This window comes from Flindersiella endophytica, from assembly GCF_054779015.1.
In genome coordinates this window covers 1-102,559 of record NZ_BAAGYY010000015.1, presented here as the reverse complement: position 1 = coordinate 102,559, position 102,559 = coordinate 1, and the positions used below count along the sequence as shown (strand labels likewise).

The 102,559-nt window shown below is 69.6% G+C and carries 100 protein-coding genes and 1 pseudogene; 63 read left to right on the top strand and 38 right to left on the bottom strand.

From position 1 onward, the window contains the following. Positions 1 to 106 precede the first annotated feature (106 nt). The 13 genes from ACYVF6_RS16090 to ACYVF6_RS16030 all read left to right on the top strand — a co-directional run bounded on the left by ACYVF6_RS16090 (position 107) and on the right by ACYVF6_RS16030 (position 13,351). Positions 107 to 607 (top strand): hypothetical protein, encoded by a 501-nt coding sequence (locus ACYVF6_RS16090; protein WP_460521905.1) that lies wholly within the window; start codon positions 107 to 109, stop codon positions 605 to 607. Positions 608 to 699: 92 nt separating this feature from the next. Next, positions 700 to 2,118 carry an ABC transporter substrate-binding protein gene (locus ACYVF6_RS16085; protein ID WP_460521903.1) on the top strand — a complete coding sequence of 473 codons (1,419 nt, stop codon included), beginning with the start codon at positions 700 to 702 and terminating at the stop codon, positions 2,116 to 2,118. Beyond that, entirely contained in the window at positions 2,115 to 3,083 is a 969-nt protein-coding gene (locus tag ACYVF6_RS16080; protein ID WP_460521901.1) for a carbohydrate ABC transporter permease, read from the top strand. Before ACYVF6_RS16085 ends, ACYVF6_RS16080 begins: the two co-directional genes overlap by 4 nt. 11 nt (positions 3,084 to 3,094) lie before the next feature. Continuing rightward, on the top strand, positions 3,095 to 3,925 hold the full coding sequence (locus tag ACYVF6_RS16075) for a carbohydrate ABC transporter permease (RefSeq protein WP_460521899.1): 831 nt from the start codon (positions 3,095 to 3,097) through the stop codon (positions 3,923 to 3,925). After that, entirely contained in the window at positions 3,925 to 5,013 is a 1,089-nt protein-coding gene (locus ACYVF6_RS16070; RefSeq protein WP_460521897.1) for an ABC transporter ATP-binding protein, read from the top strand. Before ACYVF6_RS16075 ends, ACYVF6_RS16070 begins: the two co-directional genes overlap by 1 nt. After that, complete coding sequence (locus ACYVF6_RS16065; protein ID WP_460521895.1) at positions 5,010 to 5,783, top strand: DeoR/GlpR family DNA-binding transcription regulator; 774 nt, start codon at positions 5,010 to 5,012, stop codon at positions 5,781 to 5,783. The genes ACYVF6_RS16070 and ACYVF6_RS16065 overlap by 4 nt, the downstream gene beginning before the upstream one ends. Next, the gene (locus ACYVF6_RS16060; RefSeq protein ID WP_460521893.1) at positions 5,780 to 6,796 is read left to right on the top strand and encodes an ABC transporter ATP-binding protein; all 1,017 of its coding nucleotides are present in this window, start codon (positions 5,780 to 5,782) and stop codon (positions 6,794 to 6,796) included. Before ACYVF6_RS16065 ends, ACYVF6_RS16060 begins: the two co-directional genes overlap by 4 nt. Further along, positions 6,793 to 7,833, top strand: coding sequence for a 2-hydroxyacid dehydrogenase (locus ACYVF6_RS16055; protein WP_460521891.1), 1,041 nt, complete (start codon positions 6,793 to 6,795; stop codon positions 7,831 to 7,833). The genes ACYVF6_RS16060 and ACYVF6_RS16055 overlap by 4 nt, the downstream gene beginning before the upstream one ends. 329 nt (positions 7,834 to 8,162) lie before the next feature. Continuing rightward, entirely contained in the window at positions 8,163 to 9,626 is a 1,464-nt protein-coding gene (locus ACYVF6_RS16050; RefSeq protein WP_460521889.1) for an FGGY family carbohydrate kinase, read from the top strand. Then, positions 9,623 to 10,288 (top strand): class II aldolase/adducin family protein, encoded by a 666-nt coding sequence (locus tag ACYVF6_RS16045; protein ID WP_460521887.1) that lies wholly within the window; start codon positions 9,623 to 9,625, stop codon positions 10,286 to 10,288. The genes ACYVF6_RS16050 and ACYVF6_RS16045 overlap by 4 nt, the downstream gene beginning before the upstream one ends. Before the next feature lie 5 nt (positions 10,289 to 10,293). After that, complete coding sequence (locus ACYVF6_RS16040) at positions 10,294 to 11,991, top strand: glycerol-3-phosphate dehydrogenase/oxidase (RefSeq protein WP_460521885.1); 1,698 nt, start codon at positions 10,294 to 10,296, stop codon at positions 11,989 to 11,991. A 198-nt stretch (positions 11,992 to 12,189) separates the two neighbouring features. Then, complete coding sequence (locus tag ACYVF6_RS16035; RefSeq protein ID WP_460521883.1) at positions 12,190 to 12,759, top strand: hypothetical protein; 570 nt, start codon at positions 12,190 to 12,192, stop codon at positions 12,757 to 12,759. 10 nt (positions 12,760 to 12,769) lie between these two features. After that, positions 12,770 to 13,351, top strand: a complete 582-nt coding sequence (locus tag ACYVF6_RS16030) for a hypothetical protein (protein WP_460521881.1) — start codon at positions 12,770 to 12,772, stop codon at positions 13,349 to 13,351. Here ACYVF6_RS16030 and ACYVF6_RS16025 read toward each other — a convergent pair. Both ACYVF6_RS16025 and ACYVF6_RS16020 read right to left on the bottom strand, forming a co-directional pair. Continuing rightward, positions 13,348 to 13,752: a PNPOx family protein gene (locus tag ACYVF6_RS16025; protein ID WP_460521879.1), complete on the bottom strand. Its 405-nt coding sequence runs from the start codon at positions 13,750 to 13,752 to the stop codon at positions 13,348 to 13,350. The two genes, ACYVF6_RS16030 and ACYVF6_RS16025, sit on opposite strands and share 4 nt — an antisense overlap. Before the next feature lie 5 nt (positions 13,753 to 13,757). Continuing rightward, complete coding sequence (locus ACYVF6_RS16020; RefSeq protein WP_460521877.1) at positions 13,758 to 14,348, bottom strand: PadR family transcriptional regulator; 591 nt, start codon at positions 14,346 to 14,348, stop codon at positions 13,758 to 13,760. A 69-nt stretch (positions 14,349 to 14,417) separates the two neighbouring features. Between ACYVF6_RS16020 and ACYVF6_RS16015 the strand changes: the two genes are divergently transcribed. From ACYVF6_RS16015 to ACYVF6_RS15995, 5 genes are all read left to right on the top strand, one after another. Next, complete coding sequence (locus tag ACYVF6_RS16015; RefSeq protein WP_460521875.1) at positions 14,418 to 15,965, top strand: xylulokinase; 1,548 nt, start codon at positions 14,418 to 14,420, stop codon at positions 15,963 to 15,965. Positions 15,966 to 16,087: 122 nt separating this feature from the next. Further along, positions 16,088 to 17,785 carry an NAD-binding protein gene (locus ACYVF6_RS16010; protein ID WP_460521872.1) on the top strand — a complete coding sequence of 566 codons (1,698 nt, stop codon included), beginning with the start codon at positions 16,088 to 16,090 and terminating at the stop codon, positions 17,783 to 17,785. A gap of 11 nt (positions 17,786 to 17,796) precedes the next feature. Further along, positions 17,797 to 18,756 carry a tetratricopeptide repeat protein gene (locus ACYVF6_RS16005; RefSeq protein ID WP_460521870.1) on the top strand — a complete coding sequence of 320 codons (960 nt, stop codon included), beginning with the start codon at positions 17,797 to 17,799 and terminating at the stop codon, positions 18,754 to 18,756. 173 nt (positions 18,757 to 18,929) lie between these two features. Continuing rightward, positions 18,930 to 21,722, top strand: a complete 2,793-nt coding sequence (locus ACYVF6_RS16000) for a hypothetical protein (RefSeq protein WP_460521868.1) — start codon at positions 18,930 to 18,932, stop codon at positions 21,720 to 21,722. Next, positions 21,715 to 22,686 carry a hypothetical protein gene (locus ACYVF6_RS15995; protein ID WP_460521866.1) on the top strand — a complete coding sequence of 324 codons (972 nt, stop codon included), beginning with the start codon at positions 21,715 to 21,717 and terminating at the stop codon, positions 22,684 to 22,686. The genes ACYVF6_RS16000 and ACYVF6_RS15995 overlap by 8 nt, the downstream gene beginning before the upstream one ends. A 308-nt stretch (positions 22,687 to 22,994) precedes the next feature. Here the strand turns inward: ACYVF6_RS15995 and ACYVF6_RS15990 are convergent, their stop codons facing one another. Continuing rightward, positions 22,995 to 23,657, bottom strand: coding sequence for an HNH endonuclease family protein (locus ACYVF6_RS15990; RefSeq protein ID WP_460521864.1), 663 nt, complete (start codon positions 23,655 to 23,657; stop codon positions 22,995 to 22,997). Positions 23,658 to 24,358: 701 nt separating this feature from the next. Next, complete coding sequence (locus ACYVF6_RS15985; RefSeq protein WP_460521862.1) at positions 24,359 to 25,579, bottom strand: MFS transporter; 1,221 nt, start codon at positions 25,577 to 25,579, stop codon at positions 24,359 to 24,361. Positions 25,580 to 25,673: 94 nt separating this feature from the next. On the opposite strand from ACYVF6_RS15985, the gene ACYVF6_RS15980 reads away from it, so the two are divergent. Both ACYVF6_RS15980 and ACYVF6_RS15975 read left to right on the top strand, forming a co-directional pair. Continuing rightward, on the top strand, positions 25,674 to 26,177 hold the full coding sequence (locus ACYVF6_RS15980) for an Lrp/AsnC family transcriptional regulator (protein WP_460521860.1): 504 nt from the start codon (positions 25,674 to 25,676) through the stop codon (positions 26,175 to 26,177). 6 nt (positions 26,178 to 26,183) lie between these two features. Continuing rightward, a pseudogene (locus ACYVF6_RS15975) lies at positions 26,184 to 26,354 on the top strand (nucleotidyltransferase domain-containing protein); the annotation flags it as partial. Between the two features lie 167 nt (positions 26,355 to 26,521). Here ACYVF6_RS15975 and ACYVF6_RS15970 read toward each other — a convergent pair. Both ACYVF6_RS15970 and ACYVF6_RS15965 read right to left on the bottom strand, forming a co-directional pair. Beyond that, positions 26,522 to 27,295, bottom strand: a complete 774-nt coding sequence (locus ACYVF6_RS15970) for a Rossmann-fold NAD(P)-binding domain-containing protein (protein ID WP_460521858.1) — start codon at positions 27,293 to 27,295, stop codon at positions 26,522 to 26,524. Then, the gene (locus tag ACYVF6_RS15965) at positions 27,210 to 28,664 is read right to left on the bottom strand and encodes an MFS transporter (RefSeq protein WP_460521856.1); all 1,455 of its coding nucleotides are present in this window, start codon (positions 28,662 to 28,664) and stop codon (positions 27,210 to 27,212) included. The genes ACYVF6_RS15970 and ACYVF6_RS15965 overlap by 86 nt, the downstream gene beginning before the upstream one ends. Positions 28,665 to 28,723: 59 nt before the next feature. On the opposite strand from ACYVF6_RS15965, the gene ACYVF6_RS15960 reads away from it, so the two are divergent. The 5 genes from ACYVF6_RS15960 to sigJ all read left to right on the top strand — a co-directional run bounded on the left by ACYVF6_RS15960 (position 28,724) and on the right by sigJ (position 32,482). Then, on the top strand, positions 28,724 to 29,101 hold the full coding sequence (locus ACYVF6_RS15960) for a MerR family transcriptional regulator (protein WP_460521854.1): 378 nt from the start codon (positions 28,724 to 28,726) through the stop codon (positions 29,099 to 29,101). Between the two features lie 58 nt (positions 29,102 to 29,159). Then, on the top strand, positions 29,160 to 29,534 hold the full coding sequence (locus ACYVF6_RS15955) for an ArsR/SmtB family transcription factor (RefSeq protein ID WP_460521851.1): 375 nt from the start codon (positions 29,160 to 29,162) through the stop codon (positions 29,532 to 29,534). A gap of 5 nt (positions 29,535 to 29,539) precedes the next feature. Continuing rightward, positions 29,540 to 30,112 (top strand): SRPBCC family protein, encoded by a 573-nt coding sequence (locus ACYVF6_RS15950; RefSeq protein ID WP_460521849.1) that lies wholly within the window; start codon positions 29,540 to 29,542, stop codon positions 30,110 to 30,112. A gap of 262 nt (positions 30,113 to 30,374) precedes the next feature. Next, positions 30,375 to 31,580, top strand: a complete 1,206-nt coding sequence (locus ACYVF6_RS15945) for an NAD(P)/FAD-dependent oxidoreductase (protein ID WP_460521847.1) — start codon at positions 30,375 to 30,377, stop codon at positions 31,578 to 31,580. Continuing rightward, a complete protein-coding gene (sigJ, locus tag ACYVF6_RS15940; RefSeq protein WP_460521845.1) occupies positions 31,577 to 32,482 on the top strand; it encodes a sigma-70 family RNA polymerase sigma factor family protein in 906 nt (301 codons plus the stop codon). The genes ACYVF6_RS15945 and sigJ overlap by 4 nt, the downstream gene beginning before the upstream one ends. On the opposite strand, the gene ACYVF6_RS15935 is transcribed toward sigJ, so the two are convergent. Next, positions 32,467 to 33,081: a DinB family protein gene (locus ACYVF6_RS15935; protein ID WP_460521843.1), complete on the bottom strand. Its 615-nt coding sequence runs from the start codon at positions 33,079 to 33,081 to the stop codon at positions 32,467 to 32,469. The two genes, sigJ and ACYVF6_RS15935, sit on opposite strands and share 16 nt — an antisense overlap. Positions 33,082 to 33,237: 156 nt before the next feature. Here ACYVF6_RS15935 and ACYVF6_RS15930 point away from each other — a divergent pair, with 156 nt between their 5' ends. From ACYVF6_RS15930 to ACYVF6_RS15920, 3 genes are read left to right on the top strand one after another with little or no spacing between them, the layout of a single operon-like run. Beyond that, positions 33,238 to 33,405: a hypothetical protein gene (locus ACYVF6_RS15930; protein ID WP_460521841.1), complete on the top strand. Its 168-nt coding sequence runs from the start codon at positions 33,238 to 33,240 to the stop codon at positions 33,403 to 33,405. A gap of 32 nt (positions 33,406 to 33,437) precedes the next feature. Further along, a complete protein-coding gene (locus ACYVF6_RS15925; RefSeq protein WP_460521839.1) occupies positions 33,438 to 34,205 on the top strand; it encodes a DUF899 domain-containing protein in 768 nt (255 codons plus the stop codon). Continuing rightward, on the top strand, positions 34,202 to 35,065 hold the full coding sequence (locus ACYVF6_RS15920; RefSeq protein WP_460521837.1) for an alpha/beta fold hydrolase: 864 nt from the start codon (positions 34,202 to 34,204) through the stop codon (positions 35,063 to 35,065). The genes ACYVF6_RS15925 and ACYVF6_RS15920 overlap by 4 nt, the downstream gene beginning before the upstream one ends. Here the strand turns inward: ACYVF6_RS15920 and ACYVF6_RS15915 are convergent. Then, positions 35,034 to 35,942 carry a phosphotransferase family protein gene (locus ACYVF6_RS15915; RefSeq protein ID WP_460521835.1) on the bottom strand — a complete coding sequence of 303 codons (909 nt, stop codon included), beginning with the start codon at positions 35,940 to 35,942 and terminating at the stop codon, positions 35,034 to 35,036. The genes ACYVF6_RS15920 and ACYVF6_RS15915 overlap by 32 nt on opposite strands. 36 nt (positions 35,943 to 35,978) lie before the next feature. Here ACYVF6_RS15915 and ACYVF6_RS15910 point away from each other — a divergent pair, with 36 nt between their 5' ends. From ACYVF6_RS15910 to tuf, 3 genes are all read left to right on the top strand, one after another. Continuing rightward, complete coding sequence (locus ACYVF6_RS15910; RefSeq protein WP_460521833.1) at positions 35,979 to 36,356, top strand: VOC family protein; 378 nt, start codon at positions 35,979 to 35,981, stop codon at positions 36,354 to 36,356. 32 nt (positions 36,357 to 36,388) lie between these two features. After that, a complete protein-coding gene (locus tag ACYVF6_RS15905; RefSeq protein WP_460521831.1) occupies positions 36,389 to 36,517 on the top strand; it encodes a hypothetical protein in 129 nt (42 codons plus the stop codon). A gap of 124 nt (positions 36,518 to 36,641) precedes the next feature. After that, a complete protein-coding gene (gene tuf, locus ACYVF6_RS15900) occupies positions 36,642 to 37,826 on the top strand; it encodes an elongation factor Tu (protein WP_460521829.1) in 1,185 nt (394 codons plus the stop codon). 100 nt (positions 37,827 to 37,926) lie between these two features. On the opposite strand, the gene ACYVF6_RS15895 is transcribed toward tuf, so the two are convergent. From ACYVF6_RS15895 to ACYVF6_RS15870, 6 genes are all read right to left on the bottom strand, one after another. Continuing rightward, positions 37,927 to 38,226: a hypothetical protein gene (locus tag ACYVF6_RS15895; RefSeq protein WP_460521827.1), complete on the bottom strand. Its 300-nt coding sequence runs from the start codon at positions 38,224 to 38,226 to the stop codon at positions 37,927 to 37,929. Beyond that, a complete protein-coding gene (locus tag ACYVF6_RS15890) occupies positions 38,223 to 40,178 on the bottom strand; it encodes a family 16 glycoside hydrolase (protein WP_460521825.1) in 1,956 nt (651 codons plus the stop codon). The genes ACYVF6_RS15895 and ACYVF6_RS15890 overlap by 4 nt, the downstream gene beginning before the upstream one ends. An 83-nt stretch (positions 40,179 to 40,261) precedes the next feature. Then, on the bottom strand, positions 40,262 to 41,008 hold the full coding sequence (locus tag ACYVF6_RS15885; protein ID WP_460521823.1) for an SDR family NAD(P)-dependent oxidoreductase: 747 nt from the start codon (positions 41,006 to 41,008) through the stop codon (positions 40,262 to 40,264). Between the two features lie 100 nt (positions 41,009 to 41,108). Then, positions 41,109 to 41,960: a class I SAM-dependent methyltransferase gene (locus tag ACYVF6_RS15880; protein ID WP_460521821.1), complete on the bottom strand. Its 852-nt coding sequence runs from the start codon at positions 41,958 to 41,960 to the stop codon at positions 41,109 to 41,111. 116 nt (positions 41,961 to 42,076) lie between these two features. Beyond that, the gene (locus ACYVF6_RS15875; protein WP_460521819.1) at positions 42,077 to 42,277 is read right to left on the bottom strand and encodes a DUF397 domain-containing protein; all 201 of its coding nucleotides are present in this window, start codon (positions 42,275 to 42,277) and stop codon (positions 42,077 to 42,079) included. Further along, entirely contained in the window at positions 42,270 to 43,130 is an 861-nt protein-coding gene (locus ACYVF6_RS15870) for a helix-turn-helix domain-containing protein (RefSeq protein WP_460521817.1), read from the bottom strand. Before ACYVF6_RS15870 ends, ACYVF6_RS15875 begins: the two co-directional genes overlap by 8 nt. Before the next feature lie 522 nt (positions 43,131 to 43,652). On the opposite strand from ACYVF6_RS15870, the gene ACYVF6_RS15865 reads away from it, so the two are divergent. The 6 genes from ACYVF6_RS15865 to ACYVF6_RS15840 all read left to right on the top strand — a co-directional run bounded on the left by ACYVF6_RS15865 (position 43,653) and on the right by ACYVF6_RS15840 (position 47,470). Continuing rightward, entirely contained in the window at positions 43,653 to 43,865 is a 213-nt protein-coding gene (locus ACYVF6_RS15865) for a hypothetical protein (RefSeq protein ID WP_460521815.1), read from the top strand. Between the two features lie 14 nt (positions 43,866 to 43,879). After that, on the top strand, positions 43,880 to 44,296 hold the full coding sequence (locus ACYVF6_RS15860) for a hypothetical protein (RefSeq protein ID WP_460521813.1): 417 nt from the start codon (positions 43,880 to 43,882) through the stop codon (positions 44,294 to 44,296). 163 nt (positions 44,297 to 44,459) lie between these two features. Continuing rightward, positions 44,460 to 44,663, top strand: coding sequence for a hypothetical protein (locus ACYVF6_RS15855; RefSeq protein WP_460521812.1), 204 nt, complete (start codon positions 44,460 to 44,462; stop codon positions 44,661 to 44,663). A gap of 43 nt (positions 44,664 to 44,706) precedes the next feature. Then, positions 44,707 to 45,633: a hypothetical protein gene (locus tag ACYVF6_RS15850; protein WP_460521810.1), complete on the top strand. Its 927-nt coding sequence runs from the start codon at positions 44,707 to 44,709 to the stop codon at positions 45,631 to 45,633. Positions 45,634 to 45,697: 64 nt separating this feature from the next. Next, positions 45,698 to 46,270: an ArsR/SmtB family transcription factor gene (locus ACYVF6_RS15845; RefSeq protein WP_460521808.1), complete on the top strand. Its 573-nt coding sequence runs from the start codon at positions 45,698 to 45,700 to the stop codon at positions 46,268 to 46,270. Between the two features lie 3 nt (positions 46,271 to 46,273). After that, a complete protein-coding gene (locus tag ACYVF6_RS15840) occupies positions 46,274 to 47,470 on the top strand; it encodes an MFS transporter (RefSeq protein ID WP_460521806.1) in 1,197 nt (398 codons plus the stop codon). Here ACYVF6_RS15840 and ACYVF6_RS15835 read toward each other — a convergent pair. Next, on the bottom strand, positions 47,467 to 47,904 hold the full coding sequence (locus tag ACYVF6_RS15835) for a nitroreductase/quinone reductase family protein (RefSeq protein WP_460521804.1): 438 nt from the start codon (positions 47,902 to 47,904) through the stop codon (positions 47,467 to 47,469). The genes ACYVF6_RS15840 and ACYVF6_RS15835 overlap by 4 nt on opposite strands. Before the next feature lie 55 nt (positions 47,905 to 47,959). Here ACYVF6_RS15835 and ACYVF6_RS15830 point away from each other — a divergent pair, with 55 nt between their 5' ends. Then, complete coding sequence (locus tag ACYVF6_RS15830; protein ID WP_460521802.1) at positions 47,960 to 48,400, top strand: MarR family winged helix-turn-helix transcriptional regulator; 441 nt, start codon at positions 47,960 to 47,962, stop codon at positions 48,398 to 48,400. A 2-nt stretch (positions 48,401 to 48,402) separates the two neighbouring features. Here the strand turns inward: ACYVF6_RS15830 and ACYVF6_RS15825 are convergent, their stop codons facing one another. Beyond that, positions 48,403 to 48,777, bottom strand: coding sequence for a hypothetical protein (locus tag ACYVF6_RS15825; RefSeq protein WP_460521800.1), 375 nt, complete (start codon positions 48,775 to 48,777; stop codon positions 48,403 to 48,405). Between the two features lie 71 nt (positions 48,778 to 48,848). After that, complete coding sequence (locus ACYVF6_RS15820; protein WP_460521798.1) at positions 48,849 to 50,045, bottom strand: serine hydrolase domain-containing protein; 1,197 nt, start codon at positions 50,043 to 50,045, stop codon at positions 48,849 to 48,851. A gap of 128 nt (positions 50,046 to 50,173) precedes the next feature. On the opposite strand from ACYVF6_RS15820, the gene ACYVF6_RS15815 reads away from it, so the two are divergent. Further along, on the top strand, positions 50,174 to 51,007 hold the full coding sequence (locus tag ACYVF6_RS15815; RefSeq protein WP_460521796.1) for a phytanoyl-CoA dioxygenase family protein: 834 nt from the start codon (positions 50,174 to 50,176) through the stop codon (positions 51,005 to 51,007). Between the two features lie 240 nt (positions 51,008 to 51,247). Here ACYVF6_RS15815 and ACYVF6_RS15810 read toward each other — a convergent pair whose 3' ends face one another. After that, entirely contained in the window at positions 51,248 to 53,089 is a 1,842-nt protein-coding gene (locus tag ACYVF6_RS15810; protein WP_460521794.1) for a DNA polymerase, read from the bottom strand. 222 nt (positions 53,090 to 53,311) lie between these two features. On the opposite strand from ACYVF6_RS15810, the gene ACYVF6_RS15805 reads away from it, so the two are divergent. Genes ACYVF6_RS15805 through ACYVF6_RS15795 form a run of 3 tightly spaced genes read left to right on the top strand, consistent with a single transcriptional unit; the run spans position 53,312 to position 57,037 of the window. Continuing rightward, positions 53,312 to 55,294 carry a GTP-binding protein gene (locus ACYVF6_RS15805; protein WP_460521792.1) on the top strand — a complete coding sequence of 661 codons (1,983 nt, stop codon included), beginning with the start codon at positions 53,312 to 53,314 and terminating at the stop codon, positions 55,292 to 55,294. A 44-nt stretch (positions 55,295 to 55,338) separates the two neighbouring features. After that, entirely contained in the window at positions 55,339 to 56,214 is an 876-nt protein-coding gene (locus tag ACYVF6_RS15800) for an aminoglycoside phosphotransferase/kinase family protein (protein ID WP_460521790.1), read from the top strand. Positions 56,215 to 56,248: 34 nt separating this feature from the next. Continuing rightward, entirely contained in the window at positions 56,249 to 57,037 is a 789-nt protein-coding gene (locus tag ACYVF6_RS15795) for a RibD family protein (RefSeq protein WP_460521788.1), read from the top strand. Between the two features lie 571 nt (positions 57,038 to 57,608). Here the strand turns inward: ACYVF6_RS15795 and ACYVF6_RS15790 are convergent. From ACYVF6_RS15790 to ACYVF6_RS15780, 3 genes are all read right to left on the bottom strand, one after another. Continuing rightward, positions 57,609 to 58,751 (bottom strand): TolB-like translocation protein, encoded by a 1,143-nt coding sequence (locus ACYVF6_RS15790; RefSeq protein WP_460521786.1) that lies wholly within the window; start codon positions 58,749 to 58,751, stop codon positions 57,609 to 57,611. An 18-nt stretch (positions 58,752 to 58,769) separates the two neighbouring features. Next, entirely contained in the window at positions 58,770 to 59,234 is a 465-nt protein-coding gene (locus tag ACYVF6_RS15785; protein ID WP_460521784.1) for a DUF4231 domain-containing protein, read from the bottom strand. Positions 59,235 to 59,325: 91 nt separating this feature from the next. Next, positions 59,326 to 60,504: a glycoside hydrolase family 76 protein gene (locus ACYVF6_RS15780; protein WP_460521782.1), complete on the bottom strand. Its 1,179-nt coding sequence runs from the start codon at positions 60,502 to 60,504 to the stop codon at positions 59,326 to 59,328. A 146-nt stretch (positions 60,505 to 60,650) separates the two neighbouring features. On the opposite strand from ACYVF6_RS15780, the gene ACYVF6_RS15775 reads away from it, so the two are divergent. The 5 genes from ACYVF6_RS15775 (at position 60,651) to ACYVF6_RS15755 (ending at position 69,927) form a co-directional block, all read left to right on the top strand. Next, positions 60,651 to 61,820 (top strand): GntR family transcriptional regulator, encoded by a 1,170-nt coding sequence (locus ACYVF6_RS15775; RefSeq protein WP_460521780.1) that lies wholly within the window; start codon positions 60,651 to 60,653, stop codon positions 61,818 to 61,820. Between the two features lie 584 nt (positions 61,821 to 62,404). After that, complete coding sequence (locus ACYVF6_RS15770; RefSeq protein ID WP_460521778.1) at positions 62,405 to 65,425, top strand: NPCBM/NEW2 domain-containing protein; 3,021 nt, start codon at positions 62,405 to 62,407, stop codon at positions 65,423 to 65,425. Positions 65,426 to 65,439: 14 nt separating this feature from the next. Further along, positions 65,440 to 67,464: a GxGYxYP domain-containing protein gene (locus ACYVF6_RS15765; RefSeq protein ID WP_460521776.1), complete on the top strand. Its 2,025-nt coding sequence runs from the start codon at positions 65,440 to 65,442 to the stop codon at positions 67,462 to 67,464. Positions 67,465 to 67,533: 69 nt separating this feature from the next. After that, on the top strand, positions 67,534 to 69,201 hold the full coding sequence (locus ACYVF6_RS15760) for an alpha/beta hydrolase family protein (protein ID WP_460521774.1): 1,668 nt from the start codon (positions 67,534 to 67,536) through the stop codon (positions 69,199 to 69,201). 105 nt (positions 69,202 to 69,306) lie between these two features. Then, a complete protein-coding gene (locus tag ACYVF6_RS15755) occupies positions 69,307 to 69,927 on the top strand; it encodes a dihydrofolate reductase family protein (protein ID WP_460521772.1) in 621 nt (206 codons plus the stop codon). A 19-nt stretch (positions 69,928 to 69,946) separates the two neighbouring features. Here ACYVF6_RS15755 and ACYVF6_RS15750 read toward each other — a convergent pair whose 3' ends face one another. Continuing rightward, positions 69,947 to 70,546 (bottom strand): TetR/AcrR family transcriptional regulator, encoded by a 600-nt coding sequence (locus ACYVF6_RS15750; RefSeq protein ID WP_460521771.1) that lies wholly within the window; start codon positions 70,544 to 70,546, stop codon positions 69,947 to 69,949. Positions 70,547 to 70,636: 90 nt separating this feature from the next. Between ACYVF6_RS15750 and ACYVF6_RS15745 the strand changes: the two genes are divergently transcribed. The 3 genes from ACYVF6_RS15745 to ACYVF6_RS15735 all read left to right on the top strand — a co-directional run bounded on the left by ACYVF6_RS15745 (position 70,637) and on the right by ACYVF6_RS15735 (position 73,044). After that, positions 70,637 to 71,047 carry a nuclear transport factor 2 family protein gene (locus ACYVF6_RS15745; protein WP_460521770.1) on the top strand — a complete coding sequence of 137 codons (411 nt, stop codon included), beginning with the start codon at positions 70,637 to 70,639 and terminating at the stop codon, positions 71,045 to 71,047. Further along, on the top strand, positions 71,044 to 71,403 hold the full coding sequence (locus ACYVF6_RS15740; RefSeq protein ID WP_460521768.1) for a VOC family protein: 360 nt from the start codon (positions 71,044 to 71,046) through the stop codon (positions 71,401 to 71,403). The genes ACYVF6_RS15745 and ACYVF6_RS15740 overlap by 4 nt, the downstream gene beginning before the upstream one ends. A 105-nt stretch (positions 71,404 to 71,508) precedes the next feature. Then, the gene (locus ACYVF6_RS15735) at positions 71,509 to 73,044 is read left to right on the top strand and encodes a glycosyltransferase family 39 protein (protein ID WP_460521766.1); all 1,536 of its coding nucleotides are present in this window, start codon (positions 71,509 to 71,511) and stop codon (positions 73,042 to 73,044) included. A gap of 239 nt (positions 73,045 to 73,283) precedes the next feature. Here the strand turns inward: ACYVF6_RS15735 and ACYVF6_RS15730 are convergent, their stop codons facing one another. Then, positions 73,284 to 74,330 carry a Kelch repeat-containing protein gene (locus ACYVF6_RS15730; RefSeq protein WP_460521764.1) on the bottom strand — a complete coding sequence of 349 codons (1,047 nt, stop codon included), beginning with the start codon at positions 74,328 to 74,330 and terminating at the stop codon, positions 73,284 to 73,286. A 47-nt stretch (positions 74,331 to 74,377) separates the two neighbouring features. Here ACYVF6_RS15730 and ACYVF6_RS15725 point away from each other — a divergent pair, with 47 nt between their 5' ends. From ACYVF6_RS15725 to ACYVF6_RS15690, 8 genes are all read left to right on the top strand, one after another. Then, positions 74,378 to 74,893 (top strand): hypothetical protein, encoded by a 516-nt coding sequence (locus tag ACYVF6_RS15725; protein WP_460521762.1) that lies wholly within the window; start codon positions 74,378 to 74,380, stop codon positions 74,891 to 74,893. Between the two features lie 81 nt (positions 74,894 to 74,974). Then, on the top strand, positions 74,975 to 75,658 hold the full coding sequence (locus tag ACYVF6_RS15720) for a DUF6218 family protein (protein WP_460521760.1): 684 nt from the start codon (positions 74,975 to 74,977) through the stop codon (positions 75,656 to 75,658). Next, on the top strand, positions 75,655 to 76,905 hold the full coding sequence (locus ACYVF6_RS15715) for an exonuclease domain-containing protein (protein WP_460521758.1): 1,251 nt from the start codon (positions 75,655 to 75,657) through the stop codon (positions 76,903 to 76,905). Before ACYVF6_RS15720 ends, ACYVF6_RS15715 begins: the two co-directional genes overlap by 4 nt. Before the next feature lie 79 nt (positions 76,906 to 76,984). Further along, positions 76,985 to 78,229, top strand: a complete 1,245-nt coding sequence (gene ligD, locus ACYVF6_RS15710; RefSeq protein WP_460521756.1) for a non-homologous end-joining DNA ligase — start codon at positions 76,985 to 76,987, stop codon at positions 78,227 to 78,229. After that, on the top strand, positions 78,222 to 78,644 hold the full coding sequence (gene tsaA, locus ACYVF6_RS15705; RefSeq protein WP_460521754.1) for an SAM-dependent methyltransferase: 423 nt from the start codon (positions 78,222 to 78,224) through the stop codon (positions 78,642 to 78,644). Before ligD ends, tsaA begins: the two co-directional genes overlap by 8 nt. Positions 78,645 to 78,692: 48 nt before the next feature. Then, complete coding sequence (locus ACYVF6_RS15700) at positions 78,693 to 79,496, top strand: FHA domain-containing protein (RefSeq protein ID WP_460521752.1); 804 nt, start codon at positions 78,693 to 78,695, stop codon at positions 79,494 to 79,496. A gap of 244 nt (positions 79,497 to 79,740) precedes the next feature. After that, the gene (locus tag ACYVF6_RS15695; RefSeq protein WP_460521750.1) at positions 79,741 to 80,658 is read left to right on the top strand and encodes an aminoglycoside phosphotransferase family protein; all 918 of its coding nucleotides are present in this window, start codon (positions 79,741 to 79,743) and stop codon (positions 80,656 to 80,658) included. 45 nt (positions 80,659 to 80,703) lie between these two features. Then, positions 80,704 to 81,966, top strand: coding sequence for an MFS transporter (locus tag ACYVF6_RS15690; RefSeq protein ID WP_460521748.1), 1,263 nt, complete (start codon positions 80,704 to 80,706; stop codon positions 81,964 to 81,966). A gap of 115 nt (positions 81,967 to 82,081) precedes the next feature. Here the strand turns inward: ACYVF6_RS15690 and ACYVF6_RS15685 are convergent, their stop codons facing one another. The 9 genes from ACYVF6_RS15685 to lanL all read right to left on the bottom strand — a co-directional run bounded on the left by ACYVF6_RS15685 (position 82,082) and on the right by lanL (position 92,891). Next, positions 82,082 to 82,855 (bottom strand): SDR family NAD(P)-dependent oxidoreductase, encoded by a 774-nt coding sequence (locus ACYVF6_RS15685; protein WP_460521746.1) that lies wholly within the window; start codon positions 82,853 to 82,855, stop codon positions 82,082 to 82,084. Beyond that, positions 82,852 to 83,607, bottom strand: coding sequence for an SDR family oxidoreductase (locus tag ACYVF6_RS15680; protein ID WP_460521744.1), 756 nt, complete (start codon positions 83,605 to 83,607; stop codon positions 82,852 to 82,854). Before ACYVF6_RS15680 ends, ACYVF6_RS15685 begins: the two co-directional genes overlap by 4 nt. Before the next feature lie 20 nt (positions 83,608 to 83,627). After that, positions 83,628 to 84,776, bottom strand: coding sequence for an acyl-CoA dehydrogenase family protein (locus ACYVF6_RS15675; RefSeq protein WP_460521742.1), 1,149 nt, complete (start codon positions 84,774 to 84,776; stop codon positions 83,628 to 83,630). Next, on the bottom strand, positions 84,773 to 85,963 hold the full coding sequence (locus ACYVF6_RS15670) for an acyl-CoA dehydrogenase family protein (RefSeq protein WP_460521740.1): 1,191 nt from the start codon (positions 85,961 to 85,963) through the stop codon (positions 84,773 to 84,775). The genes ACYVF6_RS15675 and ACYVF6_RS15670 overlap by 4 nt, the downstream gene beginning before the upstream one ends. Next, complete coding sequence (locus ACYVF6_RS15665; protein WP_460521738.1) at positions 85,960 to 87,180, bottom strand: acyl-CoA dehydrogenase family protein; 1,221 nt, start codon at positions 87,178 to 87,180, stop codon at positions 85,960 to 85,962. Before ACYVF6_RS15665 ends, ACYVF6_RS15670 begins: the two co-directional genes overlap by 4 nt. Positions 87,181 to 87,204: 24 nt before the next feature. Then, positions 87,205 to 88,227: a phosphotransferase family protein gene (locus ACYVF6_RS15660; RefSeq protein ID WP_460521736.1), complete on the bottom strand. Its 1,023-nt coding sequence runs from the start codon at positions 88,225 to 88,227 to the stop codon at positions 87,205 to 87,207. 120 nt (positions 88,228 to 88,347) lie between these two features. Then, a complete protein-coding gene (locus tag ACYVF6_RS15655; RefSeq protein ID WP_460521734.1) occupies positions 88,348 to 88,515 on the bottom strand; it encodes a hypothetical protein in 168 nt (55 codons plus the stop codon). Between the two features lie 6 nt (positions 88,516 to 88,521). Next, positions 88,522 to 90,270, bottom strand: a complete 1,749-nt coding sequence (locus tag ACYVF6_RS15650) for an alpha/beta hydrolase family protein (RefSeq protein WP_460521732.1) — start codon at positions 90,268 to 90,270, stop codon at positions 88,522 to 88,524. Next, entirely contained in the window at positions 90,267 to 92,891 is a 2,625-nt protein-coding gene (gene lanL, locus ACYVF6_RS15645) for a class IV lanthionine synthetase LanL (RefSeq protein WP_460522375.1), read from the bottom strand. Before lanL ends, ACYVF6_RS15650 begins: the two co-directional genes overlap by 4 nt. Positions 92,892 to 93,307: 416 nt before the next feature. On the opposite strand from lanL, the gene ACYVF6_RS15640 reads away from it, so the two are divergent. Next, a complete protein-coding gene (locus ACYVF6_RS15640) occupies positions 93,308 to 94,060 on the top strand; it encodes a hypothetical protein (protein WP_460521730.1) in 753 nt (250 codons plus the stop codon). Here the strand turns inward: ACYVF6_RS15640 and ACYVF6_RS15635 are convergent. Beyond that, positions 94,020 to 95,006, bottom strand: coding sequence for an ArsR/SmtB family transcription factor (locus ACYVF6_RS15635; protein ID WP_460521728.1), 987 nt, complete (start codon positions 95,004 to 95,006; stop codon positions 94,020 to 94,022). The two genes, ACYVF6_RS15640 and ACYVF6_RS15635, sit on opposite strands and share 41 nt — an antisense overlap. Before the next feature lie 59 nt (positions 95,007 to 95,065). On the opposite strand from ACYVF6_RS15635, the gene ACYVF6_RS15630 reads away from it, so the two are divergent. Together ACYVF6_RS15630 and ACYVF6_RS15625 are read left to right on the top strand one after the other, a co-directional pair. Then, entirely contained in the window at positions 95,066 to 96,256 is a 1,191-nt protein-coding gene (locus tag ACYVF6_RS15630) for an MFS transporter (RefSeq protein WP_460521726.1), read from the top strand. Positions 96,257 to 96,265: 9 nt separating this feature from the next. Beyond that, a complete protein-coding gene (locus ACYVF6_RS15625; RefSeq protein WP_460521724.1) occupies positions 96,266 to 96,871 on the top strand; it encodes an amino acid synthesis family protein in 606 nt (201 codons plus the stop codon). A gap of 155 nt (positions 96,872 to 97,026) precedes the next feature. Here the strand turns inward: ACYVF6_RS15625 and ACYVF6_RS15620 are convergent, their stop codons facing one another. The 5 genes from ACYVF6_RS15620 to ACYVF6_RS15600 all read right to left on the bottom strand — a co-directional run bounded on the left by ACYVF6_RS15620 (position 97,027) and on the right by ACYVF6_RS15600 (position 100,375). Then, positions 97,027 to 97,194 (bottom strand): hypothetical protein, encoded by a 168-nt coding sequence (locus tag ACYVF6_RS15620; RefSeq protein WP_460521722.1) that lies wholly within the window; start codon positions 97,192 to 97,194, stop codon positions 97,027 to 97,029. A gap of 95 nt (positions 97,195 to 97,289) precedes the next feature. Then, a complete protein-coding gene (locus tag ACYVF6_RS15615) occupies positions 97,290 to 97,787 on the bottom strand; it encodes a MarR family winged helix-turn-helix transcriptional regulator (protein WP_460521720.1) in 498 nt (165 codons plus the stop codon). A gap of 50 nt (positions 97,788 to 97,837) precedes the next feature. After that, positions 97,838 to 98,650 (bottom strand): Rossmann-fold NAD(P)-binding domain-containing protein, encoded by an 813-nt coding sequence (locus tag ACYVF6_RS15610; protein ID WP_460521718.1) that lies wholly within the window; start codon positions 98,648 to 98,650, stop codon positions 97,838 to 97,840. An 11-nt stretch (positions 98,651 to 98,661) separates the two neighbouring features. Further along, positions 98,662 to 99,513, bottom strand: a complete 852-nt coding sequence (locus ACYVF6_RS15605) for an AraC family transcriptional regulator (RefSeq protein ID WP_460521716.1) — start codon at positions 99,511 to 99,513, stop codon at positions 98,662 to 98,664. Continuing rightward, entirely contained in the window at positions 99,503 to 100,375 is an 873-nt protein-coding gene (locus ACYVF6_RS15600) for a helix-turn-helix transcriptional regulator (RefSeq protein WP_460521714.1), read from the bottom strand. Before ACYVF6_RS15600 ends, ACYVF6_RS15605 begins: the two co-directional genes overlap by 11 nt. A 101-nt stretch (positions 100,376 to 100,476) precedes the next feature. Between ACYVF6_RS15600 and ACYVF6_RS15595 the strand changes: the two genes are divergently transcribed. Together ACYVF6_RS15595 and ACYVF6_RS15590 are read left to right on the top strand one after the other, a co-directional pair. After that, positions 100,477 to 101,895 (top strand): MFS transporter, encoded by a 1,419-nt coding sequence (locus ACYVF6_RS15595; protein WP_460521712.1) that lies wholly within the window; start codon positions 100,477 to 100,479, stop codon positions 101,893 to 101,895. Then, positions 101,888 to 102,559 (top strand): serine/threonine-protein kinase (locus tag ACYVF6_RS15590; protein WP_460521710.1); only part of this gene is annotated, 672 nt, incomplete at its 3' end. The genes ACYVF6_RS15595 and ACYVF6_RS15590, both read left to right, overlap by 8 nt.

Below are 102,559 nucleotides of genomic sequence, written 5' to 3'. Positions count from 1 at the left end.
GAGGAGGAGCCAGGAGGGGCCTCCGGCGATCGACGACAACGCAGCCAGCGTGGATGCCAGGCGTCGCGCGTCAGGCGACCCCTTGGAATAGATCGTCTAGGCGTCGTTGCCGTTCGAGCAGATCGACTGGACACCGTTCGACTATGTGTCGGCCGACGCCTACCGTGGCGCGCGCAACGCCGCCACGTTCCGAGAGGAGGTCCGTTCCCTGCACCGGCACGGGCTTCCCGTGGCGGTCACGGAGTTCGGCTGCTGCACCTACCGTGGCGCGGCGGATCTTGGCGGAAGCGGCTTCCTGGTCGTCGACCAGGACCACGAGCCCTGGCGGCTGGACGACGACTACGAGCGCGACGAGGAGGGGCAGGCCGCATACTTTCGCGAGCTGCTCCAGGTGTTCGAGGAGGAGGGTGTGGACAGCGCGTTCTGGTTCACGTTCGCCGGCTATCGCTATCCGCACGATCCACAGCACCCGGGCTCGCGGTCCGACCTCGACCTGGCGTCGTACGGCCTGGTCAGGCTCGCGCCCGATCTGAGCTGGGAGCCGAAGGCGGCGTTCCACGCGATGGCCGCGGCGTACAGCCGTCCGGAGCCGGATGCGGACAGATAATCGGGCTGCGACCCCTTGACGCCGGAACGTGCTCGTCACATAGTGGGCTGACATCATCACATCACCGGGTGTTAAGAACCGGAGGGTGGAACATGATCGACCCTGCGAAACAGCCCACACGACGTGATCTGATCCGGATCGCCGGCCTTGGAGCGGTCGGTACGGCCCTTGCCTCGTGCGGGTTCGGCTCGCCGACGAAGCAGGACGAAGGGCCTGGCGCCGAGGACGTCAAGGGCGGCTTCGACTGGAAGAAGCACGACGGCAAGACCGTGCGGCTGCTGATGAACAAGCACCCCTACACCGATGCGCTCAAGGCACATCGGAAGGAGTTCACGAGCAAGACCGGGATCACCTTGCAGATCGACGAGTTCCCGGAGTCGAACTACTTCGACAAGGTCACGCTCGAACTCAAGTCGCGGCAGGGCAAGTACGACGCGTTCATGCTGGGTGCCTACATGGTCTGGCAGTACGGACCGCCCGGCTATCTCGAGGATCTCAACCCCTGGATCAAGAACGCGTCGGCGACCCATCAGGAGTTCGCGCCGGACGACTTCTTCCCGAACCTCATGGAAGCCGGGCGCTGGAACTTCAAGAACGGCGACCCGCTAGGTGGCGACAAGCAGTGGATGCTGCCGTGGGGCTTCGAGACCAACACGGTCGCCTACCGCAAGGACGTCTTCGACGCGCTGGGCCTGAAGCCCGCCGAGACGTTCGACGCGCTGGTCGAGAACGCCCAGGCCATCAAGGCGAAAGCGGCAGGCAAGGGCTTCGAGGGCCTGTACGGCATCGCGGTCCGGGGCTCGCGTGAGTGGGCGACGATCCATCCGGGCTTCATGACGATGTACTCCCGCGAAGGCCTGAAGGACTTCACGGTCGAGGGCGGCAAGCTCGTGCCGCAGATGAACTCGCCGGAGGCCGTCGCGTTCACCAAGAAGTGGGCCGACATGGTACGCAGCGCCGGCCCGGCCGGCTGGACGTCGTACACGTGGTACCAGGCCTCCAGCGACCTCGGCACCGGCAAGGCCGGCATGCTCTTCGACGCCGACATCGCCGCGTACTTCCAGAACGAGAACACCAAGGCAGCGGGCAAGCTCGCCTGGCATCCCGGCCCGAAGGGCAAGGACGGTTCACTCGCCACGAACATGTGGATCTGGTCGCTCGCGATGAACGCCGCCTCGAAAAACAAGGAAGCCGCGTGGTGGTTCCTGCAGTGGGCGACGTCGAAGGAACACCTGCTGTGGGCCGGCACCAAACAACAGCACATCGACGCGGTACGCCAGTCGGTAGCCGCCGACGGTGCCTACAAGGACCGCCTGTCGGCGGCGACGAACTTCATTGAGACGTTCGAGACCGTGATCGACCAGACGAAGATCCAGTTCACGCCGCAACGAAACTTCTTCGACGCCACGACGTCGTGGGCCGCGTCCCTGCAGGAGATCTACGGCGGTGCCGACGCCAAGTCCACGCTGGACAAGCTCGTCGACGACCTCGGGCCACGGGTCAACAGTTGAGCGCGGGTCCCGGAACGAGCACGGAAGCGCCGGCTCGCACCCAGCCTGCCGTCGCCCAGGCGACACCGGCCTGGAGGCGGCGGCTGCGGCCGTACCTGCTCGCGGCTCCGGCCGTGCTGCTGTGCGTCGGCATCCTGTACCCGTTCTTCGTCGGAGTCGGCTATACCCTCTACAACTTCTCCGACGCCAACCCGATCCCGGCCTTCGTGGGCCTGCGGAACTTCGCCGATCTCTTCGGCAGCGACGCGTTCTGGCACTCGACACAGGTCACGCTGACGTTCGCGGTCGTGGCCACGGGAGTGGAAACCGTTGTGGGCGTGGGCGTCGCGCTGTTGCTCAACCGCAGCACGCTGGTCAGCCGGATCCTGGAACGGTTCCTCATCGTCCCGTTGATGGTCGCGCCGATCATCGCGGCGATCATGTGGAAGCTGATCCTGCTGCCGGAAGTGGGCTGGGTACGCCCGATGCTCGGTGCCGTCGGCGTGCAGGGCTACAGCGGCACCGACGGTGCGCTGTCGGCGTTCGCATGGTCGGTCGTCGTCGACGCGTGGCTCTACACGCCGTTCGTCGCGGTGCTGGCGCTGGCCGGCCTGCGTTCGCTGCCGCAGTCGCCGTACGAAGCGGCGGCGGTCGACGGCGCCGGCTGGTGGTTCACGTTCCGCCGGCTCACGCTGCCGATGCTGTGGCCGTACATCCTGGTGGCGGTCATCTTCCGGTTCATGGACTGCCTGAAGGTGTTCGACATCATCTTCGGCCTGACCGCCGGCGGACCCGGCGACGCGACGACCACCCTGCAGATCAACGCGTATCTGGAGGCGATCACCTACGCCCGGTACAGCCGTGGCGCGACGTACATGCTCGTGCTGTGGGCTGTGGTCTACGCGATCTCGTTCGTGCTCGTGCGCTATCTGGGCAAGGTGCAGCGGCGGGCCGCGGGCGTGGTGGAGGAGGCTGGGGCCACGTGAGTGTGAACGGCATGAGGAGTTCGCTGCTCAACCGGTTGCTCGGCGACGCCGCGCTGGTGGTCTACTTCCTGTTCTCGTTGCTGCCGGTTGTGTTCATCCTGACGCTGAGCCTCAAGTCGAACGCCGACCAGACCTCGACGTACCTCAGCTTCGCGCCGACGTTCGACAACTACCGCACGGTTCTCGGCATCGGGTCGGGCGAGTCGCCTTACCTGCGGTTCTTCCTGGCCAGCCTGATCTGTTCCGTCGGGGCGGTGCTGGTCTCGCTGGTGATCGGCATCCCGGCGGCGTACGCGGCCGCGCGTTACCGGTTCCGAGGCAGCGAGAGCCTGTTGTTCACGTTGCTGTCGTTCCGGTTCGCGCCCGAGCTGGTCGTCATCATCCCGCTGAGCGTGCTCTACCAGCAGCTCGGCCTGTACGACACCTACGTCGGCATGATCTGGGTGCTGCAGCTGGTCACGATGCCTTTGGTGGTGTGGATCCTGCGGTCGTTCTTCGCCGACCTGCCGCCCGACCTGGAGCAGGCGGCACTGCTCGACGGCTACTCCCGTAAGCACGCGTTCGTGAAGATCGTGCTCCCGCTGGTGCGGCCGGGCATCGCGGCGGTGTGCCTGCTGGCGTTCATCTTCGCGTGGAACAACTTCATCTTCCCGTTCACGCTGACCGCGAGCCAGGCGCAGTCGGTCACGGTCAGCTCGCTGGCGTTCCTCGGCGGCAACCAGGTCCGCTTCAACCTGGTCGCGGCCGGCGCCGTGATGGCGGTGCTGCCGCCGCTGGTGCTCGCGCTGTTCATCCAGCGCTACCTCGTCCGCGGGCTGTCGTTCGGGGCGGTGAAAGGCTGATGTCGTCGCTGGACCTGTACGGCGTACGCAAGACGTTCGGCAAGGCGGTCGCACTGGACGAGGTGTCGTTCGGCGTCGAGGACGGCGAGTTCTTCTGCCTGCTGGGTCCGTCGGGTGCCGGCAAGACCACCACGCTGAAGGTGCTCGCGGGCCTGGAGGAGCCGAACAGCGGGACCGTTCATCTCGACGAGAGCGACATCACCCACGTCGAGCCCACCCGGCGCAACCTCGCGATGTGCTTCGAGAGCTACGCGCTCTATCCGCAGCTGAACGTGTTCGAGAACCTCGCCTCGCCGTTGCGTTCGCCGCTGCACCGGGTCGACGACGTACGGGCGCGCGTCGAGCGGGTCGCCGAGCTGCTGACGATCGGGCACCTGCTGGACCGCCCGATCCAGCAGCTGTCCAACGGGCAACGGCAACGCGTCGCGCTCGGCAGGGTGCTGATCCGGCCGGCATCGGCCTACCTGCTCGACGAGCCGCTGTCGCACCTGGACGCCAAGCTCCGCGCCACCATGCGCGCCGAGCTGAAGGCGATCAGCCGCGATGACGGCACCACCACGCTGTACGTCACGCATGACTACGTCGAGGCGCTCTCGCTGGCGGACCGGATCGGCGTGCTCGACAACGGCCGGATCCGCCAGATCGGCACTCCGCGGGAGATCTGGGCCGAGCCCGCCGACACAGTGGTCGCTCAGCTGTTCGGCAAACCCAGGATCAACCTGATCGAGGGCAGCCTGGCCGCGACGGGCTTCGTCAGCAAGGACAAGGCGGTCAAGGTTCCGGTGCCCGGAGTCGAAGCCGGTGCCCGCGCGCTGCTCGGCGTACGGCCGCGCGACCTCGGAATGCACCGGGGAGCCGGTGACATCCCGGACGGCCTGGTGAGGCTCGACGGCACGGTCTACGTGCTCGAGCACCTCGGCCGGCAGACCGAGGTCACGGTGAAGGTCGGTGAGTCGCTGATCGCGGTCGTGGTCCCGCGTTCGGCCGCCGACGGCCTGGTCATCGACGACAAGTTGGCGTTGACATTGGACCCTGCGGTCGCGCATGTCTTTCTGCCGGACGAGGGCGGCCGGAGGGCGACGCGATGAAGGAGGCCGTGCTGGGCCCGGAGGAACGGCAGCGCCGGATCGCGGAAATCGTCCTGGGCAAGGGAACGGCGACCGCGCAGGAGCTGGCGTCGGTGTTCGGGGTGAGCCTGATGACCGTGCACCGCGACCTGGACGAGCTGTCCAGGCAGGGTGTGGTGCGCAAGTCGCGCGGCGGCGTGACGGCACAGCCGTCGGGCGTGTTCGAGTCGAACGTCGCCTATCGCCGCAAGGCCATGGTCGCTCAGAAGAAGGCGATCGCGCGGCACGCGGCCAACTACATCGAGCCCGGCATGTCGCTGATCCTCGACGACGCGACCACGACGCTCCAGCTGATCCCGCACCTGGAGGCCGCGCAGCCGTTGCACGTCGCCACCAACTTCCTGTCGGCGATGCGCGAGCTTGCGCACGTACGCGGGATCCGGCTGATCGGTCTCGGCGGCGACTACGACCCCCTGCACGACTCCTACCTCGGCGTGATGTGCGTCGAGGCGGTGCAGTCACTGCGCGTGGACGCGGCGTTCGTGTCGACGTCGGCGCTGTCCGGCGGGTTCGCCTACCACCAGGAGGAACGGATCGTCTCGGTGAAGCGGGCGATGCTCGACGTCGCCGAGCGGCGCTATCTCCTGCTGGACAGCGGCAAGGTGGGCCGGCGGGCGCTGCACCGCCTGGTGCCGCTCAGCACGTTCGACCTCGTCATCGTCGACGCGGGCGTGGACGAGCAGGGTCTCGCCGAACTGGAGAACACCAACTACGAGGTCGCCGAGCCATGAACGCACACCTGGAACTGGATGCGGTGCGGAAGGTCTTCGCCGGCAAGTCCGACGTCGTGGCCGTCGACCGCTTCGAGCTCGCGGTCGACAGCGGCGAGCTGGTCGGGCTGCTCGGGCCGTCCGGCTGCGGCAAGTCGACGACGTTGCGGATGATCGCGGGCCTGGAGGCGCCGACGGCGGGCGACATCCGCATCGACGGGCGCTCGGTGCTCGGCCGCGGCGCGCGCAGGCGCAACATCGGCATCGCGTTCGAGAACTACGCGCTCTACCCTCCGCTGTCCGTTCGCGAGAACATTGCGTTCGGGCTGGACGCGCGGAAGGTGGGCTCCGCGCGGGCGCGCAGGGGACGGGTGGAGGAGCTCGCCGAACGGCTCGACCTCACCACGTTGCTGGACGCGCGTCCCGCGGGACTGTCGTCCGGCCAGAAGCAGCGGGTCGCGCTGGCGAGGGCGATCGCGCGGCAGCCCGACGTCCTGCTGCTCGACGAGCCGTTGTCGCACCTGGACGCCGGTCAGCGCGACGTCACGAGGCGCGAGCTGCGGCGCCTGCAACGCGAGCTCGGCTACACCACCGTGCTCGTCACCCACGACCAGGAGGAGGCGCTCAGTCTCGCCGACCGTGTGGTCGTGATGAACGACGGCTCGATCCGTCAGGTCGGAACGCCGGACGAGATCTACGACGATCCGGCGGACCTGTTCGTCGCCTCGTTCGTCGGCGAACCGGCGATGAACCTTATTACCGACGGTGAGGCGACGACAGGCGTGCGGCCGGAGGACATCACGCTCCGCACGGGCGCCGACGCGGAGACCGCGGATATGAGCGGAAGCGTCGTGGTTGTAGAGGATTTCGCCGAGTACGCATTGGTGACAGTAGAGATCCGGGATCCACTGCACAGAGTGGTCGTACAGACTGGGAGCGCACCACACGTCCGGCAGGGTGCCAACATCGGCTTGCGCTTTCACCCGGAGCGGACGTACAGGTTCGACACGCAGACAGGGAAACGCACAGCATGACGACCGTTTTGGCCGCGGGCGACGAGTTCGTACGCAACCAGCTGCTCAGCCGTGCGATCCGGGAACGGGCAGGCGACGCGCTCGACATCCGTGAGCTGCACCTGCCGTGGCCGAGCGTGCCGTGGAACTCCGTCGGCGAGGTCGTCGAGGCCGCCGGTGACGAGCAGACGATGATCGAGGAGCTGCAGGGCGTGGAGGCCGCCGTCACGCACCTCGCGCCTTTCACCGAAGCTGTGTTCACCCACGCGCCGGACCTGCGGCTGGTGGTCGTCTCGCGTGGTGGGCCGGTCAACGTCAACCTGGAAGCAGCCACCCGTTCGGGCGTCGTGGTCTGCTACGCGCCGGGCCGAAACGCCAACGCCGCCGCGGAGTTCGCGGTCGGGCTGCTGCTGTCGACCTGCCGCAACATCGCCGCGGGCCACAACGAGCTGCAGAACAAGACGTGGCCGGGCCACTACTTCCAGTACGACAACGCCGGTTTCGAGCTGGCCGGCTCGACCGTCGGCCTGGTCGGCTACGGCGCGATCGGCAAGCTGGTCGCCAAGCTGCTGTCGGCGTTCGGCGCGACGGTGCTGGCGTACGACCCGTTCGCGCCCGCGTCGGCGTTCGGTCCGGAGGCCACGCGGGTCGCGGACCTGCCCGAGCTGCTGCGCCAGTCGCGGGTGGTGAGCCTGCACGCACGGCTCACCGCCGGGACTCGCGGCCTGATCGGCGCCGCCGAGCTCGCCGCGATGCCGGCCGGCTCGGTGCTGATCAACACCGCCCGCGGCGGCCTGCTCGACTACGACGCCCTGTGCGACGCGCTCGACGCGGGGCAGCTCGCGGGCGCGGGGATCGACGTCTTCCCGGAGGAACCGCCACCGCCGGACTCCCGTCTGTTCGGCACGCGTGGACTGGTGATGGCGCCGCACATCGCCGGCTGCAGCCGCGAGGTCGCCGAACGAGCGGCCCGCATCTGCGCCAACGAGGTCGGCCGCTGGGTAGAAGGTCTGCCACCGCAACACTGCGCCAACCCCGACGTGCTGAGCCAGAGGTGACCCCCGTGCCCGCCGCGAATGACCACGTTAACCACGCAATTGGCGGGTTAACCACGCCCCGGGCCGTGGCGAACCACCTGCTGGCGTGGCGAACCGCGAATGACCACGTTAACCACGCAATTAGCGGGTTAACCACGCCCCGGGGCGTGGCGAACCACCTGCTGGCGTGGCGCTGTGCCGATTTTGCGGCTCCGCCGCGCGGGCGAAATGACCACGTTAACCAGCCAAAGCCGTGGTTAACGTGGTCATTCGCGCCCGGCGGCCGCGAGGGTCCGGGGCAGTCGGCCACCCACACCGGTCGCTGACCGCATCCACGCAAGGAGGCCGGGATGTACATCGGGGTGGACATCGGGACGTCCGTCATCAAGGCGGCCGCGTTCGACGACGACGGTCAGCAGGTCGCGCTGGAGGCCCGCAAGACCAGGCTGGCTAGTCCGCACGAGGGCTGGTTCGAGCAGGACATGGACGAGGTCGTCGCGACCGTCGCCGAGGTGATCCGCGCCCTGACCACCACCGTGAGCCAACCGCCGGACGCCATCGGTATGACCGGCCAGGGCGACGGCGTCTGGCTGGTCGACGCCGCCGGTCGCCCCGTCCGTCCGGCCGTGTCGTGGATGGACGCCCGCGCCGCGAGCATCGTGCACGAGTGGCTCGGCAACGGCGTCGTCGACCAGGCTTTCCGCCGCAGCGGCGGCGCCATCTTCCCCGGCTGCCCGGCCCCGGTGCTCTCCTGGTTCGACCGGAACGAGCCCGAGACGCTCGACCGCGCTGAGACGGCCGGCTACTGCAAGGACATCGTGATGCAGCGCCTCACCGGTGTCCGTGCGACCGATGCCTCCGACGCGTCGCTGCCGTTCCTCGATCCGCACAGCCGTACGTACGCAGGCGACCTGCTCGAGCTCTGCGGCCTGGCCCACCGCCGCGACCTGCTGGCCCCCGTGATCGAGCCCTGTCCTACCGGCGAAGTCACGGCCGAGGCCGCCGACCTGCTCGGTGTTCCAGCAGGCACGCCGGTCTCGAGCGGCCCGTTCGACCTGCCGGCCTGCGCGCTCGGCTCCGGCGTACTCGAGCCCGGCGAAGGCCACCTGATCGTCGGGACGACGCTGGTCTGCCAGGTCGTGATCGACGAGATCCAGACCGATGGCGAGCCCGCCGGCCTCACCGTGGCGTACGGGCCGGAACGCTGGCTGCGTGCGATGCCGGCCATGGTGGGCACGGCCGCGCTCGACTGGGTGCTGGCGACCATCGGCGAGACGCATGCGAACGTCGACGCGATGCTCGACGCGAGCCCGCCGGGCGCCCGCGGCGTCAGCTGCCTGCCGTACTTCTCACCGTCCGGTGAGCGCGCGCCGTTCGTCGAGCCCGGCGCCCGTGCTCGCTTCGACGGCATGACGACGCAGACCACGAAGGCCGACCTCGTACGCGCCACGTGCGAGGCTGTCGGTTACGCCGCCCGGCACTGCTTCGAGGCCGCCGGGCTGCGCGACGACGTGGCGATCTGCGGTGGCGGAGCCAAGAGCAGCGGCTGGCTGCACCTGTTCGCCGACGTGCTCGGCAAGCAGGTCAGGGTGGCCGGTAGAGAGGAGGTCGGTGCGTACGGTGCGGTGCTCGCCGGGTTCCAGGCGTACGGCCGGCAGGAGCGGTTCGCCGATGGTGGATTCGGCACGAATGTGACGGGTCCTACGGTGCAACCAAACCCAGATCTCACGGATCACTATGCACAGGGCTACGCAAAGTATCGGAAGGCAGTCGACCGCGCCCGCGCGGATTGGAAGGAGTCGTCCCGGTCATGAGGTTTCCCGAGGAGCGAGCCCAGATCGTTCACCACGCCAAGCAGTTGAAGCCGGACGGTCTGGTCGTCGGTACGTCGGGCAATCTGAGCGTCCGGGTCGGAGACGTCGTGCTGGCCACGCCGAGCGGGCTCGACTACGACGACCTCACCACAGAGCTGGTCTGCGTGTGCGACCTCGATGGCAACCTCCTGGAGGGACCACTTGAGCCGACGTCGGAAATGCCGCTTCATCTGTCGGTCTACCATTCGACGCCGCACACCGCGGTCGTGCACACGCACGCGCGGTCGGCGGCAGCGGTGTCCGTCCTGGTGAAGGAGCTGCCGCCGATCCACTACATGACGGCGCTGTTCGGTGGGATCATCCGGGTCGCCGACTACGCCACCTACGGCACGCCAGAGCTCGCGGCTTCGGTGGCCAAGGCGCTGGATGGACGTACCGGCTGCCTGATGGCCAACCACGGCACCGTGGCCACCGGGCCGACGCTCGCCAACGCCTACTTGTTGAACCAGCACCTGGAATGGCTGTGCGACGTGTGGCTGCGAGCGGCGACGGCCGGCGCGGCCCTCGGAGTGCAGCCCGCGGTGCTGCCTGAGTCGGAGGTCGCCAAGGTGATCGAGAAGTTCGAGACGTACGGGCAGGCAGCGCCCCAGGAGAAAAAATAGTGGTAGTGGACCGGAGCCGTCTCGCGCCGGATCGCCGGGACGACCTGCTGCGTACCTTACGCGGCAGGCACTTCGACGTGCTGGTGATCGGTGGCGGCGTCACCGGCTGCGGTGCCGCGCTCGACGCGGCCTCGCGAGGGCTGGCCGTCGCGTTGATCGAGGCGAACGACCTGGCCAGCGGAACCTCCTCGCGTTCGGGGAAGATCTTCCATGGTGGCTTGAGATATCTCGAGCAGTTCAACCTCTCGCTCGTACGCGAAGCCCTGCTGGAACGCGACCTGATGGTCGAGCGGCTCTGCCCGCACCTGGTGTCGCCGGAGACGTTCCTGTTCCCGTTCACCAAGCACTGGCAGCGGCCCTACATCGGCGCCGGCGTGGCGATCTACGACCTGCTGCGGCTGACCGGGCCGCGCAGCGTTCCGGGTCACCGGCACCTCAGCCGGAAGGCCGTCCTCCGCGCGATGCCGGGGCTGTCGCCGGAGCACGTGACCGGCGGCGTGCAGTACTCCGACGTACGCGTCGACGACGCGCGGCACACGATGTCGGTGGCGCGTACCGCCGCCGGACTTGGTGCGACCGTCCTCGCTCGCGCCCGCGCGGTCGGGTTGCTCCGGGAAGCCGGCCGGGTCACCGGCGCTCGGGTCCGCGACGTCGAGAGCGGCGACGAGTTCGACGTCACGGCGCAGGTCGTCGTGAACGCGTCCGGCGTCTGGGCCGACCAGGTGCAGAAGCTGAGCGGCACGCACAGCATCTCGGTCACGCCGGCCAAGGGCGTCCACCTGGTGGTGCCGCGCGACCGGATCGAGTCCAGCACCGGGCTGATCGCCCGTACGCCCGACTCGGTCTTCATCGTGCGCCGCTGGTTCGACTACTGGCTGATGGGCACCACCGACACCCGCTGGGAGTACGACCGCGACGACCCGGCGGCCACCAAGGACGACGTCGACTACCTCCTGGGCCACGCGAACCGCTGGCTGCGCAAGCCGCTCGACTATCCCGACCTGGTGGGCGTCTACGCCGGGCTGCGTCCGCTGGTCGGTGTCGCGGGCGGGTCGACGGCGTCGCTGAGGCGCGACCACACCGTGCTCGAGGATCCGATCGGGCTGATCACGATCGTGGGCGGCAAGTACACCACGTACCGCCTGATGGCCCGTGACGTCATCGACGCGGCAACCTCCAGGCTGCGGCGCACCGTGCCGCCGTCGGCGACCGACCAGCTGCCGATCCATGGGGCGGTGCGGTTCGGCGAGTACCAAGCAGGACGGGCGGAGCTGGCCTCGGAGTCCGGGCTGGCAGAGGACCGGATCGACCACCTGCTCGGGCGGTACGGCACGGCGACGTCCGACCTGCTGGACTTGGTGGCCTCGCGGCCGTTGCTGGGCCGGCCGGTCGAGGGCGCGCCGGGCTACCTCGGCGCCGAGATCGTCTACGCCGCGCAGGCCGAAGGCGCTCTCCACCTGGACGACGTGCTGACCCGGCGTACCCACATCAGCATGGAAACCTCCGACCGCGGCGTGCTCGCGGCCCCGATGGTCGCCGACCTGATGGCCGAGGCCCTCGGCTGGGACGACAGCACGCGCGAGGAGGAGGTCGAGCGCTACCGCCTCGCCGTCGAGGCCGATCGCGTGGCCGCCGCGTCCCCGACGGATTCGGCCGCCTCGGCCGCCCGCAAGGCCCTGCTCGAGCCCCAGCCCGGCCAGTGACCCGAGTCTGTGGACAACTTTCGTCCACAGGCGGACCCGCGTGCTTAGTCTCGAAGTCCGAGCTGCGGGTGCTGGGGAGGGAACATGGGGAAGGGCAGGGCCGCCGGCAAAGCTGTGGAAGCGGGGGTCAGGGTCTTCCCGGTCGGGAAGCTCCTTCGACGAGCCAAAGGTCTGCGATCCAAGGCCGACGATGCCGCGATGGCAGCCAGGCGTGGCGTCCCGAAGCCGTCTCGACCGCGCAGGATCCAGCAGCGCAAGACCTGGGACATGGCGCGCGAGTCCCGCGACAAGCTGCACGACGACGTCGTGGCGAGCAAGAAGCGGATGCAGGAGATCCGCGACGAGCTCAACGGGACGCCGAGGCCATCGGATGCGCGGCGCCGGGAGCTCAACGGCGAACTGCAGGAGCACGCGGGGCGGGGCCGGGCGGAATCCGTCACCGGTGCGACCGACCCGAGCACGGGCATCACCGGCGCTGGGTACAACCACAGGCCGACGCCGCCTGAGCGTTGGGGCTGCGCCGAGAAGGGTGCCCTGGACGACATCAACCGCCAACGTGCCGATCGAGGACTGCCTCCGCTGAAGGCGGACGAGATCGACTACAGCGAAGCCCGTGTCGTCAGAACGGACGGGACATACGAGGAGAAGCCGATCGACGGCTGGTGCCAGAACCGGACCAACCCCGAGCAGTATCCGAACGACGTCCTGTACTACGAGCACGACAGCAGCGGCGGCGGGAACGGCTGGGGGACCAGGTATGGACTCTAGGATGTTGGCCATGGCTGAGGAGCAGGAGAAGCGCTGGCGCTGGTTCTTCGTCGAAGACGACACGCTTCCGGACGACCAGATCACCGGCGAGGAGCCGGAGATGACGGGTGCGCCCGCTGCCTTCATCGAGCGACTCAGGGATCTGATCTCGACCTGGAAGACACTCGGCCTCACCTCGGACGACACCGGTGCCGCCTATGACGGCACCAAGGTCTGGATCCGTGCGCACGTTGGTGATTCGCAGGGACGTGTCTCGCTCGGCGACCTGCGTGTCGACGTCAACGACACGGAATGGATCGCAGGGTGGGCCACCGCTGACGTTCTGACGTACCACGAGTTCGCCGACTCGCTTCCGGCCGAGCAGACCGGCGGCCCGATCACCGACATCGGCAAGGGGGTCGACGAAGCGGTCTCCTGGCTGCAGGAGCAGCTGACCCGCCCCGTCGTCCGCCGGGAGTGGCGCAGGGGCGGTGAGGTCGTGGCGCGGAGCTGGCGGCTGGAGGACACCGGCCGCGTCATCGTCGTCTCCGGCGATCCCGGCTTCCGTTCCAACCCCGACACCGCCGACGCGGCCGTGCAGGTCCGTCCCTAGACGGGATCGATCCGGAACACCGCCATCTTCGGTGCCGCGGCTTCGAAGGCCTCCGGGGTGCCGTCCGCGACCACACCGAACTTCAGCATCATCGGTACGCCGTGCGGCACCTTCGCCGGGAACTCGCGGACGATCGCGCCGCGCTCGTGTTCCGGCAGCTCGACCAGCCTGACCTGTTGCTGCTTCTTCCCCTTCGAAAGGATGCCCGCGCCGGCCGCGCGGGCGTTCTTCACCCAGTCGCTCTCGCCCATGCCACCGACGACGTAGTCGTGGCCGTCGACCTCCAGTGGGGACACCGGCGTGGTCTGCGGCCTGCCGCTCTTGCGTCCCGGGACGGTGAGCAGCCGCATGGTGCCGATCGCCAGGCCGCGGCGCTGCAGCCAGATGACGACGCGGTTCATCCGCTTCAATGATCGGGTCGAGATGGTGGTTCCGCTTCCAGCCATGCCAGTTCTCCGCCTTCTGTGTCGTTGATGACTTCGGTCAGCCAGGCGATCTCGCTCGCGCGCATGCGCTGGGTGTACTCCACCTCGAGTACGACCACGCGCGGCATGTCGCCGAGCTCGGCCAGCTGTGCGGCTATGTCGTCGTAGCCGGCCTGCAGGGTGGCGCGGCGCTGCCGCAGCAGCTCGGCCGCCTCGGCCGGGGTGAAGTGCAGGATGTGCGCCAGTCCCGCCGGGAAGACCGGGAACTCGGGTACGACCGTGCCGACGTACTCCCGCAGCAGTGAGCCGAGCAGCTCCAGCCCGGCCGAGGTCGGCTGGTAGACCGTGTGCTCGGGCCGCGCGCCCGACCGTCCCGTCTGCACCGGCTCGATCAGCTCGGCGGCCTCCATCCGGCGGATCGCGTCGTAGAGCGAGCCGCCGCGCAGCTTCACCACCATGCCGACTTCGCGCTCGCGCAGCGTCGCCTGCATCTCGTACGGATGCCGCGGCCGCTCCCGCAACAGGCTGAGGATCGCCATGGTCAGTGGAGTCCGGAGTGCTCGGAATGCCATCTGCCGCCCTAGTAAACGAACTCGATTAGTCGAACTCGACTATACCGACCGTACGGCATGCTGACCACCATGGGCGCGACCGGGCTTGTCATCGGGGTGGATGTCGGAACGACCGGAGCCAAGACCGTGCTGGCCACCGCCACCGGTGAGGTGCTCGCCGAGGCAGGGCAGGAGTACCCCACGCACTACACGCCGCACGACGGCGCCGAGCAGGATCCCGCCGACTGGTGGACGGCGGTCGCGGGCGGCATCCGGCGGGTACTGGCGGACGCCGGCGAGCAGGCGGACATCGCCGCCGTCGCCGTCAGCAGCCAGGCGCCGAGTGTCGTCGTGGTGGACGAGCAAGGGAGTCCGCTGCATCGCGCCCTGCTCTGGATGGACCGTCGCGGGCGCGCCGAGTGCGAGCAGCGCGCGGACACCGCCGGCGACCTGCTCGCACGTACGGGCAACCGGCTCGACCCGTTCTTCGCCGCACCCAAGCTCGCCTGGCTGCTCCGGCAACGACCGGAGCTGCGCGGCCGGGCCGGGGCGACCGTGCTGATGGCCAACGGCTACGTCGTGCACCAGCTCACCGGCGCGCTGACCTGCGACACCGGCCATCTCGGGCTCACCCTGCTCGGCGACCTGGCGACGGCAGCATGGGCCCCGGACCTGCTCGAGCTCTGGGGCATCCCCGCGAGCTGGCTGCCCGAGCCCACGACACCGACGACGCCGGCCGGCACGGTGACCCCGGCCGCCGCCCGGGCCACCGGTCTCCGGGTCGGCACTCCGGTGATGACGGGAGCCGTCGACGGCGCGGCCGCGAGCCTCGAAGCCGGGCTGGCCGGGCACGGCGACGTCTGCGAGATGACCGGCCAGTCGACGGTGCTGAACGCCGCGTTCGCCGCCGGCCGGCTGCGTACCGGCGCGCTCGGCAACCTCAGCGTCATGCCGTACCCCATCGCCGGCCATCACCTGGTGTTCGGCGCGATGGTGTCGACCGGCGGCATCCTGCGCTGGTTCCGCGACGAGCTCGGCGCCGACGGCGAGACGTTCGAGGACCTCGACGCGCTGGCGGCCGCGGCTCCGGTCGGCAGCGGAGGCCTGGTGCTGCTGCCGTACTTCCTCGGCGAACGCTCCCCGATCTGGGACGCGACGGCCCGTGGCGCGCTGGTGGGCCTGTCAATGGCCAGCCGCCGGGCCGAGATCGTCCGCGCGATCCTGGAGGGCACGGCGTACGGCCTGCTGCACAACGTCGACGAGCTGCGCCGGATCGGCCTCGCGCCGGCCGCGATCCGTTCGGTCGGCGGTGGCGCCAAGGGACGGACCTGGAACCAGATCAAGGCCGACGTCATCGGCCTGCCCGTCGAGGTCCCGCGCGAGTGCCGCGGCGCACCGGTCGGCGCCGCACTGGTCGCGGCTGCCGGCGCCGGGCTCGTGGATCTGCCGACGGTCGTTGCTGGTCGCGGCAGTGCCGCCGAACGGTTCGACCCCGATGCGGCGCGGCAGGTGGCCTACCAGCCGTACAAGCAGATCTACCGCGACCTCTATCCAGCGCTCCGCGAGACCTACGAAGCACTGGCCAAGCTGCGCCAGACCGCTGCCCGCCGCGGCACCCGCTGCCCGCCACGCGAATGACCACGTTAACCACGCAATTGGCTGGTTAACCACGCTCCGGGGCGTGGCGAGGCCCGTGTTCACGTGGTTAACGTGGTCATTCGCGAGCTTGGCGGCACGCCGTAGGCCGTACTATCGCGCAGGTGGGCGAGGCAGGGGATACAAGCGAGCAGCAGCACTTCGTGGTGTGCGGTGCCGACAGCACGTCGGCCCGGCTGGTGGAGGAGCTGCGCCGCGTCGACGAGCCTGTCGTCGCGATCGTGCCGGACAAGGACACCGATCTCGCCCAGGAGATGGCCGAGCTCGGCGCCGTCCTCGTCCTCGCGCCCCGGCCGCACGAGAACGCGTTACGCGAGGCCGGCATCGAGTACGCCAAGGGCGTCGCGTTCGTCGAGCCCGATGACGTCACCAACGTGCACGCGGCGCTCACCGCCGAGGAGCTCAACCCGAGCATCAAGATGGTCGTCCACATCGTCAACCCGCGGCTCGGCTCCTACCTCGAGAGCCTGATCGAGCGCTGCACGGCGCTGTCGGCGGCCGCGATGGCCGCGCCGGAGTTCATCGCCGCCGCGCTGGACGAGGAGGACGTCCGCTGGATCTCGGTCGGCGGCCGGGAGGTCGTCGCCGGTCCGCCCGAGCTGGTTGCCGAGCGGCCGATCACCACGCTGGCCGCCACCGACAACAAGGGGAACACCGTGCTGCTGCCGGACGCGGAGGGCGATCTCGTCCTCGGCTCCGGCATCCGCCGCCAGCCCCGGCGCGTCCGGCCGAGGCTCGACGAGCTGCGGGCCGACCTCGGCCGGATGGTCGACCGCCGGCTGCGGATCGTCGCCCTCGTCCTGGCCGTGACGATCGCGGTCGCGGCGGTCGTCATCAAGATCTGGCCGCACGGTCCCACGCAGATCCTGAGCTGGCCGGACGCGCTCTATCTCGCGGTCTGGACGATCACCGGCAGCGGCGCCGACGACCCGCGGGCCAGCTCCGCGGCGGCGTGGGTACGGCTGGTCGGGGTCGGCGGCAGCCTGCTCGGCCTCGTCCTGGTCTCGTTGCTGACCGCGGCGATCGTCGACATGTTCGTCGGCGAGTCGCTGGCCAGGTCGCTCGGCCGGATGCGCGGCCGGCCGCGCGGGCACGTCGTGGTCTGCGGCCTCGGCACGATCGGCGCCCAGGTCGCGCAGCGGCTGCACGACCGTGGCTTCACCGTCGTCGCGATCGAACGCGACGAGGACAAGCTCGGTGTCCAGACCATCCGAGGTCTCGGCATCCCCGTCATCATCGGCGACGTCAGCAACGACCAGATCCTGTACGAGGCCAGGCTGCACCGTTGCCGCGCGATGCTAGCCGTGACCAGCGACGACGTGGCCAACCTGCAGGCCGGCCTGTACGCACGGGAGCGCAACGCCGACGCCCGCATCGTGCTGCGCCTGTTCGACCACGACCTGGCGGACCGCGTCCAGGTGCGGCTCGGGCTCGGTACGACGCGCAGCGTCTCGATGCTCGCCGCGCCCGCGTTCGCCCAGGTCCTGCTGGAACGGCGGATCCAGGCGACCGTGCCGGCCGGGCGGCGCGTGCTGCTGGTCACCGAGGTGCCGATCAACGCCGGGTCGGCGATGGACGGCAAGCGGATCGTCGACCTGGCCGAGCCGGGCGCGATCCGGGTACTGGCGTACCGGCGCGGCCCGGCGCCGTCGCTGGGCGAGGTGAACCGCGGCGACGCCGCCTGGAACTGGAACGCCGCGACGGGTACGCGCCTGCGCGCCGGCGACCAGGTGGCGCTGGTCGCGGGGCTCGGCGGCCTGGCACGCGCCCTGCTGGCGACCCGTTCCCGTACTCCCACATAGACTTTTCAGTCATGACCTCCGACAGCTTCTCGCGTCCCGGCGCCGTCGACCTGTCCGGTCTGGCCAAGCAGGCCGGAGTCGCTCCCGCCGGTGCGACCGGCGCCTCCGGGCCGGGTGCCGGCCGGACCGCCGGCACCGGGCAATACACCATCGACGTCACCGACGCCACGTTCCAGAAGGACGTCGCAGAGCGCTCGCTGTCGGTTCCGGTGGTCATCGACTTCTGGGCCGACTGGTGCCAGCCTTGCAAGCAGCTCACGCCGATCCTGGAGAAGCTGGCCGACGAGTACGCCGGCCGGTTCGTGCTGGCGCGGATCGACATCGACGCCAACCAGCAGATCGCCCAGGCCATGGGCATCCAGAGCATCCCGCTGGTCGCGGCCGCGCTGCGCGGGCAGCTCGTGCCGTTGTTCCAGGGCGCGCAGCCGGAGGCGCAGGTGCGAGCCGCGCTCGAGCAGTTGCTGCAGCTCGCGGTCGCCAACGGCGTTGCCGGCCGGTCCGAGCCCGTGGCGGCCGGCACCGGCTCGGAGGCCGCCGATGGGGCCGAGGAAGAGCAGATCGACCCGCGGTTCGCCGCCGCCGTCGACGCGATCGAACGCGGCGACCTCGACTCCGCGGCCGCGGAGTACCAAAGGGTGCTCGACCAGACGCCGGCCGACCAGGAGGCGACCGCCGCGCTGGCCCAGGTCAACCTCCTGCGCCGGGCTCGCGACATCGACCCCGCCGAGGCGCGGGCCGCCGCGGCCGCCAAGCCGGAGGACGCGCAGGCCCAGTGCAACGTCGCCGACCTCGAGCTGCTCGACGGGCAGGTCGTCGAGGCGTTCAACCGTCTGGTCGAGACCGTCCGCAACACCTCCGGCGACGAGCGTGACGCGGCCCGGCTGCACCTGCTCGACCTGTTCACTGTCGTCGGTGCCAGTGATCCGCGCGTACGCAAGGCCCGGCAGCAGCTCAGCTCCGCCCTGTTCTAGTTCGGCACTCGTAGCTATTGCCGGACAGTCCGTCACGATTCGTACCGACGCGGTCGCGGAAAGCCTTGCAACCTGTGGTATTCCGTGAGGCGGACCACATCCAGCATGCTTTGGTTACGCTTTCCAGGTCGGGCCGAAGCAGGCACTAGCGAGTGGGGTCAGGTTCTACACACATGCGCATCTTCCGCGTTGTCGCCGGGGTTCTCCTCGTCGTGCTCGGACTCGCAGGAGTCGGCGCCGGCGCGTACGCGGCGTTCGTCTGGATCGGCTCGGACGACGTCATCGCGTCGCGTCCGTTCTCGGTGACCAGCAAAGGGGTGGCGATTGTCGTCCCACCCGATGCGATCACGCAGTATGGCCCCGCGCTGCATCTCACTCTCGCACCGAAGGACGCCAAACGCGGTGTCTTCGTCGGTGTCGGCAACGAGCTCGACGTCAAGAGCTACCTCGACAAGGCAGCCCAGGCCAAGGTCGACTCGGTCGACTTCCCCAACCCGGTCAAGATCACCGAGGTCGCGGGTGAGAAGACCTCGGTGTCCGAGCCGGGTGGGCGCGACTTCTGGACCACGCAGGTGGGTGGCAAGGGCACGCAGGAGTTCGTGTTCAAGCTGCCGGACAAGAAGTACACGCTCGTGGTGATGGCTGCTGACGGCAAGGCGGGGATCGATCTGACGGCCACGATGGGCGTGGAGTTCACGGGCGCGTACCGCATGGCGTTGATCGTGTTCGGGATCGGCATCGTGGCGCTGATCGGCGGTGTCGTACTCCTGCTGGTCGGGCGCAAGCGCCGGCCGCGAATCGACGACGATGACACGGTTTTGTGGGAGGGCAAGGACCTCTGGGACCGCAGCGAGTTCTGGAGCGAGTCGCCTCGGGACGATGGCAAGCCGGGGCCTGGGGGACCGGGGCCGGGGCCGCAGCCGGGTGGTGGTGGACCGGGCGACTGGCACAGCGCACCGGGTCGCGAGGAGCCGGCGCCGTGGGCACAGGCCGGTGGCGGGCCGCAGGGCGGGCACCAGGGGATGCCGCAAGGCATGCCGCAGGGGATGCCCCAGGGCATGGCGCAGCACGGAGGTGGGCCGCAGGGACCGCCGCCGCAGCAGGGTGGTTTCCCGGGTGGCCCTGGACAAGGGCCGGGACCGGGACCGCAGGGCCCTGGCGCGCTGCCGGACTTCCGGCCGGGCGCTGGTGCTGGCGCCGGGCAGCAGCCTGGTCAGCCTGGCCCACAGGGACCGTCGCAGGGCATGGGTCCGGCAGACTTCGGCCTGGCCGCGGGCGGTGGGTTCGCGGCAGGTGGGCTGGCTTCGGAGTTCGGCCAGCCCGGACAGCCAGGACCCGCCGGCGAAGGTACGGGCCAGCCGCCACCGTGGGTCTCGCACGGTCAGCAGGACCGGGGAACCGAGCCGCCGCAGGAGCCGTGGCAGTCGCACGGACAACTCGGGCAGCAGGGCGGCGGTGCCGCCGCTGAGCCTCCGCCGTGGATGTCGCATGGCCGGCAGCAGGATGGTGGCGCGGGCGCCGAGCAGCCGCCGTGGGTGTCGCATGGCCGGCAGCAGGAGCAGCAGCCGCCGCAGGAGCAGCCGTGGCAGTCGCACGGACAGCTCGGGCAGCAGGGCGGAATGGCTGAGCCGCCGCCGTGGCAGTCGCACGGTCAGCAGCAGCCCTCAGCTCCGCCGGGGGAGCAGCCGTGGCAGTCGCATGGGCAGCAGCAGCCGCCGCAGGAGCAGCCGTGGCAGTCGCACGGACAACTCGGGCAGCAGGGCGGAATGGCTGAGCCGCCGCCGTGGCAGTCGCATGGGCAGCAGCAACCGCCGCAGGAGCAGCCGTGGCAGTCGCACGGACAACTCGGGCAGCAGGGCGGAATGGCTGAGCCGCCGCCGTGGCAGTCGCATGGGCAGCAGCAACCGCCGCAGGGGCAGGCGCCACAGCAGCCCGAGCCGTACAACTTCCGCGACGAGCCGACCCAGATCTGGGAGCCGAACGCCGGCGGCCAGCAGTTCAGCCTGCCCGGCCAGACGGCCGAGCCATGGCAGGACCAGGCACCTCCGCCCGGTCCGCCGCCGCAGCAGTGGCAGTCCCATGGCCAGCAGGAGCAGCCGCCGCAGCAGCAAGAGCCTCCGTGGCAATCGCACGGCCAGCAGCAGCCGGGTCCCCAGCAGGAGCAGCCATGGCAGTCGCATGGTCAGCAGGAGCAGCTGCCACCGCAGCAGGACCAGGGGTGGATGCCCGGCGGCCAGGGCGCGCCGCCGCCGTACGCTCAGCCGGGTCCGCAGGGTTTTGAGCAGCAGCAGTTCCAGCAGCCGCCGTTCGACCCATACGGCCAGCAGCCACAGCAGCCGCAGCAGTTCGACCCGTACGGTCAGCCTGGCCCGCCGGCGTTCGATCCGTACGGCCAGCCGGGGCAGCCCGGGCAGCAGCCACCGCAGCCGCCGGCGCAGTACAGCCACTCCAGCGACCAGCCGTTCCTCGGCCAGGTCGGCGACCCAGACCCCGTACCTTCGGAGGGTCGGCTGGGCGACCGGCGCGGTGAGTGGGAGCCCGACTGGGATGCGCTGTACCGGCCGTCCGCTCCGCCGCCGGTGGAGCCGCCGTACTCCGGGCCGGCGACGCCCGGCGCGCAGCCGCCGCAGCCGGACCCGCAGCAGGCGCCGCCGGCGTACTTCGACAACCCGGAGCCCAACTTCGACCGTCCCGCGGGTGGTCCGCCCTGGCGTCCCGCCGGTGGACCCGGCGAGCCGCCGCCCGGCCAACCGGGGCAGTCCGGCGACGTACCCGGTGGGCCTGCCGGTCCGCCAGGGCAGCCGGGCCCGCAGGCGCCTGGCGCACCAGGAGCGCAGGGCGCAGGCTTCGGGATGGCGGAGGAGTTCGACGAGCCGCCGCCGTGGCTGCCCGGTCCGATCGGGCCGGTGATCACACCACCGAACCAGGGGAACCAGGATCCACAGGGAGGAGACGAGCGTGCGTAACGGGGGAGCGCGGTTGCTGGCAGCAGCCGCCGCGGTCACGTCTGTCCTGGCCGCGTCGGCCTGCGTCGCGATGCCGGCCGAGCGGACCGGTGCCGCCGACCCTTGGAAGCCGCCGTCGCCGGAGAAGTTCCTCACCAAGTTCGAGTCGACCAGCAACCAGGCGTCCGATGCGCGTGACCTGAGGCTGATCCAGTCCGTCGAGTCCGGGCCGTTACTGAAGTCCACGCTGGCGGCGTACCGGATCGCCCGCAAGAACGATCCGGACGGCGCGCAGAAGGCCGAGCCGGTGCAGCGTGAGGGCACGAAGTCGTACATGCCGAAGTTCGACAACTATCCGCTGTGGTTCATCGACCAGGCGACCGTCAGCTCCGGCACGGTCTACGGCCTCACGCTGCGAGTCGGCGCGGGCGACGACTGGAAGAAGCTGGTCGAGGTCTACGCCGACTCCGACGCCTCGATCCCCGAGATCGCCGAGCCCGCCACCCCGGTCACCACAGCCGACAAGGACAAGTTCGCCCGCGACGCGACAGCCATCCCGCGGGCGTACGCCGGCTGGGCCCAGAACGGCCTGAAGGGCCTGCAGGCCGGCGCGTTCGCACCGCATCCGGGTACGACCGACGTGCTGACCAAGCTCGACAACCAGGCCAAGGCGGCCAAGCAGCAGAAGTCGAGCTACAAGCGCACGGTGGCCCCGGGCGTCGCCCGTATGCTCGCCACCAAGGACGGCGGGGCGCTGGTGCTGTTCAGCATGGAGGAGAAGGTCGAAGAGGCCCCGGCGGCCGGCAAGAAGCTCGCGCTGGACGAAGATCTGCAGGGCTACACCGGCACCAAGGACGCGTCCGGCTTCGTGAAAGCGTCCTACGTCTGGCAGGTCGCCGCCCACGTACCGGCAAAGGGCCAGAACGAGGACAACGTCACGATCCTCGGCGTATCCCGCACGCTCGGCACCGCCGAAGTCGGCTGAGCACTCAGCCCGCGATGGCGCGGCCTCCGGGACATCGGCCTTGGCCTCGCCAGCTCACTTTGGCGGACTGACCGCTGCGCGATGGTCGCTCGCGATGGCTGCGGGGGCGGGTGGCGTTCGTCGGCTGCGGTGCGGCGGCGTCTCCGCTAGCGGCGGTCTCGCGCATGATCGGCACTCGATGCCTGATCGCCATGGCTGGGGCGGCCGCAGTGGTCGGTTGTGGCGCGGGGCCGGCCGCACCCGCACGGGCGGCGTGCTTCAGTGGGGTCGAGGCACGGCGCTCTTGCGGGTGCGGCGATCCACCGCCGTCAGCAGGTGCCGAGCAGCTCTTGCAGAGCCGCCTTCTCCGCTTCGTCGACCGTCAGCCCGTAGACCGACTTGACCCAGATCCACTCGCGGCCGTAGACGCACCAGACTTCCTGGTTCGCCGGCTTCCACTCGGCAGGGTCGTTGTCGCTCTTGCTCTGGTTGCTGGAGCCGGACACGGCGATCAGCTGGGAGTGGGTGAGGTCGTTGGCGAACTCCTCGCGCCGGTCCTGCGTCCACCCGCTCGCGCCCGAGTGCCAGGCCTCGGACAGGGCGACGATGTGGTCGATCTGGATGTCGTCCGCGGACGAGACCCAGGTGGCGTCGTAGACGGAGTACCAGCTGCCGGACACCGAGCGACACTCGTCGTCGGTTTGGACGTCGGTGCCGTCGCGCTTCAGCACGACCTCACGCGTGTTGCAGGTGCCTTCCTGCGTGATCCAGTGCGGGAACTTCTCCCGGTCGTACCCGTCGTTCGAACCCTCCGCCGCCACGGTCAGCCCGTTGAGCAGCTCCGCGGCCTCGGTCGCCGACGGCGGGTCCGGTGGATAGGCGAGCGCCGCGGGCTGTCCAAGTCCGACGGCGACGGCGGCCGCGGTGACGAAGGTCGTGACGATTGTCGATGCGCGCAACGCGCGAGAACGGAGCGCCTGTCGTACGGACATGGCACATACCTCGCTTTATCGGTCGGTCCCCCCGACACCTCCAGGGTTACTGGCGCGTAGTGAATGCGGGGTTACGCCAAGCCGTCATGGCCGGATTCGGACGACATCTGGCAGGAAGGTGTCGGCGCTCAGATCACCAACCTGCCAACGATTGCTTGCTTCCGGATCGGCCGGGCACACAAAGGGTCCCGGTGTCCTTGACCTGAGTAAGGACACCGGGACCCTTCGAGATCTATCGGACCTTGGTGCTCGGGCGGCGAGTGTCGAGCCGGTTGGCGAGCTTGATCAGCCCATTGCCGGTGGAACGGATGGACCGCGCAGCCCAACGGTTCGTGGGGCGTACGTAGTCGAACGTCCGGACACGCCGATCCAGCGGTTGGCCAGTCGGTGTGCGGTTGGTGTAGTCATCCACGAAGTTGTAGTGAATAGGCCACATGAAGAGCTCCGAGTTCCCCTTCCTGGGGTTTGCAGGATGGATTGAGATGGAGGTGACGTTCGACGTCCGCGTCGCTCGTCCGTGCACGAGAGGTTTAACTCCCGAGGGTGGCGAACGGATTCCCGGTTCTGCCTGTTTTTCAGGATCCGCCCCGAACGTTTGGCCTTTGTTTCCAAATCGCTTCGAGTTCGTTGAATTTTTTGAGGCAAGCGCTTACTGACAGCAACCGCCCCCGAGGCAGGTCCGCGGATCAGGCGCGAAGCCGTCAGGCCGGTTTCCTGCCCAGCAGGAAGATGACGGGCACGATCGCGATCAGCCCGGCGACGGCGGCGAGGAAGCCGTAGTCGCCGATGGCCAGCAGCCGGCCCGACGCGAGGCTCGCGACGGCCGACACGGCCCAGACTGTGGCATCGATTCCACCCTGCAGCCTCGTACGCTGGTCGGCCGGCAGGTCGCGGCTCAGCAGGCTCGATCCGCCAACGAAACAGAGGTTCCAGCCGTACCCCAGCAGGAACAGCGCGATCGACAGCAGCGGCCCGCTCGCGTCGGTCGGTGCGAGGATCGCGACCACCGACGAGCACACCAGCGTGCCCATGCCGAGCGCGATCGTCGTCGAGCCGCCGAAGCGGTCGGCAAGCCGGCCGGACAGGGGTGACAACGCGAACATGCCGATCATGTGCGCCGACAGCACGCCACCCACGACCGCGAGGCCCTGCCCGTGCGCATGCAGGTGCACCGGCGTCATCGTCATGACGGCGACCATCGCGACCTGGCCGCAGACCATCGCCGTCAACGCCAGCCGGACCGGCCGCAACCTCAACCAGGTACGGATGCCGGCCCGGTCCACGCCCGTCGCCGGCGCCCGACCGGTGCCACGCGGCAACAACGCGGCCGCACCACAGGCCAGCCCGCAGAAGCCGACGGCGAGGATGAACGTTCCCGCCAGCTCGGGCAGCCCGGCCGATCGCGCGCCCGTGGCCGCCGGCGCGATCAGGCTCGGCCCGAGGATCGCGCCGACCGTTCCGGCCCACACCAGCGCCGACAGCGCCGTCGCCCGCTTGTCCGACGGGTAGAACTCCGCGCCGGCGTACCGCGCCAGCTGCGCACCGCCGTTGCCGATCCCGATCAGCACCATGCCGAGCAGGAGTACGGGGAACAGCCCGGCCAGCACGCCGGTCACGGCCGCGAGCGCACCGGCGACCGCGGAGGCGAAGCCCGTCATCAGGCCGAACCGGCGGCCGTGGGTCGCCATCAACCGCGACAACAACAGGGCACCGCACGCGTTTCCCGCGATGCCGAACGTGGCGGAGATGCCGCTCCACGCAGCCCCCACCGCGTCCGACGCGATCAGCGTTCCGACGGTGCTCGTACCTGACATGGAGACAGCTGTCGCCGCGACGCTGACGAACAGCGCGCCCATCGCGCGGCGGCGGGCGGCCGGCGCGTAGGTCGCTGGATCAGTGGATGTGGTCCGCACAGTTTGCACGGAGTCGATGGTATGGACGTAAAGTCCAATCGGGAATGGCGAACGCGGCGACTCCTCGCGGTTCGGCCGGGCTGACGAAAGGTCTCGAGGGCTGATGGGCTTGCAATCGGAAAGGCCGCTGGACAGCGTTGACTGGAGCATCCTCCGCGAGCTGCAGGCCGACGCCCGGCTGTCCTACAACGAGCTCGGCCGCCGCGTGAACCTCTCCTCGCCGGCGGTGGCGGAGAGGGTACGCAAGCTGGAGGAGGCGGGCGTCATCAGCGGCTACCACGCCCGCGTCGACCCGTCTCGGGCCGGCTATCCGCTGAGCGCCTTCGTCGAGATGCGCTGCACCTACGGCCAGTGCCTGCTGCAGACCACCAGGGCCGAGGACTTTCCGGAGATCATCGAGATCCACAAGCTGACGGGCGACCGCTGCTCGATGCTCCGCGTCCGCGTGACGTCGACGCAACATCTCGAGGCGCTGCTCGAACGCCTGGACGCCCACGGCCAGGCGCGCTCCTCGCTGGTCCTGTCGACCCAGTTCGCCAACCGCCCGGTCGTCGAGCCACCGCCCGGCGACTCCGATCCGCCGGTCCGGTCCAGCGGCTGGTCCTGACCGGAGATGCTCGATCGCGAAGCCGCCGAGCGCGTGGCCGCGGAGTTCGCCGCGAAGGGGATCGCCCGGATGCCGGGCGAGGTCGTCGCGGTCGTCCTGATCGGGTCCCTCGGCGCCGGTGACTACGTGCCCGGTCGCAGCGACATCGACACGGCCGTGATCCTGGCCGACCCGGCCGGCGAGCATGCACCAAGCAGGCTCGAACGCCTGGCGGCCGCATACGTCAGCCGCTACTCCATCCCGATCCGGCTCGGGCAGTTGGATGACGTGCGTGACCTGGTCGAGCAGGGCAACTCACGCGTGGCTGCCTGGGCGTTCTCCGATTCGCGGGCGCGACGTCCGGCTCAGGAGGCGTCGGCGGCCGGCGGGCCGAGCATCAGGCCGCCTGTGGCGTCCAGCAGTTGCCCGGTGATCCAGCGCGCGTCGTCCGAGGCGAGGAACGCGACCACGTCCGCGACGTCCGCGGGTTTGCCGATCCGGCGTAAGGCCGTGTGCGCTTCGATCAGGCCGCGCGCCGCCGGGTCGTCCAGCGCTCCGGTGAGCGCGTCGGTCTCGGTGACGCCGGGCACGACCGTGTTGACGGTGATGCCGCGCGCCCCCAGCCGTTGCGCGAGGTCGTGGCTCAGCGCGTTCAGGGCGCTCCTGGTCATCGAGTACGCCGAAAGTCCGGTCGCGATCCGCGTGGTCGACGAGGAGACGTTGATGATCCGGCCACCGTCGTGCAGCACGTCCAGGGCACGCTGCACGATGAAGAACGGCGCGCGCACGTTCACCGCGAAGATCCGGTCGAACTCCTTCGGCGTGGTGTGCTCGATCGGCCCGCCGGCGAGGACCGCGGCGTTGTTGACGAGGATGTCGAGCCGCCGTCCGGAGAGCCCGTCGTCGAGGCCGTCGAAGAGCAGGTCGATGTCGCCGTCGATGCCGAGCTCGGCGCGCACGGAGAACGCCTGGCCGCCGGCCGCCTGGATCGCGGACACGGTTTCCCGGGCCGCGCGGACGCTGCTGGAGTAGTGCACGGCGACCAGTGCGCCGTCAGCAGCCAGCCGCGTCGCGATCGCCCGGCCGATTCCCCGCGATCCCCCGGTCACCAGCGCCGTCTTGCCGGCCAGCCGCGCCATTTCGCTCCCTCGTCCCACGTCCACGCTTCGTGCGTACGAGATGCAGACCAGCGGGCGGACCGAAACTCATCGCGAGCGCACCGGCCGATGCCGCGAGCGTCGTGACCAGGAAGGCGGCATGGAAGCTCGGGTAGCCCGGGCGTTCGCCGAGGACGATCGTGAGTACGGCGACGGTCAGTGCACCCGACACGTACTGCGCGGTGGTCAGCAGCGCGCCGGCCGTGCCCTGCTGCGCCGGCGGGACGTCGTGCGTACCGATGACGAACATCGACGTGTAGATGACCCCGTGCCCGAAGCCGCTGAGCAGGATGCCCGGCAGCAGGTCGATGACGTAGGAGTCGCCGCGCAACGTGAGCGTGAGCCACAGCAGGCCGGTCGTGGCGATGGTGAACCCGGCGACGAGTACGAGCCGCGGGCTGAGCCGGCGGATCGCGCGGCCGGCGGTCGTGCTGCCCGCAGTGACCAGCAGCGCGAGCGGCAGGAACGCCAGCCCGGCGAGCAGCGGCGGATAGCCCTTCCGCGTCTGCAGGAGCAGGGTGAGCAGGTAGAACTCCGAGCCGACACTGGCCATGTACAGCGCGGTCGCGACGGCTCCGGCCCGCAGCGACCGGATGCCGCGCAGGACCGGCTCGATCAGGACGTCCGCCGAGGTGCGTTCGTGGCGTACGAACCAGAGGCCGAGCGCGACCGCCGCGCCGACGCAGCCGAGCGTCGCGGGTGAGCGCCAGCCGGCGTCGGCGGCGAGGGTCAGGCCGAGGACGAGCACGAGTACGGTCGCGGTTCCGAGCGCCGCCGCGCGCAGCGGCATCCGTCCGGCCGGCGGAGCAGCGGACGCCGGCCGGATCCAGAGCACCGCGCCGAGGGCGCAGAGCGCGGTCAGCGGCACGTTGAGCATGAACGTGAGCCGCCATGACGCCGTGGTGAGTACTCCACCGAGGATGGCGCCAGCGGCCAGGCCGGCCGCACCTACCGAACCCCACATCGCCACCGCGCGGGCGCGCGCCGGCCCCGCCGGGAATGTCGTACCGATCAGGCCCAGCACGGCAGGCTGCAGCAGCGCCGCGCCCAGGCCCTGCCCACCACGCGCGGCGAGCAGCAACCCGCCGTTGCCGGCCAGGCCGCCGAGCGCGCTGGCCAGCCCGAACCAGGTGATCGCGACGACGAACAGCCGCTTCGGGCCGACGCGGTCGGTCAGCCGGCCTCCGACAGCGAGGAAGCCGGCGAACAGCACGGCGTACGCGCTCACCACCCACTGCGCGAGCTCCGGCCGCAACCCGAGATCGGCGGCGATGCTCGGCAGCGCGATGTAGATGATCGAGTAGTCGAGCGCGATCAGGAACTGCGCGATCGAGAGCAGCGCCAATGTCATGCGGGCATACTCGAACGTTGACACTTGTGTGAAGCGCAAGCTCGGAAGGGGTTTCGTTCGTGCGGATCGGGGAGCTGGCGAAGCGGACGAACACGCCACCGCGGCTGCTGCGCTACTACGAGGAACAGGGCCTGCTCGAGCCCGAACGCGGCGCCAACGGCTATCGCGACTATCCCGAGCAGGTCGTCGAGCGCGTCACCCAGATCCGCGGCCTGCTCGAGTCCGGCCTGCCGACGAAGATCATCAAGCAGGTCCTGCCGTGCCTCGACGACCCGGCCGCCATCCACGTGCAGGGCGCGCGGCCGGAGCTGATCGCGGAGCTCGAGACCTATCGCGACCAGATGGACGCCCGGATCCGCTGCCTGGCCAAAAACCGCGACGCGATCAACGCCTACCTCGACGCTGTACAGGAGCTGGCAGGGCGCGGAGAGACGTAGCGTTCTCAGATCGCGTTAGTCTTGACTTATATAAGTTCGCACTGTTATCTTTGTTGGCATGCACGCGCTCGACGTACTCGGTGATCCGGTCCGCCGCCGGATCCTCGAGCTGCTGGCCGAGGGGGAGCTGGCGGCCGGGGAGGTCGGCGCGGTCGTGCAGCAGGAGTTCGGCATCAGTCAGCCGGCTGTTTCCCAGCACCTGAAAGTCCTGCGCGACAACGGTTTCGCGCGCGTACGGGTCGACGGAGCTCGCCGGCTCTACGCCGTCGATCCCGAGCCGCTGCGGCAGGCCGACGAATGGCTGGACCACTTCCGGCGGTTCTGGACACCACACCTCGACGCGCTGGCCACCGAGCTCGCCCGCGGCAAGCGCGAGCGGCGCCGGGCCCCAGGGCGTAGTCCCGCCAAACCACCAACCACAGAAGGAACCTGATCGTTGTGACCGACAACTTCGACGCGATCGGCAACACCGAACGCCAGCTCCACGACCACGAGAGCGGTCTCAAGACCGTGCTGATCCGCCGTGCGTACAACGCCGGGCCCGAAGACGTCTGGGACGCGCTCACCGACCCCGACCGGCTCGTCCGGTGGTTCCTGCCGATCGCCGGCGACCTGCGCGTCGGTGGCCGCTACAGCCTGGAAGGCAACGCCAGCGGTCAGATCGTCCGCTGCGACCCACCCCACGAGATCGGGTTGACCTGGGAGATCGGCGGCGGCAGCTCCGACGTCATCGTGCGCCTGACCGCCAAGGGCGAGCAGACCGTGCTCGAGCTCGAGCACTCGCCGATCCCGCAGGAAGTCATCCCCAATCCCGCGCCCGGCCACTGGGGCCTCGGCTCCGGCTGGGAGATGGGCTTCATCGCGCTCGGCAGCTACCTCGCCGGAGAGATGCCCGAGGGCCGCGCGATCGACGCGCTCGCCAGGACGACGCCGGAGAAGCTGGCCGAGCTCGGCGAGTTGTCGACGCGGATCTCGGAGGCGTGGGTGGCGGTTATCGCGCGGGAGGCGTGAGGTTGGCCTTTCTCCTGGGCGTGTCCCAGGGAGCCTCTGCCGCCTCAATCGCTTCGCTGACGGTGGTCGGGCTGCGCCTGGCCACCGTCCACCGCCGCCGCCAATCCACCGGCCACTTGGCCTGCGTCGCTACCTCCACCACGCACACCCTCTGTCGGCCGGCACCACGGTCGGTCCTCGTCGGGCTCGTCCGGGGTGGCGGGTGGTGGGTGAGGCGCGTCACGTCGTGTCACGGAGTCGGGTGCTGTGGTGTCCCGAGGGCATGACTGAGCCCAGGAATGAGCCCAAGAAAAGGTCCAGCAAGGTTGTCGTCATCGGTGGTGGTTACGCCGGGACGCTCGCCGCCAATCATCTGCGGATGTCTCCTGACGTCGACATTACGTTGGTCAACTCGCGGCCGGAGTTCGTCGAGCGGGTGCGGTTGCACCAGTTCGTGGCCGGCACGGCCGACCCGACAGTCGGGTACGACACGCTGCTCGGCGATGGCGTCCGGCTGGTTGTCGACAACGCCACGCGGATCGACGCCGCCGCCCGCGAGGTCCACTTGGAGAAGGGCCGCGCGCTTGGCTACGACTACGTCATCTACGCCGTCGGCAGCACTGGTGCTGCGCCGGCTGCTGTGCCCGGCGCGTCGGAGGAGGCCTTCTCGATCGCCGAGTACGAGGATGCGCAGCGCCTGCGCGCCAGGCTGGCCGGGCAGCCTCCGGATGCGCCGGTCACCGTCGTCGGTGGTGGGCTGTCCGGTGTCGAGACGGCCGCCGAGCTGGCCGAGCAGGGCCGCCGGGTGACCCTGCTCGGTGGCGGCGCCCTGGTGCCCACCTTCAGTACGTCCGGCCGTCGAGCGATCGCCCGATGGCTGGCCCGGCACGATGTAATGGTGCGAGAGACGGCAAGGGTTTCCGAGGTCCGCGCGGACGCGGTGGTCCTCGCCGGCGGCGAGGCGCTCCCGAGCGCGCTTACCATCTGGGCCACCGGGTTCGGCGTGCCGAAGCTGGCGGCCGCGAGCGGCCTGCGTACCGACGAGCTCGGCCGGCTCCTCACCGACGAGACGCTGACCAGCATCGACGACGCCCGTATCGTCGCGGCCGGTGATGCCGCCGCACCGTCGGGCCGGCCGTTGCGGATGAGCTGCTACGCCGCCGGACCACTCGGAGCTCAGGCCGCCAACACCGTCCTGAGCCGGATCGAGGGGACCGGGCCGGCGGTAATCAACCTGAGGTTCTCAGGAGCATGCGTCAGCCTCGGCCGGCACGCTGCCGTGCGACAACTAGCCCGTCAGGACGACACCGCGGTGAACGTCTTCGTCGGCGGCCGCCTGGGAGCTGTGATCAAGGAGAAGACCTGCCGGCTCGGGGTCTCGAGGATCCGCCGCGAGGCCCGCGAGCCGGGGTCCTACACCTGGATCAAGGGCGGCGACCGGGTCCGGGCGCAGCCCGTCCCCGCCGCGCAGGAAGCCGTCGGCCGATGACCACCGACGAGCATGCCGAACGGTTCACGCTGCTGCGCCCGCTGCTGTTCACGATCGTGTACGAGATCCTCGGCTCGGCTACCGAGTCCGACGACGTACTCCAGGACAGCTACCTGCGATGGGCAGCCGTGGACCTCGCGACCGTACGCGACACCAAGTCATATCTCGCGAAGCTGGTGACCCGGCAGGCGCTGAACGCCCTGCGCGCGGGCGCACGCAGGCGCGAGGAGTACGTCGGCTCCTGGCTGCCCGAGCCGCTGTTGCTCGAGCGATCCCTGCTCGAGGGCGACGCGTCGGCCGACGTGCTGCTCGCCGAGTCGGTCTCGATGGCGATGCTGATCCTGCTCGAGACGCTGACTCCGGACGAGCGCGCGGTGTTCGTGCTACGTGAGGTGTTCGGCTTCGACTACGACGAGATCGCCTCGGCCGTCGGCAAGCACGCGGCGACCGTCCGCCAGGTGGCCCACCGCGCCCGCGCGCACGTACAGGCGAGGCGGAAGCGGTTCGCTCCTGTCGACGCGGAGCGAAGCGCACGGGTCACCGAACAGTTCATGACCGCGGCGACGACCGGTGACCTGGACGGGCTGCTCACGTTGCTCGCACCGGACGTCAGGTGGACGGCCGACAGCGGCGGCAAGGTCACGGCGACCCGCCGGCCGCTGGTGGGCGCGGACCGAGTGGCGGCGTTCGTGGTGAGCGTGTTCCGTGGCGGGCTGACGGCGGACCGGCGGGTGGAGCTGGTCAACTGCAACAGCACACCCGCGCTGGTCTCCTACCGCGGCGATCGGGTGGAGGGTGTCTTCCTGATCGAGATCGTGGGGGAGCAGATCACCAACTTCTACGCGATCCGCAACCCGGACAAGCTGCTGGCGGTGACGGTTCCGCGTCAGATCAGCCGGTAGGACCCGGCGTTCGGGTCGCGGCCGAGGTGGGCGACCAGCCAGTCGCTCGGGCCGCCGGCACAGACCGGCACCCGTTCGGCGAACCGGCGGTCGGAGCGGTCCTCGCCCGAGACGAGCAGCGGGCAGACGACCAGCAGGTCGAGCGCCAGTTCCTCGGGAATCGGCGTGCGCCGACCGCTGGCGCGGTAGACGTCCCAGCCGTGCACCGCGATCTCCACGGCGCCGGTCATCGACACCAGGTCGACGGTCAGCTGATGTCCGCCGATCCCGACGGGTTGCTCGCCGGATCCGGTGCCGTCGTGCGCGCCTTCCGCTGCGGTCAGCGCGCCGAGCAGGCGGCAGGCCTGGTACCGGAACAACACGGTCGGATCGGCCCGCCCGTCGCCCGGTGGCGGTCCGCATGGCGTGGCCGGCGCCGCGACCTCCCGCCCGTCGACTGCTTCGTACAGGGCGGCCAGTGAGTCGTTGAGATGGTCCAGCAGCGCGCGCAGGTCCCAGCCGGAGCAGGGCGTGCCGCGCGTGAGCAGGTCCGGTGTGATCGTGTCGATTGCTCCGTACGCGTAGTTGATCGCGCGTTCCAGCAGTTCGGCGCCGCTCATGGGTCCCTCCTCCCGGGGTAGTCGATGTACGACGGTCACCAGTACTGACCCGCGCCGACACCGAAAGCCATCGGCGGATACCTGCGAAGATCGCGATGAGTTCCGGCCGGACGCCAGGTCTGTACCTCTAGAGCGAGAGATTTCGAAGGAGAGCACGTGCCGGACAACACCACGCTGCCCGCACCGTCGATCGCGATGTTCGGGCTGAACGAGCCCGCAGGGCACGCCGGCCTGTTCGGCCCGATCGTCGAAGTCGATGTCAATACGTTCCTGCTCGACCGGGCGGTCGTCCTGACCGGCCGCTCGTCGTCGTGGCAGGCATAACAGACATAACAGAGCAGAAGGAGTTCGAAGAGATGAGTCTTCCGAATGTCGTGTCCCGCGACGAGTGGCTGGCCGCGCGCAAAGCCCTGCTGGAGAAGGAGAAAGCCGCCACCAGGGCACGCGACGCACTCAACACCGAGCGCCGCGAGCTCCCGATGGTCAAGCTCGACAAGGACTACGTCTTCGAAGGACCGGACGGAGAGCTGAGCCTGCTCGACCTGTTCGACGGCCGCCGCCAGCTGATGATCTACCACTTCATGTGGCTCTACGACAAGGACATGGGCTGCCCGAGCTGCTCCGGCTTCGCGTCCGAGGTCTCGGAGGCGCACCTGCAGTTCCTGCGCGAGCGCGACACGACGTTCGCGTTCGTCTCGCGTGGGAAGATCGACAGCATCCAGGCGTTCAACGCCAGGATGGGCTGGCCGGTGCCGTGGTACTCCTCGCACGGCAGCGACTTCAACGTCGACTTCGGCGTGACGTTCGACGAGTCCGTGCGCCCGCTGGAGTACAACTACCGTACGAAGGACGAGTGGACGCAGGCCGGCTGGAACCTCGGCGAGTGGGAGCAGCCGTTCGACCTGCACGGCCTCAGCTGCTTCCTGCGGGCCGGCGATGACGTCTTCCACACCTACTCCACCTACGGCCGCGGCGCCGAGATGGTCGGCGGGCCGCACTACTTCCTGGACCTGACCGCGCTCGGGCGGCAGGAAGCCTGGGAGGAGCCCAAGGGCCGCTCCACCGCCGACGCCCCATCGGCCGGGGACGAGAGGATCGTCTACCCGGACGAGTCGGCGACATGACGACCGGCGAGCAACTGTTCCGCATCAACGGCGTCCAGCTGTGCGCGCAGGCGTTCGGTGACCCCGCCGACGCCGCGATCCTGCTGGTGCACGGCATGGGCGCCTCGATGCTGTGGTGGGAGGACGAGCTCTGCGAACGGCTGGCGGCCGGCGGGCGGTACGTCGTCCGCTACGACCACCGCGACACCGGGCGGTCGGTGAGCTATCCGCCGGGCAAGCCGGGCTACAACGGCCACGACCTGGTCGCCGACGCCATCGGCGTCCTCGACGCGTTCGGCATCGAGCAGGCCCACTTCGCCGGTGTGTCGATGGGCAGTGGTCTCTCGATGACCGCGGCGGTCGACTATCCCCGCCGGATCGCGTCCCTCACGCTGATGTCCACCACTTCGGGCGACGCCGGCCTGCCGCCTCCGACGGAGGAGTTCCTCAACCACTACAAGGAGCTCAGCCCGCCGGACTGGTCGGACCGGGAGGCGGTGATCGGTTATCTGGTGGAGGAGTACCGCGTGTGCGCCGGAGGTTCTCCGCACTTCTCCGAGCCGGACGTCCGCGCGCTCGTGGAACGCGATGTCGAACGTACGACGAACATCCAGTCCGCCGCCACGAACCACGGCGTCCTGCCGGACGACGGTGAGGAGTCGCCGTTGCACCGGCTGGACGAGCTCACGATGCCGACGCTCGTGGTGCAGGGCGAGTGCGACCCGATGTTCCCGCCGCCGAACGGGCAGGCGCTGGCCGACCGGATCCCCGGTGCGCGGTTGGTGACGCTGGAGAACAGCGGGCACGTCTTCTTCCGGCCGGTGTGGGACGTGCTCGTGGCCGAGGTGCTCAAGCAGACAGCAGGTCCAGGTCGCGGATGATGGAGGCACGGTAGGTGTCGAACCAGTCGCCACCGTTGCGGAACTCATCCCGCAGCGTCGTCGTCATCCGCACGATCCGGTAGCCCGCCAGCGTTTCCTCGATCGTGGGGGTGAGGGCGAGCCCGTAGCCTTCGAGCAGGAGGTCGAGCTCGGTCTTGCCCACAAGGGAGAACCGGGCGATGTCGTAGAGCGGGTCGCCGGCCAGCGTGTCGCCCCAGTCGATGATCCCGGTGAGCTGTCCGTCCCTTGCGACTGTGCCTTCCTGGAGCCGACCCCAGACCCCGAAGATGTGCGGCGGCTTGAGATCGCCGTGCAGCAGGACGCCGGCCTTGTCGTACGCGATCAGGCCGGCGTGCGCGGTGAGCGCTCCGTCGATCCGGGCCGCGAGCTCGCCGGTGATGACGTTCGCGGTGGCCAGCTCGCCCAGGCAGCCCTGCGCCTCGCCGGTGAATCCGGTCCAGGCGTCGTACGGCGGCTGCTTGCGGAAGCCGTAGCCGTCCAACGTGATGGAGTGCACCGCCCGCAGGTGCTCGCCGACCGTGGTCAGCACGGGATGTGGTGGTCCCGCGCCCAGCTCGGACCCAGCCAGGCGGCGGGTGAGCAGGAACGGCAGCGGCAGCGTGCCGGGCTCGGACTCGAGCGCGACCACCTCGGGAACGGGAACACCGAGCTCGCGCACCCGATCACACGCCCACGCCTCGGCCACGAGCTCGCCGGGGTGGCCGGCCGCCTTGAGTACGAAGTCGCCGGATGCGGCCGTGTGCAGCATGAAGTCCTGGTTGCCGACGTAACCCGCCAGCCGCTCCACACCGACCACGCGGTCGCCGAGGACCCCGCTCAGCGCGGCAGCCACGAGCATGTCGGTCAGCTCTTCCACCTGCGGGATCTCCCATCGAACCGATAGCTTTACGCCATGACACTCCCGGGCCGGCTGAGCGGAGTCGCGCTGGAATGCCCTGAACCGCTGGCCCTCGCACAGTTCTACAGCAGCCTGACCGGACTGCCCATCGTCTACTCGAGTGCCGACTGGTGCTCGATCGGCGAGTCCGAGGAGGCGGCGTTCCACCTGTCGTTCCAGCGAGCGCCTGGGTACCAGCCGCCGGTATGGCCCGACGAAGCGTCGTCGATGCAGTTCCATCTGCATGTGCGGGTCACCGACCTGGACGCCGCCGAAGCAGCCGCTCACGCGCTCGGGGCCACCAGCTTCGAGCAGCAGCCGAGCCCGGACGGCCACCGCGTGCTCGCCGATCCCGCCGGACATCCGTTCTGCCTCTGCAAAGCCAAGTCGTAAAAGCCAGTTGCGCGGCTTCGTATCCTTGAGTCATGTTCCTGGCCGCCGGCATGTGTGCGCTCGCAGAGCTTGATCTGCTGAGCGCCCTTCCGGCTGCCCTCGCCGGCGCAAAGGCATTCTCCGCCACCGCATTCGCAGCGGTCGACGGCGCGCGAAGCTGACCCCTCTCCGCACCGAACCTCCGCCTGAGAACCAGCGGAGTGGGGTAGCAGATCTGATCACGAGGTTCTCACGCCATCCCACAGCCCCCACCCAAACCACCCTTCCGCGTGAGGAATTCGCAGCATGGCCAAGCAGCTGTATGCCCGCACCAAGCCACACCTCAACATCGGCACGATGGGTCACGTCGACCACGGCAAGACCACGTTGACGGCGGCGATCACCAAGGTGCTCGCCGACCGGGGACTGGCGCGCGCCGTACCGTTCGACAACATCGACAAGAGCCCGGAGGAGCGCGACCGCGGCATCACGATCAACATCACCCACGTCCACTACGAGACCGCCACCCGGCACTACGCGCACGTCGACATGCCGGGCCACGCCGACTACGTGAAGAACATGATCACGGGCGCGGCCCAGATCGACGGTGCGGTGCTGGTGGTCTCGGCGGTCGACGGTGCGATGCCGCAGACGCGTGAGCACATCGTGCTCGCCCGCCAGGTCGGTGTGCGCCACATCGTCGTCGCGCTCAACAAGGCGGACGCGGTGGACGACCCGGAGCTGCTCGACCTCGTCGAGCTGGAGGTCCGTGAGCTCCTGACGGAGTACGGCTTCCCCGGCGACGAGCTGCCGATCGTCCGCGTGTCCGGGCTCAGGGCGCTGGAGGGCGACCCGTACTGGACGGCGCGGATCGGCGACCTGCTGGACGCGATCGACGCGTACGTGCCGATCCCGGCGCGCGTGCTCGACCAGCCGTTCCTGCTGCCGATCGAGAACGTGCTGACCATCACCGGACGCGGCACGGTCGTGACCGGCGTCACCAGCCAGGGCTCGGTCCGCGTCGGCGACACGGTGGAGGTCGTCGGGCTGGGCGAGGCGACGTTGACCAGCGTCGTGACCGGGCTGGAGACGTTCGGGCAGGCGATGGACCACGCCGAGGCCGGCGACAACACCGCGATGCTCCTGCGCGGCGTGAAGCGCGACCAGGTGCGGCGCGGTCAGGTGGTCAGCGCGCCCGGCTCGATCCGGCCGCACACGCGGTTCGGGGCCCGGGTGCGGGTGCTGACCGCGGCGGAGGGCGGCCGTAGCAAGCCGTTCTTCCACGGGTACCAGCCGGTGTTCCACTTCCGTACGACGGACGTGGTCGGCACGATCCTGCTGACCGAGGGCGAGATGGCGATGCCGGGCGACCTGGTGGACCTGACCGTCGAGGTCGGCAAGCCGATCGCCATGACCGAGGGTCTCGGCTTCGCGATCCGCGAAGGCGGCCGTACGGTCGGCGCGGGCACCGTGACCGACCTGCTCGACTGAGCGAGACGCACGCACCACGCGCGAAGGCTTCGCGCCCGGCACGAAACGCAGAGTCGCCGGGTGCGAAGCCTGTGGGGAAGAGATCAGATGTGGTTGAGACTCAGAGCTTCGTCAGCTTGGGATTTGGCAGCGCGAAGCGCCGGGCGATGCTCGAACCGAAGTCGATCGTGACCTCGGTGTCGCCTTTGACCTCGATTACGGTGCCGAGACCGTGTTTGTCGTGTGTCACACGGTCATCGACCGAGAACTGCTCCGAGGGCTTCACAGGGGGCGGCGGGGTGTTGAAGGGGCTGCCGGGGACGAGCCGGCGTTTCACGGGGCGACGTGCGGTCATGTCACCACTTTGGTCGCTTCGCAGCACGAAGGACAGTCTTGAAACAAAAGCTTTGCCATTGCTCATGATCGTAGCCGTAGCAGCCGCGCCGCGCCAGGCGGCACGGTGAACCGCACGTCGTCGCGGCTGACGGGCTTCCAGGAGCGGCTGGCCGGATCGTACGCCTCGACGGTGCGCACGATCGATCCGACCGTGACCGCGACCGACGCGGACGCCCTGCGTGCGTAGTTCGAGAGTAGCAGCCAGCGCGTCGGATCCGAGGCGTCTCCGGTGAATCGCCCAAGCACGCAAGGGCCTCCGCTCACGTCGGCGACGTACGCGTCGGGCGTGAACACCGTCAGTCCGGACGGTGGGCTCGCCAGGCCGGCCACCGACACCGACTCAGAGACCAGCGGGAGCAGCTCCATGCCGATCCGCGAGAGGTAGCCGTTGTTGATGTCCTTGGCCGCGTCGTACAGCGCGGTCCGCTTGCCGTTACGGGTCAGCAGCGCGTCGGTGAAACCCTCGCCGCGCGCGGGATCAGGTGTCCAGTACGTGAAGTACTGAATCGCCTTGCAACCGTAGGCGAGGCTGATGTTGATCTGCCACAGCAGGTCGGCCGAGGTCGGCGTCGCGTGCCCGTTGTAGCCGACGCTCTGGATGAACATCCACGACGGGATGCCCGCGCCCAGCGCGGCAGCCCGCACGTCCGCCCAGTTCTTGAAGTAGCCGGTGTCCTCGCCGCTCGACAGGATCGGATAGCGGTCGTACGAGAGCTGGAGCGGCCGGATCGCCTGTGCCGCCCGTGCGTAGCCCGCGCCGCCCTCGAAGTTCGGCAACAGGTTGACGTACGGCAGCACGTCCGGCGCCAGCTCCTTGACGATCCCGACAGCCGCGGCCAGCGTGGCGAACTTGCCCGACTGTGGCTCGTCGTAGATGTCGAAGCCCGCGAACGACGCGTAGCCGTCGGCGCCGGCCGGGCTCCATTGCCCCAGCCCGCCGGAGAAGTCGTCGCTGAACAGCACGTCGCCGGCGGGTGAGGTCACGGTGACGTTGTCGAAGTAGGCCGACTCCGGTCCCGCCTCGCGGAAACCCACCTTTCCCTTCGGGTGGGTCGAGTCGGTCGTGGTGTCGACCACGGTCCCGTTGATCGAGGTCCGGATCGTGTTGCCGGACACGGCGATCTCGACGTGGTACGACGTGCCGTCGGTGACGGCGAGGTCGAGCGGCACCGGCCGGACCCAGACCGGCGCGCCGTCGACGAACAGCGCCTTGGCCAGATAGCCCGGAGCCTTCGGGGTCGTGTAGCCGGAGTTCGACAGCAGCCAGACGTAGGCGTTGCGCGAATCCTGAGCGCGGAACGCCAGGCCCGCCTGGGCGTACGTACCGCCGCCGCCGGTCTGCTTCGGCGTGACGTCGACCGCGAACGTGTAGTCCGTCCAGTCCGCGCCCGGCCGGGACAGGCCGACACTGCCTTCGCCGGTGCCGCCGTTCTGGAACAGCCGGCCGTCGGAGATGCTCCAGTAGCCCGGCGGCCGGTACGTGTTCAGCGCGCGCTGGACGGCCTTCCTGGCCTCGGCCGTCGTCACCGTGAACTCGCCGCCGTCATCTCGAACGTCGAAGTCGTGCACGAGCCAGCGGATCGTCGGGTCGTCGACCAGCACTTGCAGGCCCACCTGGTCGGCGATGCTCAGCACGTACCGCTGGATGTGCGAGTCGCCCCAGAGGTAGTTGTTGCTGTGCGAGAACGTGAAGCCGGCTTCGGCGATCTCCTCGTAGCGCCGCAGCGTGGTCTGGAACGGTGGCGGCGGCCAGAACAGCCCGATCGGGAACCGGTCGCCCGCCAGGATCGGCCCACCCGGCACCGCGACCGAGGCTCCGGGGCCGCCCGCCGGGACGATCGCCGCGCCGGCCGCCGCGGTACGCGCGCCGGTGACAGCGCCCAGCACGCCCGCACCGCCGGACAGCGCCAGCCCGCCAGTCAGGCCGGCCGCGCGCAGGAAGCCCTTGCGAGTGATTCGTGGTTGCTCCTCGGCCATGCCATAGCCGTACCAACGGGTCAGGGCCCGGTCAATCGGCGGTGCGCCAACTGGCCACGGGCCTGTCCGCTTCTTACAAGTGACTACAGGCCTACGATCGGCCCGGCCAGCACACCGCCGTCGACGGGAAGGACGACGCCGCTGATCCAGCCGGCGTCGTCGGAGGCGAGGAACGCGACCGCGGCCGCGACGTCCTCGGGCTCGCCGACGCGTCGCAGCGGGTAGACGGTGTCGGCCAGCTGCCGCAGGACCTCGTCCCGGCCGTCCCATACGCGAGTCCGGATCGTGCCGGGCGCGACGACGTTGAACCGGACGCCCCTGGGGCCGTACTCCCTGGTGAGGTTCAGGACCAGGTTGTGCAAGCCGGCCTTGGCCATGGAATAGACGACGTCACCGAACGCGGCGATGCCGTTGACCGATCCGATCGACACGACGTTGCCACCGGAGTCGATCAGATAGGGGAGTGCGGTCTGGATGCAGCGCACCGCGCCGGCCAGGTTGAGCTCGACCTGCTGGGTGAAGTCGGCGTCGGACGACTCGGCGAACGGCTGTCCCGACCCGAGGCCGGCGTTGTTGACCAGCACGTCCAGCCGCCCGAACGCCTTCGCCGCCTGGCCGATCGCCGACTCGACGGACGCGCGGTCGGTGATGTCGCAGCGCACCGGGATCGCATCGCCGCCATCGAGCTGGTGGGCCACCGCCTCGGCGGCTTCGAGGTCGACGTCGGCCAGCACGAGCCGCGCGCCCTCATTCGCCAGCCGCGTGGCGATCGCCCGGCCGATACCGCGGGCCGCGCCGGTGACGAAGCAGACCTTGCCATCGAATCTCACGACGCTGAGCTTATGAGAAAGGGCGCCGGACGCAACGTGCCGCTGCGTCCGGCGCCCTCTCGGCGTACGTGTAACGGGGGAACCCGTACGCCTTGCGTGCTTACGGCTTGCGGCCGACGCCCGCGAGGAGCCAGGCGCCGCTGGGGAAGGCCCGCGCCGGGTCCTTCGCACCCCACCGGTTGACCCACACGAGGTCGTTCTTCTCCGAACCGTCGTAAGGCTGCATGAGCTCCAGCCCTTCGAAGTAGCGTTCGATGTCTTCCTTGGTACGGAAGATCAGTGGCTCGCCCGCTCCGGCCATCACGGCAAGCAGCGCGTCGACCCGGTCCTGCGGCGGACCGTCGAGCGGAGGGTTCTTGCCGGGCACGACGAAGTGGCTGAGCGCGAGGAAGGAGCCCGAGGGAAGCGGCTCGAGGAAACGGCGTACGACGCCGTGCGTGTCGGACTCTTCGCCGAACAACTGCATGATGGACGCCATCATGATGCCGACCGGCTCGTTGAAGTTGATCATCTCGCGAGTCTTCGGGTCGCTGAGAATCTTCTCCGGCTCGCGAGCGTCATAGCCGAGGAAAGCGACGTTCTCAGCGCCCCGCAGCAGGTGCTCGGCGTGCGAGACCGTCATCGGGTCCTTGTCGTCATAGACCACGCGGACACTCGGGTCGAGCTTGTGCGCGACTTCGTGGGTGTTCTCGTCGGCCGGCAGCCCGGAGCCCACGTCGATGATCTGCTTGATGCCCTGGTTGACCATGAACCGAGTTGCGCGGCGGACGAAGACCCGGTTGTCCTGAGCGACTTCCCCGATTTCCGGGCAAGCCGTCCGTAATGCGCTGCACACGGTGACGTCAATTGGCAGGAACTGACCCTCGTCGGGGTTGATCAGGAGTGAGTAGAGACGCGCTGCGGTCGTGGTGTTGGGGTCGATCCCCGGAACGTTGAGGGTATCGTCCGGCACAACATCCTCCTTGATGACTACTGTGAGTGATACCAGAGCTTCTAGAAAAGGGGGCTCTCGACCCGAAGCTGTTCGAGAGCCCCCTTGTCTATTGGTCGGTCGCTCTTGGGAAGACCCTACCGGCGGATCGTCCCGTCCTTGACAGCGCCAACGAAACCGTTCCAGTCGGACGTGGCGAACACCAGCGTGCCGCCGTCGCGGTCCTTGGTGTCCCGAACGCCGATCGCAGAACCAACGCCGACCTCTACGCAGTTACCGTTGCCGCCACTGGAGAAGGAGGACTTCCTCCACAGGAAATCGCTGATGACACTAGTCATCTTGGATGCTCCTAATCTGTTCCTTGATAAACCGAACGGACTCTTTCACGCTGAGCGCCTTCGCCCTGGTCCGTTCGAATGCCAGCTCGTACCTTGCGATATCGCCTTCTGATTCGATTACCACTCCCTGTTCGGTCGTCGATCCCTCGACGAACACACCCTTCGACGTTGTCGAAGTGTCCAAGTCGAGGTCGAATATGCGGTAGGCGCCGAGTGAAGAATGCGGGCCTGCCGAAAACGGAACGACTTGAATTGTTACGGATGCGGGAGGGGTCAGAAGGCGAACGAGCTGAGCCCTTTTGCCCGGTCCAGTGCCTGGCATCCGCAGGAAGACGGATTCGTCGATCAGGAACGTGGCCTCTGGGGCCCGATTCGATTCCCAGATCTTCGCTTGCCGCCCCATTCGGAGCTCGACATTGGTTTGGGCTTGTTGTGGTGACGTGTCGATATCGACGGCTTCGATGGTCTCGGTCGCATAGGCGACCGTCTGCAGCAGACCAGGGATGGCGTTCGGGTCGTAATCCCTGATCCGGAAGGCCAGCTCCTCCATCGACAGCATGGCGGCTGTCGCGTGAGGTCGCGGACCCAAGTGCGACCACCATACCGGCTGGCGCGCCAGGTGGTGGAGGTTCTCCAGACGAACACGAGTGTCTCCGGTGGCTCCGTAGAGCTCGCACATCGTGCTCAGCTGGTGCCCATCGGGCAGGTTGTCGCCGGATTCGAAGCGGCGAACCGTCCGCGTGGTGCGGTCGAGCTTCTTTGCCGCCTCCTCCAGCGTAACCTCTGCCGTTTCCCGCAACTGCGACAGCTGCGTGCCCAGCAGCTGCTTATAGAGCGGACTCTCTTCGGGCATGTGGTCTTGTCTACCACCATCGCGGTCAGCGTGTCAATGACACGGTGGCTCCCAGACGGCTGGCCACCGCCAATACGTCCACGTACAGAAATGACATCGGCTGCCGTGACATTCTCCATCCGTGTCCCTTGACACGCCGTCCGCGGTCATGCCACCTTTTAGACATGAACGGTGCGGATCGTTCGGGATCGCCAACGCTTCGTGACAGGCGGCTTTTAGTTCGAGCACGAAGCGGAGACGAGCTGGTCCGCACCGGGACGGCAGTACCCCAGGTACGGCGCGGCGGCCCGGCATTCACCCTGAGACACGGCCCAGCCCCTGAACGGCGGGCCGCCGCGCACGACTTGCAGATGGTCATCGATGTGGCGATCGCTTTCCAGGCAGTGCCGCCTGGCGTGGCGCCGGCAGGCTTCTCCATCCTCAAAGCCCGCCCGCCGGCGCCCAACCCCACAGCCGCAGCAGAAGATTCGTCGGGCGGTGGCGCCCTCCGGCGAATCCGGCCGGACAAGGAGTGCGACAGTTATGGCGACGGACGTACCCGAACCGGAAGACAACCGCAGTGAAGCCCAGCTTCGGCTGGAACTAGAGCTCGAGGCCATCGCCGCGGCCCAGGCGGACGGCCTGTTCTTCACTTTCCACGACGACTTCGGTCCCGACTACGCACCCAACATGGGAGTGCAGGCCGGTTCCTCTTTCCAGTCCCGCGCTCTACAGCCCCGTGAAGGGCGCTCATGAGTGGGATCTGGACGTTGACCATTCCTCTTCTGCCCAAGATGCCGGCGGCCGAAGAATGCGGGTGCCCCCGCGAGATTCTTCCCGAAGGCTTCCAGGTCGAGTGGGTCGGCGGTGTCGGCCTTGCCGAGGCGCGGGACGCGCCCTGCGGCAGCTGGCGGGTTTATCAGCGCTACTTCCGGCCGCGGCCCGGCACGGAGTCGACGTTCCGGGTCAACCGGATCGCGACCGACCTGCTGCGGCTGGCCGACAGCACGATCGCGCCGGCCTACGAACGAGTCGTCATCGTCGGGCTCGGGCCGGGCGGGCGGCTCGCGCACGTACCGCACGAGTTGGTGACCCATGCCCGGCAGCTGTGGGAGCGCTACGCCACTCGCCGGTCCGGGATCGACCTCTATCCGACGGCTCACCTGCAGGTAGCGGCCGGATCCTGAGGCGTCAGACAGTTTCCCTGCAAAGCCCTGCATGTCCCTGCACCACCATGCATCGCTGTTCTTGCTGTTACTGCAGTCTCTGCTGAGTCGCTGATCGCCGAGACCCTGCTATCGCCACGTAGTTCTGGCGTGCGCCCCGCGCCGGAACACGGAAGGATCCACGATGACGTACCCCGCGAACGAACGCCTTGCCCATGCCGATGCTCGCTTCGATGTGATGGACGCCGAGCCGGCTGTGCCCACCAGGAAGCCCAAGAGCCACCGCGCCGCGGGAGGTGTGAGCCGGTTCGTGCTGGCCTGCTACGGCATCGGCATCTTGGCGGTCGCCTTCGTTGTAACCGCGGTGCTGCTCAGCCTGTCCCGTTAGTCAGTCCGTTCTTTTCAGCTTTTCCGCCTGCGCAGGGGCGAGGATGTTGGCCAAACACGCGAGGGAAACGGCACGACGCTGGGTGTTCGAGCAGGGCGTGGCCGTGCGCGGCTTCGGAGGTGCCTTCCTTTCCGGCACCGATCCAGCCGTCACCGTCGTCGTCGACGACGAGGAACGTCCGCCCGACCCGGTGAGCCTCTGTTACGAGGGCGTCGGCCTCGAAGTCTCGTTCATCTCCAGCTTGCGGCTGCAGTGCGCGGTCAGCGTCCTGTGCGACGCCCGCCTGGCCGACAGCTTCCAGGAACCCAACGTGCTCGCCGATCCGAGCGGCCACCTGACAGCCCTGCAGGAACGGGTCGCGCGGGAGTTCACCAACCCGCGCTGGGTCCAGGTCCGCTGCGCGGACGCGATCGACACCGCGCGCAGCCGGCTGGCCGGCATCGACGCCCATGACTCGCTCGCCAACCAGGTCCTGGCCTGGACTGCCGGCATGGCCTCGACAGCCGCCGCGCTGCTCCTGGCCGCCTGCCACGAGCCCGTCACCCGCCGCCCGTACGCCGCGGTTCGTGACCTGCTTGCCGAACGCGACCGGCTGGACTACCACGAAGTACTCCTCTATCTCCTCGGCTCCGCCGGCCTCAGCCGCGGCCGCGTCGAGTCCCACCTCCGCGGTGTTTCATCGGTCTGCCCCACCACCGCGGGCGACTGCCGCACCCTGCTGGACCGCGGCCTGCACCGCGAGGCCGTCTTCGGCCTGGTGGTGGGTTACGGCCGCGGCCTCGCACAGATGTCGCCTGCGGGGGTCGAACCGCCGGCGTGGGAAAACGATTTCGGGGCGCTTCTCACCGACCTCGGCGTCTCCTCCTACGACGACCGCCGCCGCCGCGCGGACCGCGTGCTGTCCGGCCTCCCCGAGCTCTGGCAGGTCGCGACCTCCCTGATGGCGGACCGGCCAACCCAACGGCCGTAGTTGGCCGCGATCTCTTGACAGCCGATGGCTGCTGGCCCACTATCGGAACATGTCTTCCCGGAATATGTCTTCCGATACTCGGCGAGGCGCGGACCCGCGGGCGTTGCGGGCGCTCGCGCATCCCGTCCGGTTGGAGCTGCTCAACCTGTTGCAGCGCGAAGGACCGCTGACTGCCAGCCGGTGTGCGGAGTTGCTGGAGCTGACGCCGAAGGTGTGCTCGTACCATCTGAACCTGCTCGGCACGCACGGCCTGATCGAGGAGACCGGCGAGGGCAAGGGGCGCAGCCGGCCGTGGCGTCTGGTGGTCAGCGGGCTGTCGTACGTCCACAGCCCTGACGAAGGTGCGTCGACCGCGCGTACGGTCGACGAGTTCGCGCGCACGATGCTTGCCCGGGACGCTCAGCTTGTCGAGGCGTTCATCGCCCGCAGGCGTGGACTGCCGACGGGCTGGCGCAACAAGTCCACGATGTCCAGCAACCCGCTCCGGCTCACCGCTCGTCAGCTGGAAGCCTTCGGCGGCGAGTTGCTTGAGGTGCTCGAGCGCTATCGCAGGCTCAGCGAGCAGCCGGCGACCGGCGCCAGGCCCGTGCACGTGGCGATGTACGCCGTCCCTGATCTGCGCGTGCCCGGCGAGTGAGTCGTGGCCGTCCGGTTGCTCGGGGCGAATCGCGACTTCACGCTGCTGTGGGTCGGGCAGGCCGTGTCGGCGCTGGGATCGGCGGCGACGCTGGTCGCGTACCCCCTCCTCGTGCTGCAGTTGACCGGCTCGCCCAGTCAGGTGGGCCTGGTGATGGCCGCGGGCGTCGTTGTACAGCTGCTGGTCAGCTTGCCCGGCGGTGTGATCGTCGACCGGTACGACAAGCGCCGGCTGATGCTGGCCTGCGACGCCGGCCGGTTCGCGGCGGCGGGGGTGCTGGGGGTGGCAGTGCTCGGCGACTGGCTGACGATCTGGCTGGTGCTGGCCGTCGTCATCGTCGACAGCGGGCTGGGTGCGGTGTTCGGCAGTGCGGAGCCCGCCGCGGTCCGGCAGGTCGTCGCCGGTGAGCAGCTGCCGCTCGCGCTTGCGAGGAACGAAGCCCGCGGTGCGGCGGCCGGACTGGCCGGTCCGGTGCTCGGCGGCGCGTTGCTGGCGCTGGCCCGGCCGCTGCCGTTCCTCGCCAATGCGCTGTCGCACCTCGTCTCGTTCTCGGCGGTGGCGGGCATCCGGACACCGATGCCGTCCGCACTCGAGCCGCGTGCTCCGATCGGTGTACGAACGATCGTCGACGGCCTGCGGTGGATCTGGCGGGAGCGTTTCCTGCGGGTCACGCTGCTGCTGATCTCGGGCAACAACCTGGTCTCGAACGCCGTCTTCGTGCTGGCGATCGTGGTGTCGAGCCGACGCGGTGACTCGGCGGCCGCGACCGGGCTGCTGGTGTCGATGGCCGGCGTCGGCACGTTGGCGGGTGCCCTGGTCGCGCCCTGGCTGGTGCGACGGCTGTCGATCCGGACGATCCTGATCGCCAACCGGGGTGCGTGGCTGGCGCTCGTGCCGCTGTTCGCGTTCGTCCACGAGACGTACGCCATGGGCGCCATCTTCGCCGTGATGTTCCTGTTGGGTCCGACCGGCAACGCCGCTGTGGTCAGCCGGCAGCTGACGCTCACGCCGGACGAGTTGCAGGGGAGGGTGAGCAGCGCGCGCGGGTTGCTCGCGGGTCTCGCCGGTCCGATCGGTGCCGGGCTGGCCGGCGTCAGCGTCGACCGGTTCGGACTGCCGGCCACGGTGGCCGCGCTGTGCGGCTGGCTGCTCGTGATGCTGTGCGTCGCCGGCGGCAGCCGGGCGGTCCGCGACGGCTAGGCTGCCGCGACCACGCGGAAGACCGCGATCCGGTCGGCCGCTGCCGCGACCGCATCGGGGGAAGCGGAGGCCGCCAGGCCGTTGTCGGCGAAGCGCTTGCCGGTGCCCCGGACCGTCGCCGTCAACTGGCGGAGGATCGGGCGGCGGTCCTCGACCGGCAGCTCGACCAGTCGTACGGTCGACGAGCGTCGGCCGCGGGACAACGTCATCGTGTCGGCCGCGCGTACGTTCGCGACCCAGGCCGCCTTCGGATAGGCCTGGAACACGTACTGCTCGCCGCCCACGGTGACGACCGCTACCGGCGCCGTCCGGAGCGCACCGCTCTTGCGGCCGCGCACTTCGAGCACCTGCATCGGGCCGAACACCAGCCCGATCCGCTGCAGCGCCACGACCATCCGGTTGGCGCCGTTCAGGAAGGCAGACCTTCGTTCCATGGCTTGGCACGATATCAGAACGATAGCAAGCATGCTAACTATTAGTCTGGAAGGCATGAAGGGGAACGAATGGTCGGAGGACAGCATCGGCCGCCAGCTCTTCCTGGCCTCGAAGCAGGCCCGGGCCTACCACGCGAAGCGGCTGGCCGAGGCGGGCGCGAGCTTCGGCCAGTGGACGATCCTCGCCACGTTACGGTCGGGGGAGCCGTTGATCCAGCGCGCCCTGGCCGAGCGGCTCGGCATCGAAGGGCCGACGCTGAGCCGCTACCTCGTACAGATGGAGGCGGCCGGCCTGATCCGCCGCCGCCCGTCCGACACCGACCGCCGCGCGGCGACGATCGAGCTGACCGACGCCGGGCGCCGGCGCTACCAGGAGCTCGCCGAGGTCGCCGTCGCCGGGCACAAGCAGCTGATGACCGGCTTCACCGACGCCGAGGTCGACGCGCTGCGCGACATGCTCCAGCGCATCCAGAAGAACGTCCGCCTCTACGGCTGACCTCAGAACAGGCTGACCACCAGCGGCACGGCGGCCGCCAGCAGGAAGCCGGTCCAGACCGCGACCGTGCCGGCAGCCACCCCCGAACGGAACCTGCGTACGGTCAGCGCGAACGCCCCAGCGGCGATCGCCAGGCTCCCGAGCGCGAACGGAATGCCCACCACGATCCCCACCAGCAGCAAGCTGTCGCGCGGGTTCGGCGTGCACCCCCAGCCGATCCCGTCGCAGCTGCCGTCGGTCTTCTCGTCCGGCGACAGCAGGAGCGCCACGACGTACGCCACGATCAGCCCGGCGTACCAGCCCGCGATCGTCGCCAGTCCTCGGCGAACGACGCGGGAGCGATCGACGGGTGCGGTCCGGGCGGAGGTTTCGGTCACAGTCCGACGATAGGGACGGACGACGGCCCGCATCGTCCGCTCAGCTACTCAGCCGGCAACGGACGGCGTACTCAGTCGTCGATCGCTTGGTACGTCGCCGTCCAGAAGTCGAGACAGTAGGCCGGGAGCCGTGGCGAGGTGAACATCCGCTGCGTGAGCACGATCCCGACGAGGTCCTCGGCCGGGTCGTTGTCCCAGACGGTGCCGAGCCCGCCGGCCCAGCCGTAGCTGCCCACGGACGCGTGACCGGTCCGCCTGGTCACGATGCCCACGCCGAACCCCCAGCTGTCGTTGACGAAGTCGTCCGGAAAGAGCCCCGACACCTCCTTCTGCGCGGACGTCAGGTGATCAGTCGTCATCAGCTCGACAGACGGCCGGGACAGGATCCGCTCGTTGCCGTACCGCCCGCCGGAAAGCAGCATCTGGCCGAACGTGAGGTAGTCGTCGGCGGTGGAGACCAGCCCGCCGCCACCGGACGGGAACGCCGGCGGCTTGCTCCACTGACCGTCGCGCTCGTCGTAGACCTCGAGCTCGCCGGTCTCGAAGTTCGTCCAGTAGCTGGTGAGGAACCGGTCGAGCCGGTCGGCCGGCACGTGGAAGCCGGTGTCGTTCATCCCGAGCGGCGCGAACAGGCGTTCGCGCAGGAACGTCTCGAGCGGCTGCCCGGACACCCGCGCGATCAGCACGCCGAGGACGTCGGAGCCGGTGTTGTACATCCAGCGCTCACCCGGCTGGTACATCAGCGGCAGCTCGCCGAGCCGCCGGAGCCACTCGTCGGGCGCGGGCAGCGCCTGCGGCTCGGGCGGACCCGCGCCGAGCTTCTGCTCGACCAGCGCCTGCTGGATCGGGCTCGGCTCGAACACCTGGCCCGTGCCCCAGGTGAACGTCAGCAGGTCACGTACGGTGATCGGCCGCGCGGCCGGCACGGTCTCGTCCAGCGGGCCGTCGAGGCGCTTCAGCACCTGGCGGTTGGCGAGCTCCGGCAGCAGGTCGTCGACCGGATCGTCCAGGCGCAGCCGGCACTCCTCGACCAGGATCATCGCGGCTGCCGCGATGACGGGCTTGGTCATCGAGGCGATCCGGAAGATCGTGTCGCGCCGGACCTCGGTCTGGCTGCCGAACGCCGTGTGGCCGAACGCCTCGACGTGTGTCTCGCCGCGCCGGCTGACCGCCGTGACCAGGCCCGGCAGGTCGCCGCGTTCGACGTACCGGGCCATCAGGTCGCGGCCCCGGGCCAGCCGTGCCTTGGAAAATCCTCCGGCGCTCATCGTGTTGCTCTCCTCACAGGGTGCCTGCCAGCAGTGTCACACGTAGGACCTGGCCGCGACCGGAAAGTCATCGCCCTGTCCCGGACATTTTCCTTGACGGGCAGGGAGTGAATACGTATCCAAGAATCATGGACCCATCGTGCTTGCAGTACGCGCTGACCGATGAGGAACGCAAGTCGTTCCGGGAGACAGGCACTTTCCAGATCGAGAACGCGCTGTCGCCGCAACAGGTCAAGGAACTCACGGACATCGTGGACGGCATCCACGAGCGCAAGCTCGCCTCCGGCCAGGCCGAGAGCAACAAGGCGATGTTCGTCGCGAACTTCATTCCCGAGCATGACAAGTTCGCCGACCTCGTGGACTACGAGCGGGTGCTGCCCAAGGTCTGGGACATCCTCGGCTGGAACATCTACCTCTACCACACGCACCTGATCGTCACGCCGCCTTCGGGACAAGAGCAGACGGACAAGACGTTCGGCTGGCATCAGGACTCGGGCCGGGTCAACCGCGACATCGACTCGCACCCGCGGCCGATGCTGTCGCTGAAGGTCGCGTACTTCCTGTCCGACACCAGCGAGGCCGGCCGCGGCAACTTCTGGATCGTGCCGGGCAGCCATCGCAAGGACGAGCTCGAGGTGCCGGACGGCGTCGGCCAGCCGGAGGGCGCGGTTCCCGTTCTCGCCAAGCCCGGCACCGCCGTGTTCTTCGACCGCCGCCTCTGGCACGCGGCCAGCACGAACTGGTCGGATGTGACCCGCAAGGTGCTGTTCTACGGCTACGGCTACCGTTGGATCCGCAGCAAGGACGACATGACGGTCGAGGACCTCTGGCCGACGAGCAGCCCGATCCGCCGGCAGTTGCTGGGCGATGGGCTGAACGCCAACGGCCGCTACTCACCGACCGATGAGGACGTGCCGTTGCGCGGCTGGCTGAAGGAGCACAGCCCCGGCGCGGCCGAGTAGCCGGCGGCTACCTGGTTTCGGACCAGCGCCGGACGATCGCGCAGTCGCCGATGAAAGCGGACCGCGCTGCTGGCTGCCCAGGCCTTGGGCAGCTCGGCCGCCGCCTTCTGGATGACGGCGTTGCGCGCGAACCGCCCGCTCCCGGTGTAGGTGCTGGGGTTGAGCCGGTGGCACGTCGGCCGCATCGGTGTCGAGCGGCTCGTCGTTGAACTCCGCGGGTGCGGCGGAGCTGGCCGGCGGCTATTTGGCTTCGGACCATCGCCGGACGATCGCGCAGTCGGCGATGAAGCGGACCGCGCTGCCCGCCGCCCAGGCGCGTGCGGTCGAGGCCAGCGCGCGGTTGAGCAGCTCGGCGGTGGCGTCGGCGTGTTCGGCGCGGACGTGGACCAGCAGCTCGTCGTGCAGGCACAGCACGATCCGCCCGTCGTACGGCAGCAGCCCGATCCGCACGCTGGCCGCCCAGGCCTTGAACAGCTCGGCCGCCGCCCCCTGGATGACGGCGTTGCGCGCGAACCGCCCGCGCCCGGTGTAGGCGTTGGGGTTGAGCCGCTGCCCCGGCGGCACGTCGGCCACGTCGGCGTCGAGCGGCTCGTCGTCGAACTCCACGGGTGCGGCGGAGCGTGGCCGCAGCCGGAGCAGCCGGCCACCCCACGTACGGATGTCGACGCCGGTGCGCCCGGCGTCTTCGGCGGAGCGTAAGTAGGCAATGGCTTTCGGGTATTCGGCTTCCATCCGCTTCAGCGCGGCCGCCGCCGCTCCGGCGGTGCCGCCGTACATCGCCGACAGTACGGCGACCTTCGCCGTCGGCCGGTCGCATTCGAGTTGCTCGGCGACCGGCGCGTACATGTCGTCGGACCGGGCGGCGTGGGTCAGCGCCGGATCGCCGGAGACGACGGCCAGCACGCGAGGCTCGATCTGCCCGAGGTCGGCGCGTACGAGCAGGTGGCCGGGCTCGGCGGCCACCGCGATCCGGATCTCCGCGGGCAGGCTGTGCAGCCCGGCCTGCGCGGTCATCCGCCCCGCGGCACCGTCGGAAGCGCCCCAGCCACCGCGTACCCGCCCGTCGGCGTCGAGGTGGTCGTCGAGCCAGCGATAGCCGTACGTCGTGGCGATCCGCTCGGCCTTGCGCCAGTCGAGCAGGGCCGCGACGCCCGGATGCGAGTCGCGAAACGGCTCCAGCCGCCACGAGCGCGTGTCGGGCAGCTCGAACCCCAGCCGGCGCAGGAGCTCGCGTACCTGCGCCGGGCTGCGCAGGTCGGGTGAGCTCGCGGAGCTGTGCTCTCCTGAGGGCGACCCCACACCCCCGAAGTGCCGCAGCACCTCGGCGTCGCGGGCGGTCCGGATCTCGGCTTCTTCGGCTGGCGTCTTCGGGCGCTCGCCGATGTAGCCCGCGATGAACTGCTCGGCCGAACCCACGTCGACCGGAAGCCCGTCGTGCTCGAGCTCGACCGCGAGCAGAGCCGCGGCCGACTCGGCGTAGGCAGTGAGTTTCGCCAACGGTGGTTGATGTTTCTCCAGCCGCGGGTCCTCGACCGCCTGCAGCTGACGGTCCTGGACAGCTTGTACGCGCAGTGCCAGCAGCGACCACTGCGCGGCCTGCTCGAGGTCGGGAGCCGCCTCGGCCCAGCCCGGGTTGAGCCGCCCGTCGTCGAGCACCGGGCGCAGGTCGGCGTCGGCCATCGCGGCCAGGTCGAGCAGCGTCGGCTCGTCGTCGCGGCCGCGCCGCCTGGGTGGCGGTGGCTCCGGCAGGTCGTGGACGGCGGCCCAGACCGCGGGCGGGTCGTCGCGGTGCCCGCCGTAGAGCACGCGGTGCGTGGCGGCGAGGTCCCAGCAGGTGCGCAAGCGCACGTTGCCCGCGACGAGCGCCCGCGCCGTGACGTGTGCCGACCACCACACCCAGCGCGGTTGGTACGCCTCGGCGATCCGCCCGACGACCGCGGCCGGATCAGGTGCGGGCACCGACCAGTGCCGGTCGCCGGCCGCGAGTGCGAGTCCGGCGCCGGGTACGACGGTCAGCGCGACCAGCCGGCCCGGCCGATCACAGATCGTGGCCAGCTCGCGGAACACCTGGTCGCCTGTCACGTGCCTATCTTGCCGGGCACCACCCCCAGACCATCGCCCAGACCACAGCGCGGAGGCCGAAAACCGCTGGCGCCCGGCTCCAGCCCCGGACTAGGCTCCGCCCTCGTAACATCTGGCACGTGTCAGCAGCACAGGCAGTACAGAAACGGAGTCGACCGATGCGCGAGGCCACCAACGTTCCCGAGGCACTTCGACCGGCGACCCGTTTGGTGGCACTGACACGTGAAGACCGTAAATCTTGGAATCGTCGCGCATGTTGACGCCGGAAAGACCAGCCTGACCGAGCGCCTGCTCTACAACGCGGGCGTCATCCGCAAGCTCGGTAGCGTCGACAGCGGCACGACGCAGACCGACACGATGGACCTCGAGCGCCGGCGTGGCATCACGATCCGCGCCGCGGTCACGTCGTTCACGGTCAGCGACCTGACGCTCAACCTGATCGACACGCCAGGGCACCCGGAGTTCATCTCCGAGGTCGAACGCGCGCTGCGCGTGCTCGACGGCGCGATCCTGGTCGTCTCGGCGGTCGAGGGTGTTCAGGCACAAACCCGGATTCTCATGCGTACGTTGACGAAACTGGGCATTCCGACCCTGCTCTTCGTCAACAAGGTCGACCGGATGGGCGCGCGGTACGACGGCCTGCTGGCCGAGATCGCCCGCCGGCTCACGCCGTACGCCGTCGCGATGAGCACGGTCGGCGAGCTCGGTACCAAGCAGGCCGCCGTCCGCAGCCTTCCGTTCGACGATCCGGTGCACCTGGAACGCGTGGCCGAGGTGCTGGCGGAGCACAACGAGGACTTCCTGGCGGCCTACGTCGACGGCGTACGAGACCCGGCCGCGCTGCGGGCCGAACTGATCGCGCAGGCGGTCAAGGGAAGCGTGCACCCCGTCTACTTCGGCTCCGCCATCACCGGCGTGGGCGTGGCAGAGCTGGTCGAAGGCGTCCGCCAGTACCTTCCCGCCGGCCAGCGGGCCGGCGCGAACGGCGACAGCGACCTGCTCGGCACTGTGTTCAAGATCGACCGGGGGAGTGCGGGCGAGAAGATCGCGTACGTCCGGCTCTACTCCGGTTCGGTCGGCGTGCGCGAGCAGGTCTCGTACTTTCGTGGCAGCCGTACAGGCGACCTGGTCGAGCACAGCGCCAAGGTCACCGGCCTACGGGTGTTCGAGAACGGCCGGGCCGCGCAGCTTCCACGCGCCGAGGCCGGCTCGATCGCAACCCTGCAAGGGCTTGGCGACATCCAGATCGGCGACCAGCTCGGCCGGCCCGGGCTGCTGCCGTCGGTGACCTCGTTCGCTCCGCCGACGATCGAGACCGTCGTCCGGCCGGCCGACCCGGCGGCTCAGGCCGACCTCTACACCGCGCTGCAGCAGCTGGCCGAGCAGGACCCCTTCATCAACATCCGGCTCGACACCGAGCGGCACCAGATCTCGGTCTGCCTGTACGGCGAGGTGCAGCAGGAGGTGCTGAAGTCGCAGCTGGAGGACGAGTTCGGCGTCGACGTCTCGTTCGACGAAGGGCAGACGATCCATGCCGAACGGGTGACCGGTGTCGGCCGGGCGTACGAGCTGATGGGGCCGGGCAACCCGTTTGCCGCCACGGTCGGCCTGCGCGTCGAACCGGGTCCGGTGGGCAGCGGAGTGAGCTACGGCATCGAGGTGCAGCGCGGATCGCTGCTGCGCTCGTTCCACACGGCGATCGAGGACACGGTCCACGAGTGCCTTCGGCAGGGCCTGTACGGCTGGGAGGTTCTCGACTGCAAGGTGACCTTGACGCACTCGGCGTACAACAGCGTCAGTTCGTCGGCCGGTGACTTTCGCAGGCTCACGCCGCTGGTGCTGATGTCGGCGTTGCGGGAGGCCGGCACGCGGGTCTTCGAGCCGATCAACCACTACGAGCTGGAGGTCCCACCGGACACCGTGAGCGTCGTGATGGCCAAGCTGCTCGACGCCGGCGCGTCGACGGACTCGACGGTGATCGGAGCCGATATCGCTGTACTGGAAGGGCTGATCCCGGCCGGCCGGGCGCGTGGCGTCGAGATCCAGGTGCCTGGGCTGACGCATGGCGAGGGCGTCTTCCTCTCGCAGTTCTCGGGCTATCGGAGCCTGGGCGACGTACCCGATCCGCCTCGGCGGCCGCGGCTGGACGACAACCCGCTCGACCGCAAGGCGTACTTGCTCAACCTCGGGCTGCACAGCAGGTAGTAATTGGCTTGCGTTTCCTGGCTTGCGATGGAGAGCATCGGGCCATGGAACCCTCCGATGTCCGGCGTGCGGTCGACGCCGCCCGTGCGGCTGCCTCCGCGCTCGGCCTGCGAGCCGACGATGCGGTCGTCGTCAACAACTCCGACCGCATCGCCATGCGCCTGCTTCCCTGCGACGTGCTCGCGCGGGTGGCACCGGCGGCGTGGGACGAGGGCATGGCGTACGAAGTGGAGGTTGCCCGCCGTCTTACCGAGACCGGCAGCCCGGTGGGTGAGCTCGAGCCTCGGGTCTCGCCGAGCGTCTACGTGCGGGACGGCTTCGCCATCACGCTGTGGACGTACTACGAGACCGTCGTTTCCGACGGTAGCGCAGGCGTGGCGTCCGATCATCTCGGTATGTCTTCGGACCTGACACCTGCGGACTACGCGGACGCACTCGTTCACATCCATGCCGGCCTGCGGCGGGTCGAGGTGGCGGCACCGCACATCTCCGTTCGCATCGCCGACTGGACGGCAAGCGCCGAAGACCGGGAGTCGACTCCGGACCTCGGCGAGGGTGACCGCGAGCTGATCAGCTCCACGCTCAGGCGGGTGGGCGCGGCTATCCACCGTTGGGGTGCGGTCGAGCAGCTGGTGCACGGTGAGCCGCATCCGGGGAACGTGCTCAGCACCGTGAAAGGGCCGCTGTTCATCGACGTCGGGACGTGCCAGCGGGGACCGGTGGAGTACGACCTCTCGTATGCGCCGGACGAGGTCGCGGAGCTGTATCCGGGGGCCGACCTGGAGCTCGTACACCAGTTCCGCATCCTCATGTGGGCGGGCGTCGCGGCGATGCGCTGGAACCGTGACGACCAGTTCCCCGACCGGGAGTACTGGAGGGTCGAGACGCTCCGGCAGCTTCGAACCGCGCTCGATCGTTAGGGCGTGTGTCGGTGGTCGCTGATAGGACGCCGGTATGGGAGAAGAACGGGATGGGCCTGATCGTCCGTTCGTGGTGGTCTCCGTCGGCGCGTCCGTCGACGGGCGGGTGACGCTGCGGCGCTCCAGCCTGCTGATGCACCCGGACGCCGGGCAGGTGTGGGCGGAGATGTCGCCGCCGAGTTCTGGCGCGCTGCACCATGAGCGCGAGGCCCTGCTCGAGCAGCTCTACCATCCGCAGGCCGTGCTCGAGGGCAGCGGCTCACTGGTCACCGACGACGCGGGTCCGCTCGACCTGCCTGCGGTCGACGAGGAGCCGGGCGGTGCGCTCCACACCGACTTCCTGCCGTCGGCGATCGTCTCGAGCCCCGAGCACAAGAAGTGGTTCACGATCGTCGACAGCCGCGGCCGCGTCTTCTGGGACACCAAGGGCGGCGGTGGCTGGGACGTCCTGGTGCTCGTCTCGCGTTCGACACCGGCGCCCTATCTCGCCTACCTCCGCCGCGAACAGATCTGCTACCTCCTCGCCGGCGACGATCGGGTCGACCTGGCCCTGGCGTTGCGGCGCATGCGCGAACGGCTCGGCGTAACCTGCGTCGTGTCGAAGGCCGGCGGCGGTCTCAACGGCAGGCTGCTCCGAGCTGGCCTGATCGACGAGTTCCACCTCATCGTCTCCCCAGCAATCGTCGGCGGCCTCGGCACACCAACCGTCTTCGACGGCCCTGAGCTGAGCGTCGATGAGAAGCCGCAACCGCTACGCCTCCTGTCCGCCCGCGTCGAGACCGACGGGATGCTGTCCCTGAGATACGAGGTGGTCCGCGACTGAACAGATCCTTTGGGAACGTGTGACGCCCAACCACCGCCGACTCGCGCCGCCCGCATCCACACTGCCAATGCCGCCGGTGCAGCGACGCGGCCACGCTGCCGATGCTGCCGCCACGTCGACACTGCGGCCCTGGTGGTGCTGTCGGCGCAGCCGCGCTGGGTTCTGTGGGCGCAGCCGGTGCTGTCCTGCATCCACGCTGCCGGTGCCGCAATGCGGCCGCGCTGGCGGTGCCGCGACGACACTGTGGGAACTGCCGGTGCTGCCGCGCATCCACGCTGGTGCTGCCGATGCAGCCGGTGTCGCGAGGCAGGTGTTGCTGGTGCTGCGATGCAGCCGTGTTGTCGGTGCGCCGATGCAGGCACGCCGTGTCGAGACTTCTGGCGCCGTCGCCGCTATCCCGCATTCACGTTGCGGGTGCCGCGATGCAGCCGCGCTGCGACCCGTCGACAGTGCGGGCGCAAGTGCGTCCCGCATTCACGTCGCCGACGTCTCGCTGCAGCTGTGCTGGCGCTGTCATCGCTGCGCGGCGGCGCGGTCCGCGAGGTCTGACCCCTCGGGTCCGGCGGCCCATCTAGAGGTCGACCTCCACCAGGAAGACCTGGCTGGGGCCGCCGGGTTCTGGGTGGCCGGTGAAGGTGATGAAGCCTCCGCCCGAATGCCAGTGCGGATGCGGATGACGCCGTTGGTCGAGGCGGCGTGGCCAGCCGTGTTCGCACACTGGCGCGAACCGCAGTTCGTCACCTTCGAGCGGTGCGATGCTGATCCGGTCGGTGGTCACCTCGCCGTCCGTCACCACGAATCGGTTGTCCGGCGAGGCGTGGAAGTGCCCGTACAGGTCGCCGCCGCTGTCCGTGCCGGGTGGCGGACTCGGCCGCTCGACGTACTCGCCGCTGACGACGTCGATCACGCCGACCAGCCCGCGGCCGTCCTTGTGTCCGTGGTAGTCGACGTGCGTCGGCGAGATCCAGAACTCGTGCCCGAGCGCGGCGCCGTCGTCCTGCACGCGTAAGGGAGCAGACGTGCCGCGCGCCACGTCGTAGAGGTACATCCGCTGCTCGTTCCACGCGCCCTCGTGGCAGTACAGAATCCAGCGGTGGTCGGGCGAGGCCGTGACGTGGTTCGGCCAGAACGGTGTCTCGATGTCGAGCACGGGCTCGCCGCTCACCAGGTCGAACACGCAGAAGCCGCAGCCGGAGCGGAGCTCGTCCGCCAGGTCCGGAACACCGGCGCCCTGCCGGAGCCGCTCCTGCGCCGCCTCCGGCTGGTAACCCCACGCCACCCAGCCCTGCGGCGAGCAGTGCGGCACCGCCGGCACGATTCCGTCGCGCAGGCGGTGAAGCAGCTCGTCCGCGAGCGTGTCGACATGAACCGCGCGCAGCTCGTTGCCCTCCCAGTACAGGACGCGCGTCCAGTCGGGCTGCGTCCACGCGACGAAGTGCGGCCGGATCCCGCGAACGCCGTCGCGGATGTACGGCGCCCAGTTCTGGTCGGCGCCACGAGCCGCGGTGAGCCGGACCGCCTCGCCGGTAGCGACGTCGAGGCGCCAGACCTGTTCTTCACCGTCGTGGCTCTCGATGTGGATCAGCCGGCGCGCGCCCGGGTCGAGCGGCGGGTTGTAGAAGTACGGCAGATAGTGCGCGGCCGGTCCGGTCGTGACCTGCCACACCCGCAGCCCGTCGTACGTGGTCGGGTGCTCGATCCGTTCGAATCGCATCGCGGGTGAACGCGCCTCCTACGTACGCGCGGACTTGTCGACGGAGCGGGCGAGCACCCACTCGGTGCTCTCCGTCTCCACGAAAGACTCCACCTTGTCGGCAAGGACGGCGTCGGCGTCGGTGCCTGCGTAGTCGCCCTTGCCGTTGCTCCATTGGACGATCTCGCGCTGGATCAGCAGCATGCCGCGCGCGCTGCGGAGCCAGTTCTCGCGCGACTGCAGCAGGGAGTTGAGTCCGGTCAGGATCGCGACCACCGCGCCCAGGACCCCGGCGACGGCCGCGCCGGCGCCGACCGCGCTCACCGCGGGGATCGCCGCGGCGAGCACGATGACGGCGCTGTTGACGGAGTAGAAGGTGACGCGGTTCCGCACGGAGTTCCTGCGGTACCACCGCAGCCGGTCCACCACGTTCACCGGCAGCGCCGTGCCCCGCGGGCTGGCGATCGTCGTCCACGACCACGGCTCGGTCGAGTTCTCCGGCATCCTGCGTCACCTTCCTCGTACGAGAACGACCGCCGCGCCGCCGGGAGCGGGAACCAGGACCCGGCGGCGGGGTCGGCGCGCGCCGATCGCGTCAGGTGAGCTTGCCGTAGTTCTCCGGGCTCCAGGCCAGCATGGCTTCGATCCGGATCATGCCGGACTGCTCGAGCAGTGTCACCGGATTCGTGCCCTCGAACCGGTAAAGACCGGTCGCCGGGTCGCGGAACCGCTTGGACGACTCGTCGGCGTACCACTTCATCGCCGCCCGGTACGCCGGGTCGGGCCGGTAGACCGACAGCTGCAGGAGGTTGGCGAAGAAGATCGCGTGGAACCGCGCGGGCTGGGTGAAATAGCGCTCGTTCTCGGCGTAGAACGCCAGCGCCTTGACCGCGGTGTCGCGCGCCTGGTCGAGGTACTGCCGCTTCTTGGTCGCGCGGTACATCAGCACGCCCGCGCCGATCATCACGCCCTGGTTGTAGGACCACTGGGTCTTCTCGATGTTGCCGGCGAGGTCTACGTGGTCCCAGTAGAGGCCGTTGGGCGCGAGCATGTTGGTCCGCGTCCAGTCGTACATCTTCGTGGCCCAGTCGAGGTAGTACTTCCGCTTGGTCGCGAGGTAGAGGTGCAGTCCGACCTCGGCGCCCGGCGCGTTCGACACCGTGTTGCGGTCCTGGCTCCACGGTGCCTGCGTCCAGAAAACGCCACCAGGGTTGGGATGTGACGCATCGGTGTCCCAGCCGAACACGATGAGGTCGAAGATCTCGGCGGCCCGGCGCAGCGCGGCCTGGTCGCCGCGGGACGACATGTAGTGCCGCTGCAGGAAGCCCAGCGCGATCCACTCGTTGTCGTCGTAGAACTTGTCCCCGCCCTGCCCGGCCGGCGGGCGCAGGTAGGAGTCGTAGCCGGGCGGGTCGGTGTCGCTGTTCCAGTACGCCTCCAGCGCCTGGTAGCGGTTGGCCACGTCGTCGCGGAAGCCGGTGCCGCCCGGAAGGCCGGCCATCGTCTGGGTCGCGATCATCGCCTGCGAGAACGGCCAGACGTACGACCAGGGGTTGCCGCCGGTGTGCGGGTATTCCTCCAGGTAGAACGACGTGCCAGGGTCGTAGAAGTAGCGCTGCAGCGCGGAGTAGCTGGCCCGCGCCCGCTGTGCGTACATCGACGAACCGCTGTCGGCTCGGGCCGCGGGCGCCGTCAGCAACCCGGAGGCCAGGCCGGCGGTGACGCCGAGGCCGCCGGCCAGCGCGGCTCGGCGCGAGACGGTGTGGTGCTCCATTGCAATCCTCCTGATGCTTGGTGCACCAAAAGCTGCTACGGATATATCAACCTGTCAAGCAGCTCACCTGGCCGTTTTCGGATCACCGGCACGCTCACTGAGATGGTATGTTCTGGCTACCAAAAGGTATATGCAGGAGCCTGGGAGTGTGCCGCTTGGCTGATCCATTCCTGTACGAACGGGTCTACAACTACGTCCTGGAGGAGATCCGCGCCGAGCGCCTCCAGTCGGGCGATCGTGTCCCGTCGGAGAAGGACCTCGCCGAGCGCTTCGGGGTCAGCCGGATCACCACGAAACGGGCGCTGCACATGCTGGCCGACGCCGGTGTGCTCGATCGTCATCGCGGCAAGGGCTCGTTCGTCGCCGAGCACGTTCCGCCACTCGACGAGCTCGTCACCGGCTCGCCGGCCGGCGCTGTCGACGCGCCGAAGCCGGCCTCGTCCTGCATCGCGCTGGTGCTGCCCGACGCCTCCGACGCGTTCGGCCTCGAGTTGCTGAACGCGATCGAGGAACGCGCGGCCGAGCACGGCTACCACCTGATCGTCCGGCGTACCCGCGACAGCCAGGAGCTGGAGGAGCAGGCGATCCAAACGCTGGCCGGCGACGGCACGGCCGACGGGCTGATCGTCTTCCCGGTGCACGGCGACTACTACAACGCCAGCCTGGTCCGCATGGTCTTCGACCGTTCGCCGCTCGTCCTGGTCGACCGCTACCTGCGCGGCATCCCCGCGTGCGCGGTCTACACCGACAACCACGCGGCGGCGTACGGCCTCACCTGTCACCTGCTCGACCAGGGGCATCGGCAGGTCGCGTTCGTCTCGCCGCCGGTGGCGAACACCTCGAGCATCGAGGAACGCAACAACGGCTTCGAGGCCGCCCTCCGCGACCGTGGCTATGCCGCCGACGCCGGGCTCCGGTTCACCGAGTTCCAGAGCACGCTGCCCGGCTCGAGCGACGAGCAGGAAGCCGCCGACCGCGCCGCGATCCGCGCCTTCGTCGAGCGCGAGCCGGCCGTCACAGGCTTCGTTGCCTGCGAGTACAACATCGCACTGCTGTTGCGAGAGGTCTTCGAGGATCTCGACCAGGAGGAAGCGGCCGAGGTCCCCGCGTTCGACGCTCACAGCGAGCCCCCCCGGGCGATCGCCTGCTTCGACTCGCCGCACACCCGCTGGGCACGCCCGTTCGTGCACATAAAGCAGGACCAGCGCCAGATGGGCCGCCGCGCCGTCGACCTGCTGCTCGCCCAACTAGCCGGCGAGGACGTGCCGCTCCAAACCGTGGTGCCGTACGCACTGATCGACCCGTTCGCGTCCTAGGTCCGGGGCAAACCATCCGCGGACGCCACTCCGGCCGGCGCGCCCGCTGCTGCCCGGCACAGTCGCGAGGGTCCGCCGGCGGCCGGCTGGCAAGGACCTGCGGGGCGGCTGGCACGGACCTGTGGCGATCGGCGCGTAACTGCTGCGGTCAGCGCGGCCTACGGGGGAGCGCGGTGCTGCCGGTGGCTGGCGCGGGCGCGCTGCGGCGGGCCCGCCGGTGGCTGGCTTGCGCGGAGGTGCGGTGGCTGGCACGGGCCTGTGGCGATCGGCGCGCAACTGCGGTGGCAGGCGTGGGCTTGCGGTGGCTGACTTGTCAGGAGCGGCCGGCGGCTGGCGCGGAGGTGCTGCGGTCGGTGCCCGCTCGCCGTGGCCGGCGTGGGCTTGCGACGGCTGGTCGGCGTGGAGCTGAGGCGGTCGGCAATTCGAGCCGGGAGGCGACCCGCTCGCTACCGCTGGTTACCGGCCGGATCAGGCCAGGGTGGCTCTCTTGACAGCTTGGTATGTCGATAGCACTTTATGGGCGAATGGCATGACAGGTTCATGCCCGGCTGATCACAGGTGGGTGGCAAGGGGTGGGGCGCCGGATGGGAAGGTTTGGGCGACGGGTGTTGCTCGCCGGCGCTTTTGCCGGCGCCACCGCGTTGGAGGCCGCCGCTACGCAGCGGGCTGCCGTCGCTGGGGTGCAGGGGCGGGAGTGGACGCTGCACAACGAGGTTGTGAGCCTGCGGTTGCGTTTCGCCGACGGGTCGCTCGCTGTGACCAGTCTCTACAACCGGCAGGCAGGCCGGGAGTACCAAGCCGAAGACGGCGCGGCGGGGCGGCCGCTGTTCGCGTACGAGTTCGACGGCCGCCACCTGGTCGCGGCCGACGATGGTGGCTGGACGTTGCTGACGCCGACCGTCCGCGAGCTCACCATGCGCACCGCGCGCGGCGTCACGAGGGTTGGCCGCGAGGTGCGGATCCCCTTGCGTCGCAGCGAGCCGCAGCCGGTCACCGTCACGTTCGTCGCCGAGGTGTACGACGGGCGGTCCGGCCTGCGGTTCTACAGCCTGATCCGCAACGACGACAGCGCCCGAGAGACCACCATCACCAGCTCCGTGGTCTTCGCGCTCGCGCTGGAGGACCGACCACACACCCTCCACTACGTCCCCAACATGACCTGGCAGAACACGACCGGTTCGCTCGCGCCAACGCAACATTCCAAGAAGGCGCTCACCGTCTACGACACCGGCGACGGCTGGAGCGTGAGCCCCGAGCTCAACTGGAAGACCATGCGGGGCAATGGAAACTACAGCACGGGCTACATGCTGCCACCGTTCGCGAGCGTCAACGCCTGGCACGGCATCGACCACGTGCGCGTGACGACGAACCCCGAGGCGTTGCAGCTCGTGCTGTTCCCGAACGAGGAGTTCGAGTACGTCTCCACCAACGTCACGGTCTTCGCAGGCGACATGATCGACGGCAAGGTCGCCGACCAGGAGCACTTCCGCCGCCGGTTCCGCTACCACGACGTCAGCACGATCTTCAACACCAACGACTGGGACTACCGCGGCGGTCCCGGGCGGCCGCTGCCCGAGGACTACTACTACACGACGATCCTCCCGAAGGCCGAGCAGGCCGGCTTCGACCTGGTGATGTTCGACGACCTGTGGAACACCACCCGCGACACGATCGAGCCGAACCCCGCGATGGCGGGCAGCATCCGCAGCCTGGACGAGTTCACCGAAACCCTTACCGGCAAGGGGATGCTGTTCGGCCTCTGGTTCAGCCTGACCGGCGCCGGCCATGCCGCCGGGCGCGACCTGGCCGATCCCGCGCAGCTGGCGTACAAGCGCGCCCAGATCGAGACGCTGATCAACTCCTACGGCCTCGATCACCACATGGTCGACCTGACGGAGTACTGGCAGAACGAACAGGTCACGACGTACTCCCATCCGAGCGACAGTGTCTACCGCAAGAACGTGCTCACCCGCCGGATGCTCAACGAGCTGGTCGAGAAGTACCCGAACTACCGGCCGAAGCTGACCAGCGAGCTCGACATCTACCCGACGCAGGGAGACCGCAACAACGGCCTGCTGCACGTCACACACAACGGCTGGAACACCTCGAACGGCGGCGTCACCGGCGAGAGCCTCTCGCTGCGCACGGCGGTCACAGGCTTCGGGCACCTGCCGATGGAGTCCAGTTACATGAACGGTGGCCGGCTGACCGGTCGCATGGAGGACTACTACTCCTACCTGGCGGTCCGCAACGTGAAGTTCGGCCAGGATCCTGGCAACGCCGAGCAGTGGCCGCGGCCGGCGATCGAGCTGATGGCGCGCGGCCCGTACGTCTGGATGTACACCGACCAGAAACGCCGGACAGCGTTGCTGATCGCCACCGGCGCGGGCGGGTCGGCGGAAAGGGTCGTCGCCGGCCTGCGCTGGCTGGCCGACGACGCGACCTACGCCATCTCCGACATCACGCTCGACGACGACGGCGGTCACACCTATGCCTACCGCGGAACCTTCGGCGGTGCCGAGCTCAAGCGCCCCGGCTTCCCGATCGACCTCGCGGTCAACTCCTCGCGAGGGCAGGCGTTCTGGATCCGGCAGGTCGCCGGCTCCGCACTGACCCTGCAGTACGCCGACGAGCACGTGTCGGCCTACCGGGTCGACGCCAGCAGCCGGCGGATCCGGATCTGGCTGACCGGCGAGCCGAACACCACAGCCACCGTCATCGTCGTGGATCCCAAGCAGGACAGGGGTCTGCTCGTACCTGTCGAGCTGAACGGCCGCGGTTCCGGTACGGCCGTCGTCGCCGCCTGGCAGCTCGCCGCGCCCCAGCGCGTCGTGTTCACCACGCTGACGACCGCGCCCGACCGAACCGCGGTCGAGCCCGGTACGTCGTTCCAGCTCGCCGCCACGTTCACCGTCGACGACTTCGGCCCGGTCACCGACGTGGCGCTCACGGCCACGGCACCCGCCGGCTGGAGCAGCAGCGGAGACGGTGCGCACGCCGGCGAGCTCGCCACCGGTGCCGAACTCACCGCCAACTGGACGTTGACGGTGCCGGCCGACGCGGAGTACGGCTACGCCGAGATCCCGGTGACCGTGACCTACCAGGCCGGCGCCCTCAAGCAGATCCTCAAGACAGCCAGGGTCTTCGTCACCCCGGCCGGCGTCGACTACGTGAGCGACCTGCCGTTCGTCTCGGCGACGAACGGCTGGGGCCCCGTCGAGCGTGACCTGGCCAACGGCGGCACCAACGCGGGCGACGGCCCGCCCCTGCGGCTGCGCGGAATGCGGTACGACAAGGGACTCGGCGTGCACGCGCCGTCCGAGGTGGTCATCGACCTCGGCGGCAGGTACGAGCGGTTCACCGCGGAGGTCGGTGTCGACGACTCCCGGGCGGCGAGCGGTCTCGGCACCGTGACCTTCGAGGTGCTCGGCGATGGCGTCTCGCTCGCCCGCACCGGAGTGCTGACCCCACGCGACCCGGCATACCCGATCGACGTCGCGCTGAACGAGGTTCAGACCTTGACCCTGCGCGTCTCCGACGCCGGCGACGGCAACAACAACGACCACGCCAACTGGGCTGACGCGATGCTCCATCTGCCTGAGTGAAAGGGAACACCGCCATGCTTTCCCGCCGCACCTTTCTCGCCATACCCGGTGGCCTGGCCGCGACCACCGGCTTCCTCGCCGTCCAGCCGGCCTCCGCTCTGGCCGACCCCTCGAGCACCACGAGCACCACGACCGCAAGCCTGCAGTGGCCGCGCGATCAGGTGCTGCCGACGTTCCCGGCGCCGCGAAGGCTCGACGTGGCGAACGTCCACGACCTGCACGGCAACGACCAGGCCTTGCTGGCAACGCTGCAGGGCGTGGTCAACCGCCGCGAGCCGCGGCTCTATTTCATCTTCGGCGACGACCCGAGCGACCCGGCCTGGCTGCAGACCCTCGGCCTCCCGACGAAGCGCTACGACGATCCGATGAGCCTGATCGCGAAGTACCGCAAGGAGATCCGCGGCGCGATCGTCTACGACCCGGCGGTCCCCGACAGCATCAACATTGCCACCACGCTGGCCGGCTTGGAGAACGCGGTCATCGCCAGCCCTGACCAAGCCAAGACCTACCACCTGCCGATCGTCCGCGACCTGCGCGGCCAGTTCACCGACGACCGGGTGGCGACGTACCGCTGGCAGGTCGAGCACCTGTTCCCGCGTTGTACGCAACGCATCCTGACCGGCATCCCGCCCACCCGTTCCGCATCCGTACCAGGCGTCGAGTGGCGTGAGGTCGCGCGCGAGACCGACCCGGTTCGCGACAGCTCCAACCGCGACACCTACGAGCTCGACCTCACCGCCGAGCTCGGCGGCGAAGGCGTGTACCTGCGCTTCCAGGACGCGTTCGGCAACGACGGCTGGGGTTCTTCCGTCAAGCACGTGACCGTGCTGGCCGACGGCCAGCAGATCGCGGACTTCGACGCGAACTCCGCTGCGGAGACGCCGTTCCTGTTCGACGCCGACGGTTCGGCGATCGCGCCGGAGGGCCACCGGTTCGTCGACGGCGGCTCGTACTTCATCTACCGCTTCGAGCCGCCCGCCGGTACGACGAACCTGGTCGCGCGCGTCGAGATGTGGAACCAGTACCTCGTCACCACCACCGACCAGGCACCGACCAGGGTCGAGGCTTTCCCGTACTTCCGCGACTACATCGTCGGTACGAAGGCGATGGTGTTCTGGTTGGCACCCGACGGCGGTGAGGGTGAGGTGATGACCGAGATCTTCGGCAAGGTCGCACCGACCACGGCGTACCTCGGCTGGTTCAGCGGCGCGGTCGCCGGCGAGCACGGCGGTGTAGGGCGGGCTTCGGACCAGGGGCTGGAGGTGCTCGCCGCGGACTTCTACATGAACGGCACGGTGTTCTCCGGCGCACCGGGGAGGATCAGCACGAAGCCGCCGAGCCGGAAGCCGCCGGCCCTGCGGAACAAGGTGTATCTCACGTTCACCTTCGGCGAGGGCGACAACATCCAGTACTGCCAGCACCGGATGCGCGCGATCTGGGACAACGACGACCGTGGCGCGGTGCCGGTGAACTGGACGATCAGCCCGCTGCTGCGCGACATCGGCCCGGCGATCTACAGCTACTACCAGCGGACGGCGACGGCCAACGACCTGCTGGTGGCAGGCCCGTCGGGCGCGGGCTACACCTATCCAGGGCTGTGGCCTGCTGGCGAGCTCGGCACGTTCACCGCGATGACCGGGCACTACATGCGCGCGACCGGAATCAACGTCATCGTCACCATCAACGACGACGGCAACCGCGAGACCCCGTTGAGCGATGCGGTCGGAGCGTCGTACCACGAGAACACTCCGGCGCTCGGCATGATCGTGGGATGGGAGCGCGGTAACAACATCTCCAAGCCGGGTGGGCTTCCGGTGGTCGCGGACTTCGCTCGGTTCGCGGACGTGCAGGACTACCACGACGGTCTCTACCAGCACGTCGCCGACTGGGACGGCTCCGCGCCGAAGTTCGTGGCGTGTGGTGTACAGGCGTGGAACTGGAGTCCGACGGAGGTCGCGGCACTGGTTCGTTCGCTCGACGACCGGTTCGTCGTGCTTCGTGGTGACGTGTTCTTCGACCTGCTGGGCAAGACGCTCTGAGCGTTCGAACGTCCTGCGATCCTCTCCCTGGGCGGGTAGCGTGTTGCCGACGCTCAGGGAGGGGAAAACATGAAGCGACTCAGCACTTTTCGTCCCAGACGTGGCATGGCTCTGGTTACGTTCGCCGTGCTGGCATTGGTGATCGGACTTGTGCCCGGCGCCTCGGCCACGGTCACCGGCGCCCGGTCGTCGGCGATCCTGCCCGTACGCCAGTGCGCCGATCTGGTCCGTACGTTCGACATTCCAGGCGCCGCGACCCGCGTCACCTCGGCGACGGTCGTTCCAGCCGGAGCCGAACCCGCCCACTGTGACGTGCGTGGTGTGATCGAGCCGGCTGTCGGATTTCAGCTGCGCCTGCCGACCGAGACCTACCAAGGCCGTTACCTGCAATACGGTTGCGGCGGCTTCTGCGGGATGTTCTTCCCCGCACCGTTCGCCGACTGCGGCATTCCGAACGGCGGCGACGTCGCCGTCGCGGTGACAGACGACGGGCACACCAGCGACAATCCGTTCCCGCCGGTCGATGCCAGCTGGGCCGCTGACAACCAGGCGGCCCGGAACGACTGGCAGTTCCGTGCACCGCATGTGCTGTCGAAAGCGGCGAAGCGCATCATCGCGACCTACTACGGCGCTCAGCCGCGCACTTCGTACTTCTCCGGCTGCTCCAACGGCGGACGGGAGGGGCTCCTGCTGGCGCAGCGTTATCCGCACGACTTCGACGGCATCATCGCCGGCGCACCGGGCGCGTTCATCTACCCCCTCGCCGTGTCGCTGGCCTGGAACGTACGGTCGAACACCGCCGCCGACGGCGATCCGATCCTCACCATCGCGAAGCTACCGGTCCTCCATGCGGCTGTGATGGCTGCGTGCGACGGGCTGGACGGCCTGGTGGACAACCAGCTGGAGGATCCGCGTTCGTGCCGGTTCGACCCGGCGAGCATCCGGTGCCCGGCCGGCACCGACCAGCCGTCGTGCCTGACAGCCGCGCAGACCGTGGCCGTACGCAAGTTGTACGCAGGGCCGGCCGATCCCGCCGGCAGGCGGCTGTATCCGGGTGGGCAGGCCTACGGTTCCGAGCTGGCGTGGGCCGGCTGGGTGATACCCGACCCTGTGCTCGGTGCGTTCGGCGCAGAGCTGGCCGACAACGCCCTGCGATACATCGGATATCCGATCGGGACACCGCATTCTTCGCTGGCGGACTTCGAGTTCACCGCGCGGGAGTTCCATCGGCTGACGCCGGAGGGCGTACGGGCGAACTCGCTGAGCCTCGACCTGCGGGAGTTCCGGCGGGCCGGCGGAAAACTCGTCATCTGGCATGGCTGGGCGGACTCCGCGATTCCGCCGGAGGGAACGCTCGACTACTACCAGCGGCTCGCCGACCGCAACGGCGGCTTGCGTGCGACTCAGCAGTGGGCGCGAACGTTCATGGTGCCGTCGGTCTACCACTGCGGTGACGGTTCCGGGCTGACGGAGTTCGACCCGTTCCCGGAACTGGTGGCCTGGGTCGAACGAGGAACGGCGCCGGCCCGCGTGGTGGCGCGCGGACGTGACGCGTCGGGTGCTGTGGTGCGGACGCGGCCGGTGTTCCCGTACCCCTTGCGGGCGGCCTACGACGGAAGCGGCAGCACCGACGACGCCGCGAACTTCGTTCCAGAGCGTCCGTCCGGCGCGGTGCACGACAGGATCCGATGGGTGGGCGACTATCTCTATGCGCTGCCAGGGCCGGTCGCGCGCTGATTCTCTCGGGGTCATGTCGAGAACCCACCGCCTGCTCCGACGTAGCTGCTGAAGGACGTCGCAGCAGGCGGCGGGTTTCCTTACGACACAGAAGGAGTGTTCGACATGACCAAGGTGATCGCGGATCTCGGCGTCTCGGTGGACGGTTTCATCGCCGGTCCGAACGCCGGAACGACCAACCCGCTGGGCGATGGCGGGCCGCTGATCCATCGCTGGGTCTACAAGACAGAGGCGTTCGTCCAGAACCTGGGACTCAAGGGCAAGGGTGCCACCGGACCGGACAACGACGTGGTCGCCGAGGCGACCGCGCGGTGCGGCGCGTTCGTCATGGGGCGGCGGATGTTCGACGAGGGCGAGGCGAACTGGCCGGAGGACGCGCCGTTTCGCGCGCCTGTGTACGTGGTGACGAGCCGGGCGCGGGAGCCGTGGGTGCGGCCGGGCGGGACGACGTTCTACTTCGTGACCGACGGGTTGGACAGCGCGTTGTCGCAGGCGCGGGCGGCGGCGGGGGAGAAGGACGTTCGTATCTCGGGTGGCGCCGACGTGGTGCGGCAGTGCCTCGCGGCGGGGGTCGTCGACGAGTTTCAGCTGCACGTCGCGCCGTTGCTGTTGGGCGGCGGAACGAAGCTGTTCGACGGCTCGATGCCGGGACGGACCGAGCTGGAGATCGCGCACGTGGTCAACTCGCCGACGGTGACGCACGTGTCGTACCGGGTGGCCAGGTAAGTCGGGTAGGTCAGGTACGTCAGGTGAGCAGAGGCTCGGAAGCAGCCGGGTCGACAGCCGCGCTGATGGTCTGGTCGGCCAGTTGCCGCGCCAGGCGGGCGGGTTCGATGCCGGGCCTCGTCACGCCGGCCGCGAGCGTCCCGTCGATGAGGAGCAGGAGCTGGTCGGCGGCGGATGCCGGCTGTGGGTGGCCGAGCTTGACGAGTTCGTCCTCGAGGAGCTTGTGGACGTGTTCGCGGTATTCGTGCGTAACCGCGTGGGCGGGATGGCCGGGATCGGTCAGGGCGAGATCGACTGAGAGGTAGCGGCAGCCGCGGAAGTCGGGGCCCTGGATGACGGTGCCGAGCAGGTCGAAGATCGCCAGCAGGCGGGTACGGGGATCGTCGCCGGCGGCGTCCATCGTCTGGTGGAAGAGCGCCTCGTCCTCTTCCGTGGTCAGCCGCAGGACCTCGGTGATCAGCCCGTCCTTGCCGCCGAAGTGCTCGTAGAGCGATCGCCGCGCGACGTTCGCCTCCTTGAGGATGGCGTCGACGCCCACACCGACTCCGTGGCGGTATGTCAGGTCCTTGGCGGCGGCGAGCAGCCGTTCACGCGGGCGGCTGGTGGCGCGGGGTTCCATGCGAACAGCGTGCCACGGGGTTGCGGATAGATCAACCGGTCTATATAGTTCCTGAGTAGATCGACCGTTCTATCTAGAAGGAGTATTGACATGACCGAGGCCACCACGCCAGAGCGCACGACGACCGAGATCATCGAGCGGTTCAACCGCGCGTTCGTCGACCACGACCCCTCCGCGCTCGACGACCTGATCGCCGAGGACTGCGTGATGGAGGCGATCCAGCCCGCGCCCGACGGCGCCCGAACCGAGGGCCGCGAGGAGTGCCTGACGTTCTGGCGGGCGCTGGCCGAGGACCGCGGCACGCAGTTCGAGGACGAGGAGATCGTCGTTCTGGGCGACCGCGCGACGATCCGCTGGCGCTACCGCTACGGCGACGGTCCCGCGGACTACGTGCGCGGCGTGAACCTGATGCGTGTACGAGACGGGCAGATCGTCGAAGCGTTCGGGTACAGCAAGACCGGCGGAGAGGTTCCGCTCGCTGCCGAGGAGGTCGCGGAATGAGCACGTTCGCCGTTCAGCCGATCCTGACCACGCAAGACGTCGAAGGGTTGACCTCTTTCTACGCCGAGCTGTTCGGCGCCGAGGAGGAGCTGCGGGTGCCGGGGGCGAAGGGACCGTTCTTCGTAACGCTGCGGTTCGGCGGGGCGAGCCTGACCGTGGTCGCCGGCAGGAAGGGCGCCGAACCGGGCCGGGGTTTGCTGGCCGTGTTCGTCGAGAACGTCGACGAGCTGCTGTCGCGGGTGAAGGCAGCGGGCGGGAAGGTGCACGGCAAGGCCAAGGACATGCCGTGGGGACATCGGGTCGCGCACATCTCCGACCCGGACGGAAACACGATCAACCTCACCCAGCACCTGTGAGGCCTGACCGGGGAGGTGCCTTGGTGGCCAGATTGGCTCTGGCCACCAAGACCCCGTCGGCTGAAAGGGCTGTCCTACCCGCGGTTGGCTGGCAGGATTCGCGGTGTGAGCGTTGCGCTGCCCGAGCGGGCGTCCGGCGAACCGGAACAGACCTCGGCCGTTGCCCTTGCGCCGTTCGCGATCGTGCCGGTCGGCGTTGTCGTCGTCGGCTTCGCGGGATTGCTGACGGCGTTGTCGAACCGGTACGGCTTTCACCGGGACGAGCTGTACTTCATCGCTGCCGGTTCGCGGCCGGACTGGGGCTACGTCGACCAGCCTCCACTGACGCCGCTGCTGGCGCGGCTGAGCACGTTGGTGTTCGGTGACAGCCCGGTGGGACTGCGGGTCGTGGCGACGTTGTGCTTCGCGCTGATGATCGTGCTGGTGGCGCTGATCGCGCGCGAGCTCGGCGGTGGGCGGCTGGCGCAGACACTCGCCGCGGTCTGCCTGGTGGCGGCGGGATTCGTCGTGACCATCGGCCACCTGGTGGCGACCGCTTCGTTCGACATGCTGCTGTGGCTGCTGATCTCGTGGCTGGCCTTGCGGCTGCTTCGTACGCGGGATCCGCGCTGGTGGCTCGCCATCGGAGCCGCGGTTGGCGTCGGCGTGCTGAACAAGTACCTCGTGGGGCTCCTGGTCGTGGTGCTCGTGGTTTCCTTGCTGACGCTGGGGCCGCGCGGGGTCTTGCGAACGTGGTGGCTGGCGGCGGGCGTGGCTGTATGCGCGGTGATCGTCGCGCCGAACCTCGTGTGGCAGGCGGCCAACGACTGGCCGCAGTTCACCGTCGCCGGGGGCATCAGCGCGGACGATGGTCTGGAGAACCGGATCGGGTTCGTGCCGCAGCAGATCGTGTTCCTCTCGCCGCTCCTCGTTCCGGTGTGGATTGCCGGGCTCGTTCATCTGTGGCGCGCGCCGTCGGCTCGGTTCGCGCGGGTGTTCGGGCTGGCGTATCCCTTGCTGTGCGTGGTTGTGCTGGTGGTCGGCGGCAAGCCCTACTACGCGTTGCCGTTGCTCATCCTGGCGCTGGCGGCGGGTTGCGTACCGCTGGCGAGGTGGTTCCGGCGCGGGCGTCGGACCTTGCGGATCGCTGTGGGGGCGGTGGTTTTCGTACTCTCGTTCGCTATGTCCGCGGTGATCGCGTTGCCGGTGCTGCCGCTGAGGTCGTTGAACTCGATCACTGACGTGAATCCGGAACAGGGCGAACAGGTGGGCTGGCCGGAGCTGGTAACGGCGGTCGCCGCGGGGTGGTCACGCATCCCAGCCGACGAACGCTCGCGCGCGGTCATCTTCACCCAGAACTACGGCCAAGCAGCCGCGATCGAACACTTCGGCCCGGCCCACGACCTGCCGACGCCGTATTCCGGCCACATGAGCTACGCCGACTGGGGCCCGCCACCAGCGTCCGCGGACGGCCCGGTCCTGCTGGTGCGGCAACGGGAAAGCGGCCCGGTCGGCCCGTTTTTCACCGGCTGCCAAACCGTCGCCCGGGTCGACAACGGTGTGGGTGTGGAGAATCAGGAGCAGGGCGCGGAGATCTCGCTCTGCAGTGGAACCACCTCGCCATGGGCGACGCTCTGGCCGCAGTTGCGGCACTTCTACTGATCCTGGGCCTTATGCGCTCCTCGACTCCGTGGACTTCCACGAAGGAGCGGCCAGCTTCTGGCGGTCCGGACGTAGCTGCGGCGTCCGGCCGGTCGAGTCGGCGGGCATATCCCTCCGCCGTTCGACCACACGGGCCGGCGCGTCACCGACCTCGCCCGGCGCCGTCCCGACGACGCGAGGAGCGTTGTCGGAGCAATGCCGGCGTTTCGGGGCGCTGACGGTGTCACGTTGCGCGTGATCTAGCACTTCCCCGCGCCGGCTAGATCGATGGCCTCGGTGGTGTTGGCGACGTGGAGGCCGGGTTGCGGACCGCCGGACAGGGCGTGGACGACGGTGCCGACGGCGACCACGCCGAGGCCGTGGCGCGGGGTCGGCAGGTCGGGTAGGGCGTGCCAGGAACCCGTTCGTACGTTGAAGACTTCGGCCTCGGCGAACGTGCCGGCCTTGGCTTCGCCGCCCACTGCCACGAGGAGGCCGTTGCAGGTGGCCGTCGCCGCCAGGCCGCCGCGTGGGGTGGGGAGGTCGGGAAGCTTGGTCCACTCGCCGGTGCGCGGATCGTAGGCCTCGAAGGCGCCCAGCGTCCCGGGGAAGGCCACCCGCCCGCCGACTGTGTAGACGCGGCCGTCGACCGCGGCGCCACCGAGGTGCTCGCGCGGTGTCGGCGGTCCAGGCGCGGTCGACCAGGCGTCGGCCTTCGGATCGTAGACCAGCATGCGCTGTGCGAGCTTACGATTCGGCCCGATGCCGCCGGCGACGTAGAGCTTGCCGCCGGCCGCGACGGCAGTGCCCGCCGCCCGTCCTTCCGGCAGCGCGGCGACGCGTCGCCAGCCGGTGCCGGAGGACTCGAGCCGGAACACGGCGTCGCTGACATTGCCGTCGCCGCGAAAGCCGCCGACGACGTGCACTGCACCGCCGACGCGTGCCGCCATCGCGTGGTTGACGGCGACCGGCAGCGCCGGGCCATCCGTCCAGCGCCCGGTCGCCGTGTAGAAGACCTCGACGGTGGCGACCGTACCGCCGTCGCGGACGTACCCTCCGGCGACGTAGATCCGCGTCCCATCCGCCGCCGTGGCGACCTCCGTACGTTCGGTATGCGACGGCGCCAGCGTCCGCCAGGCGGCGGCCGGCCCACCAGTCGTAGGCGACAGCGGCGGCGCCGCCGGCTCCCGGAGCTCGGTGCCGTCGCCCGTGCACCCGCCGCCCAGAACGGCAGCCGCCACGAGCACACCCGCGAGCCATCCCCATCCCGATCCCGGTCCACGGCGGCGGCGTTGCGAAGCGCTCACGTGCACAACGCTAACCCCTGTCGGCGCCGGCCCATATGGTCATCGCCATGACCGACCAAGGGCAGCAGGCGACGGCCTGGCAGGACTCCTCGCTTCCGCGCGACATCGTTCGTTTGCTCTACGCACCGAAGACGCTGACCCAGCTGTCGGAGGAGCTGCAGGTCACCGACGCTCGAGTGCTGTGGTACCTCACCAAGCTCGCCGGGACCGGCCGCGTCCAGGAGCTCGACGGCCGCTGGGCGCGCACTCCGAGCGCCGCCGACTACCTCGCGACCCGCCCGCCCGCGAGCGCCGACCACACCACCCTCCCCGGCCGTACCGTCTACGACTACCAGCAGGCCTACGCCGACGCCGCCGCCGGCATGTTCGGCCCGACGTTCGTCCAGGCCTCCGGCGAACACGGCGGCCGCGTCCCGTACGAGCGCGTGGTCGAGTTCAACGAGCGCCTGCTCAGCCTGATCGCCGAATACTTCGCGCCCGATCGCATCGACCGCGCAGCCTCCCCGAAGTACGGCTTCCACTGGCTCCTCACCCCAACCGACCTCCACCCTCTCGACGACTGAGCCCCCACCGCGTAACCGTCCTCCTCCAACTGCGTCCCATACGGGCGAGAGTGCGCTATCGGCGTGCTGGGGGAGGGGTACATGGAGAACGCGGAATTCGAGAGCACCTCGCCACTTGTCCGGGGTCATGTCGTCCTGGCGATCGGCGAGGACGACCACGACGAAGGCCTGGCCATCTGGCATGTCGACGACAAGGGTGAGTCGGTCGGGGCTTGGAGCTACTCGCTCGAACGGACCTACAAAGACCGAGACGAAGCACGCCAGGTGCTGGGCCTCATCGGACGGCGAGCGCTGATCTCGGAGAGCGTTCCGGCCGTACGACGCGTCGTCGAACGACTCTGGGACGCGGCTGAGGTTAGCCCATCGTCGCACTTCGGTCCTGTCGTCGTGCGGCTTTCCGAGGCGGTGGAGGAGATGCTGGCCTGGCGGCAGCGCTGTGAGGCCGCCGTCGAAGCCGAAGCGGAGAGCCGCGGCCGCCGACTCGAACCGCTGGCTTGGACCTACCGGCTACCCGAGCCGGTGCCGGCAACGATTGGCAGGCTGGCGGAGTTCTTCCGTATCGACCGCACGGCCCGGACTCTGGCGACCTCGGAGGCTTTGCTGGCCGCCCGGGTCATGGGAAGGATCGCGATGGTCTGGCGAGACATCGAGCAGACCCGCGCCGCTCGGCCGTACCTCGTCGAGCGTCTGGGGTCGCCACGGCGACTGCCGAGCAAGTGGGCGTCGATGCTGCTCGAAGCGGACAACGGGGAGTGGCCGCTATGAGCGCTCAGCCTTCCGAGGGCTACGCCGTCGTCGACGTGGAAACGACGGGGTTACGGCCGAGTTGGCACGACCGTATCGCCGAGGTCGGCGTGGTGTTGCTTTCACGAGAAGGTGAGATCACTGGTGAGTGGTCGACCTTGGTAAACCCACGCCGAGACCTGGGACCTCAAGCTATTCACGCCATCCGGGCCGCTGACGTACGGCACGCACCGACATTTGGTCAAGTCGCGGGCTGGCTTGCGGGATTGCTCGCCAACCGCGTGATCGTCGCGCACAACTTGCGGTTCGATCTGGGCTTCCTGCGAGCGGAGTTCGCTGCTCACGGTCTGGTGCTTCCGTTGGAACTCGGTTCCGGCCTTTGCACCATGGAGCTCGCGGCGACCTATCTGCCGGGCGCGCCACGCTCGCTGGTCGGGTGTTGTGAGACCGCGGGCGTGGCTATGGACGGCCACCATGACGCGTTGTCCGACGCCCGGTCGGCAGCGAAGCTGCTCAGCCAGTTCGTACGTAAGGCCGGCAGGCCGGAGCCGTGGGTCCGGCTGCTGCACGCTGCCGCCAATAGTGTGTGGCCGCCCCAGGCCTCCAGCCCGGTCGAGTGTGTGAGACGTGGTGTGTCCGCGATCCGCGACCGGCACTTTCTCGCTCGGATCGTCGATCGGCTTCCCAGGGTGCCGCAGCCTCCGCAGGCGGATACGTATCTCGCGCTGCTTGACCGCGCCCTCCTCGACCGTCACATCTCCGCGACCGAGGCCGACACGCTGGTCGAGGTCGCCACGACCGTAGGGCTGGATCGAACGATTCTCGACGGTCTGCACCGCAACTACATCGCCGAGCTTGCCACCGCCGCATGGATGGATGGTGTCGTCACCGCGGAAGAGGAGCGCGATCTGACTCTGGTGTCGGAGTTGCTCGGTTTGTCGCGCGACGACTCCGAAGCAGCGCTGAACGCGGCGGAAGCCGCCCAGGCTCGCTCGGTCTCCCGCGAGGACCCGAGCTGGGGACGGTTCGCCCTCCGGCGCAACGACCTGGTGGTGTTCACGGGACAGATGGACGTTCCGCGCGACATCTGGGAGCAGCGAGCCTATGACGCCGGTTTGCGTACGCACAGGAGCGTCACCCGGCAGGTGCGGCTGGTGGTGTCCGCTGACCCGGACAGCCTGTCCGGTAAGGCGCGGCAGGCCCGTGGCTACGGCATTCCGATAGTGAGCTGCGAGGCTTTCGAACGAATGCTCGACGAGATCGAATGAGCAAACGTACTCGCCGCTGAACCGCCATAAAACGGGCGTGGTCCGGCTGTGGCGAGTGGGTACGACTTATCGTGTGGGCATGGCGAAGTCGCAGATACTCGAGGTGGCCGGGCGTGAGGTGACGATCACCAATCCTGACAGGGTGGTGTTCCCGCAGGCCGGGGTCAGCAAGCTCGACCTGGTGCACTACTACCTCGCCGTCGCCGAGGGGGCGCTGCGCGGCGTCGTCGGGCGGCCGATGGTGTTGAAGCGGTTCGTCAAGGGCATCGATCAGGAGGCGATCTGGCAGAAGCGCGCGCCCGAGAAACGCCCCGACTGGATCGAGGTCGCCGAGTTGCACTACGCCTCCGGGCGGTCGGCCGCCGAGACTGTCGTACGTGACGAGGCGACGCTCGCCTGGGTGGTCAATCTTGGTTGTGTCGACCTCAATCCGCATCCCGTACGCGCGGAAGACCTCGACCATCCCGACGAGTTGCGCATCGACCTCGACCCGGTGCCGGGCGTCGACTGGAAACAGATTCTTGACGTCGCCCAGGTGGCCAAGGGCGTCCTGGAGGATCACGGGCTGACCGCCTGGCCCAAGACCTCGGGATCGCGCGGGTTCCACATCTACGCGCGGATCGATCCGCAGTGGTCCTACCGCGACGTCAGGCTGGCCGCCGAGACCGTCGCCCGCGAGGTCGAGAACCGCGCGCCCGACATCGCCACCAGCAAGTGGTGGAAGGAAGAACGCCAGGGCGTCTTCGTCGACTTCAACCAGAACGCCAAGGATCGTACGGTCGTGTCCGCCTACTCCGTCCGCCCCACCCAGGACGCGCGCGTGTCCACGCCGCTCGGCTGGGACGAGGTGGCAGGCTGCCGCCCCGAGACGTTCACCATCCACGCCGTACGACAGCGGTTCGAGAGCCAGGGCGATCCCTGGCAGGGCATCGAGACCAGCGGCGGATCGCTGGAACCCCTGCTGGACTTGGCCAAACGTCTCGGTCCGGCCGAGAAGCCGCCGAAGGGCCAGGGCCGCCGCCAGTCCACGATGCCGCTCATCGAGATCGCGAGGTCCAAGACCAAGCCCGAGTCGCTGGAGGCGCTCGAGACCTGGAAGGCCAAGTACGCGAGCATCGTGCACCACCTCGAGCCCGCCGACATCCTGGTCGACGGCATGCGTGGCTCGAGCTCGATCTGGTACCGCATCCGGATCAACCTGCAGCACGTACCAGAAGCCGAGCGCCCGCCCCAGGAGGAGCTCCTGATCGACTACGATCCGTGGGCCAACGCCCCCTGGAACCAACCGAACCGCGACGACAACGAGCACCGCGACGATGGATGAGCCCGGACAGACCTACAGCGTCCGGCCGATCGGCTGGGTCGAGTCGCCGCTCAGAGATCGAGCGGACGCGCCCAAGCAGGGCGACGAGGGCACGCCGGAAGCCTGGCTGGTGTTCGATCCCGCCGTCCGCGACGCCCTGCGCGACCTGCGTCCGGGCGAGGAAGTAATCTTGCTGACCTGGCTGGACCGCGCGGCCCGCGACGTCCTGCTGGTCCACCCGCGCGACGACCAGAACCGGCCGGAGACAGGGGTGTTCAGCACACGTTCACCCGACCGGCCGAACCCGATCGGCTTGCACCGTGTCGAGATCGTGGCGGTCGACGACCTGCGCATACGCGTCCGTAACCTCGAAGCACTCGACCGCACGCCGATCGTCGACGTCAAGCCCGTCCTCGGTCCACTATCCGAACGTTAGCCCGGGGTCGATTGGACAGCTTCCGATCGGGTGACGGATCCTTTACTCATGGTCTTCCGTGTGGAGCTGCTGCCTGCGACGTTGGGGAGCCTGGCCGGAGGCGTGCCGCCAGGGCCGCCCGGCCAGCCGCCCGCGCCGACCGGCGCCATCTTCGTACTCGGCTCGCGTGGCGGCATCAGCGCGCCGCCGCGCAGAGACTTCGAGGTCCTGTTCGGGCGTAACGAACCAGACGTCCACGTCTGCGTCGGCGCCAAGGACCCGCACGTCAGCCGCTGCCACGGCCGCCTGGTGTGTGACGGGCAGGAGTGGTGGATCCGCAACGACGGCAAGTTGCCGATCCAGCTGCCCGGCCAGAACCTCCTGCTGACCGGAGGCGAGTCGCCGCTCGCGGTCGGCTACAGCCCGCTGTTCATCCGCAGCGAGCAGCGTCGCGAACACCTGCTGGAGGTACGCATCGTCGGCACGGGCGGCGACAACGCCGGCGCCGAGCCCGACCAGGAGACCGTCTCGCGCCGGATCTGGCCGTTGAACGAGGTCGAGCGGATGGTGCTGACCGCTCTCGCGCAGCGCTACCTGCGGCAGGAGCGCTATCCGCAGCCGCAGTCCTGGAACGCCGTCGCATCCGAGCTCAACGAGCTCCCCGGCCAGCGCGGCTGGAACCCCCACAAGGCCGCGAACGTCGTCGGCGCCGTGCGCGCCCGCCTCTCCAGGGCCGGCGTCAAGGGGCTCACGCTGGAGGAGGTCGGCGAGCCGGCCGGCAACGCGCTCAACCACAACCTGATCTACGAGCTGCTGGAGACGACGAGCATCGTGGCGCCGGACCTCCGCCTGCTCGGCGATCCCGAGGACTGAGCCGCACCGGTGGTAGGTTGGCCACATGTCCAGTGACACTTCGGGCCGGCTGACGGCCCAACCCGGTCAGCCGGGCACGCGTTGACGCGGTAGTTCCCGACGTGTCCACGCGTGCCGTGCCCACTCACCGCACGGCGCACCTGCCGGTGCCGACGGCCGCATAGGCCACCACCGCAGCCTGCCTGACGCGCTCTGGCTTCCGCGTCGCAATCAGCCTGCCAGCCTCGCGACAACGGAGAAAGCCATGCGCATCGACGTCCCCTCGACCCTGCTCGAAACCCACACGACGTACTTCGGCGGCGAAGGCACCGCCTGGATCCGCGCGCTGCCCCACCTGGCGGCGGAACTGCTGGATCGCTGGCAACTACGGCTTGACGGTGAGCCGACCTGTGGCTGCGTGGCGGTCATCGTCCCCGTCACGTGCGCCGACGGTACGCCGGCGGTGCTCAAGCTGCAGCCGGTCGACGACGAGACGCTCGGCGAGCCGCTGGCGTTGCGGACCTGGAACGGCGACGGCGCCGTCCGCCTGCTGCGGCACGACAAACCCTCGGGCGCCATGCTGCTCGAACGCCTGCACCCGCGTACCCTCGCCACCGTCGAGGACGACCTGCGGGCCCTGGAGGTCATCGCCCAGCTGCTGGCCAAGCTGTCGGCCGTACGCGCTCCGCACGAGCTGCGGCGGCTCGACGGCGTGGCCGCCGAGATGCTCGAACGAGCGCCCCGCCTCCTGCCGAAGGTCGCCGACCCGGCAGAACGCCGGATGCTCACGACGTGCGCCCGCGCCACGCAAGAGCTGGTTGCCGAGGCCGGGGATCGCCTCCTGCACTGGGATCTGCACTTCCTCAACGTCCTGGCCTCGCCGGACGAACGGGGGCCGTGGCTCGCGATCGACCCCAAGCCGCTGGCCGGCGACCCGGGCTTCGAACTGCTTGCCGCACTGCACAACCGCTGGGACGATGTCACTGCGACCGGCAACGTCCCGCGTGCCGTCCATCGCCGCTTCGACCTGATGACCGGCACGCTCGGGCTGGACCGGCAGCGCGCGACCGGCTGGACCCTCGCCCGCATCCTGCAGAACGCCCTCTGGGACATCGAGAACGAGGCCACCAGCTGGCACAGCGAACCGGACAAGGCGATCGCGCGGGCACTCCTCGATCGCTAACAGCCGTGCCTGTGCCGGCGCCATCCGTACGCCAGCGTTCCCTGCTTGGCTTGGGAATCCCAAGCCAGGCAGGAGGCCGACATCACCGAGCCAGAAGCAGAGCGCGCCAGTTTCCGCGAGGTGCTTGCCGTCAAGGAGTTCCGCGCGCTCTGGATCGCCCACGCGCAGTCCCGGGCCGGCGACCAGCTGGCCCGGGTCGCCGTCGCGATCCTGGTGTTCGACCGGACCTCCTCGACGCTGTTGACCGCGCTGACCTACGCCCTCACGTTCCTGCCGCCGCTCCTCAGCGCGCCGTTGCTGTCGGGCCTTGCCGACCGCTGGCCACGCCGGACGATCCTGGTCGCGGTCGACTCGACCCGGGCTCTGCTGGTCGCGCTGATGGCCGTTCCGCAGGTGCCGCTTGCCGTCCTCGGCGGGTTGCTGATCTGCTCGGTTTCGCTGCAGCCGCTGTACAGCGCGGCCAGGAACGCCGCCCTGCCCAACGTGCTGAGCGGCGACAAGTACGTCGTCGGCATGGGCATCGTCACCACGACCGACAGCATCGTGCAGGTGGCGGGGTTCGCCTTGGGTGGCGTGCTCGTCGGCCTGGCCGGCCCGCACGTCGCGCTCGGCGTGAACGCGGTGACGTTCCTTCTGTCCGTCACAATCGTCCGGCTGGGCGTCGGCGAGCATCGTCCGGCCGTCGCTCCGGACGACGAAGCCGGCGGCTGGTCGGTGACCCGTGGAGCCCAGCTCATCTTCCGCGACCCGAAGCTGCGCAGCCTGGTCGGGCTGATCTGGCTGTACGGCTTCTACATCGCGCCCGAAGGAATCGCCGCGCCCTACGCACAACAACTCCACGCCGGATCGTACGCCGTCGGCCTGCTGATGGCCGCCGACCCGATCGGGGCGGGCATCGGTGCGTACGTGCTGACCCGCTGGGTGCGGCCGGACCTCCGGCCCAGGCTGATCGGAGGGCTGGCGGCGCTGGCCGGTGTGCCGTTGGTCCTGAGCGCGCTGATCCCCGCCCTGCCCGTGGCAGTTGGGATGTGGGCACTCAGCGGAGTGTTGTCGTCGCACGTCATGCTCGCCATCGCGGAGTTCACGCGAGCGGTTCCAGATCACCAACGTGGCCAGGCGATCGGGCTCGCGTCAGCCGGGCTTGCCACCGCGCAAGGGCTTGGTGTGCTCCTGGCCGGATCGCTGGCGGAGTGGTTGTCGCCCTCGCTCACGGTCGCGCTGTGCGGGGCCGCCGGAACCGCCTGCGCCGTCTGGTGCGGCCTGGCCTGGCGGCGCGCCTCCGCCGGGCCAGGCACGCTGTCGCAGTGAAAGTGCGTTTACAGCTCTCTGTCGCGCATGAGAATCATCTCCTGTCCGGATCTATCGACCCGGCAACGCTAGGAGCTGTCGCTGGCGCAGCAATGGCGAAGGCATGGCGGCAGGCTCACAACTGTGCTTGGAGGTAACGCATCTTCTCCAGCCAGTGGTCGGTGTCGGCGGCCCGGCCGGCATACATCCGCGCCGCGTCCGGGTGCGGCAGGATCAGGAACGGGCGGCCGTCGTCGGAGGCGAGCGCCGCCGCCGTCACGTCGGCGACCTCCTGCGGTTCGATGGCGTCCGGTTCGAGGATCAGCTTGCCGATCTCGCCAGTCCTGCGCAGCATGTCGGTGCGTACGCCCAGCGGGCACAGTGCCTGCACGGTGATGCCGCGGCCGCCGTAGGTCGCCGACAGCCATTCGGCGAACGCCAGCGCGCCGTGCTTGGTGACGGAGTAGGCCGCCGCGCCCAGCATGGTCAGCATGCCCGCACCCGAGACGGTAGGGACGAAGTGGCCGCGTCCGCGTTCGAGCCAGGCGGGCAGGAGGAGGCGCGCGGCCCGGACGTGTGCCATCACGTTGACGTTCCAGGTGCGTTCCCAGTCCTCGTCCGGCGACTGCTCGGAGTTGCCGTCGCCGATGCCGGCGTTCGCGCAGTAGATGTCGATGTCGCCGAGCGCCGAGCGCGCAGTCGCGACCAGGGCGGCGACGCCATCCTCCGAAGCCGCGTCGCCAGGGGCCGCGAAGCCACCGATCTCCTCGGCCACCGCCCGGCACGTGGCCTCGTTCAGGTCGTTGACCACGACCGAGGCGCCCTCAGCGGCCAGCTTGCGCGCGAGCGCCGCACCGATACCCGCGCCCGCGCCGGTGACCACCACGCCGGCCCCACCCAAAGCAGTCATTCGATTCCTCCCGCCAATGTCATGCCACCGTCGATGACCAGCGTCTGTCCGGTCATCCAGGCCGCCTGTTCCGAAAGGAGGAACGCGACCGCGCCCGCGATGTCGCGTGGTACGCCGAGCCGGCGCAGCGGATACAACGCCGACAGCTGTTCCTCCCTGCCTTCGTACAGCACGGTCGCGAACTTCGTCTTGACCACCGCCGGAGCGACCGCGTTGACCCGGACCGATGGTGCGAGCTCGGCCGCCAGCTGCTGGGTGAGCTGCATGAGCGCGGCCTTCGTCGTTCCGTAGAAGCCGATTCCCTGCGCCGGCCGGATGCCTGCAACCGACGACACGTTGACGATCGCGCCGCCGCGCTCTCCCATCCAGGCCTTCCATGTCTGCTGCACCCAGCTGAGCGTCGCGAGCACGTTGACCTCGAGGAGCTTCGCCGCTGCCGCGAGGTCCAGCTCGACCAGCGGCCCGTAGACGGGGTTGATGCCCGCGTTGTTGACCAGGAAGTCGATCCGGCCGAACGCCTCCAGCGTCGCGGCGATCGCGGCAGCTTGGTGCGTGGCGTCGTGCGCCTTGCCGGCGACGCCGATCGCGTGGGCGGGGCCACCGAGCTGCTCGACCGCTTCCTTCAGCGCGTCCTCGCCGCGCGCGGTGATGCACACCCGGTCACCGCGTTCGACCAGTGCCTGTGCGATGGCGAGGCCGATGCCGCGGCTGGCACCCGTGATGACGGCCACGCGGCCTTGCTGCGTTGACATGTCGGCTCCTGTCGGTCGGATCAGGTGGCGGGAAGGTCGACGAGCGGGGCCAGCGCCGCCCGGTGCTGGTCGGGCCGGCCGAACGCCAGCGCGTCGGCCTTGGCCCGTTTGAGATAGAGGTGGACGGGATGCTCCCAGGTGAAGCCGATCCCACCGTGCAGTTGCATGCTGTCCTCGGCGGCCCGGACGGCCAGCTCCGAGCAGTACGACTGGGCGATCGCGGTCGCCACCGCGCTGTCGGTGTCGTTCGCGGCCAGGCACGCGGCTGCGTAACGGGCGACGGCCCGGCCCTGGGTGACGCCGACCCACAGGTCGGCCAGCCGGTGCTTCGGGGCCTGGAACGAGCCGACCGCGCGGCCGAACTGGTAACGCTGCTTGACGTAGGCGACCGTGCTCGCCAGGCAATACTCGGCGATCCCCAGCTGCTCGGAAGCCAGCACAGCCGCACCCGCGGTGACGGCGGCCCTGACCGCTTGTGCGGCGGCATCGCCGCTTGCGAGCAGAAGGGCCGGCACGCCGTCCAGCGTGAGATCGGCGAGCTGCCGGGTCAGGTCGAACGTGACCACGGGCGTACGGGAGACGCCGGCCGCCGTGGTGGCGACCGCGTACAACGCCTGTCCGGTAGGGGTAGTCGCGGGCACGAGCAGGATGTCGGCGAACAGCGCGTCGGACACCGTGGTGACCGAGCCGTGCAACCGGTGTACCGTGTCCGCCCGCACCTCCGTACGCAGGGCGGCCGACGGCGGAGTGGTCAGGGGAACGGCCAGCGCGCCGACGTCCCCTTGGGTGGCAAAGCATTCGAGCAGGTCGTTGGCGTCGACGGACTCGTCGGCGCAGGAGAGTAGCGCGGCCGTCGCCAGCACGGCGCTGCCGAGGAACGGCGTGGGCGCGAGCGACCTGCCGAGCTCCTCGGCGGCCACAGCCAGCTCTCGCCACGACGCGCCGGCACCGCCGATCCGCTCGGGAACCGCAAGCCCGGCAACGCCGATCTCCGTCGCCAGCGCCTTCCAGAGCTCCGGATCGTACGGTTGGCCGGACTCGATCCGCTCGAGCACAGTGTTGTGCGGGCTGCGTTCGGCGAGCAACGTGCGTACGCCGGACCTCAGGTAGTCCTCGTCGTCGCTGTAGAGCAGGTGATCTGTGGGCGTGGAGGGGGAGGAGCCGGTCATCGCGGCAGCTCCTTCCAGGGCTGGTCCTTGTCGACCCGGATGTCGGGCGGCAGCCCGAGGACCCTTTCGGCGATGACGTTTCGCAGGATCTCCGACGTGCCGCCCTCGATCGAGTTCGCGCGGGCGCGGAGGTAGCGATAGCTCGCGACCCGGCCGGTGAAGTCGACGCTCGACGGACGACGCATCGACCAGTCGTCGTAACGCAGGCCCTCCTCGCCGAGCAGGTCGAGTTCGAAGCTGGAGATCTCCTGGTTCAGCCGGGCGAACTCCAGCTTGGTGGCCGAGCCCTCGGGACCGGGCTGGTTGGCGGCGAGCTGCCGGCGCAGCCGCTCGCCGGTGAGCCGGGCGGCCTCGGCCGCCACCCACAGCTGCAGGAGCCGGTCGTGCAACGCCGGCGTCCGCAGCTCGCGGCGCTGCCGCCACGTGTTGGCGAGTACGCCGATCATGCCGCCTTCGCGCGGCAGTGCGCCGCCGCCGATCGCGACCCGTTCGTTCATCAACGTGGTCTGCGCGATCCGCCAGCCGTCGCCGACCTCGCCGAGCCGATGGGAGTCAGGGATCCGTACGTCGGTGAGGAAGACCTCGTTGAACTCGGCTTCGCCGGTCGCCTGCCGCAGCGGCCGGACCTCGACTCCGGGTGCCGTCATGTCGAGGACGAAGTACGACAGCCCGCGATGCTTGGGCACATCGGGATCGGTACGGGCCGGCAGCAACGCCCAGCTGGCCTCGTGCGCGATCGACGTCCACACCTTCTGCCCGTTGACGATCCAGTCACCGTCGTCGCCGTCGCGCACTGCCCTGGTCGCCAGGGCCGCGAGGTCGGAGCCGGCGCCCGGCTCGCTGAACAGCTGGCACCACACCTCCTCGCCGGTCCACAGCGGACGCAACCACCGCTTACGCTGCTCGTCCGTGCCGTGGGTGGCGACGGTCGGCGCCGCCATGCCGAGCCCGATCGCGATCCGGTCGGGCCGGTTGGTCGGCGCGCCGGCGGCGGCGAACCGCGCGTCTACGTGGGGTTGCAGCGCACGGGAGGCGCCGAGCCCGCCGAGGCCAGGTGGATAGTGCACCCAGGCCAGCCCGGCGTCGAACCGGGCGCGCAGGAACTCCAGCCGTTCGGTGGTCTCCGGCGGATGCGCGGACAGGAACGCCGTGATTCGCTGGTCCAGCTCACTTTCGTCCACGGTCATCCCTTTCCCTGGCGGTGTTTCTTCAGCTCGTTACGGGCCAGCGAACGCTGGTGCACCTCATCGGGTCCGTCGGCCAGGCGCAACGTGCGCGCCGCCGCCCACAGGCTCGCGAGCGGGAAGTCCTGCGACACGCCACCACCGCCGTGCGCCTGGATCGCCTTGTCCAGAATCCACTCGACAGTGCGCGGCGTCGCGATCTTGATGGCCTGGATCTCGGTGTGCGCGCCCTTGTTTCCAACGGTGTCCATCAGCCAGGCGGTCTTGAGGACGAGCAGCCGGAGCTGCTCGATGTGTACCCGGGACTCCGCGATCCACTCCTGCACGACGCCCTGGTCGGCGATCGGGCCGCCGAACGCCTGCCGCGCCAGCGTCCGCCGGCACATCAGCTCCAGCCCGCGTTCGGCCATGCCGATCAGGCGCATGCAGTGGTGGATCCGCCCAGGGCCCAGGCGGGCTTGGGCGATCGCGAAGCCGCTGCCGGGATCGCCGATCAGGTTGCTCGCCGGAACACGTACGTTGTCGAACCAGATCTCGGCATGCCCGCCATGCGGGCCGTCGGTATAGCCGAACACCCGCATCCCGCGCCTGATGTTGACACCAGGCGTGTCGCGTGGCACGAGGATCATCGACTGCTGCCGGTGCTTGGGCGCGTCGGGGTCGGTCCGGCCCATCACGATGAGGATCTCGCAGGCCGGCGACATCCCGCCCGTCGACCACCACTTGCGGCCGTTGATGACGTAGTCGCCACCGTCACGTTCGATCCGTGTGCCGATGTTGGTGGCGTCGGAGGATGCCACATCGGGCTCGGTCATGCAGAACGCCGAACGGATCTCGCCTGCCAGCAAGGGTTTCAGCCAGCGGTCCCGCTGCTCCGGGGTGCCGAACTCGTTCAGCAGCTCCATGTTCCCGGTGTCGGGCGCGGCACAGTTGAGCGCTTCCGGCGCGAGGTGCGGGCTCCGGCCGGTGATCTCGGCGAGCGGAGCGTACTGCAGGTTCGACAGGCCGGCGCCATTGTCTCCCGGAAGGAAGAGGTTCCACAGCCCGCGACTACGTGCCTCCGCCTTGAGCTCGGCCAGCACCGGCGGGCGATCCCACGGATCGTCGAGGTACGCGACCTGCTCCTCGAAGACGGGCTCGGCGGGATAGACGTGCTCGGCCATGAACGCCAGCAGGTGCTCGCGCAGCTGTTCGGTCCGGCTGTCGAATGCGAAGTCCATCGGTGCGGCCTTTCCCAGAACGGCTCAGAGGGTTCCCCGGAGGATACGAAGCGCGCGTTCGGCGAGCGGGGTGACGATGTCGCCGATCTGTTCGAAGCCGGGGCCGACCGTCATGCCTTGCAGGTAACGAAAATGGATGCCCTCGGCGATGACGGCGAGCTTGAAGTGGCCGAAGGCGACGTACCAGGGCAGCTCGGACAGGTCGAGGTCGCTGCGCTCGGCGTACCGGTCGACGAGCTCGGCGAACGGTGGAAAGCCCGAGCCGCGGGTGATCCGGGTGACCGCGGGGTTGGACTCGATCTCGGCCATGCCCTCCCAGTACGTCGCGAGCAGGCCGAGGTCGGTGAGCGGGTCGCCGAGCGTCGCCATCTCCCAGTCGACGACCGCCGCGATGCGGTCGTCGTCGGTGACGATGGTGTTGTCGAGCCGGAAGTCGCCGTGCACGATCGTGCCGCGTCCGGTCTCCGGCACGGTCTGCTCGAGCTCGTGGTGCAGCTCGTCGAGCGCCGGGAGCTCGCGGCTGCGAGAGGCGTCGAGCTGCTTGCGCCAGCGCCTGGTCTGGCGGTGCGGGAAGCCCTCCGGATGACCGAAGCCGGCCAGGCCGACCGCCTCCGGGTCGATCGCGTGCAGGTCGGCGAGCACCGTGACCAGCTCGAACGACAGCGCGCGCACGCGCTGCTCGCCGAGTTTCGCGGCCTCGGCCGCCGTGCGGTAGACGGTGCCGGCGACCTCTGTCATGAGGTAGAACGGCGCGCCGAGCAGCTCTGGGTCCTCGTGCAGCAGCACCATGCCCGGCACGGGTACAGCCGTGCCCGCGAGCGCCGACATCACGCGGTACTCCCGGGCCATGTCATGGGCCGTCGCCAGCACATGGCCGAGCGGCGGGCGGCGCAGCACCCAGCGGCTCGTACCGTCGGTGACGCGGTAGGTGAGGTTGGACCGCCCGCCGGTGATCAGCTCGCTGGTCAGCGGGCCGTTCACGAGTCCGGGGTGCTCACGCACGAGGAACTCGCGGAGTCGCGCAACGTCGATGTCGCTGGTAGGCATACCGCTCCCGGGGCCGGCGATGTTACCTTGCGGTAACCATACTCGCCGGCCGGATGACCGCAGGTGCGCGGTCAGTGGCCGCGGGCGCCGGCCCCGGGGTTCTCATGGCGTGTCCTCGGATCAGAGGTCGGTAAGCCTCGTGCAGCAGCACGTCGGCCAGTCCATGCTGCAGAACTGCGGAATGATGCCGAGCATCGCGGCGCCCTCAGGCGCCGGGCTGCTCTCCGGCAGCTGCTGCAGCGCGGCGATGTCGACCGTCAAGCGAGCGTTGCTGGTGGTCGTACCCATGATCTTTCACCCCCTTTGTAGGTTTTCCCGGCTGGGACCTGGGCCCGCGAGGAACGCGACGACGGCCCTGACCACGGCGCCTGCCGGGTCGGTCATCAGCTCGTGCGTTCCGTCCGCGGGCTCGAGATAGTGGAGGTCGTGACCTTCGCGCCGGCCGAGGTGGAGCAGGTGCTGCCGCAACGTCCGCGACTGCTCGACCGGCACCATCGGATCCCTTGCTCCGTGGGCGATCAGCAGGTCTGCTTCGATCCGGCCGGCGCCGGCGAGGACGTCGCGCGGCGTGGCGCGCCCGCCCAGGTGGTCGACGAGGGCGCGTACGCCAGGTCCGGCTTGGGGGTAAAGGGTGTGGGCTGATGTGAACGGTGCCAGCGCGGCGCACTTCGCCCACAGGTGCGGTGCTTCGGCGGCCGCGAGCAGGGCAAGGAACGCACCGTAGGAGTGGCCGTACAGTCGCAGCTGGCTGAGGCCGAGGCCGAGGCCGCGCCGGATGCGGTAAGCATGGAGGTCGGCCGCGATCCGCAGGATGTCGGCGAGGTCCGGACCGCCCCAGTTGTCCTTGATGGCCAACGCGTGTGCCCTGCCGTAGCCCGTGCTTCCGCGCTGGTTGGGCGCCACGACGGCGACGCCCGCATCGGCCAGTTGGTGGAGCAGCGGGTCGAACTCGTACCGCCAGGCCGACAGCGGGCCACCGTGCAGGGCGATCAGCAGCTTGTCGCTGTCGCGCCAGTGCGGGCCGCCGTAGACGAGCGCTTCGACGGGTCCTTCGGCGCCTGCCAGCGTCTCGATCGACACGTGCCCAGATGGCGTGATCTCCTCGACCAGGGACGGCGTGACGGCGACGGGCCGGGCGGGTGCCGTAGGCGTCGAGAGCACCACGGTGAGGGCGTCGGCGGTCCACTTGGCCGGACTGTGTACGTGTGCGGGGGGCAGCGGGACGTCGGTTGTGGTGTCGTCGGTGAGCCGGTGGACGAGCAGCGTGGAACGTACGCCCTGGACGCGATGCAGCAGGAGCTCTTGCCCGCTTGGGCTCACGGCCAGCGGCTCGACCGGCTCACCGTCCGGGTTCAGGGCCGGCGGGAAGCGCAGCGGCATCGAGTCGCCGAGCCTGGTCCAGCCGATCCGCCGTACACCGGTGGCGTCGGTGCCGACGACGACCAGCTGCTCGCGCGGGTCGGCGAGCAGGATCGAGTCGTGGCTGTCCGGCGTGACGTCGAGCAGCGTCTCCCAGCTGCCGTCCTCGAGGTTCACCAGCACGACCTCGGTCGGGCCGGACGGGACGTCGGCGCGTTCGATGGCGAGCAGCGTTCCGTCGGCGTCGAGCCGTTGGGCGGAGAGGAGGACGCCGGGTACCTTGGCGAGCGGTTCCAGCAGGCCCGGGCGGCCGGCCCGCAGCCGGTAGATCTTCGAATCCCCTTGTTCGTAACGGATCGCCAGTCCCGGCCTGCCGTCGGTTCGTGGCGCGGCGATCAGGCGGACGTTGGCCAGTTCGCCGGTGGTGAGGCGCTGGTGGCAGCCGTTGGGCTCGATCGACCAGATGGCCGGGTCGGCCTCGCCGCTGTCGTAGACGAGCACACGGCCGTCGTCCATCGGAAGCATCTGCGGGTGCACGGCGGGTGTGAGCAGCCGGCCTGGTTGCCACCCGCCCGCAGGCGTCCATGACCAGGTTTCCAGGTACAGGCCGCTGGTGGCGTCGCCGGTGAGGCACACGGCGTGGCGTCCACCGGGTGCGATCCGGTACTCCAACCGTGCCTTCATACCGGCTCGACCATCCACCGGCGCGCGCCACCGTGGCGCAGCCTGCTGAGGAACGACAGCCAGCCGGCGACGCCGACGCCGTAGTCGGCGCCGAAGCCCAGCACAGTCTCGTCGGACGCGAGCAGGCGGCCGTCGCGGTGGGCGGCCCTGCTGTGCAGGGCTCTCGCGAGGTCTTCGGCTTGCGTACGGAAGCGGTCGTCGCCGGTCGCGTCGGCCAGGTCGAGGAGGAAGTCGCCGTTGCCGGCCAGGCCGTGGCACATCGAGGGGTTGGCCGTCCAGCGTCGTCGCCAGCCGGCGTCGCCGGCTTGCTCGGCGAGGTCGCGGGCCCAGCCGGCGTTCGTTACCTGCCAGAGACGGATCAGGAACGTACCGATGCCGGACGAGCCGCTGCACCAGTGCTCGCGAAGGTTGGTCAGGTCGCGTGGGCCGGACGGCCAGAGGGCGCCGTGGTCGTCCTGGTGGGCGGTCGACCGGAGGGTTTCGCCCGCCTGGTGGGCGAGGTCGACCCAGGCGGGCTGGTCGAGATGGGTGCCGGCGCTCAGCAGGAACGCGGCGATGCCGGCCACTCCGTGGGCGAAGCCGTAGTCGATCGTTCCGGCCAGCCTGGACTCGAAGTCCTGGGGGATCGGCCAGAGGAGCAGGCCGTCCTGGCGTCCGGACTGATCTGCCTGCTTCGCTTGCTTGGCCTGTTCGGCTTGCTCGGCCAGGGTGGTGGCGCAGGCGTGTGCGCGTTGGCGGAACTCGTCGTCGTGGGTTTCCCGCCAGAAGTACAGGTTGGCGATGCCGTTGCCCGCGACGCCATGGGTGACGTCGGGGTTCGGCCAGTCGAGGGGGAGTCGCTTGGCGAGGTCGATCGCGCGTTCCCGGTGCTGCTCGTCGCCGAGCAACGTGGCGGCGTCGTACCACGCCCAGGCCGTGCCGGCGCGGCCGAAGTGCAAGCCGGGCAGGAGGTTTCCGGTGGGGGCGTGCCCGGCGAGCCAGTCGACGGCGGCGCGGACGGTGGCCCGGATCTGCTCGTCCTCGGTGTGGCGGGCGACGGTAGTCAGCGTCGCGAGTACACCGGCGGCGCCGTGGTGGACGTTGCAGGCGTCGCTGCGCGAGCCGTACAGGCTGGCGGGCCACAGCCGATCGGTGGAGTCGGGCGTCATCTTCGCACGCAGGAAGGCGGTTCCGTCCTCGATCATCCGGTCGAGGTCGGCTGCTGGCTGCGTGGCGCGCGTCGGCCGTGGTCTGCTCTGCTCGTCGAGCTGGGCGCGGACCTGGTGCAGCTGAACGCGGTCCGCGGCCGCGTCCGCCAACAGGGCAACGACGATCGGGCGGATGCGGTTGACGGTCTCGTCGTCTGCCGCCACGTGGCCCAGCCAGTCCTTCGTACGCTGGTGGGTGCTGCGGCTTCCGGCCGGCTCGTCGGGTGGGAACAGCGGGTCGGAGCCGGTTGCGAGGAGCAGGATCAGGGCGCCGAGCGCGTACCGGTCGATCGCCGTGGAAGCCTTGGCTTGTTTCGTCTGCTCGGGCGCCATGAATCCCGGCGTGCCAGCGGGCTGTCCGAGCTCGCCGAGACGGGTGGCGAACTCCAAGTCCACCAAGGCGAAACCGCCGTCGTCGCGGATGAGGATGTTCGCGGGCGTGAAGTCGTACAGCACGATGCCGAGGCGGTGCACCATCCAGAGCAGGTCGACGAGGTCTCGGATGGTGGCTCTCAACGCCGGCCAGGGGAGGCCGGGACGCGTGGTGCCGCGGGTCTGCGCGGCGAACCATTCGCGCAGCGTCGTACCGGCGATCCGTTCCTGCGCGAGGAAGAGGTCGCCGCCCTGCTCGAACAGTGCGATCGGCTTGGGTGCGATGCCCAATGGGGCAAGGCGGTCGAGCATGTCGGCCTCGTTGCGCAGCGCGTCCCGCACATCCCAGCCGTCGCGGGTGGCCACGTGCGCCCTTGCCTGCTTGACGATTACCGGGCAGTTGGTCGTTCTGTCCAGGGCCTCGAACACGCCGCCCTTGTTGGCGTGCCGGATCGCGCGGTGTACCTCGAACCGGTCGGCGAGGAGCACGGCCTCAGCCGTTGGCGGTGTGGTGCTGTCGGCGGCTGTCTCGAAGGGCGACCGCGCCCACGGCGGGGGAGCGAACCAGGCGTCCCTCCGGTCCTCGACCAGGCGTCCGTCGGGAGCCGTCAGCACATCGAGGTACTCGCCGTCGTTGCTCAGCACGCGCTGCCCGGTCATGCCGCCGTACCGGAAATGCACCAGACTGCCCGGCTTGTACGGGCGATCGGAGAGGATGACAGGCCCGGTCAGGCTTCGGGTGGCCTCGTGCAGGCCGGCGGCGAGCCGCCGGAACTGCTCGTCGTCGGCGGGATAGACCGTGACAAACTTCCCGGCACTGCCGCGCGCGAACCGCCCGCCGTTGAGCTCCCGCACCCGCTCGAGATCGGCGGCGAACTTGAACGCACAGGGATCGGCGGCCAGGACGTCGACTACGTGTCGCAGCACCTCGTGCGCCGACGTCACGGTGGCGGAGACGTGTAGCTTCCACCCCTGCAACCGCGGCTCGTACCCGACCGGCCGTACCCGACACCACACCTCGTCGGTGGCGATGTCCCATTGCTGCTTGGTTGTCCGATCCAGCTGCGCCCGCGCCAGTTCCGGCAGCGCCTGATCACTGAAGACGAGAATGGCGATCCCCCGAACCCCGGTTTTCTGCCTGGTGACCGCAGAAAACTAACCCGCGGGTGGCGGGTGTCGCCAAGACCATCGGTGCACCCGAAGGGGCAACCGCCGTGCCCTGATCACCCGCGTGCCGACAGGACCGCCCGAGGTCCGGGCCTCAACACCCTGGACCTCGCGGTGACGCGCGACATCCGTGCTGCATGCTGCGATGTCGGCGGTGGAGGTGTTCGGTCGTGCGCTCGCCCACCGTTGGGCGGACCGGCCGAACAAGCAGCATCCGACGAAGCCCGACAAACGACGCTTAAGGGGGTCGAGAGGTACGTGACGCCGTCAGTGCAGGCACGCTTCGTTCGACGGACAAGGGCGTTGCGGACGTGGCGGCCAGGTTCGACGCGCTGCTCCGGTACGTGAGCCTCCGGCTCGGGCGGCAACTGGGCGCCGAGGTGACGCCGGCGCTGAGCCGGCGGGAACGGCAGGAGCCGGCCTCACGTACGCAGGCGCTGGTCGCGGCTGTGGTGGCGAGCGGTGCGCTCGAAGGTGCCATCCGCATACCGCAGGCGGTCGGGCCGGTCGTTGTGGTGGCGGATCTGCGGGCCGGCCGGATCTCGTGCCATGTCGACATCGATGCGCCGCGCGAAGGGCGGGCGACCACGCGGGTCAACTGGTTGCTGCGGCAGCTTCGCTCGGCACCCGACGGGCTTCGGGTGGAGTCGTTCGCGGCGCATTCGCGGGGGCCGGGCCCGGCTGAGTTGCTGAGCACCCTACGCCAGGATCCGACCCTGCTGGTCGCGGATGCGCAGAAGGAGTTGCGTGCGTTCCGGGTGACGCTGGCGGTGCCGGCGGGCACGAAGCGCGGGCGGGGCCGAGGGTCGTTCATCGACTCGGTGCTCGGGGCGATCGACACGTTCTACGGCGAGGTCGTACAGAACCTCAAGGCCTGGTCCGCAGCGCCGCCACGGCTACGTGACCCCAGCGAGCCGCGGCAGCCGGTCGCCAGCAGCTTGGTGTCGACCGCGCTCTCGTCGCAGGACGGTGCGGAGCCGAAGCCGCCGCAGCCGCCCGAGGCGGCCGAGACGCCGCCCGTTGCTATTGCGCCCGCGCCAGTGGTTGAGGACGCGAGCCGCTGAGGAGGCGGGTGCCGAGGGACGTGCGCTGGTAGAGCACCGCTCGTCCGTCGCGGCGGGAGGTGACGATGCCGGACGTTTTCAGGATCTGCAGGTGCTCGCTCAACGTGGGCGCCGACAGGTCGAGTTGGCCGGCCAGCTGTTTCGTCGTCAGCGGCAGGTCGAGCTGCGCGACGATCGCGGCGCGGGTGCGGCCGATCAGGTCCCCAAGTGGTGACTTGACTGGGAGGTCCGGGCTGTCCCACAGCAGGCCCACGCCGCGCGGGGAGTAGGTCACCGTCGGCAGGTGGGGCGTCTTGGTCAGCACCAGCGCCGTCGGCCAGGCGAAGGCGCACGGCACGAGCATCAGCCCGCGACCCTCCAACGGCGCCAGGCCGCAGTGCGGCTTACGGACAGACAGCCGCCGCCCGTCGAAGTCGATCAAGGGATGGAGCGAACGCAGGATCGGCTCGACGCCGCCGGTCGCCAGTTGGTGGGCGCGGTACTCCAGGTCGGCCTGGTGCAGCGCCCTGATCCGCGGCCAGTACGGCTCGATCGCCGCGGTCCAGTAGCGTTCGAGCTCCTCCGTCAGCCGCGCAAGCGCCCACCCGGGCCGCGCGCGCAGCGAGGCCAGCAGCGGCGAGTCGCCCAGCCAGGCGAGCTCCTCCGCCACCGTCGGCAACGGCGTGGCCGCGATCGCCTCCAGGCCGGCCCCGAAGCTCTGCACCCGACGCGGCAGCGACGGCGTGAGGAAGTCGGGAATGTAGCCGCTCGGGGGTACGACAGCGGTCAGCAACCGCAGGTCGACGTCGGCCAGCACGCCGCCCTCGCGCACGGCCCGGACCCATGGCAGGTGCAGCCCGTCGCCCGATCCTCGCAACGTACGCAGGCTGATCACCGTCTCCCAGACCGGTGAGAAGCCGAACCGCAGCCGGGCCAGGTCGCTTGCGGTCAACTCGAGCTCGATCACACGATTAGGGTACGGCCGAATCGTGGCGGCCGGGGCCGGCCTCCGGCAGAGTCCAACCTGTGACACAACGAACACGTCTGCCGAAGTCGTTCTGGGCCTTGTGGACCGGTCAGTTCGTGAACCGGCTCTCCATGTTCGTCCAGCCGTTTCTCGTGCTCTACCTCACCCAGGATCGCGGCCTGTCAGCCGCGACCGCCGGGCTGGTCGCGGCTTCGGTCGGCGTCGGCAACGCGGTCGCTCAGCTGCTCGGCGGTTTCCTCGCCGACCGGGTGGGCCGCAGGATCACGATGCTGATCGGCTTCTTCGGTACGGCGGTCACGATGATCGGCCTGGGTACGTCGAGCGGGCTCCCGAGGATCGTCGTGTTCTCACTGCTCGTCGGTGTGGCGAGCGAGCTGTTCCGCCCGGCAGCCGCCGCGACGGTCGCCGACGTGGTGCCGCCGGAGGGCCGCGTCCGTGCGTACGGCCTGCTGTTCTGGGCGATCAACCTCGGCTTCGCCGTCGCCACGTCCAGTGCGGGGTTCCTCGCGAGCCAGGGCTTCGGTCTGCTGTTCTGGATCGACGCCGCCGGGTCGGCGCTGGCCGGCCTGATCATCTGGCGAATGGTCCCCGAGACGCGGCCGATCGCCAAGGGTGAGCGCCCGCGGTCGCTGCTGCGCGTCGCCGGCCGCGACCGCACGATGCTCGCGTTGTCGGCCATCTCCGCCGGGTACGCCGTCCTCTACCTGCAGGCCTACGCCACCCTCCCGCTCTCGATGACCGCCGACGGCCTGCCGGCGTCGGTCTACGGCGTGGTCATCGCGCTCAACGGCATCGTCATCGTCCTGATCCAGCCGTTCCTCGTGAGCCGGCTGGGCCGGTACGACCGCTCGCGCGTGCTCGCCGGCGCGTACGTCCTGGTCGGCCTCGGCTTCGCCGGCATGGCGCTGGTCTCCGAACCGATCGGCTACGGCGCGACGGTCGTCGTGTGGACGCTCGGCGAGATCGGTTTCGCGGCGGTGTCGTTCGCGCTGTACGCCGACCTCGCTCCGATCGACCTGCGCGGCGGGTACATGGGCATCGGCGCGCTGACGTTCTCGCTCGGCGCCGTCCTCGGGCCGATCGCCGGCACGTACGTCTTCGAGCACGGCGGCAAGGCCATGCTCGGCGTCGCCTGCCTGCTGCTGACCGCCGTGATCGCGGGCGCCCAGCTCGCGCTCCGGCCCGCCCTCGTCCGCCGGACCGCGACAGTGCAGGCGGTGACCGTCTAGCGTCTGACCATGGCGCTGAGGATCAGACAAGTCGTACTCGTCGACCAAGAGGTACTGAGCGAACGCGGCCGCCAGGTGGAGCCGCCGACGCGGCGGGTCGCGGCGTGCGCGGTGCTGGAGAACCCGTTCGCCGGCCGCCGCCCGCCCGAGGATGACTCGGGTGACCTCGAGGAGCTGGTGGCGCTCAGTGAGCAGGCCGGCGACCTGCTGGCCAACCGCGCGCTGGACGCCCTCGCGCCGATCGAGCCTCGGGGGTACGGCAAGGCCGCGCTGGTCGGCACCGAGGGCGACCTCGAGCATGGCGCCGGCATGATCCACGTACGGCTGGGCCTGTCGATGCGCACAGCCCTGCGCGACGGGCCCGCCTTGATTCCGGGCAACGCGAAGGTGGGTCCGGCAGGCACGCCGATCGACGTCATCTTCGGCGGCATCGCCGACTCCTGGGACTACGACGCGATGGACACCATGACGATCACCATCCCCGACGCGCCCCGCCCGAACGAGATCCTGCTGGCGGTCGCCTTCCTCGGCGGCACCCGCCCCAACGCCCGCGTCTCCGGTGCCTCACCCGCGGTGGTGGAGCAGCTGGTGGCGCGGCTGAGGACGGAGGGCTAGAAGCCGAGCCGGCGCCGCCGGCGCAGAAGGGCAGTGCTGCTGGGTGGCAGCGCTGCTCGCCCGCCGCTGGCTCGGTGGCACGGGCTCAGCTTTCGCGTCTCCGGCCCGTCACCCGCGATCGGCGAGCAGCGTCATGCCACAGCTGACGACTGAGGTTAGAAGCCGGAGCCGTCGCCGCCGGCGAAGAAGAAGGTGGAGCCGGGGCGGCGGCGTTGCTGGGTCGGTGCCGGCTCGGTGCGGCGCGGCTCCGGCGTCGGGGGCTCGTCGGCGTCCAGGCCCAGGATGGCCGGTGGCAGCGCTCCGCGCTCGGCGGCCGAACGCACGGGGGCCTCGTTTTGGGGTCGTTCTGGTACGCCGTACCTCACAGCTCCCGCGCCTCCCGCACAAGCCGAACAAACAACAAATACCGCGGCCCAGTCTACGAGTCCAAGCTCCGAAGCAAAGTCCGCAGCATCGCGTCGAGTTGCTCGCGCTCCTCGGCACGAAGCGGTCCCACCAGTCGCTGCAGGTTGGCCGCGTGTTCGGCCAGCGCCGCGTCCACCACCGAGTGCCCACGCGCGGTCAGCGCGATCTGGAAGCTGCGCCGGTCATCGGGATCGAGCCGGCGCTCCACGAAGCCCGCCGACTCCAGGCGGTCGAGGCGGTTGGTCATGCCGGCCCGCGACATCATCAGCTGGTCGGCCATCGCCGAGGGGATCAGGGTGTACGGCGGTCCGGAGCGCCGCAACGCGGCGAGCACGTCGAACTCGCCGGTACGCAGGCCGTGCCGCGTGAAGACCGCCTCGACCTCAGCCGCCAGCAGGTGCCACAGCCGCCCGAGCCGGCTGAAGACGCCCATCGCCGACAGGTCGAGGTCGGGGCGTTCGCGCCGCCACTGCGCGACCACGCCGTCGATCGTGTCCGAATCGCTTTCCACGACGGGCAAGTCTATTCGGCGCCGGATAATCCGACGCGGTACTAGCGTGACTACAAGTCAGTCCCGCGCGTGACCGGCTCCCAGGCCAGGAACTCCGCCTGCGTCCGAGCCTCCGCGGCCAGGATCGCCTCCGCCGCGTCGGGACCGAGCACCAGTCGCAACGGCGGCGACGGAGACTCCAGCGCCGCCAGCACCGCTGCGGCCGCCTTCGCCGGATCGCCCGGCTGGGTTCCGTTGTAGTCCGACTGCATCTTCCGCACCGGCCCGACGACCGCCTCGTACTCCGGCAGCGGCGTCGTCATCCGCATCGCGCTGCCCTGTAGCCCGGTCCGGAACGCGCCCGGCTCCACGATCAGCACGCGGATCCCGAACGAGGAGACCTCCGCCGCCAGCGCCTCCGACCACCCCTCCAGCGCGAACTTCGTCGCGGAGTACGCAGACACACCGGCAAACGACATCCGCCCGCCCATGCTGCTGATCTGCACGATCGCCCCGGACCCGCGCGAGCGCATCCCCGGCAGCACCGCCTGCGTCAACGCCACCGGGCTGAAGAAGTGCAGATCCATCAGGTCCCGCAACTCCTGCGACGTGGTCTCCTCCGCGGCTCCGATCAGGGCCTGTCCCGCGCAGTTGACCAGGACGTCGACCCGCCCGAGCCCGCGCGCGACCTCCGCGACCCCCGAAGCGTCCGTGACGTCCAGCGCCACCGTCGAGACCCGCCCCGGGTACGCCGAGTCCAGCTCCGTCAGCGCCGAAGCCCGCCGCGAAACTCCGACAACCGAGTCCCCAGCTGCCAGCGCCGCCGACGCCAGCGCGAACCCGAGCCCCGACGACGCCCCGGTGATCAACCACACTCTGCTCATGAGCGCCGAGCCTAGGCGTCACGACCGCGCCGGGGGATGTACGTTCTTGCCCTCGTCGCGTATTTCCCGGGCGGTACGCCGACGTGCCGCCGGAAGTGCCGCGTGAAGTGGCTGAGGTCGTAGAACCCCGCTTCGTGCCCTGCCGCACTCACCGAACGCCCCGACAGCAACAGCCGCTTGGCGTGCTCCACCCGCAGCTGAATCTGGTACGAGTGCGGCGGCACCCCGAGCGCCGCGCGAAACAACCGGGTCAGCCGGTACGGACTCAGTCCGCTCACCGCCGACAAGTCCGCCAGCGACACCGACTCCGACCGGTTGTCGTGCAGGTACTCCCGAGCCAGCCGAACCGCCCGGTGCGCCTGCCCGATCCGCCCGGCCACCGGCACCCCGGCATGCCGCCGCACCAGGTCGGCGAGCAACGACAGCAGCTGAACGTCCCGCGCCAAGCCGGTCGCCGACCCGGCCAGCGCGGCGTGCGTCGTCGCGAACCTCTGCACCACAAGCGGATCCTCCAGTGCGAGCTCGCCGAACGCGGGCAACCCGCTCCACGACGGCGACAACTCCCGGGCGGCAGCGACGAACGTCGACGGCCGGACGTACAGCGTCAGATGCGTCGACACCGTCGAACGTTCGGAGGGGTCCCGCGGCTCGTGCGTCTCGCCGGGCATCACCACCGACAGCTGTCCGGCCGGCACCACGTGATACGCACCGCGATAGCGAATCCCACCAGGCTCGTTGAAGCTCAGGTTGAGCTGGTACTCCTCATGCGCGTGCCGGGGCAGCACCACCGGCGGCCCGGGTGGATAGCGGTACCACTCCAGGAGAACGTCGTCGCGGAGCAGGCCGAGCGCCTCAGCGTTCACGCGTCGCCGACTCCGCGGACGACATCGCCAGGTCGAGCAGCACCATCGCGTCGTGGTCGGGTGTGCCGGGCTCGGCGAGATAGATGACGACCCGCTGGCCGTCAGTGCCGCCGAGCGGCATGGTCTCGAACTCCAGCCGCATCTCGCCGACGATCGGGTGGTGGTAGGCCTTGACGCCCGAGCTGCGCGGCCGGACGTCGTACCGGCTCCACATCCGTACGAAGTCAGGGCTCTTCACGGTCAGCTCGCCGACGAGCGCGGCCAGCGCGGGATCGTCCGGATCGGCGCCTGGAACGGCCCGCAGATGCGCCACCGCGCCTGCCGCGAGCGTCTCCCAGTCGACCCAGAGCGTACGCGCGGCCGGGTGCAGGAAGACGTAGCGCGTGATGTTGCGTTGTGGCTCCGGCCACTCGGCGATGCCGGGCAGGATGCCGAGCCCGCCGGGGTTGGCCGCGAGCAGGTCGTTGGTGCGGCTCACGACGTACGCGGGGTTGGGCCGGACGGTCTCGAGCAGTTGGAGCGCCGTCGGCCGGACCTGCCGGCAGGTGTCGCGTCGCGGCAGGCTGTTCCGGCCGCCGCGGGCCGCGTGCTCGGCGAGCGCGAGCAGGTGATCGGTCTCCGGACCGTCGAGGCGGAGCACCCGGGCCAGCGCGAACAGGACCGCCGGACTCGGGTTGGTCTCCCGCCCGCGCTCCAGCCGGGTGTAGTAGTCGGCGCTGACGCCCGCCAGCGTGGCGAGCTCCTCACGCCGCAGCCCAGGCGTGCGTCGGACACCGGTGCCGCTCGGCAGCCCTACGTCGCCGGGCCGGACGCGTTCCCGCCGCGCCCGCAGGTAGCGACCGAGCTCGGTCGGTTCAGTCACCTCTCCAGTCTGCCCGCCGGCGCCAGCCCGAGAGGGGGTGTGTCACACCCCTGATGAGCGCGCCCTTCCTTCTGGCGCCGGCAGGCCGCACAGTCGAAGCCATGACGACGACGCCGACGACGCCGACCACGCCGACGACGCAGCCCGAGGCGAACCCACCGCGGACGTTGCCGCAGGCGAGGCCTGTGCTCGCGCTGATTCCCGCGCTGCTCGGCTTCTTCCTCATCATCCTGGACGCCTCCGCGGTGAACGTCGGCCTGCCGGCGATCACCAGCGACCTGAACGGCGGGATCGCCGGCCTGCAGTGGGTCGTCGACGGCTACGCGCTCACGTTCGCCGCGTTCACGTTGTCGGCCGGCGCGTTCGCCGACCGGATCGGCGCGAGCCGCGCGTACGTCCTGGGGTTGGCGGCGTTCGCGCTGACCTCGCTGGCCTGCGGCCTGGCCCCGACCCTGCCCGCGCTGATCGCCGCCCGGGTCGGCCAGGGCGTCGCCGCGGCGCTGATGCTGCCGGCGTCGCTCGCCCTCGTCCGGCAGGCCTACGCCGACCCGGTCAGGCGAGCGCGCGCGATCGCCGTCTGGACGGCCGGCGGAGCGGTCGCGGTCGCCGCCGGACCGGTCGCGGGTGGCCTGCTGACGAGCATGTGGAGCTGGCGCGGCGTGTTCTTGGTCAACCTGCCCGCGTGCCTGCTCGCGCTCGGCTTGCTCGTTCGAGTACAGACATCGCCGCGCCGGTACGCCGGCCTCGACCTGCCCGGCCAGGTGGCGGCCGTGCTCGCGCTGGCCGGCCTGACGTACACCGTGATCGAAGGCGGCCACGCCGGCTTCGGCACGCCACGGGTCTGGGCGGCGCTCGCGGTCACGGTCCTCGCGGCCGGCGCGTTCGTCGTACGGGAGCGGCTGGCGCGGCAGCCGATGCTGCCGTTCGACCTGTTCCGTACCCGCGAGGTGCGGGTCGTGATCGCGACCGGCTTCGCGATCAACGCGGCGTTCTACGGCATCGTGTTCGTGCTGAGCCTGTACCTCCAGCAGGTCAGGCACGAGTCCGCGCTGCAGGCCGGGCTGGTTTTCGTGCCGATGGCCGTGTGCATCACGGTGAGCAACCTGATCTCGCCGCGGGTGGCCGGCCGGTTCGGCCCGCGGGCCGTGATGGTCGTCGGTCACGTGCTCATCTGCGCGGGTCTGTTCGGGCTCCTGGCGATCCACGCCGGCACGCCGACGCCGGCGATCGCCGCCCTGCTGCTCCCTGTCGGGCTGGGCGGTGCGCTGATGGTGCCCACGCTGACGGCTGTACTCCTCGGTGCCGTACCGGCGGAACGTGCTGGGCTGGCCGCCGGAGTCTTCAACGCCGTACGCCAGGTCGGCGGCGCGCTGGCGGTCGCGCTGTTCGGAACGCTGGTCGCGCGGCCCGCGGGCTTCCTGCCCGGGCTGGCCGCCTGCCTGCTGATCGGAGCGGGCCTGCTGCTGGGTACGGCCGTCGCCGCCACGGTCGCCCTACGGCAGGATCAGGTGGGTGGGTGATCGGATCGGCGGGCGGTTCCTGCGGCGCGAGCGCCTGGCACCCGAGGTCTGGCTGGCTCGGGATGAGTTGCTTGGCCGGGATGTGGTGGTGAAGCGGGTGGCGCCTGGGGAGCCGCGGGCTCAGGCGCGGTTGAACCATCCGCATGTGGTCACGGTGTATGAGCATGTGGGGGATCTGGCGGTGCTGGAGTACGCGCCGGGTGGGAGCCTGGCCGGGCGGGTGCTGGGAGTGCGTGAGGCGGCCCGGATCGGCGCGCAGGTCGCCGAGGCGCTGGTCTACATGCACGGCAAGGGGCTGGTGCACTGTGATGTGAAGCCGGGCAACATCGTGCTGGCCGAGGATGGGGTGGCGAAGCTGACCGACTTCGGGTCGGCCTACCGCATCGATCCCGAGCAGACCATTACGCCGGTCAGCCGGCTCAGCTACACGCCGGGCTACGCCGCTCCGGAACTGATGCGCGGCAGCCCGATGCCCGCCTCCGACGTCTACTCCCTAGCCGCGACGGTACGTGCCCTGGCCGCCGCCGATGACACAGCCGGCGCCGATGATCTGGCGGGCACTGTCGGCAATCCTGTCGGCAATCCTGTCGGCAATCCTGTCGGCAATCCTGTCGGCAATCCTGTCGGCAATCCTGTCGGCAATCCTGTCGGCAATCCTGTCGGC

Bases quoted from the DNA above. Each gene is read 5' to 3' on its own strand.
- ACYVF6_RS15610 (WP_460521718.1), bottom strand. From the start codon at position 98,650: ATGAGCAGAGTGTGGTTGATCACCGGGGCGTCGTCGGGGCTCGGGTTC.
- ACYVF6_RS15665 (WP_460521738.1), bottom strand. From the start codon at position 87,180: ATGGACTTCGCATTCGACAGCCGGACCGAACAGCTGCGCGAGCACCTG.
- ACYVF6_RS15675 (WP_460521742.1), bottom strand. From the start codon at position 84,776: ATGACCGGCTCCTCCCCCTCCACGCCCACAGATCACCTGCTCTACAGC.
- ACYVF6_RS15870 (WP_460521817.1), bottom strand. From the start codon at position 43,130: ATGCCCGAAGAGAGTCCGCTCTATAAGCAGCTGCTGGGCACGCAGCTG.
- ACYVF6_RS15945 (WP_460521847.1), top strand. From the start codon at position 30,375: ATGACTGAGCCCAGGAATGAGCCCAAGAAAAGGTCCAGCAAGGTTGTC.
- ACYVF6_RS15660 (WP_460521736.1), bottom strand. From the start codon at position 88,227: ATGCCTACCAGCGACATCGACGTTGCGCGACTCCGCGAGTTCCTCGTG.
- ACYVF6_RS16055 (WP_460521891.1), top strand. From the start codon at position 6,793: ATGACGACCGTTTTGGCCGCGGGCGACGAGTTCGTACGCAACCAGCTG.
- ACYVF6_RS15770 (WP_460521778.1), top strand. From the start codon at position 62,405: ATGGGAAGGTTTGGGCGACGGGTGTTGCTCGCCGGCGCTTTTGCCGGC.
- ACYVF6_RS16005 (WP_460521870.1), top strand. From the start codon at position 17,797: ATGACCTCCGACAGCTTCTCGCGTCCCGGCGCCGTCGACCTGTCCGGT.
- ACYVF6_RS15760 (WP_460521774.1), top strand. From the start codon at position 67,534: ATGAAGCGACTCAGCACTTTTCGTCCCAGACGTGGCATGGCTCTGGTT.
- ACYVF6_RS16085 (WP_460521903.1), top strand. From the start codon at position 700: ATGATCGACCCTGCGAAACAGCCCACACGACGTGATCTGATCCGGATC.
- ACYVF6_RS16015 (WP_460521875.1), top strand. From the start codon at position 14,418: ATGGGCGCGACCGGGCTTGTCATCGGGGTGGATGTCGGAACGACCGGA.
- ACYVF6_RS16075 (WP_460521899.1), top strand. From the start codon at position 3,095: ATGAGGAGTTCGCTGCTCAACCGGTTGCTCGGCGACGCCGCGCTGGTG.
- ACYVF6_RS15875 (WP_460521819.1), bottom strand. From the start codon at position 42,277: ATGACTAGTGTCATCAGCGATTTCCTGTGGAGGAAGTCCTCCTTCTCC.
- ACYVF6_RS15780 (WP_460521782.1), bottom strand. From the start codon at position 60,504: ATGGAGCACCACACCGTCTCGCGCCGAGCCGCGCTGGCCGGCGGCCTC.
- ACYVF6_RS15795 (WP_460521788.1), top strand. From the start codon at position 56,249: ATGGGAGAAGAACGGGATGGGCCTGATCGTCCGTTCGTGGTGGTCTCC.
- ACYVF6_RS15990 (WP_460521864.1), bottom strand. From the start codon at position 23,657: ATGTCCGTACGACAGGCGCTCCGTTCTCGCGCGTTGCGCGCATCGACA.
- ACYVF6_RS15740 (WP_460521768.1), top strand. From the start codon at position 71,044: ATGAGCACGTTCGCCGTTCAGCCGATCCTGACCACGCAAGACGTCGAA.
- ACYVF6_RS15800 (WP_460521790.1), top strand. From the start codon at position 55,339: ATGGAACCCTCCGATGTCCGGCGTGCGGTCGACGCCGCCCGTGCGGCT.
- ligD (WP_460521756.1), top strand. From the start codon at position 76,985: ATGGCGAAGTCGCAGATACTCGAGGTGGCCGGGCGTGAGGTGACGATC.
- ACYVF6_RS15745 (WP_460521770.1), top strand. From the start codon at position 70,637: ATGACCGAGGCCACCACGCCAGAGCGCACGACGACCGAGATCATCGAG.
- ACYVF6_RS16035 (WP_460521883.1), top strand. From the start codon at position 12,190: ATGGCAGCCAGGCGTGGCGTCCCGAAGCCGTCTCGACCGCGCAGGATC.
- ACYVF6_RS16030 (WP_460521881.1), top strand. From the start codon at position 12,770: ATGGCTGAGGAGCAGGAGAAGCGCTGGCGCTGGTTCTTCGTCGAAGAC.
- ACYVF6_RS15965 (WP_460521856.1), bottom strand. From the start codon at position 28,664: ATGACATTGGCGCTGCTCTCGATCGCGCAGTTCCTGATCGCGCTCGAC.
- ACYVF6_RS15920 (WP_460521837.1), top strand. From the start codon at position 34,202: ATGACGACCGGCGAGCAACTGTTCCGCATCAACGGCGTCCAGCTGTGC.
- ACYVF6_RS15955 (WP_460521851.1), top strand. From the start codon at position 29,160: ATGCACGCGCTCGACGTACTCGGTGATCCGGTCCGCCGCCGGATCCTC.
- ACYVF6_RS15845 (WP_460521808.1), top strand. From the start codon at position 45,698: ATGTCTTCCGATACTCGGCGAGGCGCGGACCCGCGGGCGTTGCGGGCG.
- ACYVF6_RS15650 (WP_460521732.1), bottom strand. From the start codon at position 90,270: ATGAAGGCACGGTTGGAGTACCGGATCGCACCCGGTGGACGCCACGCC.
- ACYVF6_RS15625 (WP_460521724.1), top strand. From the start codon at position 96,266: ATGGCGCTGAGGATCAGACAAGTCGTACTCGTCGACCAAGAGGTACTG.
- ACYVF6_RS15850 (WP_460521810.1), top strand. From the start codon at position 44,707: ATGTTGGCCAAACACGCGAGGGAAACGGCACGACGCTGGGTGTTCGAG.
- ACYVF6_RS16025 (WP_460521879.1), bottom strand. From the start codon at position 13,752: ATGAACCGCGTCGTCATCTGGCTGCAGCGCCGCGGCCTGGCGATCGGC.
- ACYVF6_RS15890 (WP_460521825.1), bottom strand. From the start codon at position 40,178: ATGGCCGAGGAGCAACCACGAATCACTCGCAAGGGCTTCCTGCGCGCG.
- ACYVF6_RS15755 (WP_460521772.1), top strand. From the start codon at position 69,307: ATGACCAAGGTGATCGCGGATCTCGGCGTCTCGGTGGACGGTTTCATC.
- ACYVF6_RS15820 (WP_460521798.1), bottom strand. From the start codon at position 50,045: ATGAGCGCCGGAGGATTTTCCAAGGCACGGCTGGCCCGGGGCCGCGAC.
- ACYVF6_RS15980 (WP_460521860.1), top strand. From the start codon at position 25,674: ATGGGCTTGCAATCGGAAAGGCCGCTGGACAGCGTTGACTGGAGCATC.
- tsaA (WP_460521754.1), top strand. From the start codon at position 78,222: ATGGATGAGCCCGGACAGACCTACAGCGTCCGGCCGATCGGCTGGGTC.
- ACYVF6_RS15670 (WP_460521740.1), bottom strand. From the start codon at position 85,963: ATGACCGTGGACGAAAGTGAGCTGGACCAGCGAATCACGGCGTTCCTG.
- ACYVF6_RS15725 (WP_460521762.1), top strand. From the start codon at position 74,378: ATGACCGACCAAGGGCAGCAGGCGACGGCCTGGCAGGACTCCTCGCTT.
- ACYVF6_RS16000 (WP_460521868.1), top strand. From the start codon at position 18,930: ATGCGCATCTTCCGCGTTGTCGCCGGGGTTCTCCTCGTCGTGCTCGGA.
- ACYVF6_RS15680 (WP_460521744.1), bottom strand. From the start codon at position 83,607: ATGTCAACGCAGCAAGGCCGCGTGGCCGTCATCACGGGTGCCAGCCGC.
- ACYVF6_RS15720 (WP_460521760.1), top strand. From the start codon at position 74,975: ATGGAGAACGCGGAATTCGAGAGCACCTCGCCACTTGTCCGGGGTCAT.
- ACYVF6_RS15750 (WP_460521771.1), bottom strand. From the start codon at position 70,546: ATGGAACCCCGCGCCACCAGCCGCCCGCGTGAACGGCTGCTCGCCGCC.
- ACYVF6_RS15970 (WP_460521858.1), bottom strand. From the start codon at position 27,295: ATGGCGCGGCTGGCCGGCAAGACGGCGCTGGTGACCGGGGGATCGCGG.
- ACYVF6_RS15935 (WP_460521843.1), bottom strand. From the start codon at position 33,081: ATGAGCGGCGCCGAACTGCTGGAACGCGCGATCAACTACGCGTACGGA.
- ACYVF6_RS15595 (WP_460521712.1), top strand. From the start codon at position 100,477: ATGACGACGACGCCGACGACGCCGACCACGCCGACGACGCAGCCCGAG.
- ACYVF6_RS15835 (WP_460521804.1), bottom strand. From the start codon at position 47,904: ATGGAACGAAGGTCTGCCTTCCTGAACGGCGCCAACCGGATGGTCGTG.
- ACYVF6_RS15925 (WP_460521839.1), top strand. From the start codon at position 33,438: ATGAGTCTTCCGAATGTCGTGTCCCGCGACGAGTGGCTGGCCGCGCGC.
- ACYVF6_RS15815 (WP_460521796.1), top strand. From the start codon at position 50,174: ATGGACCCATCGTGCTTGCAGTACGCGCTGACCGATGAGGAACGCAAG.
- ACYVF6_RS15685 (WP_460521746.1), bottom strand. From the start codon at position 82,855: ATGACTGCTTTGGGTGGGGCCGGCGTGGTGGTCACCGGCGCGGGCGCG.
- ACYVF6_RS16070 (WP_460521897.1), top strand. From the start codon at position 3,925: ATGTCGTCGCTGGACCTGTACGGCGTACGCAAGACGTTCGGCAAGGCG.
- ACYVF6_RS15830 (WP_460521802.1), top strand. From the start codon at position 47,960: ATGAAGGGGAACGAATGGTCGGAGGACAGCATCGGCCGCCAGCTCTTC.
- ACYVF6_RS16050 (WP_460521889.1), top strand. From the start codon at position 8,163: ATGTACATCGGGGTGGACATCGGGACGTCCGTCATCAAGGCGGCCGCG.
- sigJ (WP_460521845.1), top strand. From the start codon at position 31,577: ATGACCACCGACGAGCATGCCGAACGGTTCACGCTGCTGCGCCCGCTG.
- ACYVF6_RS16065 (WP_460521895.1), top strand. From the start codon at position 5,010: ATGAAGGAGGCCGTGCTGGGCCCGGAGGAACGGCAGCGCCGGATCGCG.
- ACYVF6_RS15855 (WP_460521812.1), top strand. From the start codon at position 44,460: ATGACGTACCCCGCGAACGAACGCCTTGCCCATGCCGATGCTCGCTTC.
- ACYVF6_RS15700 (WP_460521752.1), top strand. From the start codon at position 78,693: ATGGTCTTCCGTGTGGAGCTGCTGCCTGCGACGTTGGGGAGCCTGGCC.
- ACYVF6_RS15655 (WP_460521734.1), bottom strand. From the start codon at position 88,515: ATGGGTACGACCACCAGCAACGCTCGCTTGACGGTCGACATCGCCGCG.
- ACYVF6_RS16020 (WP_460521877.1), bottom strand. From the start codon at position 14,348: ATGGCATTCCGAGCACTCCGGACTCCACTGACCATGGCGATCCTCAGC.
- ACYVF6_RS15895 (WP_460521827.1), bottom strand. From the start codon at position 38,226: ATGAGCAATGGCAAAGCTTTTGTTTCAAGACTGTCCTTCGTGCTGCGA.
- ACYVF6_RS15790 (WP_460521786.1), bottom strand. From the start codon at position 58,751: ATGCGATTCGAACGGATCGAGCACCCGACCACGTACGACGGGCTGCGG.
- ACYVF6_RS16045 (WP_460521887.1), top strand. From the start codon at position 9,623: ATGAGGTTTCCCGAGGAGCGAGCCCAGATCGTTCACCACGCCAAGCAG.
- ACYVF6_RS15695 (WP_460521750.1), top strand. From the start codon at position 79,741: ATGCGCATCGACGTCCCCTCGACCCTGCTCGAAACCCACACGACGTAC.
- ACYVF6_RS15765 (WP_460521776.1), top strand. From the start codon at position 65,440: ATGCTTTCCCGCCGCACCTTTCTCGCCATACCCGGTGGCCTGGCCGCG.
- ACYVF6_RS15715 (WP_460521758.1), top strand. From the start codon at position 75,655: ATGAGCGCTCAGCCTTCCGAGGGCTACGCCGTCGTCGACGTGGAAACG.
- ACYVF6_RS16060 (WP_460521893.1), top strand. From the start codon at position 5,780: ATGAACGCACACCTGGAACTGGATGCGGTGCGGAAGGTCTTCGCCGGC.
- ACYVF6_RS15910 (WP_460521833.1), top strand. From the start codon at position 35,979: ATGACACTCCCGGGCCGGCTGAGCGGAGTCGCGCTGGAATGCCCTGAA.
- ACYVF6_RS15905 (WP_460521831.1), top strand. From the start codon at position 36,389: ATGTTCCTGGCCGCCGGCATGTGTGCGCTCGCAGAGCTTGATCTGCTG.
- tuf (WP_460521829.1), top strand. From the start codon at position 36,642: ATGGCCAAGCAGCTGTATGCCCGCACCAAGCCACACCTCAACATCGGC.
- ACYVF6_RS15785 (WP_460521784.1), bottom strand. From the start codon at position 59,234: ATGCCGGAGAACTCGACCGAGCCGTGGTCGTGGACGACGATCGCCAGC.
- ACYVF6_RS15865 (WP_460521815.1), top strand. From the start codon at position 43,653: ATGGCGACGGACGTACCCGAACCGGAAGACAACCGCAGTGAAGCCCAG.